This is a genomic window from Streptomyces sp. NBC_01275 (genome assembly GCF_026340655.1).
Classification (GTDB): domain Bacteria; phylum Actinomycetota; class Actinomycetes; order Streptomycetales; family Streptomycetaceae; genus Streptomyces.
The window spans coordinates 9,673,288-9,786,937 of the sequence record NZ_JAPEOZ010000001.1 but is presented as its reverse complement, the minus strand read 5'-3'; the positions used below and the strand labels follow the sequence as shown (position 1 = coordinate 9,786,937).

General features: G+C 72.5%; 101 protein-coding genes and 1 pseudogene (2 of these 102 running past the window's edge). 59 read left to right on the top strand and 43 right to left on the bottom strand.

All coding sequences use genetic code 11. From position 1 onward, the window contains the following. Together OG562_RS43005 and OG562_RS43000 are read left to right on the top strand one after the other, a co-directional pair. On the top strand, positions 1-710 hold the final stretch of the coding sequence (locus OG562_RS43005) for a DUF4157 domain-containing protein (RefSeq protein ID WP_266409835.1). Its footprint begins 727 nt before the window's first position; 710 of the gene's 1,437 nt are visible here — the last part of the coding sequence; its start codon lies beyond the left edge, outside the window; it ends in the stop codon at positions 708-710. A gap of 62 nt (positions 711-772) precedes the next feature. Then, the gene (locus OG562_RS43000) at positions 773-1,252 is read left to right on the top strand and encodes a hypothetical protein (protein WP_266407905.1); all 480 of its coding nucleotides are present in this window, start codon (positions 773-775) and stop codon (positions 1,250-1,252) included. Here OG562_RS43000 and OG562_RS42995 read toward each other — a convergent pair whose 3' ends face one another. The 3 genes from OG562_RS42995 to OG562_RS42985 form a co-directional block, all read right to left on the bottom strand. Then, entirely contained in the window at positions 1,253-3,595 is a 2,343-nt protein-coding gene (locus OG562_RS42995; protein WP_266407903.1) for a SpoIIE family protein phosphatase, read from the bottom strand. 94 nt (positions 3,596-3,689) lie between these two features. Continuing rightward, positions 3,690-4,157, bottom strand: a complete 468-nt coding sequence (locus tag OG562_RS42990; protein ID WP_323187623.1) for a peroxiredoxin — start codon at positions 4,155-4,157, stop codon at positions 3,690-3,692. 9 nt (positions 4,158-4,166) lie between these two features. Next, positions 4,167-4,544 carry a hypothetical protein gene (locus tag OG562_RS42985; protein ID WP_266407901.1) on the bottom strand — a complete coding sequence of 126 codons (378 nt, stop codon included), beginning with the start codon at positions 4,542-4,544 and terminating at the stop codon, positions 4,167-4,169. 235 nt (positions 4,545-4,779) lie between these two features. Between OG562_RS42985 and OG562_RS42980 the strand changes: the two genes are divergently transcribed. Beyond that, positions 4,780-5,922 (top strand): MFS transporter, encoded by a 1,143-nt coding sequence (locus tag OG562_RS42980; RefSeq protein ID WP_266409833.1) that lies wholly within the window; start codon positions 4,780-4,782, stop codon positions 5,920-5,922. Positions 5,923-5,925: 3 nt separating this feature from the next. Here OG562_RS42980 and OG562_RS42975 read toward each other — a convergent pair whose 3' ends face one another. The 6 genes and pseudogenes from OG562_RS42975 to OG562_RS42950 form a co-directional block, all read right to left on the bottom strand. Then, positions 5,926-6,450, bottom strand: a complete 525-nt coding sequence (locus OG562_RS42975) for a MarR family winged helix-turn-helix transcriptional regulator (protein ID WP_266407899.1) — start codon at positions 6,448-6,450, stop codon at positions 5,926-5,928. A 251-nt stretch (positions 6,451-6,701) separates the two neighbouring features. Beyond that, positions 6,702-7,880: an NAD(P)/FAD-dependent oxidoreductase gene (locus OG562_RS42970; RefSeq protein WP_266407897.1), complete on the bottom strand. Its 1,179-nt coding sequence runs from the start codon at positions 7,878-7,880 to the stop codon at positions 6,702-6,704. Next, positions 7,877-8,071, bottom strand: a complete 195-nt coding sequence (locus OG562_RS42965) for a ferredoxin (RefSeq protein ID WP_266409831.1) — start codon at positions 8,069-8,071, stop codon at positions 7,877-7,879. Before OG562_RS42965 ends, OG562_RS42970 begins: the two co-directional genes overlap by 4 nt. 78 nt (positions 8,072-8,149) lie before the next feature. After that, entirely contained in the window at positions 8,150-9,382 is a 1,233-nt protein-coding gene (locus OG562_RS42960; protein ID WP_266407895.1) for a cytochrome P450, read from the bottom strand. Positions 9,383-9,710: 328 nt separating this feature from the next. Beyond that, entirely contained in the window at positions 9,711-10,433 is a 723-nt protein-coding gene (locus tag OG562_RS42955) for a response regulator transcription factor (RefSeq protein ID WP_266407893.1), read from the bottom strand. Positions 10,434-10,947: 514 nt separating this feature from the next. Next, a pseudogene (locus OG562_RS42950) lies at positions 10,948-11,406 on the bottom strand (MarR family winged helix-turn-helix transcriptional regulator); the annotation flags it as partial. Between the two features lie 464 nt (positions 11,407-11,870). Between OG562_RS42950 and OG562_RS42945 the strand changes: the two are divergent. The 8 genes from OG562_RS42945 (at position 11,871) to hemC (ending at position 20,511) form a co-directional block, all read left to right on the top strand. After that, on the top strand, positions 11,871-12,806 hold the full coding sequence (locus OG562_RS42945; protein ID WP_266407889.1) for an SGNH/GDSL hydrolase family protein: 936 nt from the start codon (positions 11,871-11,873) through the stop codon (positions 12,804-12,806). A gap of 28 nt (positions 12,807-12,834) precedes the next feature. Continuing rightward, a complete protein-coding gene (locus OG562_RS42940; RefSeq protein WP_266407886.1) occupies positions 12,835-13,410 on the top strand; it encodes an SDR family NAD(P)-dependent oxidoreductase in 576 nt (191 codons plus the stop codon). Between the two features lie 157 nt (positions 13,411-13,567). After that, positions 13,568-14,611, top strand: a complete 1,044-nt coding sequence (locus tag OG562_RS42935) for a zinc-binding dehydrogenase (RefSeq protein WP_266407883.1) — start codon at positions 13,568-13,570, stop codon at positions 14,609-14,611. A 187-nt stretch (positions 14,612-14,798) separates the two neighbouring features. Next, positions 14,799-15,950 (top strand): histidine kinase, encoded by a 1,152-nt coding sequence (locus tag OG562_RS42930; protein ID WP_266407880.1) that lies wholly within the window; start codon positions 14,799-14,801, stop codon positions 15,948-15,950. Between the two features lie 225 nt (positions 15,951-16,175). After that, positions 16,176-17,357 carry a sensor histidine kinase gene (locus OG562_RS42925; RefSeq protein WP_266407878.1) on the top strand — a complete coding sequence of 394 codons (1,182 nt, stop codon included), beginning with the start codon at positions 16,176-16,178 and terminating at the stop codon, positions 17,355-17,357. Between the two features lie 175 nt (positions 17,358-17,532). Further along, a complete protein-coding gene (locus OG562_RS42920) occupies positions 17,533-18,492 on the top strand; it encodes an ATP-dependent DNA ligase (RefSeq protein ID WP_266409830.1) in 960 nt (319 codons plus the stop codon). 187 nt (positions 18,493-18,679) lie between these two features. Beyond that, entirely contained in the window at positions 18,680-19,456 is a 777-nt protein-coding gene (locus OG562_RS42915) for an NPP1 family protein (RefSeq protein ID WP_266407876.1), read from the top strand. A 119-nt stretch (positions 19,457-19,575) separates the two neighbouring features. After that, complete coding sequence (hemC, locus tag OG562_RS42910) at positions 19,576-20,511, top strand: hydroxymethylbilane synthase (RefSeq protein WP_266407873.1); 936 nt, start codon at positions 19,576-19,578, stop codon at positions 20,509-20,511. 46 nt (positions 20,512-20,557) lie between these two features. On the opposite strand, the gene OG562_RS42905 is transcribed toward hemC, so the two are convergent. The 4 genes from OG562_RS42905 to OG562_RS42890 form a co-directional block, all read right to left on the bottom strand. After that, the gene (locus OG562_RS42905) at positions 20,558-21,079 is read right to left on the bottom strand and encodes a hypothetical protein (RefSeq protein ID WP_266407870.1); all 522 of its coding nucleotides are present in this window, start codon (positions 21,077-21,079) and stop codon (positions 20,558-20,560) included. A gap of 190 nt (positions 21,080-21,269) precedes the next feature. Next, the gene (locus tag OG562_RS42900; RefSeq protein WP_266407867.1) at positions 21,270-22,130 is read right to left on the bottom strand and encodes an ABC transporter permease; all 861 of its coding nucleotides are present in this window, start codon (positions 22,128-22,130) and stop codon (positions 21,270-21,272) included. Continuing rightward, a complete protein-coding gene (locus OG562_RS42895; RefSeq protein WP_266407864.1) occupies positions 22,090-22,938 on the bottom strand; it encodes an ABC transporter ATP-binding protein in 849 nt (282 codons plus the stop codon). Before OG562_RS42895 ends, OG562_RS42900 begins: the two co-directional genes overlap by 41 nt. After that, complete coding sequence (locus tag OG562_RS42890) at positions 22,935-23,390, bottom strand: MarR family winged helix-turn-helix transcriptional regulator (protein WP_266407862.1); 456 nt, start codon at positions 23,388-23,390, stop codon at positions 22,935-22,937. The genes OG562_RS42895 and OG562_RS42890 overlap by 4 nt, the downstream gene beginning before the upstream one ends. A gap of 164 nt (positions 23,391-23,554) precedes the next feature. On the opposite strand from OG562_RS42890, the gene OG562_RS42885 reads away from it, so the two are divergent. Both OG562_RS42885 and OG562_RS42880 read left to right on the top strand, forming a co-directional pair. After that, positions 23,555-24,346 carry a SigB/SigF/SigG family RNA polymerase sigma factor gene (locus tag OG562_RS42885; RefSeq protein WP_266407860.1) on the top strand — a complete coding sequence of 264 codons (792 nt, stop codon included), beginning with the start codon at positions 23,555-23,557 and terminating at the stop codon, positions 24,344-24,346. A 214-nt stretch (positions 24,347-24,560) separates the two neighbouring features. Further along, positions 24,561-25,379 (top strand): VOC family protein, encoded by an 819-nt coding sequence (locus OG562_RS42880; protein ID WP_266407859.1) that lies wholly within the window; start codon positions 24,561-24,563, stop codon positions 25,377-25,379. Positions 25,380-25,440: 61 nt separating this feature from the next. Here OG562_RS42880 and glgX read toward each other — a convergent pair whose 3' ends face one another. Together glgX and OG562_RS42870 are read right to left on the bottom strand one after the other, a co-directional pair. Next, positions 25,441-27,558, bottom strand: a complete 2,118-nt coding sequence (glgX, locus tag OG562_RS42875) for a glycogen debranching protein GlgX (RefSeq protein WP_266407857.1) — start codon at positions 27,556-27,558, stop codon at positions 25,441-25,443. A gap of 26 nt (positions 27,559-27,584) precedes the next feature. After that, positions 27,585-28,100, bottom strand: a complete 516-nt coding sequence (locus tag OG562_RS42870) for a pep a2 (RefSeq protein ID WP_266407855.1) — start codon at positions 28,098-28,100, stop codon at positions 27,585-27,587. Positions 28,101-28,331: 231 nt separating this feature from the next. On the opposite strand from OG562_RS42870, the gene OG562_RS42865 reads away from it, so the two are divergent. From OG562_RS42865 to OG562_RS42820, 10 genes are all read left to right on the top strand, one after another. Then, a complete protein-coding gene (locus tag OG562_RS42865; protein ID WP_266407853.1) occupies positions 28,332-28,631 on the top strand; it encodes a DUF5133 domain-containing protein in 300 nt (99 codons plus the stop codon). A gap of 197 nt (positions 28,632-28,828) precedes the next feature. Then, entirely contained in the window at positions 28,829-30,784 is a 1,956-nt protein-coding gene (locus OG562_RS42860; protein ID WP_266407850.1) for an alpha-1,4-glucan--maltose-1-phosphate maltosyltransferase, read from the top strand. A gap of 32 nt (positions 30,785-30,816) precedes the next feature. After that, positions 30,817-32,535, top strand: coding sequence for a maltose alpha-D-glucosyltransferase (treS, locus tag OG562_RS42855; RefSeq protein WP_266407848.1), 1,719 nt, complete (start codon positions 30,817-30,819; stop codon positions 32,533-32,535). 46 nt (positions 32,536-32,581) lie between these two features. Beyond that, entirely contained in the window at positions 32,582-33,925 is a 1,344-nt protein-coding gene (locus tag OG562_RS42850; RefSeq protein ID WP_266409829.1) for a maltokinase, read from the top strand. Positions 33,926-33,929: 4 nt separating this feature from the next. Continuing rightward, complete coding sequence (gene glgB, locus OG562_RS42845; protein ID WP_266407846.1) at positions 33,930-36,134, top strand: 1,4-alpha-glucan branching enzyme; 2,205 nt, start codon at positions 33,930-33,932, stop codon at positions 36,132-36,134. A 104-nt stretch (positions 36,135-36,238) separates the two neighbouring features. Then, entirely contained in the window at positions 36,239-37,333 is a 1,095-nt protein-coding gene (locus tag OG562_RS42840) for a glutamate--cysteine ligase (protein ID WP_266407843.1), read from the top strand. Positions 37,334-37,509: 176 nt separating this feature from the next. Then, positions 37,510-39,414 carry a long-chain fatty acid--CoA ligase gene (locus OG562_RS42835; RefSeq protein WP_266407840.1) on the top strand — a complete coding sequence of 635 codons (1,905 nt, stop codon included), beginning with the start codon at positions 37,510-37,512 and terminating at the stop codon, positions 39,412-39,414. Positions 39,415-39,595: 181 nt separating this feature from the next. Further along, a complete protein-coding gene (locus OG562_RS42830) occupies positions 39,596-40,030 on the top strand; it encodes an ATP-binding protein (protein WP_266407837.1) in 435 nt (144 codons plus the stop codon). Between the two features lie 141 nt (positions 40,031-40,171). After that, complete coding sequence (locus tag OG562_RS42825) at positions 40,172-41,548, top strand: NAD(P)/FAD-dependent oxidoreductase (RefSeq protein WP_266407834.1); 1,377 nt, start codon at positions 40,172-40,174, stop codon at positions 41,546-41,548. Positions 41,549-41,579: 31 nt separating this feature from the next. Further along, the gene (locus OG562_RS42820; RefSeq protein WP_266407832.1) at positions 41,580-43,820 is read left to right on the top strand and encodes an FUSC family protein; all 2,241 of its coding nucleotides are present in this window, start codon (positions 41,580-41,582) and stop codon (positions 43,818-43,820) included. Positions 43,821-43,888: 68 nt separating this feature from the next. Here OG562_RS42820 and OG562_RS42815 read toward each other — a convergent pair whose 3' ends face one another. Then, complete coding sequence (locus OG562_RS42815; RefSeq protein ID WP_266407830.1) at positions 43,889-44,320, bottom strand: hypothetical protein; 432 nt, start codon at positions 44,318-44,320, stop codon at positions 43,889-43,891. A gap of 121 nt (positions 44,321-44,441) precedes the next feature. Between OG562_RS42815 and OG562_RS42810 the strand changes: the two genes are divergently transcribed. Continuing rightward, complete coding sequence (locus OG562_RS42810) at positions 44,442-44,675, top strand: hypothetical protein (protein WP_266407827.1); 234 nt, start codon at positions 44,442-44,444, stop codon at positions 44,673-44,675. Between the two features lie 404 nt (positions 44,676-45,079). Continuing rightward, positions 45,080-45,538 carry a cyclic nucleotide-binding domain-containing protein gene (locus tag OG562_RS42805; protein WP_266407825.1) on the top strand — a complete coding sequence of 153 codons (459 nt, stop codon included), beginning with the start codon at positions 45,080-45,082 and terminating at the stop codon, positions 45,536-45,538. A gap of 60 nt (positions 45,539-45,598) precedes the next feature. Here OG562_RS42805 and OG562_RS42800 read toward each other — a convergent pair whose 3' ends face one another. Together OG562_RS42800 and OG562_RS42795 are read right to left on the bottom strand one after the other, a co-directional pair. Then, the gene (locus tag OG562_RS42800) at positions 45,599-46,942 is read right to left on the bottom strand and encodes an MFS transporter (RefSeq protein ID WP_266407822.1); all 1,344 of its coding nucleotides are present in this window, start codon (positions 46,940-46,942) and stop codon (positions 45,599-45,601) included. A 189-nt stretch (positions 46,943-47,131) separates the two neighbouring features. After that, positions 47,132-47,749 carry a LysE/ArgO family amino acid transporter gene (locus OG562_RS42795; protein ID WP_266407819.1) on the bottom strand — a complete coding sequence of 206 codons (618 nt, stop codon included), beginning with the start codon at positions 47,747-47,749 and terminating at the stop codon, positions 47,132-47,134. A 74-nt stretch (positions 47,750-47,823) separates the two neighbouring features. Between OG562_RS42795 and OG562_RS42790 the strand changes: the two genes are divergently transcribed. Next, entirely contained in the window at positions 47,824-48,774 is a 951-nt protein-coding gene (locus OG562_RS42790) for a LysR family transcriptional regulator ArgP (RefSeq protein WP_266407817.1), read from the top strand. A 58-nt stretch (positions 48,775-48,832) separates the two neighbouring features. Here the strand turns inward: OG562_RS42790 and OG562_RS42785 are convergent, their stop codons facing one another. Then, positions 48,833-49,540, bottom strand: a complete 708-nt coding sequence (locus OG562_RS42785; protein WP_266407814.1) for a TetR/AcrR family transcriptional regulator — start codon at positions 49,538-49,540, stop codon at positions 48,833-48,835. Between the two features lie 182 nt (positions 49,541-49,722). On the opposite strand from OG562_RS42785, the gene OG562_RS42780 reads away from it, so the two are divergent. Continuing rightward, a complete protein-coding gene (locus OG562_RS42780; RefSeq protein WP_266407811.1) occupies positions 49,723-50,940 on the top strand; it encodes a saccharopine dehydrogenase family protein in 1,218 nt (405 codons plus the stop codon). 58 nt (positions 50,941-50,998) lie between these two features. Here the strand turns inward: OG562_RS42780 and OG562_RS42775 are convergent, their stop codons facing one another. Both OG562_RS42775 and OG562_RS42770 read right to left on the bottom strand, forming a co-directional pair. Continuing rightward, a complete protein-coding gene (locus OG562_RS42775; RefSeq protein WP_266407809.1) occupies positions 50,999-51,325 on the bottom strand; it encodes an SDR family NAD(P)-dependent oxidoreductase in 327 nt (108 codons plus the stop codon). A 43-nt stretch (positions 51,326-51,368) separates the two neighbouring features. Then, positions 51,369-52,970, bottom strand: coding sequence for an aldehyde dehydrogenase family protein (locus OG562_RS42770; RefSeq protein ID WP_266407807.1), 1,602 nt, complete (start codon positions 52,968-52,970; stop codon positions 51,369-51,371). A 137-nt stretch (positions 52,971-53,107) separates the two neighbouring features. Between OG562_RS42770 and OG562_RS42765 the strand changes: the two genes are divergently transcribed. Next, complete coding sequence (locus OG562_RS42765; RefSeq protein ID WP_266407805.1) at positions 53,108-53,791, top strand: TetR family transcriptional regulator; 684 nt, start codon at positions 53,108-53,110, stop codon at positions 53,789-53,791. Between the two features lie 103 nt (positions 53,792-53,894). Here the strand turns inward: OG562_RS42765 and OG562_RS42760 are convergent, their stop codons facing one another. The 4 genes from OG562_RS42760 to OG562_RS42745 form a co-directional block, all read right to left on the bottom strand. After that, entirely contained in the window at positions 53,895-55,763 is a 1,869-nt protein-coding gene (locus tag OG562_RS42760; RefSeq protein ID WP_266407803.1) for a cell wall metabolism sensor histidine kinase WalK, read from the bottom strand. Then, positions 55,760-56,455: a response regulator transcription factor gene (locus tag OG562_RS42755; protein WP_266407801.1), complete on the bottom strand. Its 696-nt coding sequence runs from the start codon at positions 56,453-56,455 to the stop codon at positions 55,760-55,762. Before OG562_RS42755 ends, OG562_RS42760 begins: the two co-directional genes overlap by 4 nt. An 84-nt stretch (positions 56,456-56,539) precedes the next feature. Further along, positions 56,540-57,304, bottom strand: a complete 765-nt coding sequence (locus OG562_RS42750; RefSeq protein ID WP_266407799.1) for a L,D-transpeptidase family protein — start codon at positions 57,302-57,304, stop codon at positions 56,540-56,542. A gap of 60 nt (positions 57,305-57,364) precedes the next feature. Then, positions 57,365-58,777, bottom strand: a complete 1,413-nt coding sequence (locus OG562_RS42745; RefSeq protein ID WP_266407796.1) for a M1 family metallopeptidase — start codon at positions 58,775-58,777, stop codon at positions 57,365-57,367. Between the two features lie 158 nt (positions 58,778-58,935). On the opposite strand from OG562_RS42745, the gene OG562_RS42740 reads away from it, so the two are divergent. After that, positions 58,936-59,283 carry a DUF488 domain-containing protein gene (locus OG562_RS42740; RefSeq protein WP_266407794.1) on the top strand — a complete coding sequence of 116 codons (348 nt, stop codon included), beginning with the start codon at positions 58,936-58,938 and terminating at the stop codon, positions 59,281-59,283. Positions 59,284-59,317: 34 nt separating this feature from the next. On the opposite strand, the gene OG562_RS42735 is transcribed toward OG562_RS42740, so the two are convergent. Together OG562_RS42735 and OG562_RS42730 are read right to left on the bottom strand one after the other, a co-directional pair. Beyond that, on the bottom strand, positions 59,318-60,991 hold the full coding sequence (locus tag OG562_RS42735; protein ID WP_266407791.1) for an FAD-binding dehydrogenase: 1,674 nt from the start codon (positions 60,989-60,991) through the stop codon (positions 59,318-59,320). A gap of 17 nt (positions 60,992-61,008) precedes the next feature. Then, positions 61,009-61,635, bottom strand: coding sequence for a TetR/AcrR family transcriptional regulator (locus tag OG562_RS42730; RefSeq protein ID WP_266407789.1), 627 nt, complete (start codon positions 61,633-61,635; stop codon positions 61,009-61,011). Positions 61,636-61,768: 133 nt separating this feature from the next. Between OG562_RS42730 and OG562_RS42725 the strand changes: the two genes are divergently transcribed. From OG562_RS42725 to OG562_RS42710, 4 genes are read left to right on the top strand one after another with little or no spacing between them, the layout of a single operon-like run. Continuing rightward, positions 61,769-62,401 (top strand): alpha-ketoglutarate-dependent dioxygenase AlkB, encoded by a 633-nt coding sequence (locus tag OG562_RS42725; RefSeq protein ID WP_266407787.1) that lies wholly within the window; start codon positions 61,769-61,771, stop codon positions 62,399-62,401. Between the two features lie 57 nt (positions 62,402-62,458). Continuing rightward, positions 62,459-62,581 carry a hypothetical protein gene (locus tag OG562_RS42720; protein WP_266407785.1) on the top strand — a complete coding sequence of 41 codons (123 nt, stop codon included), beginning with the start codon at positions 62,459-62,461 and terminating at the stop codon, positions 62,579-62,581. A 49-nt stretch (positions 62,582-62,630) separates the two neighbouring features. After that, the gene (locus tag OG562_RS42715; RefSeq protein ID WP_266407782.1) at positions 62,631-63,380 is read left to right on the top strand and encodes an MBL fold metallo-hydrolase; all 750 of its coding nucleotides are present in this window, start codon (positions 62,631-62,633) and stop codon (positions 63,378-63,380) included. A gap of 9 nt (positions 63,381-63,389) precedes the next feature. Beyond that, positions 63,390-64,625: a DUF4032 domain-containing protein gene (locus OG562_RS42710; protein ID WP_266407780.1), complete on the top strand. Its 1,236-nt coding sequence runs from the start codon at positions 63,390-63,392 to the stop codon at positions 64,623-64,625. Positions 64,626-64,668: 43 nt separating this feature from the next. Here the strand turns inward: OG562_RS42710 and OG562_RS42705 are convergent, their stop codons facing one another. After that, a complete protein-coding gene (locus OG562_RS42705) occupies positions 64,669-65,541 on the bottom strand; it encodes a universal stress protein (RefSeq protein WP_266407778.1) in 873 nt (290 codons plus the stop codon). Between the two features lie 61 nt (positions 65,542-65,602). On the opposite strand from OG562_RS42705, the gene OG562_RS42700 reads away from it, so the two are divergent. The 5 genes from OG562_RS42700 (at position 65,603) to OG562_RS42680 (ending at position 72,713) form a co-directional block, all read left to right on the top strand. Next, the gene (locus OG562_RS42700) at positions 65,603-65,956 is read left to right on the top strand and encodes a VOC family protein (RefSeq protein WP_266407775.1); all 354 of its coding nucleotides are present in this window, start codon (positions 65,603-65,605) and stop codon (positions 65,954-65,956) included. 153 nt (positions 65,957-66,109) lie between these two features. After that, entirely contained in the window at positions 66,110-67,786 is a 1,677-nt protein-coding gene (locus OG562_RS42695) for an FAD-dependent oxidoreductase (RefSeq protein ID WP_266407773.1), read from the top strand. After that, positions 67,783-69,303, top strand: a complete 1,521-nt coding sequence (locus OG562_RS42690; RefSeq protein WP_266407771.1) for an ATP-binding protein — start codon at positions 67,783-67,785, stop codon at positions 69,301-69,303. Before OG562_RS42695 ends, OG562_RS42690 begins: the two co-directional genes overlap by 4 nt. Further along, the gene (locus OG562_RS42685; RefSeq protein WP_266407769.1) at positions 69,300-69,653 is read left to right on the top strand and encodes a UBP-type zinc finger domain-containing protein; all 354 of its coding nucleotides are present in this window, start codon (positions 69,300-69,302) and stop codon (positions 69,651-69,653) included. Before OG562_RS42690 ends, OG562_RS42685 begins: the two co-directional genes overlap by 4 nt. A gap of 69 nt (positions 69,654-69,722) precedes the next feature. Continuing rightward, a complete protein-coding gene (locus OG562_RS42680; RefSeq protein ID WP_266407768.1) occupies positions 69,723-72,713 on the top strand; it encodes an AAA family ATPase in 2,991 nt (996 codons plus the stop codon). A 54-nt stretch (positions 72,714-72,767) separates the two neighbouring features. On the opposite strand, the gene OG562_RS42675 is transcribed toward OG562_RS42680, so the two are convergent. Then, positions 72,768-74,570 carry a M4 family metallopeptidase gene (locus OG562_RS42675; RefSeq protein WP_266407766.1) on the bottom strand — a complete coding sequence of 601 codons (1,803 nt, stop codon included), beginning with the start codon at positions 74,568-74,570 and terminating at the stop codon, positions 72,768-72,770. Positions 74,571-74,913: 343 nt separating this feature from the next. Between OG562_RS42675 and OG562_RS42670 the strand changes: the two genes are divergently transcribed. From OG562_RS42670 to OG562_RS42645, 6 genes are all read left to right on the top strand, one after another. Then, positions 74,914-76,065 carry a serine hydrolase gene (locus OG562_RS42670; protein WP_266407764.1) on the top strand — a complete coding sequence of 384 codons (1,152 nt, stop codon included), beginning with the start codon at positions 74,914-74,916 and terminating at the stop codon, positions 76,063-76,065. Between the two features lie 212 nt (positions 76,066-76,277). Next, positions 76,278-77,735, top strand: coding sequence for a CAP domain-containing protein (locus OG562_RS42665; protein ID WP_266407762.1), 1,458 nt, complete (start codon positions 76,278-76,280; stop codon positions 77,733-77,735). Between the two features lie 207 nt (positions 77,736-77,942). Next, complete coding sequence (locus OG562_RS42660) at positions 77,943-78,986, top strand: tetratricopeptide repeat protein (protein ID WP_266407759.1); 1,044 nt, start codon at positions 77,943-77,945, stop codon at positions 78,984-78,986. Continuing rightward, positions 78,983-80,041 (top strand): polyprenyl synthetase family protein, encoded by a 1,059-nt coding sequence (locus OG562_RS42655; protein WP_266407757.1) that lies wholly within the window; start codon positions 78,983-78,985, stop codon positions 80,039-80,041. The genes OG562_RS42660 and OG562_RS42655 overlap by 4 nt, the downstream gene beginning before the upstream one ends. A gap of 127 nt (positions 80,042-80,168) precedes the next feature. Further along, positions 80,169-81,131 carry a threonine/serine dehydratase gene (locus OG562_RS42650; protein WP_266407755.1) on the top strand — a complete coding sequence of 321 codons (963 nt, stop codon included), beginning with the start codon at positions 80,169-80,171 and terminating at the stop codon, positions 81,129-81,131. Positions 81,132-81,431: 300 nt separating this feature from the next. Continuing rightward, positions 81,432-83,075, top strand: coding sequence for a serine/threonine-protein kinase (locus OG562_RS42645; protein ID WP_266407754.1), 1,644 nt, complete (start codon positions 81,432-81,434; stop codon positions 83,073-83,075). A 4-nt stretch (positions 83,076-83,079) separates the two neighbouring features. Here OG562_RS42645 and OG562_RS42640 read toward each other — a convergent pair whose 3' ends face one another. Continuing rightward, positions 83,080-84,534: a serine hydrolase gene (locus tag OG562_RS42640; protein ID WP_266407752.1), complete on the bottom strand. Its 1,455-nt coding sequence runs from the start codon at positions 84,532-84,534 to the stop codon at positions 83,080-83,082. A gap of 157 nt (positions 84,535-84,691) precedes the next feature. Here OG562_RS42640 and OG562_RS42635 point away from each other — a divergent pair, with 157 nt between their 5' ends. Together OG562_RS42635 and OG562_RS42630 are read left to right on the top strand one after the other, a co-directional pair. Continuing rightward, entirely contained in the window at positions 84,692-85,750 is a 1,059-nt protein-coding gene (locus OG562_RS42635; RefSeq protein WP_266407750.1) for a hypothetical protein, read from the top strand. Positions 85,751-85,827: 77 nt separating this feature from the next. Then, positions 85,828-86,535, top strand: coding sequence for a DUF2238 domain-containing protein (locus tag OG562_RS42630; RefSeq protein ID WP_266407748.1), 708 nt, complete (start codon positions 85,828-85,830; stop codon positions 86,533-86,535). Here the strand turns inward: OG562_RS42630 and OG562_RS42625 are convergent. Continuing rightward, positions 86,468-86,977, bottom strand: a complete 510-nt coding sequence (locus OG562_RS42625; RefSeq protein WP_266409827.1) for a DUF6328 family protein — start codon at positions 86,975-86,977, stop codon at positions 86,468-86,470. The genes OG562_RS42630 and OG562_RS42625 overlap by 68 nt on opposite strands. A 19-nt stretch (positions 86,978-86,996) precedes the next feature. Beyond that, positions 86,997-87,980 (bottom strand): aldo/keto reductase, encoded by a 984-nt coding sequence (locus tag OG562_RS42620; protein WP_266407746.1) that lies wholly within the window; start codon positions 87,978-87,980, stop codon positions 86,997-86,999. 148 nt (positions 87,981-88,128) lie between these two features. Between OG562_RS42620 and OG562_RS42615 the strand changes: the two genes are divergently transcribed. Beyond that, positions 88,129-89,847, top strand: a complete 1,719-nt coding sequence (locus OG562_RS42615) for a cholesterol oxidase substrate-binding domain-containing protein (protein WP_266407744.1) — start codon at positions 88,129-88,131, stop codon at positions 89,845-89,847. A 4-nt stretch (positions 89,848-89,851) separates the two neighbouring features. On the opposite strand, the gene OG562_RS42610 is transcribed toward OG562_RS42615, so the two are convergent. The 3 genes from OG562_RS42610 to OG562_RS42600 form a co-directional block, all read right to left on the bottom strand. Further along, on the bottom strand, positions 89,852-90,520 hold the full coding sequence (locus tag OG562_RS42610) for a TetR/AcrR family transcriptional regulator (protein WP_266407741.1): 669 nt from the start codon (positions 90,518-90,520) through the stop codon (positions 89,852-89,854). Further along, complete coding sequence (locus OG562_RS42605) at positions 90,517-92,001, bottom strand: MFS transporter (protein ID WP_266407739.1); 1,485 nt, start codon at positions 91,999-92,001, stop codon at positions 90,517-90,519. The genes OG562_RS42610 and OG562_RS42605 overlap by 4 nt, the downstream gene beginning before the upstream one ends. Before the next feature lie 153 nt (positions 92,002-92,154). After that, positions 92,155-93,375, bottom strand: coding sequence for an FAD-dependent monooxygenase (locus OG562_RS42600; RefSeq protein WP_266407737.1), 1,221 nt, complete (start codon positions 93,373-93,375; stop codon positions 92,155-92,157). A gap of 340 nt (positions 93,376-93,715) precedes the next feature. On the opposite strand from OG562_RS42600, the gene OG562_RS42595 reads away from it, so the two are divergent. After that, entirely contained in the window at positions 93,716-94,102 is a 387-nt protein-coding gene (locus tag OG562_RS42595; RefSeq protein ID WP_266407734.1) for a tyrosinase family oxidase copper chaperone, read from the top strand. A gap of 48 nt (positions 94,103-94,150) precedes the next feature. Continuing rightward, positions 94,151-94,975, top strand: coding sequence for a tyrosinase family protein (locus OG562_RS42590; RefSeq protein ID WP_266407732.1), 825 nt, complete (start codon positions 94,151-94,153; stop codon positions 94,973-94,975). A 16-nt stretch (positions 94,976-94,991) separates the two neighbouring features. Here OG562_RS42590 and OG562_RS42585 read toward each other — a convergent pair whose 3' ends face one another. Next, positions 94,992-95,717 (bottom strand): ribonuclease H, encoded by a 726-nt coding sequence (locus OG562_RS42585; protein WP_266407730.1) that lies wholly within the window; start codon positions 95,715-95,717, stop codon positions 94,992-94,994. 55 nt (positions 95,718-95,772) lie between these two features. Next, on the bottom strand, positions 95,773-96,573 hold the full coding sequence (locus tag OG562_RS42580; protein ID WP_266407728.1) for a VOC family protein: 801 nt from the start codon (positions 96,571-96,573) through the stop codon (positions 95,773-95,775). Positions 96,574-96,870: 297 nt separating this feature from the next. On the opposite strand from OG562_RS42580, the gene OG562_RS42575 reads away from it, so the two are divergent. From OG562_RS42575 to OG562_RS42560, 4 genes are all read left to right on the top strand, one after another. Then, positions 96,871-98,313, top strand: a complete 1,443-nt coding sequence (locus OG562_RS42575; RefSeq protein ID WP_266407725.1) for a family 2B encapsulin nanocompartment shell protein — start codon at positions 96,871-96,873, stop codon at positions 98,311-98,313. After that, positions 98,310-99,347 carry a family 2 encapsulin nanocompartment cargo protein terpene cyclase gene (locus OG562_RS42570; RefSeq protein ID WP_266407722.1) on the top strand — a complete coding sequence of 346 codons (1,038 nt, stop codon included), beginning with the start codon at positions 98,310-98,312 and terminating at the stop codon, positions 99,345-99,347. Before OG562_RS42575 ends, OG562_RS42570 begins: the two co-directional genes overlap by 4 nt. A gap of 107 nt (positions 99,348-99,454) precedes the next feature. Next, a complete protein-coding gene (locus tag OG562_RS42565) occupies positions 99,455-100,327 on the top strand; it encodes a geranyl diphosphate 2-C-methyltransferase (RefSeq protein ID WP_266409825.1) in 873 nt (290 codons plus the stop codon). Between the two features lie 74 nt (positions 100,328-100,401). Beyond that, positions 100,402-101,295 carry an aminoglycoside phosphotransferase family protein gene (locus tag OG562_RS42560; RefSeq protein ID WP_266407720.1) on the top strand — a complete coding sequence of 298 codons (894 nt, stop codon included), beginning with the start codon at positions 100,402-100,404 and terminating at the stop codon, positions 101,293-101,295. Between the two features lie 24 nt (positions 101,296-101,319). Here OG562_RS42560 and OG562_RS42555 read toward each other — a convergent pair whose 3' ends face one another. After that, on the bottom strand, positions 101,320-101,802 hold the full coding sequence (locus OG562_RS42555; RefSeq protein WP_266407718.1) for a VOC family protein: 483 nt from the start codon (positions 101,800-101,802) through the stop codon (positions 101,320-101,322). Positions 101,803-101,887: 85 nt separating this feature from the next. On the opposite strand from OG562_RS42555, the gene OG562_RS42550 reads away from it, so the two are divergent. The 3 genes from OG562_RS42550 (at position 101,888) to OG562_RS42540 (ending at position 104,429) form a co-directional block, all read left to right on the top strand. Beyond that, positions 101,888-103,036: an epoxide hydrolase family protein gene (locus OG562_RS42550; protein ID WP_266407715.1), complete on the top strand. Its 1,149-nt coding sequence runs from the start codon at positions 101,888-101,890 to the stop codon at positions 103,034-103,036. 149 nt (positions 103,037-103,185) lie between these two features. Beyond that, a complete protein-coding gene (locus OG562_RS42545; RefSeq protein ID WP_266407712.1) occupies positions 103,186-103,824 on the top strand; it encodes an ATP-dependent Clp protease proteolytic subunit in 639 nt (212 codons plus the stop codon). 2 nt (positions 103,825-103,826) lie between these two features. Then, complete coding sequence (locus OG562_RS42540) at positions 103,827-104,429, top strand: ClpP family protease (RefSeq protein ID WP_266407710.1); 603 nt, start codon at positions 103,827-103,829, stop codon at positions 104,427-104,429. A gap of 21 nt (positions 104,430-104,450) precedes the next feature. Here the strand turns inward: OG562_RS42540 and OG562_RS42535 are convergent, their stop codons facing one another. Together OG562_RS42535 and OG562_RS42530 are read right to left on the bottom strand one after the other, a co-directional pair. After that, positions 104,451-104,900, bottom strand: coding sequence for a helix-turn-helix domain-containing protein (locus OG562_RS42535; protein WP_266407708.1), 450 nt, complete (start codon positions 104,898-104,900; stop codon positions 104,451-104,453). A gap of 118 nt (positions 104,901-105,018) precedes the next feature. Then, entirely contained in the window at positions 105,019-107,832 is a 2,814-nt protein-coding gene (locus OG562_RS42530) for a hypothetical protein (RefSeq protein ID WP_266407706.1), read from the bottom strand. Between the two features lie 104 nt (positions 107,833-107,936). Between OG562_RS42530 and OG562_RS42525 the strand changes: the two genes are divergently transcribed. Beyond that, on the top strand, positions 107,937-108,728 hold the full coding sequence (locus OG562_RS42525; protein ID WP_266407705.1) for a class I SAM-dependent methyltransferase: 792 nt from the start codon (positions 107,937-107,939) through the stop codon (positions 108,726-108,728). Between the two features lie 167 nt (positions 108,729-108,895). Next, entirely contained in the window at positions 108,896-109,783 is an 888-nt protein-coding gene (locus OG562_RS42520; protein WP_266407701.1) for an RNA polymerase sigma factor SigF, read from the top strand. Positions 109,784-109,882: 99 nt separating this feature from the next. Here the strand turns inward: OG562_RS42520 and OG562_RS42515 are convergent, their stop codons facing one another. Together OG562_RS42515 and OG562_RS42510 are read right to left on the bottom strand one after the other, a co-directional pair. Further along, positions 109,883-110,332 carry an ATP-binding protein gene (locus tag OG562_RS42515; protein ID WP_266407699.1) on the bottom strand — a complete coding sequence of 150 codons (450 nt, stop codon included), beginning with the start codon at positions 110,330-110,332 and terminating at the stop codon, positions 109,883-109,885. Positions 110,333-110,452: 120 nt separating this feature from the next. After that, positions 110,453-111,865 carry a DUF6777 domain-containing protein gene (locus OG562_RS42510; protein ID WP_266407697.1) on the bottom strand — a complete coding sequence of 471 codons (1,413 nt, stop codon included), beginning with the start codon at positions 111,863-111,865 and terminating at the stop codon, positions 110,453-110,455. 190 nt (positions 111,866-112,055) lie between these two features. On the opposite strand from OG562_RS42510, the gene OG562_RS42505 reads away from it, so the two are divergent. Next, the gene (locus OG562_RS42505) at positions 112,056-113,321 is read left to right on the top strand and encodes a streptophobe family protein (protein WP_266407695.1); all 1,266 of its coding nucleotides are present in this window, start codon (positions 112,056-112,058) and stop codon (positions 113,319-113,321) included. 13 nt (positions 113,322-113,334) lie between these two features. Here the strand turns inward: OG562_RS42505 and OG562_RS42500 are convergent, their stop codons facing one another. Then, positions 113,335-113,650 carry the end of a serine/threonine-protein kinase gene (locus OG562_RS42500; protein ID WP_266407693.1) on the bottom strand. Its footprint extends 656 nt past the window's final position, so 316 of the gene's 972 nt are visible here — the last part of the coding sequence; the start codon falls outside the window, past its right edge; the stop codon is at positions 113,335-113,337.

The window sequence follows — 113,650 nt, the reverse complement described above, 5'->3', positions numbered from 1 at the left end:
ACATGACCAGTCAGTGGATCCGCTTCCATCTGGTCAACGAGAAGGCGGGCGGTCCTGGCACCGCGAACAACCTGGTGCCGGCGGCGCAGTCGGACAACCAGAATTATGAGAAAGGCATCGAGAAGGACCTCAAGAACGACGTGACGGCCGCGTCCGCGACGCCCGGAGCCTATGTCTACTTCGGCGTCCAGGTGCACTACAACCATCCGGCGCCCGCCCAGGGCAGCGCCGGCCAGCTGAACTCCGCCCACGCCTTCCCCTCCACCCTGGACATCACCCACAAGCTGTACGACCCGGCCGCGGGCTGGCTGGACGGAAAGCACAACGGCGCCGTCTTCACCTTCCAGGTGGGCCAGCCTGCCGACAGCCGGGTCGCCCGGGCGATCAGCGGCATCGACCTGACCATTCTGCGCCAGTACACCGGCTTCCCCCCGAGCTCCACGGTCTGGAACGCAGACGACCTCCAGTTCCTGAAGGACATCGCCGCGGGCGGCACCCGCAACACCGAGTTCAACAACCTCTTGCAGAACTACGGGGGCACGCTGAGCGAGCGGATCTACCACGCGTTCTCCGCGATCCCGTTCTCACCGCCCCGGACGGGCGGACGCACCGCGGCGGCCAAGGGCGCCACCACCTTCGCCGTGCGCATCGGGAACGAGGCCGCGCTGGAGGTGCTCGCCACCAACATGGGCACCGGGATGCTGACCTGAGACCAGGTCAGCAGCACAGCCGCCCGTACTGTTCGCGAAGCACGCCTCAGCAGGAGTTCCGGATGTCGAGTCTTTGGAATGCCCAGGTCGAGGAGATCGGCGGGGCGACCGTCGTCCTGCGTCTCACGGCGATCCACCCGGATGCCGGTGAGCCGCCGGAGAACGCAGAGTTCGCCGCCCGGCTCCTCGCCGACGGTCTGGATCGGGCGGCCGGCGCGACGGAGCGGGCGAGCGCGCTCGACTCCCGTGCCGACTCCGGCACGGCCGCCGAGGCCGTCGCCGAGGTCTCGGTGGCCGAGCGCAGCAACCTTCCCTTCAGCGAGCACGCGGCCAAGGAGCGCATCGACGCGGCTCTGCGCGAGCGCGGTCTGGACCCCGCCGACGCGTCCGCCTGGGACGGCGCCTTCCAGACCGAGTGGCGCGAGCTGTGGCAGGACCCGTCCCGCACGCCCCAGGCAACGCTGACGGTCCGCCTGCGGGAGGCCGACCTCCTGGACGGCCTCGCGACCGGAGACAGCTGGGAGTCGGCCGCCTACGGGTGATCACTCCGGTTCCAGGGACTGCTCCGCCCAGATCGTCTTGCCCCGGTCCGTCTGCCTGCTGCCCCAGCGCTGGGTGAGCTGGGCGACGAGCAGCAGCCCGCGTCCGCCCTCGTCGAAGGCGTGGGCGCGGCGCAGGTGCGGGGAGGTGGAACTGCCGTCGGAGACCTCGCAGATGAGGCTGCGGTCGCGGATCAGCCGGAGCTGGATGGGGGGTTCGCCGTAGCGGATGGCGTTGGTGACCAGTTCGCTGACGACGAGCTCGGTGACGAACGCGGCCTCTTCCAGGCCCCATGCGGCCAGTTGCTCGGTCGCCGCCTGGCGGGTGGCGGCGACATGGGCGGGGTCAGGGGCGACGTCCCAGGTGGCGACCTGGTCCGTGCCGAGCGCCCGGGTGCGGGCGAGCAGCAGGGCGACGTCGTCGCTCGGCTCCTCCGGCAGGACCGCCTTGAGCACGGTGTCGCAGAGCGCGTCGAGCGTGGCGGCCGGTGCGGTCAGAGCGCTGCACAGCTCGGTGACGGCGCGGTCGGGGTCGCGGTCACGGTCCTCGATCAGGCCGTCCGTGTAGAGGGCCACGACCGCGCCCTCGGGCAGTTCCAGCTCGACCGACTCGAAGGGCAGTCCGCCGACGCCGAGCGGCGGCCCGGGGGTCATCGTGACGAGTTCGGCGTGGCCGTCGGGCAGGACCAGGGCCGGCGCGGGATGGCCGGCGGCGGCGAGGGTGAGGCGGCGGCTGACGGGGTCGTACACGGCGTAGAGGCAGGTGGCGCCGAGTTCCGCGACGTCGTCGCCGTCGTCGTCGTAGGCCGCCAGGTGGGTGACGAGGTCGTCCAGGTGGGTGAGGAGTTCGTCGGGCGGCAGGTCCACGTCGGCGAGGGTGCGGACGGCCATGCAGAGGCGTCCCATGGTCGCGGAGGACGGGATGCCGTGCCCGACGACGTCGCCGACGACCAGGGCGACCCGGCTGCCGGAGAGCGGGATGACGTCGAACCAGTCGCCGCCGATGCCCGCCGTGGAGCCGCTGGGCAGATAGCGATGGGCGACCTCGACGGCCGCCTGTCCGGGCAGACCGCGGGGCAGCAGGCTGTGCTGGAGGGCGAGGGCGGTGGTGCGTTCGCGGGCGAAGCGGCGGGCGTTGTCGATGCAGACGGCGGCCCGGCTGGCGAGTTCCTCGGCGAATACGACGTCGTCGTCCTCGTAGTCGTCGGGGTGGGCGACGCGGATGCCGACGGCGACGCCCAGGACGGTGCCCCGGGCCCGCAGCGGCACCGCGATCATCGTGTGGACGCCCTGGCGGTAGCGGCGTCCCTCGGGGGCGCGGGCGTCGCGCTCGGCGAACCAGCGCATGAAGTCCGGCTCGCCCGCCTGGCTGAGGATCGCCCGCCCCTCCCGCAGGGCGCGCGCGGGGGCGCTGTACGGCGGGTGGGCGTCGGAGTCACCGAGGTGGACGCCCGCCTCGGGGGCGCCCTCGCGGACGGAGCCGTGGGCGACGCGGCGCAGCACGATCTCGCCGTCGGGCACGGGGGGCGGCTCGTCCGCGCCGAGGACCCAGTCGAGCAGGTCCACGCTGGCGAAGTCGGCGAACCGGGGCACGAGGATGCCGATCAGTTCCTCGGCGGTGCGCACCACGTCCAGGGTCGTGCCGATGGAGGCCGCCGCCTCGTTCAGCAGGGCGAGGCGCTGTCGGGCCAGGTACTGCTCGGTGCTGTCGAACGCCGCCAGGGCGACCCCGGCCACCGCGCCGGTGTCCTCGCGCACGGGCCACATCTCGATGCTCCAGGCGTGCTCCCGGTTGAGGGAGGGGGCGCCGGTGAAGCTCTCGTAGCGGACCGGGCGGCCGGTCTCGGCGACCTGGCGCAGGTGGTGGTTGAAGCCGCGGCTGTGCTCGGCGTCCTCGACGGTCTCGGGGAAGGGGCGGCCCAGCAGGACGTCCTCCGACACGCCCATGACCATGCAGGCGGTCTCGTTCAGACGGAGATAGTGCTGGGCGGGGTCGAAGACGGACATCGACATGGACGCCTGCTGGAAGGCGCGCCCCGCCAGGGTCGGCTCCGGGGAGTGCGGCCGCTCGGCGGTGAGGGTGCAGCCCGCGGGCTCGCCGTCGGGGCCGAGCAGGGGGCAGGCGGTCACGGTGAGGGCGACGGGGCGGCCGTCGCGGTGGCGCACGACGACGGGGCCGGTCCACGCGCCGTCGGGGTGCGGCGGGAGGTCCCCGGCGAGCAGGTCGGCCGCCGTCCGGCCCACGACCTCGTCCGCCGGACGGCCCGTCAGCAGGCGAGCACCCTCGCTCCAGCCCGTCACGATGCCCCGGGCATCGACGACCGCCGCAGCGACGACATGCTCCATATCGTCCAGAATGGTCCCTTTGGCCCGCCGCATCAACCGCGACGGGCCGTTCGGGACGCGGGCCGCCCCCGGCGGCTCCCGGGAGGCGGACGCCTCAGGCGCGGTGGGCGCGCAGAGCGGCCAGGGCGCGGTCGGCGTGGGTGTTCATGCGCAGTTCGCTGCGCACGACCTCCAGGACGGTGCGGTCCTGCCCTATGACGAAGGTGGCCCGCTTGGTGGGGAGCACGGAGACGCCGCGCTTCACGCCGAATCGTTCCCGCACGGCGCCGTCGGGGTCGGAGAGCAGCGGCATGCCGAGGGTGTGGCGTCCGGCGAACTCCTGCTGGCGGTCGACGGAGTCCCCGCTGACGCCGACGGGCTGGGCGCCGACGGCGGCGAACTCGGCGGCCAGGTCGCGGAAGTGGCAGGCCTCGGCGGTGCAGCCGGGGCTGAGGGCGGCGGGGTAGAAGAAGAGGACCACCGGACCGTCGGCGAGCAGCTCCGTCAGGCTGCGCGTCGTGCCGGTCTCGTCCGCCAGCGAGAAGTCCTCGACCAGGTCACCGGTCTCCAGCGCCTTCGTCATGACCGACCTTCACCGACCTTCCGTGCCGTTGGCGACACTGCGGGCCCACAGCACGAGGGGGACCTGCAGCGGCAGCCGACCGAACGCGGCGGCCTTGAGCGGGGTGGGGCGGTCGCGCCAGTCCAGCGCCATCTTGACGTTGGCGGGGAAGACGCCGACGAAGAACGCGGCCGTGGCCAGCGCGGCCGCCTTGCGGGTCCGCGGCACGGCCAGTCCCGCGGCCAGCGCCAGCTCGGCGACGCCGCTGCCGTACGTCCAGACCCTGGGCGAGCCCGGCAGTACGCGCGGGATCGTCGTGTCGAAGGGGCGCGGAGCGGCGAAGTGGGCGACCCCCATGCCGGCCAGCAGGCCCGCGAGCAGCAGGGGTGAACGTTGGGACCGTGACACGGTTCCTCCTCTGATGACCAGGCCCCCGACATTACTGGACGGTAGAGGGGGTTCCGGCGGCGGGGTCCGCGTCAACTCGCCCTGCCCCAGCGGGTGCAGAGGGGCGGCCGACGCAGACAGGGGCGAGCCGCGGATCCATGGCGGATATTCGACACAAGAAGGCAGATTATCGGAAGCGGGACAGGCGCCGGGTCGCGACGATCGCAGGGTGCCGAAGAATCGATCCATCACCCTGATGTCCCTGGGCCACGCGTGCGTGGACGTGTACCAGGGGGCCGTGGCCGCGCTGGTGCCCTACTTCGTGGCCGAGCGCGCCTACTCCTATGCCGCAGCTTCCGGCATCGTCCTGGCGGCCTCGCTGCTGTCGTCGGTGGCGCAGCCGCTGTTCGGCGTGCTGACCGACCGGTGGGCGATGCCGTGGCTGCTGCCGCTGAGCGCGCTGGCATCCGGTGCGGGCGTCGCCGTCAGCGGCGTCGGCGGCTCGTACGCGCTCACCCTGGCGGCGGTCGCGGTGTCGGGCGTCGGCATCGCCGCCTACCATCCGGAGGCCGCGCGGGCGGCCCGGGCGGCGGCGGACGGCAGTCACACGGCGATGGGCTGGTTCGCGCTCGGCGGCAACGTCGGCTTCGCCCTCGCTCCCCCGCTCGTCGCGGCCGTGGTCGCGACCTGGGGCCTGCGCGCCTCTCCCCTGCTGGCGGGTCCGGCGCTGGCGGGCGCGGTCTTCTGCACGGCCGCGGTGCGCGCGACGGGCCCGCGCGTCGCGCCGTCCCGGACGGCCGAGCAGGCGGGCCGCGACGACTGGCCGACCTTCCTGCGACTGTCGGGCGCCGTGGTCTGCCGCTCGATCGTCTTCGTCGGCCTGAGCACGTTCGTCGCGCTGTACGTCCGTGAGCGCACCGGCGGCGGACAGGCGGCCGGCACCGCCGCGCTGGGCGTGCTGTACGCGGGCGGCGCGGTGGGGACGCTGGCCGGGAGCCGGCTGGCCGAGCGGTACGGGCGGCCGGCGGTCGTGCGCGGGTCGTACGTCGTGACCGTGGTCGCGGTCGCGGGTGTGCTGCTGGTCCCGGGACCGCCGCTGTACGGGTGCGTCGCGCTGGCCTCGGCCGGGCTGTACGTCCCGTTCTCGCTGCATGTGACGCTGGGCCAGGACTGTCTGCCCCGGCGCCCGGGGACCGCGAGCGGCGTCACCCTGGGGCTGACGGTGAGCCTCGGGGGCGTGGCGGCTCCCGCCCTGGGGGCGCTCGCCGACGTCACGTCCCTGCGCACGGCCCTGCTTCCGCTGCTCGTCCCGCCCGTGGTGGCGTGGCTGCTGCTGCGCGGGCTGCGCGAGCCCGTCCCGGCCACCGCCCCTGAGGCCGGGACGCGACAGCGGGCCTGAGGGTCAGGCGCCGCCGGCCGACGCGGCGGGCAGCTGCTCGCTCTCCTCCTCGACGGAGTGCGCGAGGAAGTCGTCGACCATGCGGTGGAAGTACGTGGCGAACTGCTGGAGCTCCTGCGGGGACCAGTCGGACAGCGCCAGCTGCATGCCCCGGGCGCCCGCGTCGCGGATCCGGTCGATGGACTCGCGGCCGGTGTCAGTGAGCTGGATGCGCTGGGCCCGGCCGTCCTGGGGGTCGGGGACGCGGGTGACGTAGCCGGACTTCTGCAGCTGCTGCACCGTGCGGGTCACATGGGAGGCCTCCACGCCCAGGCGCTGGGCCAGCTCCCCCGGCCGCAGCGGCTCGGAGTCGGCGATCTGCCGCAGCAGCGCCACGGCGGCACGGTCCAGCGGGACGCCGGCCAGGGACATCAGCCGGTCGTGCTGGCGGGCGCGGGTGCTGAGATAGGTGATGCGGGTGAGCGCACGCTCGATCTCGATCACTTCCGGAGAGGCGGTGGAGGGCACGGGGAGCGGTTCGGTGGGCATGCGACCCACTTTACCATCTTGTTGCGTAACTCAAGTAAATTACTGCGTGCGTTTCACTCCGACTACTACGGATGTACGACGCGCGGACGATATCCCCGCAGTATCGCAACGGCTCCGGCACACCGGAAAGCTCTCGACGCCGTACGGCGGGCGGGCGGCGCCGACGGCCGCGTTCCGGAACGAGGGCGCCCCGCGCCGGGCATGCCGAAGGCCCCGGCAGGCTCGCACCGCCTGCCGGGGCCCGTCGGATGTCACGACCGCTGAGCGGGGGCGGGCACACTCTCGTCCCAGAGCGCGCCGGTCGCGATGGCCTGTCGCCACAGGCGGACGGCCTTCGGCGGCATGCCGACCGCGAGCGCCCCGCTCACCCGGTCGCCGGTGCGGTACACGGCCACGAACCGGCGTTCGGCGAGATCGCCCTCGACGACGGCGACCTCGTCATGGCCACGCAGGAACCCGTACGCCTGGATCTTCATGTCGTACTGGTCGGACCAGAAGTACGGCACCGGCGCGAACGGCTTGCGGGCGTCGGGCCGCAGAAGGTTGCGGGCGGCGGCCATGCCCTGCTCGGCCGCGTTGGTGCGGTGCTCGATCCGCATCGACGTGCCGAACAGCGGGTTGTACCAGCGGGCCACGTCACCGGCCGCGTACACGTTCCGCGCCGCCTCCAGGTACTCGTCGCAGACCACGCCGTCGCCCACCGCCAGCCCGCTGTCGGCCAGCCAGTCGGTGTTGGGCACCGAGCCGATCGCGACGAGCACCTCGTCGGCCTCGACGATCTCGCCGTCGCCGAGCCGTACGCCGTCCTCGGTCACCTCGGCCACGGTGACCCCGCAGCGCAGGTCCACGCCGCGGTCGAGGTGGGCCCGCGACAGCACCCGCCCGACCTCCTCGCCGACCGCGTGGGCCAGCGGCACCGCCGCCGGCTCCAGCACGGTGACCCGCGCGCCCAGCCGCCAGGCGACGGCCGCGGCCTCCGCTCCGAGGAACCCGGCGCCGACGACGACCAGCCGCAGCCCGGGCTCCAACCGCTCCCGCAGGGTGAGGGCGTCGTTCAGAGTGCGCAGCACATGCGCGCCCTCGCCGGGCAGCCGCCGCGGCCGCACCCCGGTGGCCACGACCAGCCCGTCGTACGGCGCCTCGGAGCCGTCGGCCAGCAGCACCCGGCGTCCGGCGACGTCCAGGCCGGTGGCCTCGACGCCGAGCCGCAGGTCCAGGTCGAGGGCGGCGAGGTCCTCGGACCGGCGCAGCTCGAGCCGGTCCTGCTCCCATTCGGAGGCCAGCAGCTGCTTGGACAGCGGCGGCCGGTCGTACGGCAGGTGCGGTTCGTCGCCGACGAGGGTGAGCGGACCCTCGTAGCCCTCGCGCCGGAGCGTCTCTGCCGCCGCCAGTCCGGCGGCCGAGGCTCCGACGACCACGATCCGGTTCACTGTTCGATCAGTCGGATCGCGGCGGCGGGGCAGACGGCGACGGCCTCGCGCACGTCGTCGAGCATCCCGGGGGCCGGCCGCTCCTCCAGCAGGATCGCGATGCCGTCGTCGTCCTGGTCGAAGACCTGCATGGCGGCCACCACGCACTGCCCCGAGGCGACGCACTTGTCGGCTTCCAGCTCCACTTTCAGATCACTCATGGGATTCTCCTTGTTCGCTGCGCTTCGCGGTGAGCAGTGAGCTGTCGTCGTGCTGCGGGACGGGAACCGTCACCAGGTCACGGGCAGGGCGTGGACGCCGTAGACGAAGGCGTCGTGCTTGAAGCGGACGTCGTCGAGCGTGCCGACCAGCTTCAGGTCCGGGAGGCGCTTGTAGAGCGTGCCGTAGACGACCTGCAGCTCCATGCGGGCCAGCGGCTGGCCGAGGCACTGGTGGACGCCGTAGCCGAAGGCGACATGACGGCGGGCGTCCCGGGTGATGTCGAGCCGGTCAGGGTCCGGGAAGACCTCGGGGTCGCGGTTGGCGGCCTCGTTGACCATGATCACGCCTTCGCCGGCCTTGATGACCTGCCCGGCGATCTCGATGTCCTCGGTGACCGCGCGGCGCCGCCCCAGGTGGGTGATGTGCAGGTAGCGCAGCAGTTCCTCGACCGCGGAGGCGACGAGCTTGGGGTCGTCGGACTCGCGCAGGAGGGCGAGCTGGTCGGGGTTCTGGAGGAGGGCGAGGGTGCCGAGCGCGATCATGTTCGCGGTGGTCTCGTGCCCCGCGAACAGCAGGAGCAGCGCCATCTCCGTCGCCTGCTGATGGTCGATCTCACCGGCGGTGACGCGCCCGGCGATGCTCGACAGCAGGTCGTCGCACGGGTCGGCGATCCGCTTGCCGATGAGCCCGGCGAGGAATCCGGCGATCTCCCGGGTGGCTGCTCCCCGCTCCTCGGGGGTGGCGTCCCGGTGGACCATCGTCTTGGTGTTGTCCTGGAAGAAGGCGTGGTCGTCGTAGGGCACGCCGAGCAGTTCGCAGATCACCAGCGAGGGGAGCGGGAGGGCGAACTGCTCCACCAGGTCCACCGGCTTGGGGCTGGCGAGCAGGTCGTCGATCAGGTCGTCCACGATGCGCTGCACGGCGGGCCGCAGGGCCTCCACCTTCTTGATGGCGAACGGCGCGGTCACCATCCGGCGCAGCCGGGAGTGCTCGGGGTCGTCCATCATGATGAAGCTGAGCTTGCCCTCGCCGCCCCCGGAGTTGGCCTTCGTCGGGTAGCCGGGCTGGTCGGTGTCCGCACTGACCCGGGCGTCGCCCAGGATCGCGCGCTGCTCGGCGTAGCGGGTCACGAGCCACGGCTCGCTGCCGTCCCACAGTCGCACCTTCGTCAGCGGGGCCTGTTCCTGGAGTTCCTTGAGGGCGGGCGGGGGGTCGAACGGGCAGCGGTCCGCCCTGGGCATCGGGAACTCGGGCAGGGCATCCGGGGTTTCGGCTGCCGGGCCGGTCAGGGTGTCGGCCATGGCTCTCCTCGGTGGTGGGGGCTCCGCTGGGCCGGAGCGCCGGGGGACGGGGTCGAGGGCCTCGATGAGCACATGCAAACAGAGGGGGCTGACGCGTTCCGGTCAGTTTCCTGACAGAAAGCTGACGTGACGTGGATCACATGGGGAGTTGGGGCCGATGTGTCGACGGAACGTTTCGGCAACTCGCCAGCGCAGGAAGCGAGTTACCGGTCGGCCAGGCGACCACCGCACCCTGTCCGCGCAACGCGAACGGGCGGCGTCGCAGCCGCACGACACCGCCCTCCGACCGGCCTCCGACCGTCCCGCCAGGCGTTTGCTCCGCCCCTTCTCAGCCCTCCGCGTCCACTCGTCCCAGCCAGTAGCCGAAGCCCCGGCGGGTGTGGATCAGCGCGGGCTCCTCACGGTCGACCTTGCGTCTGAGGCGGGAGACGAGCTGCTCTATCGCGTTGTCGCCGCGGAAGTCGCCCCAGACGTACCGGCTGATCTGCTCCTTGGACAGCACGCGATGGGCGTTGACCAGGAGGTGACGCAGCAGGCGGTACTCACCGGGGGTGAGGTCGAGGGTGCGGGGTCCGCGCCGGGCCCGGCACAGGGTGTCGTCCAGGACGAGGTCGCCGTGGCGCAGGAAGTGGTCCGGGCGCCCCGGGGCGGCGCCGCGCAGTAACACCTGGATCCGGGCCAGGACTTCGGCCACCCGGAAGGGCTTGGTGACGTAGTCCGTCTCCCCCAGGCCGAGTTCGGGCAGGAGGCGGCCCAGGGTGTCGTACCCGGTGAGGTACAGGACCGGCGGACGGTGGACGATCACCGGGCGGGCGGCCGGGTCGATGCCCGCCATGTCCGGCAGGGTGGTGTCGACGACCAGCAGGTCGAACCGGTGGGCGTCGAGCAGGGCCAGCGTGTCGGCCACGGTGCCCGTGAGGCCGATCCGGTACCCCGCCAACTCCAGGGTGGTGGCGAGCAGTTCCGCGACGTCCGGCTCGGCGGCGACGATCAGGACATGTTGCCCGGCGCCACGGGCGAGCGACGGTTTTCGAGTCGTGTTTCCGTCCATGGGCCAGGCCGTTCGTGGAGAGCTCGAGCGAGGTAACGGCCCGACGGAGGCGCTGTCGCCCGAGGCGCGCGCCTGACCGTCACGCCGCGGGTGTCGTGACGCCCGCATCGTAGGGGTGCCCTTCTTCGGCGGGGTGGGTGGGTTGGGTGGAGGGCGTGGAGCAAGCGGCCTGGGTGGGCGGGGCAGGCTGGGCGGGCTGGGCGGGCTGGGCAGGCCGAGTGGAGTGGGCGGGCTGGGCAGGCCGGATGGAGCGGCGGCCGACGTCGGTGGCTTCGGCCGAGTTGGCCGAGTTGGCGGACTGGGCGGACTGGGCGGGACTGGTCTGGCCTACGGGCCCGGCCGGTCTGGCCTGAACCGGCCGATCGGGCTGATCCGGCTGATCCGGCTGATCCGTTCGCTCGACCTGATCCATCTCATCCGTCCGGTCGCCACACTCGGCCGACCCGGCCGGGCGAGGCGGCCCGGTCGGGTCATCCACCCCAGCCGCGCCATCCAGCGCGGCCGGCTCCGTCTGGAAGGTCTCCACCATGCGCTGGAACAGCCCGGCGAGCCGGCGCAGTTCACAGGGGGACCAGTTCGCGAGGGCCAGTTGCATGCCGCGGGCGGCCGCGTCGCCCAGGCGGGCTACGGCGGACTCGCCGAGTGGGGTGAGCCGGATGCGTCGGGCGCGGTGGTCGTCGGGGTCGGCGACCCGGGTGACGTAGCCGGCCCGCTGCAGTCGCTGTACCTGGCGGGTGACGTGCGAGGCCTGGACGGCGAGCGCCCGGGCCAGCTCCCCCGGGCGCAGGGGCTCGTGCTCGGCGATCTGGCGCAGCATCGCGACGGCGGCCCGGTCGAGCGGCACGCCCGCCACCGAGACCAGCCGGTCGTGCTGGCGGGCCCGGACGCTCAGGTAGGCGACGTGTGTGAGGGCCCGCTCGATCTCGACCGCCGCGGGTGAGGCGGGCGGCACTGCGGGCGGTGAGGGGGACATGATCTCACCCTACCTTTCTGCTTGCCTAACTCAAGTAATTCCGGTCGTTTGCTTGACTCAAGTAATCCACATGTGTTTGCCTAACTCAAGCAACCCGGTGGCAGTCGGTCCGGCACTCCGGACCACTCCCCGGCAGTGCCGTTCACCACGACCACAGGAGAACCTCCCGTGCCAGAGACCGACCAACGCCCCTGATCGTCGGGCCGCCGCCCCTCCCCGGAGGGCGCGACCGCACCGACCGGAGCCGCCTTGAGCGGAGGCGGCTCCCACGCGCCGTTCCCGTGGGGACGAGGAACGGCGCGGTCCCCGGGTCCGGCGCCGGCAACCCCCTGACCGGCGCCGGGCCCGAGGACACCTCACCCCGCTCCACGCCCGCCCGCTCGGCCGCCCCGGCCGCCCTCCCCCGACCGAGCAGACCTTCACCGGCGTGGCGCATCCGGGACGACAGACAGGACCCCACTCCCATGAAGACCTCCGTACGAGCCGCGCTGGCCGGGGCGCTCGCCTGCGGCGTGCTGACCACCGCGGTGGTGATCAGCCGACACGATGACAGCACCGCCGCCCCCGCCGACGCGGCCCCGCCGCGCGGGCCGTACGTCGCGCTGGGCGACTCCTACACCGCCGGCCCCGGAATCCCGGACCAGGGCGGCGCCCCCGCCGGCTGCGACCGTTCCGCCCGCAACTACCCGGCGCTCGTGGCCCGTCGGCTGAGCCTGCCCGCCGCCGACTTCCGCGACGTCAGCTGCAGCGGCGCGACCCTCGCCGACCTCACCGTCGCGCAGTCCACGGACCACGGCACCAACCCGGCGCAGCTGTCCGCCCTCTCCGACCGCACCCGGCTGGTCACCCTGGGCATGGGCGGCAACGACATCGGCTTCGCCTCGCTGGTGAAGACCTGCGTCAAGTCCGGTGTGCTGAGCTTCGCGCTGAAGAGCATGAAGGTCGACGCCGGGGACGCGCCCTGCCGCGCCCGGTACGTCTCCGACGGCGCCGACGAGATCGGACAGCGCATCGACGCGGCGGACGAACAGCTGGCCCAGGCGCTGGCCGAGGTCAAGAGCCGCGCCCCCAAGGCCCGCGTCTACGTAGTCGGCTACCCGGCGATCCTGCCGCGCGGCGCCGCCGACTGCCGCGCCGAGATGGGCCTCGCCGCCGGTGATGTCACTTACCTCCACGACAAGGAGCAGCAGCTCAACAGGATGCTGCGTGAACGGGCCGACAAGGCGGGCGTCGGCTACGTGGACACCTACGCCCCCTCGGTCGGGCGGGACGCCTGCGCCGACCGTCAGGTGCGCTGGGTCGAGCCGCTGGTGCCGCTCGCCCCCGCCGCGTCCGTCCATCCCAACGAGCGCGGCGAGCAGGGCATGGCGGACGCCGTCCTGAAGACCCTCGGCGTCTGACCGCCCCGCGCGGCGAAAGGAGCACGGCATGAGCAGCGACCTGGTGCACGGCACGAGCGGCCATCCGGTGAACGGCGCCGCCTTCGACGGGAGCACCGTCGTCGTCACCGGGGCCGGTTCCGGCGTCGGACGGACCACGGCCCTCGCCTTCGCCCTGCGGGGCGCGCGGGTGCTGGTCACGGACGCGGACGCGCGCGGCGCACACGGCACGGTCGAGGCGATCGGAACCGCGGGCGGGTACGCCGTGGCGGTCGTCGGCGACCCGGGCGCACAGGAGGTCGCGGACGACGTCGTGTCCACCGCGCTGTGCAGCTTCGGAGGACTGGACGTCCTGGTGCACGGCACGACGGACCCGACGGACGCGGAGGAGACGCTGACCCGCAGCGTGCTCGCGCACATGCTGACCGCGGGCGGCGGCTCCCTCGTCTTCACGGCGGACGGACACGGCGTCGCCGATCGCGTGGCGTCGCTCGACGTGGCCTACCGCGCCCGGGGCGTCCACGCCCACGCCGTCGACCGGGCGGCCGACGCCAGGCCGGACGAGCGGGTCGCGGCCGTGCTCCTCCTAGCCCAGGACGCCCTCGACGGCCGGTCCGTCCCATGAGGCCGCGCCGTCGTCACGACCACCCCTCCGGGAGGGTCACGGTCCCCCGGATTCCGTTAGGGCTCCCCCGAGCCCAGCAACACCTGTTTCCAGTGCCACCTGTTTCCCGTACCACCTGTCCCAGTAACCAGGTCCCCTCCCCGCGAAAGGCTCTCCGATGAGCACGATGAAGTCCGTCCAGACCGGCGGCGTCAACAAGATCGAGGTCGTGGACGTCGAGCGTCCGGTGCCCGGCCCCAAGGACGTGCTCGTGCGGGTCCGCGCCTGTGGGATCTGCGGCACCGACGTCACCTTCCTGCACATGGGCGGCATGCCGGCCCGCGCTCATCTGGGCGGCGACCTGGTCCCCGTGGCGCTCGGCCATGAGCCGGCCGGCGAGGTCGTGGAGATCGGCGCCGAGGTGGACGGTCTGAAGGTGGGCGACCGCGTGGTGGTCAACCCGCAGGACGCGCCCACCGGCATCATCGGCTGCGGCGGCAAGTACGGCGGCATCAGCGAGTTCCTGCTGATCGAGAACGCCGAGGTCGGCCGGAGCGTGGCGGTCTTCCCGGACACCGTGCCGTTCGACGTGGCCTCGCTCAACGAGCCGATGGCCGTGGCCCGGCACGCCGTCAACCGCTCCGAGGCCAAGCCGGGCGACAAGGTCGTCGTGTTCGGCGCCGGGCCGATCGGTCTGGGCGCGGCGATCTGGCTGAAGCTGCGCGGCGTGGAGCACGTGGTGGTCGCCGACGTCATCCCCGCCCGGCTGGAGAAGGCACTGGCCGTGGGGGCGGACGCCGTCGTCAACTCCGCCGAGGAGGACGTGACCGCACGCCTGACCGAGCTGCACGGCCAGAGCGCCAACGCCCTCGGCCAGCCCCGGCCGGGCACGGACATCTTCATCGACGCCGCCGGCGCGGCCGCCGTCTTCAACACCGTGGTGGGCTCCGCCAAGTGGGGCGCGAAGCTGGTGATGGTGGCGGTGCAGAAGAAGGGCACGGAGATCGACCTGGGCGGCATGCTCCGCAGCGAGCTGACCCTCGTCGCCTCCCAGGGCTACCCCACCGAGATCTTCGAGGTGACCCCCGAACTGGTCGAGCACCAGGAGCGGTTCGCAAAGCTGATCAGCCACCGCGTCCCGCTCGCGGAGGTCGAGCGCGCCTTCGAGCTCACGCTGACGCCGGGCGCGGCGGAGAAGGTCGTCGTCACGCTGGACGACTAGACCGGACGGGGTCACACCGGTCCGGGCGTCGGCCGGAATGCGGTTCCGGCCGACGCCCTGCACCGCCCTCTCCCCTCTCCCCTCTCCCCTCTCCCCGGTCTTCGGTCTTCGGTCTTCGGTCTTCGGTCTTCGGTCTTCGGTCTTCCTATGCTTCTCTGCTGCTCTTCACGACAGGAACGGCACTGACATGCGCGCGACCCTGCGACAGGCGGCGCGGGCCACGGTCCACCTCGTGCTGGCCGCGGCCATGGCCTTCGGGTCGTACATCTTCATCACCGTCCTGCTGATCACCGCCACGGGCTCGGTCGCGGTGGTGGGGATCTGGCTGCTGCCCGAGACCGTGCTGCTGATCCGCCGCATAGCCGCGGCGAAACGGCACGCGACGGCGTCCTGGACCGGCCGGGAGATCCCCGAGGCCTACCAGCCGATCACCGGTCCCGTGCGCGAACGGCTGCGGACGGCCGTACGGGATCCGGGGACGCTCACCGACCTGCGCTGGATGGTGGCCTACTACGCCTACGGGTGGATGACGGTGCTGATGCTGCCGCTGTGGCCGGCGGGGCTCGTCGTCGACGGTGTGTGGAGCGGGCTGCTGGGCAAGGAGGCGCTCGTCCTGCCGCTGATCGTCAAGCTGGCCGACCTCGAGGCCGACTGGTCGGCCGCCCTTCTGCGGCCCTCCCCCAAGGCGCTGCTGGCCAAGCGCGTCGAACAGCTCACGGCGACCCGGGCGGACGCGGTCGCCGCGCACGGCGCCGAACTGCGCCGTATCGAACGCGACCTGCACGACGGCGCCCAGGCCCGCCTCGTCGCCCTGTCGATGCGGATCGGGCTCGCCCAACGGGCGTACGGGGCCGACCCGGAGACCGCGCGCAAGCTGCTCTCCGACGCACAGGAGCAGGCCGAGGAGGCGTTGACGGAGCTGCGGCACGTGGTGCGCGGCATCCACCCGCCGATCCTCACCGACCGGGGGCTGGAGGGGGCCGTACGGGCACTCGCGGCGAGCAGCACAGTGCGGGTGACGGTGCAGGCGGACGGTCTGGCGGACGGGCCCCGCGCACCGGCGGCGGTGGAGGCGGCCGCCTACTTCGTCGTCGCCGAGGCGCTCACGAACTCCGTGAAGTACAGCGGCTCCGAGCGGGCCGAGGTGCTGCTGGCCCGGACCCGGACCGGGCTGAGCGTGCGGGTGCGGGACGAGGGATGCGGCGGCGCCGACGAGAGCCGCGGCTCGGGGCTGGTGGGCATGCGGCGCCGGGTCGCCGCGCTCGACGGCGCGGTGCGGCTGACGAGCCCGGTGGGCGGGCCGACGGTGGTCGAGGTGGAGCTGCCGTGCGTGTGGTGACGGCACCACGTCCCGCACCCGCACCCCCACGCCGGCGCATCCCGTACAGGCACGTCCCGCGCAGGCACGTCCCGCGCAGGCACGTCCCGCGCAGGCACGTCCCGCGCAGGCATGTCTCGCACGGACCGCCCCGCTCGTCCCGCTTCCTCCGCGCGCCCGGGCGGCCGCCCCTGGCCGCCCCCGTCCGCCCCTCCCCCGAGGCGAAGCCCCGACCGGAGAGAGTCGATGATCATCCCCTGGCAGCGCTACGCGGACGACCACGCCCGCACCGTCGACACCATGTCGGCCGTCCTGCTGTTCGCCGTCTTCCTCTTCGGCGGCGAGATCGGCCTGCCCGGCATCGACCAGCCGGACACGGCCGGCCCCACGATCGTCCTCGCCGCCCTCGCCTGCGGCGCGCTGCTGCTCTGGCAGCGCACCCGGCCCCGCGTGGCCGTGGCCGCGACGGCCTGCTGTACGGCCGCCGCGACCGCGCTGGGCCATCTGATCACCCCGCTGCTGCTGGGCCCCCTCCTGCTCGCCCTGTACCGGCTGGCGGTGCACACCGATCGCCGTACGGTGCGCCGGCACTACGTCGCCTCCCTCGCGCTGATCGTGCCCACGGCCCTGATCCTGGACCCCGTCGACCACCCCTGGGTCATGAAGACGATCAGCCCGGTCGTCTGGCTGCTGTTCCCGGTCGTCACCGGCACCCTGGTCCGCCTCCAGCGGGCCTACGTCGAGGCCGTCCAGGCCCGCGCCGAGTACGCCGAGCACGGCCGCGAGGAGGAGGCCCGGCACCGGGTCGTCGAGGAGCGGATGCGCATCGCGCGCGAGCTGCACGACGTCGTGGCCCACCATCTCGCCCTGGCCAACGCCCAGGCGGGCACCGCGGCCCATCTCGCCCGCACCCACCCCGACCGGGTCCAGGGCATCCTCACCGACCTCACCGGGACGACGTCCTCCGCGCTGCGCGAGCTCAAGGCGACCGTGGGTCTGCTGCGCCAGGCGGAGGACGGCGACTCGCCGCTCGCCCCGAGCCCCGGACTCGGGCAGCTCTCCGAGCTGACCGAGACCTGCGCGTCGACGGGGCTGGAGGTGCAGGTCGTCACCGAGGGCACGGCGCGTCCGCTCACCCCGGGGGTGGATCTGACGGCGTACCGGATCGTGCAGGAGGCGCTGACCAACGTCACCCGGCACGCGGGCGCCCGGACGGCCCGGGTGCGGCTGGCGTTCGGGCGCGACCAGCTGACCATCACCGTCTGCGACGACGGCGCCGCCGTCCCCTCCGGGGGCGCGGGCGGCGGAGGCTTCGGCCTCATCGGCATGCGTGAGCGCGCCCAGTCGATGGGCGGCGCCTTCCAGGCCGGCCACCGCCCCGAGGGCGGCTTCGAGGTCACCGCCCGGCTCCCGCTGTACGCCCGGTAGTCCGACCCGACGCCCGGTAGTCCGACCCGACGCCGGGCAGTCCGGCCCGAAGCCGTTCAGGCGAACCCGTCGCGCCGTGCGCGTGCGGCGGTTCGGCCGTGTCGACACCTTCCCCGTGACGCCTGTGACGCCCAGGACGGCCGGGACACCCGGGACGCTTCCCCTCATCGCCCCCATGCTCGCCACCCCCGGCACGCTGCCGCCCCCGGCGCAGGACGCGCGCTGGGCCTACGAGACCAAGCAGGACGGTCAGCGGGCCGTCGTGTATCTGGCCGGAGACGGGAGCGTCGTCCTGCGCGCCCGTTCGGGGGAGGACATCACCGGCGCCTACCCGGAGCTGAGCGCGCTGGGCGAGACGCTCGGCCGCACGCCCGCCGTGCTCGACGGGGAGGTGCTCGCGCTGGACGCACAGGGCCGCGCCGACTTCCAGTCGCTGCAGTCCCGGATGGGCCTGGTGGGAGCGCCGGCCAAGGCCGCGCGGCTGGCGGCGACGGTTCCCGTGCACCTCGTGCTGTTCGACGTGCTGCACCTCGGCGGGCGTCCGCTGCTCCGGACGCCGTACCTGGAGCGCAGGGCCCGGCTGGAGTCGCTCGGCCTGGAGGGGCCGTTCTGGTCGACGCCGGGCGCGCTCGTCGGGCATGGGCGCGAGGCCCTGGAGGCGACCCGGGCCCACGGTCTGGAGGGCCTGGTCTGCAAGCGGGTGGACTCGGTGTACGAGCCCGGGGTCCGCTCCCGGGCCTGGATCAAGATCCGCAACCTGCGCACCGCGGACGTCCTCGTCGGCGGCTGGCTGCCCGGCAGGGGCCGGCTCACGGGACGGCCCGGCGCCGTGCTCGTCGGCCAGCGGTCCGGCACCGGCCTGCGGTACGTCGGCAACGTGGGCACCGGCTGGAGCGAGGCCGAGCGCACCGAACTCGCCGCACTGCTGCGGGCCGCCGCGACCGACGTCTGCCCCTTCGACGCCGTGCCGCGGGCCGCCGACGCCCACTGGGTCCTGCCCCGGCTGGTCGGCGAGGTCCGCTACAGCACGCGCACCCGGGCGGGGCTGCTGCGCCAGCCGTCCTGGCTCCGGCTGCGCCCGGACCTCACGCCCGAGGAGTCGGCGGCCGACCTCCCCGACCGGCCAACCACCTGAAATCCACCGCAACCCCGACGCAAGGTCATCTGAGGCTACGTCAGAAACCAAGTATTGGGCTGCACTTCATCACTGATACGACTGCGACCTCTTGGCGCGGAAGTGAAAACCGTGGAAGCTGAGCCTCCCGTTCAACTCCCCCTTCCCCACAGCCGTTCGGCTGCGCCCGGACCCCGAGGAGGACGCAGTGTCGTCATCCAAGTTCAAGACCCACCGCAGGAGATGGCTCACCGGTCTCGCCGGTGCGGCCGCGCTCGTCCTCGCCGTTCCCGCGACCGCGTTCGCCGCTCCTCCCCAGGCGCTGCCGCAGAACGCCGAGGCCGCGGAGCTCACCTACCAGCCGGCGTTCGACTACGACACGGACGGCTGCTACTCCACCCCGGCCATCGGCCCCGACGGCACGATCAACGGCGGCCTGAACCCGACCGGCGCGCTCAACGGGTCCTGCCGGGACGCCTCCGACCTGGACAACACCAACAGCTACTCGCGCTACAAGTGCAACAACGGCTGGTGCGCGTACATGTACGGCCTGTACTTCGAGAAGGACCAGGCGATCGCGGGCAGCAGCATCGGCGGGCACCGGCACGACTGGGAGCACGTCGTGATCTGGGTGCAGAACAACCAGGTGCAGTACGTCTCGACGTCCAACCACGGCTCCTTCACCGTGACCGCCGCCTCCGGCGTCCGGTTCGACGGGACCCACGCGAAGATCGTCTACCACAAGGACGGCATCAGCACCCACTGCTTCCGGCTCGCCAACACCAACGACGAGCCGCCGGAGAACCACAAGGGCACCTGGCAGTACCCGCCGCTGGTCGGCTGGAACGGCTACCCGGCGGGTCTGCGGGACAAGCTGAGCGCCTACGACTTCGGCAGCGCCAACTTCGGTCTCAAGGACGCCAACTTCACCAACCACCTGACGTCGGCGAAGCCGTCCGGAATCGCCTTCGACCCCGCCGCGTGACCCCTGGGGCCCGGCCGACCCCGCGGCCGGGGATCCGGCCGGGCCCCGACTTGGCGGAGAAGCTCCGCTTCGCCCCGACCGTCGAACGGCGACCCTCCCGAGGGTCTATCGTGTCCCGCATGTCCGTTCCGCAAGTGATCCGCATCGTCTCCCGCGACTCGCCCATGGCCCTGGCCCAAGTGGAGCGGGTGCGCTCGGAGTTGACCGCCCTGCATCCCGGTGTGCGCACCGAGGTCGTCCCGGTGAAGACCACCGGCGACAAGTGGATGGGGGACCTGGCCCAGGTCGAGGGCAAGGGCGCCTTCACCAAGGAGGTCGACGCGGCGCTGCTGGCCGGGTCGGCGGATCTGGCGGTGCACTGCGTCAAGGACGTCCCGGCGGACCGGCCGCTGCCCGCGGGCACGGTGTTCGCCGCGTTCCTGAAGCGGGACGACATCCGTGACGCCCTCGTGCACCCGGACGGCCTCACCCTGGACGAGCTCCCGGCCGGGACGCGCGTCGGCACCTCCTCGGTGCGCCGGATCGCCCAGCTGGCCGCCACGCACCCCCAGCTGGAGTGCGTGCCGTTCCGCGGCAACGCCAACCGGAGGCTGGAGAAGCTGGCGGCGGGCGAGGCGGACGCGCTGCTGCTGGCGGTGTCCGGACTGGAGCGCATCGACCGGCGGGACGTCATCAGCGAGGTGCTGTCGCCGGAGACGATGATGCCGCCAATCGGCGCGGGCATCCTCGCCCTGCAGTGCCGGGAGGGCGACGCCGACCTGATCGACGCCGTCAGCGGCCTCGGCGATCCGGCCACCCACCGGGAGGCCACGGCCGAACGCATGTTCCTGCATGTGCTCCAGGGCCACTGCAACAGCCCGATCGCCGGGTTCGCGCAGATGGACCGCAGCGGCGAACTGTCCCTGCGGGCCTGTGTGTTCACCCCGGACGGCAAGACCCGGCTCAACGCCCACGAGTGGGCGGGCCGCCTCGACCCGGCGACGCTCGGCACCTCGGTGGCGGTCGCGCTGCTGCGTCAGGGAGCCCGCGAGATCATCGACGGCATCCCGCACTGACGGTCTGAGCGTCTGAGCTTCCGGCCGTCTTAGCGCAGGCTCAGGCTCAGGCGCTGCCCTCTTCGGCCTGGTCCCGCAGGAAGTTGCTCACCTGCCGGGCCAGGCTGTCCCGGCCCGCGCCGGACGACGCCCCGACGGCCCCCTCGGCCAGGCCGACGCCGCCCGTCCACAGCCGGCGGTCGGCCCAGTCGTCGTCGACGCGCAGCTGGACCTGGACGTCCACCTGGCTCAGGGACGCCTCGGGGCCCGCGGCGAAGAGCAGCGCGGTGACCCGCCGCAGCGGGTAGACGTCGAAGCCCTCGATGAACTGCGAGTTGCGCCAGTCGATGAACGCGCTGTCGCCGTCGGGCCCGATCCGCACGTCGATCTGGCCGTCCTCGAGGTGGATGGTGGAGTGCCCGCCGCCACGGTTCTCGACGGTCACCCGGAGACAGAAGTACGTCAGCCCCTCGGCTGCGTCGTCGCGTCCCCGGGGCGGCTCGCTCTGCTCCAGACGGTGGACGCGGACCCGCAGACCGGCATGCTCGTCGTACTCCTGCCACTCCCCGACCACGTTGGGCTCGTACACGGTCCACCTCTCGACTTCTACCGGCTGCTTCCTATCCGTGTGCTCAGCGCACTGTCAAATGAGCAGAATGCGCTGTGGCCAGGGGCTTCATCCCTTTTGATCGGTGATCAAGCCGTGCGCAGGAAGAATCCGCCCGCGGCCGCGCGAGGGCGGTCCGTCGGGCGTGCCGCACATCACGTCGCGGGCAAGATCAACGCGCCAGCCGGCCCAGCAGCGAGGAGGCCGCGGTGATGCCGAGCGTGGCGGCCACGACCAGCACCCCGAAGTCGAGGGCGAGGTGCGCGGGCGTGCCGAGGAGAAGGCCGCGCAGGGCGTCCACCTCATAGCTGAGGGGGTTGACCTTGCTGACGGTCTGGAGCCAGCCCGGCATGATGGCGACCGGGTAGAGGGCGTTGGAGCCGAAGAACAGCGGCATGGTGATCGCCTGGCCGATGCCCATGAGCCGGTCGCGGCTGAGGACGATGCCCGCGATGGTCATCGACAGACAGGAGAAGAAGGCCGATCCGAGGACGACGATCGCGGCGACCCCGAGCAGCTTCAGCGGGTTCCAGGTCAGGGCGACGCCGAGCAGGGCGGCGATGACGACCACGACGACCGCCTGGATCACCGACTTCACGCCGGCCGCGAACGCCTTGCCGGTGATGAGCGCGGCGCGCGGAGTCGGCGTGACCAGCAGCTTGTTGAGGACGCCTGCGTCGCGCTCCCAGATGATCTGGATGCCGTAGAAGATGGCGATGAACATCGCGGACTGGGCGATGATGCCCGGCGCGAGGTAGTCGATGTAGGGGATGCCGCCGGTGGGGATCGCCTTGATGCGGGAGAAGGTCTGACCGAAGATCAGCAGCCACAGGGCGGGCTGGACGGCCCGGGTGTACAGCTCGGTGCGGTCGTGGCGCAGCTTCTGCAGTTCGACCGCGCACAGGGCGGCGATCCGGGCCGGCAGTATCCGCCAGCCCTCGCGGGGGCGGGGCGGTCGCAGCAGCAGGTCGATGCCCTGCGCGGGGGCGCGGTCAGCCGACGCGCTGAGCGGTGCGGCGGGTGCTTCGGACATCGCGGAAGTCTCCTGACTGGTCGTCGAGTCCGCTGCCGGCGACGTCGCGGAAGACGTCCTCGAGGCTCGGCAGCGGGTCCGTGGCCGCCGCGCCCCGGCGTTCGCCGAGTCCCCGCCGAAGCTCGACGGGGGTCCCGAGGGCGCGGATGCGGCCGCGGTGCATCAGGCCGACCCGGTCGCAGTACTGGTCGGCCTCGTCCATGTAGTGCGTGGTCACCAGGACGGTCATCCCGGTGGCCTCGCGTACGGCGGTGATGTGCTCCCAGACGTCGGTGCGGGCGATCGGGTCGAGGCCGATGGTCGGCTCGTCGAGGATCAGCAGCCGGGGCGCGCTGACCAGGGCCTGGGCGAGCTCGAGCCGGCGGACCATGCCGCCGGAGTAGGTGCCGGCGAGTCGGTCGGCGGCGTCCGTGAGGTCGACCGCGGCCAGTGCCTGGGCGACACGTTCGGCGCGTTCGCGGCGGGGCACGTCGAAGACGCGGGCGAACAGGGAGACGTTCTCCCGGCCGGTCAGGCTCGCGTCGGCGGAGAGCTGCTGCGGGACGTAGCCGAGCAGGCGTCGTACGGCCATGCGGTCGCCGGCGGCGTCGTGGCCGAAGACGGCGACCAGGCCGGCCGGCACCGGCAGCAGGGTGGTGATGCACCGGATCGCGGTGGTCTTGCCCGCTCCGTTGGGGCCGAGCAGCCCGAAGACCTCGCCCTCACGGACGGTCAGGTCGAGGCCGTCGACCGCCTTCGTGTCCCCGAAGGCGTAGGCGAGATCGGTGCAGGCGACGGCGTCGGCGGGACTGTCGGTCGCGGTCGTCATGAGTCCTCGGCCTCCTCGTGCAGGTTGACGGCGAGCGTGCGCAGCGCCGGGAGCGCGGCGCGCAGGGCTTCCTGGTCGGCGGCGTCGAGCCGGGCGACCTGTCCGCGCACGAGCGCGGCGCGCCGCTCCTTCCAGGCCCGCAGCCGGGCCTGCGCCGCCTCGGTGAGCAGCAGACGGGCGGCGCGCCGGTCGGCGGGGTCGGTCTCGCGGACCAGGTAGCCGTCCTTGACCAGCTGGTTGACGAGGGTCGAGACGGAGTTGCCGGCGAGGTACAGCTCCTTGGCGGCGTCCGATACGCCGATGCCGGGCCTGGCCTCGACGAGGCGCAGCAGCTCGACCTCGGCGCCGCGCAGCCGCGGCACGGTCAGCCCGGCGCGCAGCCGGCGTCTGAGCAGCCGCTGGACGCCGACGAGCGCGTCGGCCAGCTCTTCCGGAAAGGTCTCCTGATCCACACCTTCGAGATTACCTCTGTGTCAGAGGTATGTCCGGAACGGTCGGGCCAAGAGGAAGTCAAGGCGGAGAAAGTCAAGGACGATACGCAGTAAAACGGAAATATCTGCTTCAATTAACCCATACGTGGGAATCGGCAGGGAAGTCCTCGAGGGAGGCACGCCTGATGCGTACCACCGTCAGAACCCAGCGGCACCCACACGACGACGCCCCGGACACCGCCGAGTCCTTCACCCGGCTCGCGGCGCTGCCCGACGGAGCGGAGCGCCGGGCGCTCAAGGACGAGCTGGTCCGGCTCTGGCTGCCGATGGCCGAGCGGATCGCCGTCCGCTTCCGGGGGCGCGGGGAGGCTCTCGAGGATCTCTACCAGGTGGCGGCCCTGGGACTCGTCAAGGCCGTCGACCACTACGACCCCGAGCGCGGCCGCGCCTTCGAGGCGTACGCGGTGCCCACGGTCACCGGGGAGATCAAGCGCCACTTCCGCGACCACATGTGGACGCTGCATGTGCCGCGCCGGGTCCAGGACCTGCGCAACCGGGTGCGGCGCGCCGGGAAGGAGCTGTCCCAGACGATCCCCGGACGAGCCCCCACCGTCGCCGAGATCGCCGCGTACGCGCAGCTCAGCGAGGACGAGGTGCGCACCGGCATGGAGGCTCTGGAGTGCTTCACCGCGCTGTCGCTGGAGGCCGAGATGCCCGGCACCGACGGCTACGCCCTGGAGGACACCCTGGGCCGCTCCGACCCCGGCTACGACGCCGTCGTCGACCGGGCGGCCGTCGCCCCGTGTCTGCGCGCGCTGCCGGACCGCGAGCGGACCATCCTCTATCTGCGCTTCTTCCAGGGCATGACACAGAGCCGGATCGCCGAGCAGCTGGGCATCTCGCAGATGCACGTCTCGCGCCTGCTCAACGGCTGCTTCGCACGGCTGCGCGAGGAGATCGTCGCCGAGGCGGGCTGAGCCTCACCCCCAGCCCCACCTCAGGCGCCACCCCCGGGCCTCACTCCGGCGGGGGAACGCCGGGGATCCGTGTGGGGCCGTACGGCCGACGGCCGCGGGCGGTGTCGGCGGCGTCGCTCCGCTCTCCCGCCCGGCTGCTCGGCAGGCGTCCGGGGCGGTCGCGGCCGGACACTGGAGGAAGACCGCCGGCCGCGAGACCAGGAACGCGAGTGCCATGAACGCGAGCGCCGAGAACCACCGCCCGACGTCCGCCCCCGCCAGGGCCCGGGGCGTCTCCACGCACTCCGTGTTCGGCGCGCCCTGCTGGGTGAGCCTGACCAGCCGCGACCTGGAGGCCACCCAGGAGTTCTACAGGGCCGTCCTGGGCTGGCAGTGGCACCGGGGCGCGCTCGGCGACCACTTCCGGACCGCACTGGTCGACGGGGTCCCGGTCGCCGGGATCGCCGCCGTCGCCTCGATGTGGCAGATGGCGGTCGCCTGGACGCCGTACTTCGCGGTGCCCAGCGCGGACGTCGCCGCGTCCCGGACCCGGGAGCGGGGCGGGACCGTGGCCGTGGGGCCTATCTCGCTGCCGCCGGGCCGGGCCGCGCTGCTGGCCGACCGGGAAGGCGCGACCTTCGGCATCTGGGAGGGGCAGCTGATCGGCAACTGGGAGGCCTGGCGGCAGGCGGCGCCCGCGTTCATCCGGCTGCACACCCGCGACGCCTTCGACTCCGCCATCTTCTACGGCGAGATCCTCGACTGGGCCTCGGACCGCCCCGGCTGCTGCGAGGTGCGCTACGAGGGCGGCGAGGTGGTGCTGCGCAGCCGGGGAGAGGTCGTGGCCCGGATCGAGTCGGGCGCGCTGGAGGCGGCCCCCGACCCGACGATCCGGCCGCACTGGCAGGTCCACTTCTCCGTCGCGGACGCGGCGGCCTGCGCGCGGACCGCGGAGAAGCACGGCGGCAGCGTGCTGAGCGAGACGGCGGACGAGGCCGTGCTGCGGGATCCGGACGGCGCCCAGTTCACGGTGACGGTGCACCGACAGCGCTGAACGCGTCCGGATCCGGCAGGACCGACCACTACGACCACTACGACCACTCCGGCTACGCCGGCTACTCCGAGCGGCGCGGCGGACGCGACAGCACGATCAGGCTGCGGGCCTCCACCGGCGCCTCCGCGCCCGCCTTGTACTCCGTCTCGTCCCGGCCGCCGTCGGGCTCCACGGTGTCGGCGCACACCGTCCAGCGCTCGCCGTACGCGGTGCCGGGGAGCCGGAAGACGACGGGCTCCCAGTAGCTGTTGAGCAGCAGCAGGAAGGAGTCGTCGACGACGGGCCGGCCCCGGGGGTCGGGTTCGGCGATGGCGTCGCCGTTGAGGAAGACGCCGACGCTGTGGGCGTCGGAGCGCTGCCACTCCCGTCTGCTCATCTCCCGTGCGTCCGGCAGCAGCCAGACCAGGTCGGGCAGCGGCTGCCCGGCGTGCGTGACGGTCTCGCCGTGGAAGAAGCGCCGCCGCCGCAGGACGGGGTGGGCGGCGCGCAGGGCGAGCAGGCGCCGGCAGAAGTCCGTGAGGCCCTGCTGCTCGGCGGTCGGCCGCCAGTCGATCCAGGAGACCCGGTTGTCCTGGCAGTAGGCGTTGTTGTTGCCGCGCTGGGTGCGGCCGAGTTCGTCGCCGTGGCACAGCATCGGGATGCCCTGGGACAGCAGCAGCGTGGCGAGGAGGTTGCGCTGCTGGCGGGCGCGCAGGGTGAGGACGGCCGGGTCGTCGGTGGGGCCCTCGACCCCGCAGTTCCAGGACCGGTTGTCGCTCTCGCCGTCCCGGTTCCCCTCGCCGTTGGCCTCGTTGTGCTTGGCGTTGTACGAGACGAGGTCGCGCAGGGTGAACCCGTCGTGCGCGGTCACGAAGTTGACGCTGGCGCGCGGGCGGCGCCTGCTGTGGGCGTACAGGTCGGAGGAACCGGTGAGCCGGGAGGCGAACTCGCCGAGCGAGCCGGGTTCCGCGCGCCAGAAGTCCCGTACGGCGTCGCGGTAGCGGCCGTTCCACTCCGACCACAGGGGCGGGAAGTTGCCCACCTGGTAGCCGCCCTCGCCGACGTCCCAGGGTTCGGCGATCAGTTTGACGCGGCTGATCACCGGGTCCTGCTGGATGAGGTCGAAGAACGCCGACAGCCGGTCCACCTCGTGGAACTGCCGGGCCAGCGTGGCCGCGAGGTCGAAGCGGAAGCCGTCGACGTGCATCTCGGTCACCCAGTACCGCAGCGAGTCCATGATCAGCTGAAGGACGTACGGGTGCCGCATGAGCAGGCTGTTGCCGGTGCCGGTGGTGTCGTAGTAGTGCGCCCAGTCGCCGTCCACGAGCCGGTAGTAGGAGGCGTTGTCGATGCCCCGGAAGGAGAGGGTGGGGCCCTTCTCGTTGCCCTCGGCAGTGTGGTTGTAGACGACGTCGAGAATCACCTCGAGCCCGGCCGCGTGCAGCGCCTTCACCATGGTCTTGAACTCGGTGACCTGCTCGCCGCGGGCGCCGTCGGCGGCGTAGGCGTGGTGCGGGGCGAAGAAGCCGATGGTGTTGTAGCCCCAGTAGTTCGACAGGCCCCGGTCCGTCAGCACGCCGTCCTGCACGTACTGGTGGACCGGCATCAGCTCGATCGCGGTCACGCCCAGCGAGGTGAGGTGCCCGGTGACCGCCGGGTGCGCGAGGCCGGCGTAGGTGCCGCGCAGGGCGGGCGGGACGTCGGGGTGGGTGCGGGTCAGCCCGCGCACATGGGCCTCGTAGATCACCGTGTCCGCGTACGGCCGTCGGCGCGGCGCGTCGTCGCCCCAGTCGAAGGCGGGCTCGGTGACCACGCCGAGCAGCGTGTGCCCGGCGCTGTCCGCCGGGTCGGGGCGGTCGCCCGCGCGCTCGAAGAGGGAGGCGTGGTTGTCGATCTGGCCCTCGACGGCGCGCGCGTAGGGGTCCAGGAGCAGCTTCGCGGGGTTGCAGCGGTGACCGGCGGCCGGGTCCCAGGGCCCGTGCACCCGGTAGCCGTAGCGCTGTCCGGGGCCGATCCCGGGCAGGTAGGCGTGCCAGACGAAGCCGTCGACCTCGGTCAGCGCGATCTCGCGGGCGCTGCCGTCGTCGTCGACGAGAACCAGATCGACGCGCTCGGCGACCTCGCTGAACAGCGCGAAGTTGGTGCCGTGCCCGTCGAAGTCGGCGCCCAACGGGTAGGGGTGCCCGCTCCAGACGGGCACCCCTGCACTCCGGTACGGCCGTGAGGTCACCGTGCGCCCTCCAGGACGCCGCGCTCCTCGTCCGCCGGGGCGGCGGCCAGTGCGGCCGCCGACAGTTCGCGGGGCACCTGGAGCCCCTCGCGCAGGGCCGGGAACGGCCCGGTGGGCACCAGCGGGACGCGCCCGCCGGCACGGGCCCGCTGCGAGAACCAGATCACCTTCCCGCCGGTGTCGGTGGTGCAGCAGCCCCACCCGTCGCTCATCGCGGCGATGCGTTCCAGGCAGCCGCGCAGGTCCTGGTCCGGGCGCAGATCGCGGTCGTCGCCGCCGATGGCTGTGATCAGATGCTGGCCGTTCCACCACATCTCGATCGAGATGTCCTTGTCGGTGGCGTGCTCGTCGATGGCCGTCAGCAGCATTCCCGTGCCGCGGCAGACGGGTTCGACGAGCGTGTCCAGGTCCCAGTGTCTGAGATGAGCGGCCAGGATGCGCCTGACCTGTCCGACCCGTTCCGGACTGACGTCCACGTCGAGGTGGTAGTAGCAGGGGACTGCGGTCTTCATCGTCGTTGGCTCCTCACCGGCGAGGCTCCCGCTCCGCGAGCCCGGACGGGCCGAATATACGGAGGGTGAGCGCTGATCGCTTCTGAGTCACCTCCCACAGTGCGGGCATTAGTCCATTCGTGCAACACGAGCGCACTCCGAGGCAGTTGAAGATCCAACAAGACGCTGGGTGTCGGCGCATGCACCATGAGTGAGACATTCGATCGAGAGGCCCGGAAGGTGAACGGCGTCATGCTGCTACCGGCCAAGACCGAGGTCGCCCGGCAGTTGCGGCGGTATCGGGCGTGGGAACGCGTGATGCTCGCGTCCCCCGCCGATCGCGCGGCGCGGGCCACTTTCGAGGACTCCGGCTACACCCTGTGCGTGCTGATGGGCAAGCGCTGCGCGCGCGAGGCCGCGGACGCGGCGGAGCGCTATCTGCGCACGACCGCGGCCGCGTATCTGCAGGAGCAGGATGTACGGCCCCGGTCGGCCGCTCCCGTGCGGTGCGCTGCCCGGCCGACGGTCCACCCCGCTGCGGCGGGGCTGTAAGGGTGCTGCGCCCGATCCGGCGCAGCACCCCGAGCCGGGCGGCAGGCCCGGCACACACTCCGGCCACGAGCCGGACGGCAGGCCCGACGCAGGAGTCGGCGAGCAACCGGGCGGCGGGCCCGGCAGACCAACCCGCGACGATTCCGACGGCCGGCCCGGCCGTCGCCCAGCCAGTGAGTACGGCGGAGGTAGAAGGCATGAGCTCGACCCCGGTCATCGGCCGCATCCCGGTCCGCGAGGTGCGGCCCGCGGTGGAGGGCGGCAGGCGCCCGGCCAAGGCCGTCGCGGGGGAAACATTCCAGGTGACGGCGACCGTGTTCCGCGAGGGGCACGACGCGGTCGCCGCCAACGTCGTCCTGCGCGGCCCCCGGGGGCGCCGCGGCCCGTGGACGCCGATGCGTGAACTCGCCCCCGGCACCGACCGGTGGGGCGCGGACGTCACGCCGGACGCGCCGGGCCGGTGGACGTACACGGTCGAGGCCTGGAGCGATCCGGTCGCCACCTGGCGGCGCCACGCCCGGATCAAGATCCCGGCCGGCCTCGATGTCGGGCTGGTCCTGGAAGAGGGCGCCGAGCTGTATGAACGGGCGGCCGCCGGCGTGCCGAAGGGACGGGCCCGCACCACGGTCGCGAAGGCGGCACGCGCCCTGGGCGACGACCGACTGCCGGTCTCGGCCCGGCTTGCGGCGGCGTCGACGCCGGAGGTGGACGCGGTTCTGGAGCGGTATCCGCTGCGGGAACTGCTCACCTCCTCCGAGCCGTTGCCGCTGCTGGTGGAGCGGGAGCGGGCGCTGTTCGGGTCGTGGTACGAGTTCTTCCCGCGTTCCGAGGGCACCCCCGAGCGCCCGCACGGCACCTTCCGCACCGCCGCCCGCAGACTCCCCGCGATCGCCGCCATGGGCTTCGACGTCGTCTACCTCCCGCCCATCCACCCCATCGGCGCCACCTGCCGCAAGGGCCGCAACAACACCCTCGACGCCACCCCCGACGACGTCGGCGTCCCCTGGGCCATCGGCTCCCCCGAAGGCGGACACGACGCCGTCCACCCCGACCTCGGCACCCTCGACGACTTCGCCTGGTTCGTACAGCAAGCCCAGGACCTCGGCCTCGAGATCGCCCTCGACTTCGCCCTCCAGTGCTCCCCCGACCACCCCTGGGTGGAGAAGCACCCCGAGTGGTTCCACCACCGCCCCGACGGCACCATCGCCCACGCCGAGAACCCGCCCAAGAAGTACCAGGACATCTACCCCGTCGCCTTCGACGCCGACCTCGACGGCCTCATCGCCGAGACCCTCCGCGTCCTGCGCCACTGGATGTCCTACGGGGTACGGATCTTCCGCGTCGACAACCCCCACACCAAACCCGTCGTCTTCTGGGAACGCGTCATCGCCGAGATCAACGCCGCCGACCCCGACGTCGTCTTCCTCGCCGAGGCCTTCACCCGCCCCGCCATGATGCGCACCCTCGCCGAGATCGGCTTCCAGCAGTCCTACACCTACTTCACCTGGCGCAACACCAAACAGGAGCTCACCGACTACTTCACCGAGCTCTCCGGCGAGTCGGCCGCCTCCATGCGGCCCAACCTCTTCGCCAACACCCCCGACATCCTCCACGCATACCTCCAGCACGGCGGCCCGCCCGCCTTCGCCATCCGCGCCGTCCTCGCCGCCACCCTCTCCCCCACCTGGGGCCTCTACAGCGGCTACGAACTCTACGAGAACACCCCCCTCAAAAACGGCGGCGAGGAATACCTCGACTCCGAGAAATACCAGCTCAGGCCACGCGACTGGGCAGCCGCCGAACGCGAGGGCCGCACCCTCGCCCCCCTCGTCACCCAGCTCAACGACATCCGACGCCGTCACCCCGCCCTCCAACGGCTCAGGAACCTCCGCTTCCACCACACCGACAACGACTCCGTCATCGCGTACAGCAAGCGCACGGACGCGGACGCGGTGGTGGTCGTCGTCAACCTCGACGCGCACCACACCCAGGAAGCCACCGTCTCGTTGGACATGCCGCAACTCGGCCTGGACCACGGCGCGTCCCTGTCCGTGCACGACGAACTGACCGGTGAGACCTACGCCTGGGGCAGGGACAACTACGTGCGCCTGGAGCCCGGCCGGACGCCTGCCCACGTGTTCCACGTCCGGTGACCCGCACCGCCGATCGGAGGCCCCAGACCGCCATGACCGTCAACTCACCTGTTCCGGACACCTTCGAGGACACTCCCGCCAAGGACCGCGACCCCGAGTGGTTCAAACGCGCCGTCTTCTACGAGGTCCTCGTCCGCTCCTTCCAGGACAGCAACGGCGACGGCGTCGGCGACCTCAAGGGCATCACCGCCAAACTCGACTACCTGCAATGGCTCGGAGTCGACTGCCTCTGGCTCCCGCCCTTCTTCAAATCGCCCCTGAGGGACGGCGGCTACGACGTCTCCGACTACACCTCCGTCCTCCCGGAATTCGGCGACCTCGCCGACTTCGTCGAATTCGTCGACGCCGCACACCAGCGCGGCATGCGCGTCATCATCGACTTCGTCATGAACCACACCAGCGACCAGCACCCGTGGTTTCAGGAATCGCGCAAAGACCCCGACGGACCCTACGGCGACTACTACATGTGGGCGAACGACGACAAGCAGTACGCCGACGCCCGCATCATCTTCGTCGACACCGAGGTCTCCAACTGGACCTTCGACCCGGTCCGCAAGCAGTACTTCTTCCACCGCTTCTTCTCCCACCAGCCGGACCTCAACTACGAGAACCCGGCCGTGCAGGAGGAGATCCTGGCCGCGCTCAGGTTCTGGCTGGACCTGGGCATCGACGGCTTCCGGCTGGACGCCGTGCCGTATCTCTACGCGGCCGAGGGCACCAACTGCGAGAACCTGCCGGCCACGCACGAGTTCCTCAGGCGGGTGCGCCGGGAGATCGACGTGATGTACCCGGACACGGTGATCCTGGCGGAGGCCAACCAGTGGCCCGAGGACGTCGTCGACTACTTCGGCGACTACGCCTCCGGCGGCGACGAATGCCACATGGCCTTCCACTTCCCCGTCATGCCCCGCATCTTCATGGCCGTACGACGCGAATCCCGCTACCCCGTCTCGGAAATCCTCGCCAAGACCCCCGCGATCCCCTCCCGCTGCCAATGGGGCATCTTCCTGCGCAACCACGACGAGCTCACCCTCGAAATGGTCACCGACGAAGAACGCGACTACATGTACGCGGAATACGCCAAAGACCCGCGCATGCGCGCCAACATCGGCATCCGCCGCCGCCTCGCCCCCCTGCTGGACAACGACCGCAACCAGATCGAGCTCTTCACCGCCCTCCTCCTCTCCCTCCCCGGCTCGCCGATCCTCTACTACGGCGACGAGATCGGCATGGGCGACAACATCTGGCTCGGCGACCGCGACGCCGTGCGCACCCCCATGCAGTGGACACCGGATCGCAACGCGGGCTTCTCGTCCTGCGATCCGGGACGGCTGTCCCTGCCGACGATCATGGACCCGGTCTACGGCTATCAGGTCACCAACGTCGAGGCGTCCATGGCCGACCCGTCGTCGCTGCTGCACTGGACCCGGCGGATGATCGAGATCCGCAAGCAGAACCCGGCGTTCGGCCTCGGGACGTACACCGAACTGCAGTCCTCCAACGGGGCCGTCCTCGCCTTCCTGCGCGAATACGAGGACGACCTGGTCCTGTGCGTGCACAACTTCTCCCGCTTCGCACAGCCCACCGAGCTGGACCTGCGGCAGTTCGACGGGCGGCACCCCGTCGAGCTGTTCGGCGGCGTCCGTTTCCCCGCCATCGGCGAACTGCCCTATCTGCTCACCCTCGCGGGCCACGGCTTCTACTGGTTCCGGCTCACCCGAGCCGCGTCCCGGCTCGGTCGGCGCCGGTGAGCGTGCGCCGAGGAAAGGATGGGTCACCGTGACGAAGACCGCCCCTCTGAGACCGAGCGGTGCGAGCGTCGTCCGCTCCGGCGGATCGCTGAGCGCGCTGCTGCGGGAGTGGCTGCCGCGGCAGCGCTGGTTCGCCGGCAAGGACCGGCCGCTCGCCGATCTGCGCATGCTGTCGATGACGGAGCTGTATCCGGGCTGTCTGCATCTGCTGGTGCACGCCGGGCAGTCGGGCGTCCCGACGCCCGGCGGCACTCCCCCGGCCGGCGACTGCTACCAGTTGCTGCTCGGCGTCCAGCAGCATCTGTCGCCGCGGCTGGGCCGTGCGCTGATCGGCAGGGTCGAGGAGGGGCCGCTGGCGGGTCTGACCGTCCATGACGCGTTGCAGGACCCGCGCTCGGCGCATCTGCTCCTGGAGCGGATGCGCCATCCCGGCACGCTCGGTCCGTTGAGCTTCGAGTCCGACCCGTCCGTGCCGGTGCCCGCCGGTCTCGCCCCGCGTCTGCTGGAGGCCGAGCAGTCCAACACGTCGCTGGTGTACGGCGACGCGTTCATCCTGAAGATCTTCCGACGGATCCAGCCCGGAGTGAATCCCGACCTGGAGGTCCCGGTCGCACTGGCCGGGCAGGGGTGCGGCCGGGTGCCCGCGCCGGTGGCGTGGTTCCGTACGACGCATCCCATGGAGGCCACGCTCGGCGTGCTCCAGCCGTTCCTGCCCGGCGCCTCGGACGGCTGGACGCTGGCGCTGGAGTCCCTCGCCCGCGGGACCGACTTCACGGCGGAGGCCGAGGAGCTGGGGCGGGCCACGGCCGACGTGCATCTCGCGCTGGCCGCGGCGCTCCCGGCCGCCCCGGACGCCGAGGACGGGCGTACGGCGGCGGCGATGACGGAGCGGCTGGAGGCGGCCGCGCACCATGTGCCGGCGCTGCGCCCGTTCGTGCCCGGCCTCGTCACCGCCTTCGACGCGCTCACCGCCTGCGACTCCGGCCCGCCCGCCCAGCGGATCCACGGCGACCTGCATCTCGGGCAGGTGCTGCGCGCCGGACCCGACTGGTTCGTCATCGACTTCGAGGGCGAGCCGTCCCGTCCGCTGGCCGAGCGGCGCAGCGCCCACTCGCCGGTGCGGGACGTCGCCGGCATGCTGCGCTCCTTCGACTACGCGGCCCGGCAGCGGCGTCCGTGGCGTCCGGAGTGGGCCCGTCGCTGCCGGGAGGCCTACTGCGCGGGCTACGCGGCCCGGGCGGGCTGGGACCCCCGTAAGAAACACGCTCTGCTGCGCGCCTACGAAACGGACCGGGCCGTGTACGAAGTGCTGTACGAGGCTCGTAACCGCCCCGACTGGCTGCCCGTACCCATGGCGGCGATCGAACGACTCGCCGTCCGAGGAGGCTGACCCCATGGCCCTGCGCGACACCGCCCTTCCCGAGGCGGCCGGTCCCCGGCCGCCCACGGCGCCCGCGCTCGACCCCTGCGACCGGGGGCGTCTGCTCTCGGGCGCCCACCACGATCCGCATGCCCTGCTGGGCGCGCACCCGGCGCCGGGCGGGATCGTGTTCCGGGCCCTGCGTCCCTTCGCCGAGGCGGTGAGCGTGGTGGTCGACGGGCAGGCCACCGCGCTGGCGTCGGAGGGCGACGGCCTCTTCGCCGCCGTGCTGCCGCTCGACGCGGTGCCGTCGTACACGCTGCGGGTGGTGTACGCGGGTGAGGCGCGGGAGCTGGAGGACCCGTACCGGTTCCTGCCGGCGCTGGGCGACCTCGATCTGCATCTCGTCCGGGAGGGCCGGCACGAGGAGCTGTGGAAGGCGCTCGGCGCGGAGCCGATGACCCACCAGGGCGTGACCGGCACCCGGTTCGCGGTGTGGGCGCCGAACGCCCAGGGCGTGCGGATGACGGGCGACTTCTGCTGCTGGGACGGGACGGCCTTCCCGATGCGGTCGCTCGGCTCGTCCGGGGTGTGGGAGCTGTTCCTGCCCGGGATCGGCGAGGGCGCGCGCTACAAGTTCGAGATCACCTCCCGGCACGGGGACCGCTTCCTGAAGGCCGACCCGATGGCCCGGTGCGCGGAGGTGCCGCCGGACACCGCGTCGATCGTGCACGTCTCGCACCACACGTGGGGCGACGAGGAGTGGATGGCGCACCGGGGCGACGTTCCGGTGCATGTGGCGCCGTTCTCGGTGTACGAGGTCCATCTGCCGTCCTGGCGACCTGGGCTGACCTACCGTCAACTGGCCGAGGAACTCCCGGCGTACGTCGACGACCTCGGCTTCACGCACGTGGAGTTCATGCCGGTCGCCCAGCATCCCTTCTCGGGTTCCTGGGGCTATCAGGTCACCGGGTTCTACGCGCCGACCTCGCGGCTCGGCACGCCCGACGACTTCAGGTTCCTGGTGGACGCCCTGCACCGGGCCGGGATCGGCGTGATCGTGGACTGGGTTCCCGCCCACTTCCCCAAGGACGACTGGGCGTTGGGCCGGTTCGACGGGGAGCCGCTGTACGAGCCCGGGGACTCGCGGCGGGCGGAGCATCCGGACTGGGGGACGTACGAGTTCGACTTCGGGCGGGTCGAGGTGCGCAACTTCCTCGTGGCCAACGCCACCTACTGGTGCGAGGAGTTCCACGTCGACGGGCTGCGGGTGGACGCCGTGGCCTCCATGCTCTACCTCGACTACTCGCGGGATTCCGGGCAGTGGTCGCCGAACGTGTTCGGCGGCCGGGAGGACCTGGACGCGGTGGCGTTCCTCCAGGAGATGAACGCGACCGTGTACCGGCGCAGTCCGGGCGTGGTGACGATCGCCGAGGAGTCCACGGCCTGGGACGGCGTGACCCGGCCGACGGACAGCGGCGGTCTGGGGTTCGGCCTGAAGTGGAACATGGGCTGGATGCACGACTCGTTGCAGTACATCGGCAAGGAGCCGGTGCACCGCAAATACCACCACCACGAGATGACGTTCTCGATGGTGTACGCCTACAGCGAGAACTACGTCCTGCCGATCTCCCACGACGAGGTCGTGCACGGCAAGCAGGCGCTGGTCTCCAAGATGCCCGGCGACTGGTGGCAGCAGCGCGCCGACCACCGGGCGTATCTGGGCTTCATGTGGGCGCACCCCGGCAAGCAACTCCTCTTCATGGGGCAGGAGTTCGCGCAGGGCGGCGAATGGTCGGAGCCGGAAGGACCCGACTGGTGGCTGCTCGACCCCGGGTACGCAGCCGTGGCCGATCACCGGGGGGTGCGGGACCTGGTCCGCGATCTCAACGTCGTCTACCGCGCCACGCCGGCGCTGTGGGAGCGCGACACCGACCCGGCCGGCTTCCGGTGGGTGCTCGGGGACGCGTCGGACGACAACGTCTTCGCGTTTCTCCGCTACGACGCCCACGGCGGTCCGCTGCTCGCCGTCAGCAACTTCTCCCCCGTCGTGCGGCACGACTATCTCCTGGCCGTCCCCGGCGACGTGCCCGCCTGGGCGGAGGCCCTCAACACCGACGCCGTGCGGTACGGGGGCGGCGGTGTGACCCGTACCGATCCGGTCAAGGCGGCGGACGGCGAGCTGCGGCTGACGCTGCCGCCCCTCGCCACGGTGTGGCTGACGCCGTCGCCCGGGTGAGGTCCTCGCCCGTGGGAGTCGGCTCCGCGCGAGTCGGCTCCGTGTGAGGAGAACCGGACGGGGCACTCGGGTGCCCGCCACCCGCCAGAGAGAGGCCGCAGCCTGTGCGCACCGTGGGAGTGGAGGAGGAGCTTCTCCTCGTGGACCCGGAGACCGGGGAGCCGCGGGCGCTGTCCGCCGCGGTCCTCGCCCGTGCCTCGCGGTACCAGGAGGCCGAGGAGCCGCCGGTCTTCGAGAGGGAGCTGCACAGCCAGATGCTCGAGCTGGCCACCCATCCGCACTCGGGGATGGGTGAGCTGGCCGAGGAGCTCGTCCGCATCCGCGGGGATGCGGCCCGGCACGCCCGGGAGGCGGGGTGCGCGGTCGCCGCGCTCGCCACGTCGCCGCTGCCGGTGAGCCCGTCCGTCAGCATGGGCCGGCGCTATCAGTGGATGGCGGAGCAGTACGGCATCGCGACGCGCGAGCAGCTGGTGTGCGGCTGCCATGTGCATGTGTCGGTCGGCTCCGACGAGGAGGGCGTCGCGGTGATCGACCGGATCCGGCCGTGGCTGTCGGTGCTGTCGGCGCTGAGCGCCAACTCCCCGTTCTGGCAAGGCCGGGAGTCGGGGTACAGCAGTTATCGCAGCCGGGTATGGCAGCGCTGGCCCTCGGCCGGTCCGACCGAGCTGTTCGGGTCGGCGGAGAGCTATCACCGGCGGGTGGCGGACATGGTGGCCACGGGCACGATCCTCGACGAGAAAATGGTCTACTTCGACGCCCGGCTGTCGGCGCGCTATCCGACGGTGGAGGTGCGGGTGGCGGACATCTGTCTGCACGCGGAGACCGCGGCGCTGGTCGCCACGCTGGTGCGCGGGCTCGTCGAGACCGCCGCCCGGGAGTGGGAGGCGGGCAAGGAGCCGCTGGATCACAGCGTCAGCCTGCTGCGGCTGGCCGGCTGGCGGGCCGCCCGCTCCGGGCTGACCGGCGATCTGCTCCACCCGGAGACCCTGCGGCACGCGCCGGCCGAGACGGTCGTGGGGGCGCTGTTGGCTCATGTGGAGGACGCGTTGGCCGACAGTGGGGATCTGGAGCGGGCGTGCGCGTCCAGCGCCGAGCTGCTGCGGCACGGGAACGGCTCCCAGTTGCAGCAGGAGGTGTGGGAGCGCACGGGCAGTCTGCGCGAGGTCGTCATCATGTGCGTACGGCATACCCAGAGCTGAGGCCGTCGCGCTCGCCGTCCGAGCCGCCCCGCACGGGCGCGGGACCTGCTGGGATCACCAACACACACCACTTAGTCCGTTCCCGGCCACAACCGGTCCCACCTGGGCTACATTCGCCACCGTCGATAACGGTTCTCGTCGACGGAGTCACCCTTCGTACATGTCAGGAGCAGCGTATGCGCGACTTCGCTGTCGCTCCCCCCGCCACTTCGCCCCTGACCGGAGGGCTCGCCGACACCGTCTTCGAGACGGCGGCCCGCACCCCCGACCTGCCGGTGCTCGCCCGGCGTCCCGACCCCGCCTCGCCCTTCTGGGAGCAGGTGACGGCCGTCGAGCTGCGCGACGAGGTGATCGCCCTGGCCAAGGGCTTCATCGCGTCCGGGATCTCGCCCGGGCACCGCGTCGCGATCATGGCGCGCACCCGGTACGAGTGGACGGTGCTCAGCTACGCGCTGTGGGCGGTGGGCGCCGAGGTGGTCCCCGTCTATCCGACGTCCTCGCGCGACCAGGTCGCATGGATCCTGCGGGACTCGGGCTGCGTGGGCGTGGTCGTCGAGGACGAGCAGAGCGTGATGACGGTGGGGTCGGTGTGCGCGACCCTGCCCGCGCTGCGGCACGTCTGGCAGTTGGACGCGGAAGCCTTCGAGCAGCTCGCCCAGCGCGGCGAGCTGGTGCCGCAGACCACGGTCGACTCGCTGCGCCGGATCGTGCTGCCCGACTCCACCGCGGTCATCGCCTACACCTCCGGCACCTCGGGCCGCCCCCTGGGCTGCGCGCTGAGCCACCGCGGTCTCGCCAGCCCCTGCGACACGCTGCTGGCCGGCTGGGGGCACACGGTGGCGCGGGAGGGAGAGCAGGGGTCCGTCCTCGCCTTCCTCCCGTTCTCGCACGTGTACGGCCTGATGATCCAGGGTCTGTGTCTGCGCGGGGGGATCCTGATGGGCCATGAGCCTGACCTCGGCGCGGACGCGCTCTCCGCGGCGCTGCGCTCGTTCCGCCCGACGTATCTGTACGCGGTGCCGTCCGTCTTCGAGAAGATCTACAAGAACTTTCTGCGGGTGGCTCAGGAGTCGGGCCGGGGCCCGCTGTTCGAGCGGGCCGCGGAGACGGCGCGGGACTTCGCGGCGGCCGTCGAGCGGCATCGGCTGGGCCGCGGTTCCGGGCCCGGTTTCGATCTGCGGCTCCAGCACGCCCTGTTCGAGCGGACGGTGTACCGCAGACTTCGCGCCGCGCTGGGCGGCCGGGTGCACCGAGCCACGTCGGGCGGCTCACCGCTCCACCGCGACCTGTCCCTCTTCTACGAGGGCATCGGCATCTACGTCCACGACGGCTACGGCCTGACGGAGACCAGCGGCGGGCTCACCATGCAGCCGCTGGGCCGGGAGAAGACCGGCACCGTCGGACAGGCCCTGCCCGGCACGGACCTGCGGGTGGCGGACGACGGGGAGATCCTGGTGCGCGGCCCGTCGGTGTTCCAGGGCTACGTCAACGACGACGACGCGACCCGGGCGGCGCTGCGGGGCGGCTGGCTGGCCACCGGGGACCTCGGGTTCCTCGACTCCGACGGCTATCTCACCATCACCGGACGCAAGAAGGACGTCATCATCACCAGCAGCGGCAAGAGCGTGGCCCCGGCCGCGCTGGAGCAGCGGCTGCGGATGCATCCGCTCGTCCACCAGGCGGTGGTCGTGGGCGACAACCGGCCCTGCGTGGGCGCGCTGATCACGCTGGACCCCGACTTCCTCGCGCACTGGCGCGGCAATCTGTCCCTCCAGGGCGACACGCCGAACCGGGAGACCCGCGAGGAGAACGCCCTGCGGGAGGAGATCGGACGGGCGGTGGCCGCGGCCAACAGCTCGGTGTCCCGCTCGGAGTCCATCCGGGCCTTCCGGATCCTGCCCCAGTCGTTCGACCAGACGAACGGTCTGCTGACGCCGTCGATGAAGCTGCGCCGCGACTCGATCGTGGCGCACTACGCGGCGGAGATCGAGGCGATGTACCAGGCACGGGCGCGACTGCCCCGCCAGGGCGCCCCGGACGAGACGCTGAGCTGGGACGACGCGGACGACGTGTTCCGCTGAGCCCGGCCGGCGAGACCGGCGTGACCCGAGGTCGGCGTGGGCCAGGACGCGTAGCCCGCGCCGTCCCGGGAACCTGGAAGAGGCGCGACGAGAGAGCCGTACGAGGAAGAGCAGAGGAAGAACGAGAGAGCCGTACGAGAAAGGACGACGGTCCCGGGCACTGTGGGGCCGCACGCACGACATGGCAACCGAGCCACGGGGCAACCACGCACTGACCTTCGAGACGATCCCGGGCCGTACCGTCCGGTTCGCCGGCGAACCGCCCGATGTGACGGGGGCGCGTCTGGCCGCGGACGAGTTCCTGCGCGATCTGGCGCGGGCCTCTCCGCCCACGGAGCCGGAGTGCCGGGACGACATCCTGCTGATCGTCGCGGAACTGGCCTCGAACGCGGTCCAGTACGCGCCGGGCCCCTTCGAACTGCGGCTGCGCCCCACCTTCGACGGGGTGCACGTCACGCTCCACGACACCAGCTCCGCGCTGCCGTCGCCGCGTCCGTTCCGCCCCGACAGCGCGGGCGGCGGCATCGGCTGGTACCTGATCCACACGCTGTGCCGCCAGGTCAGCGTGGTGCGCACCGCGGACGGAAAGGACGTGCATGTCTTCCTTCCCTGGTGAGTATCCGGGCGGTTCGGGGGGTACGACGCTGACCTCAGAAGAAACGTTCGTCTACATGCCTCGTCCGGCTGGCGGAAGCGGTCCGGTCGCGGTGGGATCGACGGGGCAGCTGGGGCAGACCGCCTGGAGCCGCAGAAAGGGATGGACATCGTGACTCGACCCAGGATCCTGGTGGTGGGCGCGGGCTTCGCGGGAGTGGGGTGCGTTCGACGGCTGGAACGCAGGCTCGCCGCGGCGGAGGCCGACGTCACCCTGGTGACACCGTTCGCCTATCAGCTCTATCTGCCGCTGCTGCCGCAGGTCGCCTCGGGGGTGCTGACGCCCCAGTCGATCGCCGTGTCGCTGCGCCGCAGCAGCAAGTACCGCACCCGGATCATCCCGGGCGGCGCCGTCGGCGTGGACCTCGAGGCGAAGGTCTGCGTCATCCGGACCATCACCGACGAGATCGTCAACGAGCCCTACGACTACATCGTGCTCGCTCCCGGCAGTGTGACCCGCACCTTCGACATCCCGGGGCTGACCGACCACGCCTTCGGCATGAAGACCCTCGCGGAGGCCGCGTACATCCGCGACCACGTCATCACCCAGCTCGACCTCGCCGACGCCAGCAAGGACCCCGCCGAGCGGGCCTCGCGGCTGCAGTTCGTGGTCGTCGGCGGCGGCTACGCCGGCACCGAGACCGCCGCCTGCCTCCAACTGCTCACGCACAACGCCGTCAAGCGCTATCCGCGGCTGGATCCGAGCCTGATCAAGTGGCATCTGATCGACATCGCGCCGAAGCTGATGCCGGAGCTCGGCGACAAGCTCGGCAGCAGTGCGCAGAAGGTGCTGCGCAAGCGGGGCATCGAGGTCTCGCTGGGCGTGTCCATCGCCAAGGCGGGCCCGGAGGAGGTCACCTTCACCGACGGGCGGGTCGTGCCGACGCGCACGCTGATCTGGACCGCGGGGGTGGTGGCGAGCCCGCTGATCGCCACGCTCGGCGCGGAGACGGTGCGGGGGCGGCTCGCGGTCACCGCCGAGATGAACCTGCCCGGCAACGACGGGGTGTTCGCGCTCGGGGACGCCGCCGCCGTACCGGACAAGGCCAAGACCGAGGACGGCGCGGTCTGCCCGCCGACGGCGCAGCACGCGATGCGGCAGGGCAAGGCGGTGGCCGACAACGTCATCGCGACGCTGCGGGGCCAGTCGATGCGGCCCTACGTGCACAAGGACCTCGGGCTGGTCGTCGACCTCGGCGGCACCGACGCCGTCTCCAAGCCTCTCGGCATCGAGCTGCGGGGGCTGCCCGCGCAGGTCGTGGCGCGCGGCTACCACTGGTCTGCGCTGCGCACGGGCGTCGCCAAGGCGCGGGTGCTGACGAACTGGACGCTGAACGCGCTCGCGGGCGACGATTTCGTGCGCACCGGCTTCCAGTCGCGCCGGGCGGCGAAGCTCAAGGACTTCGAGTACACGGACAGCTATCTGACGCCCGAGCAGGTGCGGGCGCAGGTCGAGGGCGACGGCGCCGAGACCGGGTGAGGTACGCACCGACGCAGGGGAGCACGGCGGCGTGAGGGCGGCGGCACGGTCGCTCGCGGCCCGGTCGCGGGATCGGATCGCGGCGTCCGATCCCGGCCTGCTGCGGCTGGCGGCCGGGCTGCGGACGGTCGGCGCGATCGCCCTGACGCTGGCCGTGCTCTCCCTGCTCGGCGCGGACGTACCGCATCTGGTGGCGGGGGCGATCGCGGCCATGGTCGCCACCTTCGCCATCCGGGAGAAGACGCGCGGCCCGCAGGCCGTCACCTTGGCGCTGGGGCTGCCGGTGGCGCTGGCCTCGGTGTCGCTGGCCAGTCTGCTCAGCTCCTGGCGGGTGGCCGGCGACGTCTTCTTCGTCGTCCTCATCTTCTGCGCGGTCTACGGCCGCCGGTTCGGCGACCGGGGCACCGCGCTCGGGCTGATCGGCTTCCAGGTCTACTTCCTGTCGCTGTTCGTCGGCGCGACGCGCTCGACGCTCCCGGGGTTCTGGGGGGTCATCGCCGTCGCCTTCGCATGCAGCGCGGCAGCGCGGTTCGTGCTCGTGCCGCAGACCCCGACGGGGATCCTGGCACTGCTGCGGGAGGCCTTCCGCGCCCGGCTGGCGCAGCTGATCGACGCCCAGCTCGACCTGCTGGAGGCCGGCCCGGACGACGCGGAGAAGGCGCTGGAGCATGTGCGCGAGGGCACCGCGCGTCTGCACGAGACGGCGATGATGATCCAGGGCCGGCTGGCGGAGGGCACGCCGGACGAGACGACGGCCCGACTGGTGCAGCGCCGGATCGCCGACGCCGAGATCAGCGCCGAGCGGCTCGGTCTGCTGCTGCTGACGGCGCGCAGTGCGCAGCGGGCCGACACCCTGACCCTCCATCTGCCGGGCGCGTCCCTCCCGGAGGGCGGCGATCTGCCGGTGCGGGACGAGGCGTTCGACCTCCTGCGCCGTGATCTCCAGGCCCTGCGGCTGCTGGTGGGGCATCCCGGGGCGGCGGGCACGGGCCGGGCCCAGGTGCGCAACCGGCTGCTCGGGTACCGGGAGGAGGAGAACCTGCCGAAGGCGTCGCCTGCCGTGCAGGACGTCTTCCGGGGCGTCGCGGAGGCGGCGCGCGGGGTGCTGGGGCTGCGGATCGCCCTGGACGGGCCGCAGGACGAGTCGGACGACAGCCCGGAGACGGCCCGCTCACGCGAAGAGCTGGACGCGGAGGACGCGGCCATCGACGGGGTCGGGGAGCCCGAGGGCGCGGCCGAGGAGGCCACGGGGCTGCGGCGGCCGACCACCCGGGCCGCCGTGCAGGTCGCCGTCGGGTCGTCGCTGGCCATCGTCGGCGGCGAGCTCCTGTCCGCGCACCGCTGGTACTGGGCGGTGCTGACCTGCTGGATCGTGTTCCTGAACACGGCCTCCACCGGGGAGATCCTGGTCAAGGGCTACCGGCGGCTGCTGGGCACGGTGCTGGGGGTGGTCGCGGGCATCGTGCTCGCGGGGCTGGTCGGGCATCACACGTGGACGGCGTTCGCGGTGGTGCTGCTGTGCGTGTTCGCGATGTTCTACACCGCGCCGCTGTCCTACACGCTGATGTCGTTCTTCGTGACCGCTGCTCTGGGCGTGCTGTACACGCTGCTGCACACCTACAGCCTGTCGGTGCTCGTGCTGCGGGTGGAGGAGACGGCGCTGGGCGCGGCCTGCGGGGTGGTGGCGGCGGCGCTGGTGCTGCCGGTGCACACGGACCGCCGTACGAACGAGCTGCTGACGACCGTCCTGGACCGGCTGAGCGATGTCGCCGACGCCGCCGTCGACCAGCTCAGCGGCGGGCCGCCCGCCGATCTGCTGGACCGGGCCCGGGACCTGGACCAGGCGCTGGCGGACCTGCGGGCGGCCACGCAGCCGCTGACGCATCCGGTCACGCCGCTGCGGACCAGGCGGGACACGGCACGGTACGTCGTCGCGCTTCTGGAGACCTGCGCCTATCACACGCGTTCGCTGGCGGCCACGGCCGAACTGCTGCCCACCCATCCGTCGATCGCGGCGGACCCACGGCTGCGCAGGGCCGGGGAGCGGATCCTGCACAACATCGGGGCGATCGCCGCGCGGGTCGCGGACGAGCACAGCACCGCCGCGGTGCGGACCGGGCCGAGCATCGCCTCGCTGCTGAAGCCGGGCGCGTCGGGCACACCGCGCTACGGGAGGGTCACCGACCGGGTGCTGCGGCATCTGCAACGCCTGGACGAGGCGGTCGTCGGCCTGGCACGCCCGCTCGGCGTGCCGGTGACACCGCCAGGGTGACGGACCCGTCCCCAGCGCGGACCCAGGGCGGACGGAGAGCAGCGGGCGGCAGGGCGGCGGGCGGGCGGTCAGAAGTCCGTGGACAGGCCGCTCGCCTCGGCGATGCCGCGCAGCTCCTCCGTGACCTGGTGGCGCTGTTGGATGCAGCCGGCTATCTCGGCCAGGCGGCCGGGATCGTCCGCGGTGGCCGCGTCGGTGACCACCCGCACCGGGCCGGTTCCGTCGACCTGGATCTCCACCAGCCGGTTGTCCATCCGGCCGGTGACCGCGGTGGCGATGACCAGCGCGGCCTCGTCCCGGATCTCCTGGGGCACCTCCTGGTCGGTGTCCGGGTGCAGGGCGACGTCGAGACTCTCCGGGGGCTGCTCCTCGAGGGCGCGCAGCGCGGGGGCGACGACCTTCATCAGCAGCTGGTAGTCCTCGCTGTCCATGCGCACGCGCAGGAGGTCGAGGTACACGTCCACGGGCCGTCCGTCGGGCTGGAACTCGGATTCGTTCATCTCGTCCGTGTTCCCACCGAGACGGCGGTCAGACGGCGCGAACCTCTCCGATTCGGGCACCCGCCTCTCCTGGCCCGCGCGAACAGGTCATGGAAGGGGCTTTGTGGGGTACGCGGAGCCCATGAGCGATGTCGTGGACTCGGGCGAACTGCTGCGCCGCCTTCAGCGGGCCAAGACCTGTGCGAACGAGGAACTGCTGGCCTGGCGGACCCTCAGCCAGGGCGTGGGAGCGGCCGACCCGGCGGCGGCGCGCGACGCGCACGTACGGGTGCTGGCCTACGAGACCGTGGTCCGGGTGCTGGACGAGATAGTGACGCCCGGCCGGCATGCGGAGGAGCGGAGGAGCGGTGAGTGACAGGTGACTGACGGGTGAGTGACGGGTGAGGGGTAGCTGAATGAAAGTTGAATGAAGAATGAGTGAAACGGGTCACGTGACCGGCTTAGGGCTACGCGAAATCTCCGCGAATGGTTTACGGTTCACACATACGTGGTGACCGGAGTCGAGGGCGCCCCTCCTCCGTGCTCCACCCTTGACGGCCCTGGCTGGCTTCCCCCGTCCAGCCAGGGCTTTTTCCTGCCCGCAGCCGGAAAGTGCCCTCCGCCGAGGTGCCCGCAGCGCTGGCAGCGGATGAAATGGGCGGTAGGGAAAACACTCCAGGGACCGCTGCCGGGCCCGTTGCGGGGAGAACACCGCCCGCATCGCCCGCACCTCATGGACCTCATGCACCGCATCCGCTCGCCGGCGAGGAGCCTCGCGCCATGACCAAAGCGATAAAACTGCTGACCGCCCTTCCCCCGCCGCAGCGCCGGCGGCTGATGGAGCTCGCCCGGGAGGTGTCCTTCCCCGAGGACGCCCGGATCTTCGAGGCGGGCGGCACCGCCGACCGCTTCTGGGTCATCCGCTCCGGCGCGGTCTCGCTGGACCAGCGGGTGACGTCCGTACGACGGGTCACCGTCGCCAGCCTCGGCGCCGGCGACCTGCTCGGCTGGTCGTGGCTGTTCCCGCCGTACCAGTGGGACTTCGGCGCGGAGGCCTTCAGCCCGGTGCGCGCCTACGTGTTCGAGGCGCAGCCGGTGCTGAAGCTCTGCGAGGAGGAGCCCGCGCTCGGTCTCTCCCTGGTGCGGATCGTGGCCGAGATCCTCGCCGCCCGGCTGGAGATGACCCGGGGCAGACTGATGGAGCAGTACGGGATGCACCGGCGCGGCGGGGTGGGATAGCCGACGTCGGCCGTCGGGCCTCGGACGCGGTGACCGGACCTCGGACGCGGGAGTCGGCCGTCAGATGCGATAGCGGCGCAGCGCAGGTGCGGCGGCCGTCAGGGTGAGCATGACGGCGACGACCAGCAGGCCGCCGCCGGCGACGGCCGCGCGGGGGCCGAAGGCCGCGCCCGCGGTGCCGTGCAGCACGTCGGCCAGGCGGGGGCCGCCCGCGACGACGACCGTGAACACGCCCTGCATCCGGCCGCGCATCTCGTCGGTGGCGGCGGACAGCAGGATCGCCCCGCGGAACACCATGGAGACCATGTCGGCGACCCCGGCGCAGGCCAGGAACACCACCGCGAGCCACAGGCTGCCGCTCAGCCCGAAGCCGGCGATCGCCGCACCCCAGGCGACGACCGCGCCGATGACCATCCAGCCGTGCCGGCGCGCCCGGGAGAACGTCCCGGAGAACAGTCCGCCGAGCACCGCGCCGATGGGGATCGCCGCGAACAGCAGGCCGAGGGCGAGCCCTTCGCCGTAGGGGGCGTAGGTCTCGGCGGCCAGCTGCGGGAACAGGGCGCGGGGCATGCCGAAGACCATGGCGATGATGTCGGCGAGGAAGGACAGCAGCAGCACCTTGTGCCCTGAGATGTAGCGGAAGCCCTCGACGATCTCGCGGATCCCGGCGCGCCGGGCGAGCGTGGTCTTCAGCGGCGGCAGGGCGGGCAGACGGAAGACGGCCCACAGCGTCGCGCACAGGGCGACGGCGTCGAGGAGGTACAGCTCGGGCAGGCCGATCACCGGGATGAGGGCGCCCGCCAGCAGCGGACCCGCGACCAGGCCGGTCTGCATGACGGTCGAGCCGAGGGCGTTGGCGGCGGCCAGTTCACGCGCGGGCACGAGGCGGGCGATGGAGGCGTTGCGGGCGGGCGCGTTGAGGCCGAAGAACGCCTGCTGCGCGGCGAGCAGCACCATCAGCACCGCCACCGAGTCCAGCCCCGAGACCGCCTGGAGCCAGAACAGCACCGAGGTGACGGCGATCCCGCTGTTGGTGACCAGCAGCAGCTTGCGTCGGTCCACGGTGTCGGCGACCGCGCCGCCCCACAGCGCGAACAGCACCATCGGGACCAGACCGGCGAGGCTGGCGTAGCCGACCCAGGCGGAGGAGCCGGTGATGTCGTAGATCTGCTTGGGCACGGCGACGGCGGTGAGCTGGCTGCCGACGGCCGTGACGATGGTCGAGGACCACAGTCGCCGGAAGGCCGGGCGGCGCAGCGGGCGGGTGTCCATCGCCCAGCGGCGCCAGCCTCGCCGGGCGCGCCCCTGCGGGCCCGGGCCGGCCTCGGGGTCGGGGTCGGGATCAGGCTCGGAGTCGGGGTCGGGGTCGGCTTCGGGTGTCGTGCTGCTCTCGCTCGTGTCCACGCGCTTCCTGGCTGCTCGTTACATCTTTCGGGTCAGAGGGTCACTATCCCAGCACCTCCTGGGCTGTTGCGGCCCCCATGGACGTGCAATCTCGGATTGCGGACGGCGGATCGCGAATGCCAGGGGACGGTCGTCAGGTCGCGAATGCCAGGTCGCTGTCGTCAGGTCGCGAATGCCAGGTCGCGGATGTCAGGCTCCCGCGACGAGGGTGACGCCCAGGGCGATCATCGTGGCGGCGACCAGACCGTCCAGGATCCGCCAGGCGGTCGGCCGGACCAGGAACCGGCCGAGCAGTCGGGCGCCGAAGCCGAGCGCGGCGAACCAGCACAGGCTGGCGAACGCGGCGCCGAGCCCGAAGGTCCAGCGCAGCGGGCCGCGGTCGGCGGCGATCGAGCCGAGCAGGAAGAGGGTGTCGAGGTAGACGTGCGGGTTGAGCCAGGTCAGCGCCAGACAGGTGAGCACCGCCCGTCGGCGTGAGCCCGCCGTCTCCCCGTCGGTCCGCAGGGCTTCGGCGCCGGGCCGGAACACGCGACGGGCGGCGAGGGCCCCGTAGCCGAGCAGGAACGCGCCGCCGATCCAGCCGACCGCCCTCAGCGCCCCCGGCCAGGCCACCACCAGCGCGCCCACCCCTCCCACGCCGAGGGCGATGAGCAGGGCGTCGGAGAGGGCGCAGATGCCGACGACGGCGAGGACCGCGTCGCGGCGGACTCCCTGGCGCAGGACGAAGGCGTTCTGGGCGCCGATGGCGACGATGAGGGACAGACCGGTGCCGAATCCGGCGAAGGCGGCGGCGAGAGCGGGGGACATGACGTCCACGCTAAGGAGACGATCACCCGACGTACAGCTAAAGATTCTTACGTATCATTAGTACGATTGATGATGTGAGAAACGATCTCTCCCTCGACCTCCCTCTCGACCAGGTGCGGACGCTGCTCGCGGTGGTGGACCAGGGCACGTTCGACGCGGCGGCCGCGGCGCTGCATGTGACGCCGTCCGCGGTCAGCCAGCGGGTGAAGGCGCTGGAGCAGCGCACCGGCCGGGTCCTGCTGCTGCGCACCAAGCCGGTGCGGCCGACGGAGTCCGGCGAGATCGTCGTGCGGTTCGCCCGGCAGCTTGCCCGGCTGGAACGCGACACGCGGTCCGAGCTGGGCATGAGCGGCGCCGGTGAGCCGACGCGGGTGACCGTCGCGGTGAACGCGGACTCCCTGGCGACCTGGTTCCTGCCCGCCCTGGCCCGGGTGCCGCGGGAGCCGCAGCTCTGCTTCGAACTGCACCGCGAGGACGAGACGCGCACGGCGGAACTTCTGCGGGAGGGGCTGGTGATGGCGGCGGTGACGTCGTCGCCCGACGCCGTGACCGGCTGTTCCGTGCACGCCCTGGGGACCATGCGCTATCTGGCCGCCGCCGCCCCGGACTTCGTGGCCCGCCACCTCACCGACCGTCCCCTCGCCATCGGTCCTCTCTCTGACGGTCCTCTCTCCGAGGCCCTCTCCCAGGCCCCCGTCGTGGTCTTCGACCGCAGCGACGACCTCCAGGACGCGTTCGTGCGCCGGCTGCGCCGTGGCGGCCACGGCCCCGGCGCGGGTCCGGTACGACACGCCGTGCCGACCTCGGAGGGTTTCGTGGACGCGGTCGCCGCCGGGTTCGGCTGGGGGATGGTGCCCGAGATGCAGGCGGACGCCCTGCTGCGCGCGGGCCGTCTGGTCTCCCTCGCCCCCGACCGGCCGCTGGACGTCCCGTTGTACTGGCAGCAGTGGAAGCTCGACTCGCCCGCGCTGGCGGCGGTGGCGGACGCGGTGACGAAGGCCGCGGCGCCGGCTCTCAGGAACTGAGCCGGACCAGTCTCGGGAACCGAGCCTGTCCAGCCTCAGGAACCGAGCCTGTCGAGGCTCAGGAACCGAGCCGCGCCAGCGTCGCCTCCGCGCTGTCCAGCAGCATCTCCAGGGCCGTCGGATAGGCGCTGGTGACCATGCGGGTGGACAGCAGGGGGGCCGCCTCGGCGATCCGGGGGTGGGTGGCGGCGGGCAGCCGGGCGTAGGTCGAGCGCCACATGGCGTCGTCGGCGCGCTGCGAGGCGCGCGGGAGCGCCAGCGCCGCCGAGTCCAGGGCGGCGAAGGCCAGGGTCTGGTCGATGAACGCGTGGTAGATCCGCACGGTGTCCGGCAACGGGAACCCGGCGGTGCGCAGCACGTCCAGGACGGCCTCGTCGGCGGCCAGTTCGTTGGCCCGGCCGGTGACGCGGCTCGCGGTGAGCTGGGCGGCCTGCGGGTGGGCGACGTAGGCGGTGTGGATGCGCAGCCCGATCGCGTGCAGGTCCGCCCGCCATTCCCCCGTCGGCGCCCAGCCGCGCAGGGCCTCCCCGATCAGGGCGTCGCCGATGGCGAGGGTCAGCTCGTCCATGCCCCGGAAGTACCGGTAGAGCGTGCTGGGGTCGCAGTCGAGGGCGAGTCCGAGCCGGCGGGCGGTGAGTCCGGTGCTGCCGTGCTCGCGCAGCATCCGCAGCGCGGTCTCGACGATCAGCCCCTCGGACAGCACGGTGCCGCTCCGGGTGGGCCGCCGCCTGCGCCGCTTCTCTTCCGGTACGACGTCTTTCGGCATCCTTGATCCTCCCTGCCCCCTCTCCGCTCCCCCACCTCCACCTCCCCCCACCTCCCCCTCCCGCAGCCCTCGCCTCCCCCTGGCTCCTTATGCCAACGCCATTGACCTTACGCGCGCCGGAGGCGTTGTATCTCCGGCAGGGCCCCCTGTTTCGCACCCTTTCGACCGAGGGAGTTCTCGTCATGCGTGTTCTGCTCGTGGGCGCCGGCGGCGTCGGCACCGCCATCACCCGGATCGCCGCCCGGCGTCCGTTCTTCGAGGCGATGGTGGTGGCCGACTACGACCCCGCCCGCGCCGCTGCCGCCGTCGCCGCGCTCGACGGCGACGAGCGGTTCCTCGCCGAGCGCGTCGACGCGGGCGACCGGTCGGCGGTGGCCGACCTGCTCGCCCGGCACCGCTGTGACGTGCTGCTCAACGCCACCGATCCGCGCTTCGTGATGCCCCTGTTCGGGGCGGCGCGCGCGGCCGGGGCCCGCTACGTCGACATGGCGATGTCGCTGTCCCGGCCGCACCCGGAGAAGCCGTACGAGGAGTGCGGGGTCAAGCTCGGCGACGCGCAGTTCGCCGAGGCGGACGACTGGCGGCGGGCGGGTGCGCTGGCCCTGGTCGGCATGGGCGTGGAGCCCGGTCTGTCGGACGTCTTCGCGCGGTACGCCGCCGACGAGCTGTTCGACGAGATCGAGGAGATCGGCGTCCGCGACGGCGCGAACCTCACCGTCGAGGGCCATGACTTCGCGCCCTCCTTCAGCATCTGGACCACGATCGAGGAGTGCCTGAACCCTCCGGTGGTCTACGAGGCGGACCGCGGCTGGTTCACCACCGAGCCGTTCAGCGAGCCGGAGGTGTTCGACTTCCCCGAGGGCATCGGTCCCGTGGAGTGCGTGAACGTGGAGCACGAGGAGGTGCTGCTCGTGCCGCGCTGGGTGGACGCGCGCCGGGTCACCTTCAAGTACGGCCTGGGCCGGGAGTTCGTCGAGACGCTGAAGACGCTGCACCGGCTGGAGCTGGACCGCACCGCGCCGGTGACCGTGGCGAGCGCGCAGGGGCCGGTCGCCGTCTCGCCGCGGGACGTCGTCGCCGCCTGTCTGCCCGACCCGGCGACGCTGGGCGAGCTGATGCACGGCAAGACGTGCGCGGGCACCTGGGTGCGGGGCGTGAAGGACGGTGCGCCGCGCGAGGTGTACCTGTACCACGTGGTCGACAACCAGTGGTCCATGACCGAGTACGGCAGCCAGGCCGTGGTCTGGCAGACGGCCGTCAACCCGGTGGTCGCCCTCGAACTTCTCGCCACCGGCGCGTGGACCGGCACGGGCGTCCTGGGCCCCGAGGCGTTCCCGGCCCGCCCCTTCCTCGACCTGCTGACGGAGTACGGCTCCCCGTGGGGCCTGCGCGAGCAGTGACCGTGCCCCTCAGCCGTCCTCACCTGATCCCGCCACGAATCTCAGGCCGGGAAACGACTCACCCGGTCGTAGCGCCACCGGGTGCCTGTCGGGTAGCGCATCTTCCGACGTCTTCGAGCGCGCCGTACGAGCCGTATCCGGCGTTGTTGACCAGGACGTCGATACGGCCGTGCGCCGCGAGGACGTCCGCGACGGCCTTCTCGGCCGAGGACTCGTCGGTGACGTCGAGGGCGACCGTGCGCACGCCTGCGGCGGCCAGCGCGGCCATCCGGTCGACGCGGCGGGCGGCGCCGTAGACGACGAAGGCGGCGTCGTGGAGGCGGCGGGCGGTGCTCTCGCCGATGCCCGAGGAGGCTCCGGTGACCAGGGCGATCTTGTCACTCATGGGATGTCCTTGTCTGTCCTGGCGGACGGCGACAGAAGGGGTGTCAGGAACCGGCGCGACGGAAACCCGCGCGCGTCGCGGCGAAGGCGAGGGCGAACAGCCGCGGCCACGTGGGGCGGACGGCGTACCGGGCGAAGCGCGCCGACAGGTCGAGCCAGCCCCGCTTGCTCGTCATGATCAAGTGGCCCGGCGAGGTGAAGCCGCTGACCACGATCGACTTCTCGGCGTTCTCGTACCCCAGGAGGTTGCCGAAGTTGCCGCGACCGGAGAAGAACTCGCGGCCCTCCTCGTTCCCACCCCAGATGAGATAGGGGTTCGTCCACACCGCCGGCGGCATCGTGTTGACGCCGATGGCGCCGTAGCGGAGTTCTGTGACCGCGCGATCCACGGTGGCCGCGTGGGCCTTCCTGGTGTCCTCGTCGATGAGGATCGTCGCGGCCAGGGTGCCGAGGAGCTTCTCGTTGGCGAACTCCGCCGCTGCGGGAAGGAACGTCCCGGCGTCGGGCGCGACATCGAGCGCCACCTCGCTCATGACCTGGCAGAACGCCTCGTGGTCGAGGGCGAAGCCCTCGGTGCCGACGTCCTCGATCACCATGACCTGCGAAGCGGGGCGGCCGTCCACGGGCTGGACGATCCGCCCGCCCGGATAGGCGTCGCGGAAGGCCGTGAAGGTCTTGTCGACCCCGGGGTAGCTGGTGCTGGAGCCGGGCGTGAGGTCCCGCAGGGCGACGGTGATCGCATCCAGGAGCTGCCGCCGCTGCGGCCAGTGCCGACTCGTCACCAGGGTCTGCGTCCGGCCGCAGATCGAGCCGCCGCTGATCGTGACGATGGTGGCGATCTGGAGCGCCTGATGGCGGATCTCCCGCTCGGTCCACGGGCGGTCGCCGGGAACGACGATGCACGGGTTGTTGCCGCCGCACTCGGAGACCAGCTCGGTGTCGGTGGTCGCCGTGATCGCCCTGGCGGAGCCGGTCCCGCCGGTGAAGTAGATCTTCGAGAGGCGGGGGTCGCGGGTCAGGGCGGGCCCTTCGTCGGCAGGGCAGAAGGCGACGGCTTGGACGTCGACGAGCGGTTGCAGGACCTTCTCCCACACCCGGTCTGCGTCCTCGTTGAGGGGGTGCGGCTTGTGGACGACCACGTAGCCGTCGACGAAGAGGGCCCGGATCATCTCGAACGACGACGCGACGTTCCCCGCCCCGAGCACGGCCACGATGCCGCCGGGCTTCGCGTAGGGGTCCACCCTGCGAGGCTCGCCGACGACGCGCAGCACGTCGGTCCGGTCGCCGTTGAGCAGGCGGTCCTTCCCGCGCGGGGAGACCCGCACGTCGAAGCGGCCGTCCCCGGCAGGGGTGACCGCGAGCGGCTGGAGCGGGCGGCCGCGGACCAGGCCCTCGTACAGGTCGATGGCGGCCGCGACGTTCACGGGCAACGGCACCAGGACGCGCTGCACGCTCGTGCCGACCTGGTGGGCGTCGGCCGGGTTCGCGGGGTCGATGCCCTTCGCATGGCAGTCCGCCGCCACCAGCTCGTCGAAGTGCCGGTCGATGTTGGCCTGGACCAGGCGGAGCAGCCTCAGCCGCTCTGTCGGCGGCGTGGCCCGCCACCGGTCCGGGTCGACCCGGTCGACAGCCTCCGTGGCCTTCATGGCGCGTCCCTTCCCTCGGTCGGCGATGGCATGACCCGCTCCACCCGCTCACCCGCCAATAGTGGACCGGCGGTACATTGAACTTAATGTACCGCCGGTCCACAGTCAATGGACCGGCGGTCGACTATCCTCTTGGGGTGGCAACCTTCCATCGCGCACGGAGCGACGAGCAGCGCGCAGTGCGGCGGCAGAGCATCCTGCACACCGCGGCCGGCATGCTGGACGAGATGCCGGTCGCGGCGGTGAGCCTCAACGAACTCAGCCGCCGGGTCGGGCTGTCGAAGTCCGCCATGACGCTCTACTTCGAGTCACGCGAGGCGGTGCTGCTCGACCTGCTCTCCGAGGCGGCCGCCCGCTACCGGGTCGAGACCGCCGAGACGTTCCCCGAGTGGGCCGACCCGTCCGCACCGGCTCCGGTGAGAGCGCGCCAGGTCGCGGCACGGCTGGCCGCTACGTTCGCCGCCCACCCCATGCTGTGCGAACTGCTGAGCGTGCAACACGCGATCCTGGAGCACAACATCTCCGTCGACGTCGCGACCAGGTACAAGAGGTCCTCACGCGACGCCATCCGCTGGCTCGCCGCGCGGCTCCACGACCTGCTCCCCGAGCTCGACGACGAGCGGGCGCTCCGCGCCGCGCACATGGTCATCATCCTCGTCGGAGCCCTGTGGACCCGCAGCCGTCCCGCCCCCTCGCTGCTCGCCGCCTTCCAGGCCGACTCGAGCCTGGCGTTCATGCACCCGGCCTTCGCCGAGGCTTTCGAGGCCGCGATCGCCACCTTCCTCCGGGGGCTCATCGTGGAGACCGCCGACGCGACCTGACGGACATTCCGCCGCCGCTGCGCGTGGCCGGCTCCCCAAAAGAGCGCCGGCGACACGCCCGCTCGCTCGCTGGACGAAGCCGGGAACGTGACTTCGGCACACCTCAGCCGTCCTTGGGCGGCGCGGCGGCGGGCAGCCGCAGGGTGAAGACGCTGCCGGCGCCCGGCGTGCTGGCGGCCTCCACCGTGCCGCCGTGGGCGGCGACCAGATGACGGACGATCGGCAGGCCGAGGCCGCTGCCTCCGGTACGGCGGCTGCGGGACTTCTCCGCGCGCCAGAACCGGTCGAAGACGTGCGGCAGGTCCTCGGCCGCGATGCCCGTGCCGGTGTCGGCGGCCTCCAGGACGACGACGTCGGCCTCGCCGTCGCGCCGGGCGGTCAGGGTGACCGTGCCCTCGGGCGGGGTGTGCCGTACGGCGTTGGTGACGAGGTTGCCGAGCGCCTGGCGCAGACGCACCGGGTCGGCGTCCAGCCAGGGCGTGCCCTCGGTCTCGGTGCGCAGGGCGACGCGGGCGGTGTCGGCGGCGACGCGGTGGGCGGCGGCGACCTGGGCGAGCAGTTCGTCGGCGGGCACGGGCTCGCGGTGCAGCCGTAGGGTGCCGGCGTCGGCGGCGGCGAGATCGCGCAGGTCGTCGATGACGCGCTGGAGGACCAGGGCCTCCTCGTGCAGGGCGCCGAGCAGTTCGGCGTCGGGTTCGACGAGGCCGTCGCGGGTGACCTCGAGCCAGCCCCGGATGTTGGTGAGCGGACTGCGCAGCTCGTGGGCGACATCGCTGACCAGGGCCTTGCGCTGGGCCTCCAGACGTTCGCGGCGCTCGGCGAGGTCGTTGAACGCCTCCGCCAGGATCCCGGTCTCGTCCCGGGTGGTGACGGGCACGCGCGCGTGCTGGTCCGGGGGCTGCTGGGCGGCCACGGTCAGGGCGCGCAGAGGCCGTACGAGCCGGGTGGCGACGACCGCGGACACGGCGACGGTGAGGGCGAGCACCAGGCCGGCCGTGCCGAAGACCTTCGCCTTGTTGGCCGGGGACATGTTCCAGCGGGGCGCCCCACCGTCGTCCCCGATGCCGAGATACAGCTCGACGACGGGGGCGACGTACGGGTCGAGCTGGGCGCGCCGGGCGTCGTCGACGCAGGTCTGGACGGCCCGCTGGGTCTTGGCGTCGCCCGCCCTGGCGTACTCGATCACGAAGTCGGGGGTCACGACGCCGCGGTCGGTGCCGCTGATCCTGGCCAACACCGGTTGGTCGGTCGGCACGCCCGCCCGGGTGAGACAGCTGCGGGCGCGGGTCTGGAGCCCGGTCAGCGCCTTGTCCTCCGTGGGGGTCGGCGCGTCGAGCCTGCCGTCCTCGCAGTCGTCTGCCGCGAAGGGGGAGTTGAAGGCGCCGTCCGTGCCGATGACGACCGGCCGACCGCTCGGTGTGTCGTGGACGGTCGCGTCGATGCCGTAGCGGGCGAGGCAGCGTTGCCGTGCCCGGGCCAGTGCGCCGATCTCGGCGCGCTCCCCGGCCGACAGCAGATAGGGGCCCACCACGCGCGGATCGATCCCGCCGAGCTGCGCGCCGCGCTCGGTGTAGGTGTCGGTGCGCAGGGGGTCGACGGTCGCGGCGGCGTGCGGGGGCAGCGCGGTGGCGTGCGAGGCGGAGTCGGCGACGCGGGTGCGGTCGGCGGTGGTCAGGGCGATGCGCCGGCCGGTCTTCGCCGACAGGGCGTGGACGGTGGCCTGGACGCCGCTCCAGTCGGGGTGCGTGGCCGCGTACCCGCTGAGCCGGGCGAGGATGTCCATGTCGTCGGCGAGGGCCTGGCCCTGTTCCTCCTTCAGGGCGCGGGTGGTGGTGGCCACCGCCAGCCAGGCCGTCGCGGCAACCGAGCACACGGCGATCAGGACGGACGTGAACAGCAGCCGGACCAGCAGGCGTTTGTGCAGCGGTATCCGGACGGCGCCGGTGCGGGTACGGCCGCGGGCACGCTTCACGCGCGGCCTCCGCCGAGCTTGTAGCCGACGCCGAAGACGGTCAGCAGCCGGACGGGGCGGCGCGGGTCGGCCTCGATCTTCCGGCGCAGGTTCATGATGTGCACGTCGACGGCCCGTTCGGTGGAGGACCGGTCGAAGCCCCGGGTGCACTGGAGCAACTGCCGCCGGGAGAAGACCCGTTCGGGCTCGCCTGCCAGGGTGAGCAGGATCTGGAACTCGGCGGGCGTGCACTCCACGGGCACGCCGTCGCAGGTCACCTCGTGCCGTTCCGGGTCGACGGCGAGTCCGGCGGCGCGCACGGCCGGATCGTCGCGCCGGCTCGCGGCCCGCCCGCTGCGCCGCAGCACGGTCCGGATGCGGGCCATCAGCTCACGCGGGCTGTACGGCTTGGTCATGTAGTCGTCGGCGCCGAGTTCGAGGCCGAGCAGGAGGTCGTCCTCGGCGGCGCGGGCGGTGAGCATCAGGACCGGGACGTCGTCGTCCCGGCGCAGCGCCCGGCAGACGCCGAAGCCGTCGATCACCGGCAGCATGAGGTCCAGTACGACCAGGTCGGGGCTGAGCCTCCGGGCCGCGTCGAGCGCGGCGGGGCCGTCGTGGACCACGGTGGCGGTGTGGCCCTCGGCGAGCAGGGAGCGGCGGATGAGTTCGGCCTGCATCGCGTCGTCCTCGGCGACCAGTACATGCGCGCACACGCGACGACTCCCTTTCTCGACGGGCACGTTCTCTCGACGGGCACGGTTATTCGACGGGCACGGTTCTTCGACGGGCACGGTTTCTCAGCGGGCCAGAGAGGCATGGTCGCCCATGACGACCACCGGGCGGAGGGCGGGGTCGAGGGCGAGGAGCAGTTCCTTCATGTGCTCCTCGGCGACGCTCACGCACCCGTGGGTGGGGCCGCCGTGGTCGACGTGCAGCCAGATCCCGCCGCCGCGCCCCGCGCCGAGGGGGCGGGTCCAGTCGAGGGGCGAGGTGCCCGGCTCGCGGTTGTAGTCGATCGCGATCACATAGTCGAAGGAACCGGCCAGCGACTCGCCCTCGAACCCGGTGCCGGGCGCCGTGAAGCCGACGCCGTGGTCGTACGGCAGCTTCGTGCCGGGGTCGCGCAGGAGCCCGCCGGCGTCGCTGAGGCCGTAGACGCCGATGGGCGAGTGCAGGTCGCCGGCCATGTGGTGGTCGCTCCAGCCGCGCAGCGCGTTGTGCGCGGGCCAGCTCTCCCCGGCCTGCCAGCCGGCCTCGGTGCGCCGGTACAGGACGACGGTGGAGCGCGGCGAGTTCTTGCCCTGCCCGGTCACCACGACCGCCTGCCGCGCCCCGGACGGCACCGCGGCCAGCGTCCTGGGCCCCAGGCCCGGTATCTGTCGGGTCGCGACCTCGAGGGAGAGGGAGGGCGCGGGCGCGCCCGGCGTCGCGGAGGCAGCGGAGGCCTCGGGGGCAGCGGCGGCGGTCGCCGGTCCGGAGGCGGCCGTGGCGCCGCCGCCGCATCCCGTGAGCAGAAGGGACGCGGCGAGCAGCACGGCGGCCCGGGGTCGGTGCGTGATCATGAGTCGACCATGACCGACAGGTATGTGGAACTCGTCAGGTTTCCCGGGCCGGTTCGGGCGTTACGGCGTGCTGGGCTTGCCCTGGGCGTACAGCCAGGTGTGGAAGAGGCCGCCGAGGTCCTTCCCGGACTCCCGCTCCGCGAGCCGCTCGAACTGGGCGGTCGTGCCGTTGCCGTAGCGGTGCTGGGCCGCCCAGGCGCGCAGGATGCGGAAGAAGGCGCGGTCGCCGACGGCGGTGCGCAGGGCGTGCAGGGTCATCGCGCCGCGGGCGTAGACGGGGGTGTCGAAGATGTTGGCGCCGCTGCCGGGGTCGCCGGGCGGGAACGCCCACAGGCCGTCGGTCGCGGGGCGGGCGTACAGCGCGTCGAAGGACTTCTGGGCGCTGTCGCCGCCGTGCTGCTCCGTGTAGAGCCACTCGGCGTAGGTGGCGAAGCCCTCGTTGAGCCAGATGTCCTTCCAGGAGGTGAGGGAGACGGAGTCGCCGAACCACTGGTGGGCGCTCTCGTGGACGAGGGTGCTCAGGTCGGGCGCCCGGTCGTACACCGGCCGGGACTGGGTCTCCAGGGCGTATCCGACGTTCGGGGCGTGGTCGACGAGGGAGCCCGCGGCGCGGTACGGGTAGGGCCCGAACAGCTTGCTCTCCCACTCCAGGACGGACGGCAGCTTCTTCAGCACCGGTGCGGCGGCCGCGGCCTCGCGCGGGTCGACGGCGTCGTAGACCTTGAGGCCACTGCGGGTCGTGTACTGCTTGACCTGGAACTTTCCTACGGTCGCGGTGGCGAGGTAGGCGGCCATGGGCTCGGTCTGCCGCCAGCGGAAGGTGGTCTTGCCGGCCCGGGTGCTCTGTCCGAGCAGGACGCCGTTGGCGACGGCGGTGCGGCCCTTGGGGACGGTGATCGTGAAGTCGTAGGAGGACTTGTCGAGGGGGTGGTTGTTCGCCGGGAACCAGGTCATCGCGCCCTGCGGCTCGCCCGCGACGAACGCGCCGTCGTCGGTGGGAATCCAGCCGTCGAGCGAGCCGTCGGGGTCGGTGACCGGGCCCGGCTTGCCGTTGTAGGTGACGGTGACGCGGAAGGACTGACCCTTGCGCAGGGGGCGGGCGGGGGTGACGACGAGTTCCTGCCCGTCGCGCTTGTAGACGGCCTTGACGTGGTCGACCGTCAGGCCGGTGATCTTCAGGCCCTTGAAGTCGAGGTCGAGGCGGGTCAGCCGCTGGGTGGCGCGGGCGGTGAGGACCGCCTTGCCGGTGAGGTGACGGCTGCCCGGGTCGTAACCGAGCGTCAGACCGTAGTGGGAGACGTGGTAGCCGCCGTTTCCGGCGAGCGGGAAGTAGGGGTCGCCGACGCCGGACGCTCCCGTCGGGCCGGCCGCGACAGCGGGACCGGCCATCGCGAGCAACGACCCCACGATGACGGGGACGGTGGCGGCGACGGCTTCGCGGCGCAGGACGGGAAGACGTCTGCGGGACTGCATCACGGGCGCTCCTTGGGGGGGTGGCGGGTGATCAAGCGTCCTCAGACTAGGGACTGATCACCCCGGTTTCCTCCCCATTCAGGTCAAGCCGTACGGCAGCGGCGGGCGCGGCGGGCCTACGCTCGACACCACCGCCCCTGCCCCGGAGAGGCCCGCCCATGAGCGTCCGCGTGCGCCGCGTCTACGAGCCGCCCGAGCCCGAGGACGGGGTACGCGTCCTGGTCGACCGGCTGTGGCCGCGCGGCCTCGCCAAGGACGCGGCCCGGATCGACGAGTGGCCCAAGGCGATGACCCCCTCGACCGGGCTGCGCCGCTGGTACCACGCGGGCGAGGGGTCGTACGAGGAGTTCGCGCGGCGCTACGAGGCGGAGCTGGCCGCTCCGGAAGCGGCCGAACTCCTCGACCGCGTCCGGGCGTTGACCCGCGAGGGGCCGGTGACCCTGCTGACGGCCGCGAAGACTCCCGGGGAGAGCCACGCGGCCGTGCTGCTCGGCCTGCTCGACTAGAACTCGACTGGAACTCGACTGAACCAGGTCCCGCTCAGCCCGTCTGCTTGGCCGCCGCCCGTCCCGCCGCGCGCCCGGAGAAGAGGCAGCCGCCGAGGAAGGTGCCTTCGAGGGCGTTGTAGCCGTGGACTCCGCCGCCGCCGAAACCGGCGACCTCGCCCGCCGCGTACAGCCCCTCGACCGGCTGCCCGTCGGCGCCGAGGGCGCGCGAGTCGAGGTCGGTCTGGATGCCGCCGAGGGTCTTGCGGGTGAGGACGTGCAGCTTGACCGCGACGAGCGGGCCGGCCTCGGGGTCGAGGATCCGGTGCGGGGTCGCGACGCGGCCGAGCCGGTCGCCGATGTAGCGGCGGGCGTTGCGGATGCCCTGGACCTGGGAGTCCTTGGAGTAGGGGTTGGCGATCTGCAGGTCGCGGGCCTGGATCTGGCGGCGCAGCTCGTCCACGTCGAGCAGCGCCTTCTCGGTCAGCGTGTTCATCTTCTCGACGAGCTTGTCGAGGGTGTCCGCGATGACGAAGTCCTTCCCGTGGTCGAGGAAGGCCTGCACCGGCGCCGGCGCCCCCTTGCCGAGGAGCCGGTCGCGCAGCACGGCCTTGCGGTCCTTGGCGGTGATGTCAGGGTTCTGCTCGGAGCCCGAGAGCGCGAACTCCTTCTCGACGATCTTCCGGGTGAGGATGAACCAGGAGTGGTCGTACTCGGCGATGTCCTGCGTCGTGCGCAGGTGCTTGAGCGTGTTGAGGGTGTCGTAGCCCGGCAGGCAAGGGTCGGGCAGCCGGCGGCCGAGGGCGTCGAACCACAGGGAGGACGGGCCGGGCAGGATGCGGATGCCGTGGCCGGGCCAGATGGGGTCCCAGTTCTGGATGCCCTCGGTGTAGTGCCACATGCGGTCGCGGTTGACCAGCCGGACGCCGGCCTCGGCGCTGATGTCGAGCATCCGGCCGTCGACGTAGGCGGGGACGCCGGTGACCATCTCGGCCGGGGGCGTGCCGAGCCGCTCGGGCCAGTAGCGCCGCACGATGTCGTGGTCGGCGCCGATGCCGCCGCTGGTGACGACCACGGCCTGGGCGGTCAGTGCGAAGTCGCCGATCGGGTCGCGGTTGGAGGCGACGCCGCGCGCGGAGTCGTCGGCGGCGAGGACGGTGCCGCGCACGCCGCGGGCGGCGCCGTCCTCGACGACGAGGGCGTCGACCCGGTGGCGGTGGTAGAAGGTCAGCAGTCCGTCCTTGGCGGCCTGCTTGGCGTACCGGACGAACGGCTCGACGACGCCCGTACCCGTCCCCCAGGCGACGTGGAAGCGGGGCACGGAGTTGCCGTGCCCGTCGGCGCGCAGGTCGCCGCGCTCGGCCCAGCCGACGGTGGGCACGAAGGAGATCCCGTGCCCGGCGAGCCAGGTCCGCTTCTCCCCCGCCGCCCACTCGACGTAGGCGCGCGCCCAGCGCACCGCCCAGGAGTCCTCGTCGTCGGTGCGGTCGAACTGTGCGCTGCCCTGCCAGTCGTTCCAGGCGAGGTCGAAGGAGTCCTTGATGCCGAGGCGGCGCTGCTCCGGGGAGTCGACGAGGAAGAGCCCGCCGAAGGACCAGAACGCCTGGCCGCCGAGGTTGGCGGCGTTCTCCTGGTCGACCAGGGCGACCCGCCGGCCCCTGCTGGTGAGTTCGTGCGCCGCGACCAGGCCCGCGAGGCCCGCTCCGACGACGATGACGTCCGCGTCCATGGCGTCCGTTGCCTTCCTCATTCGGTGGTGCCGCTGCCGTCGGTCAGCAGGGCGGTGAGTAGGTGCTTCAGCCAGACACGGGCGCGCTCGACGTCCTTGTCCAGCAGCAGTTGGGTGGTGACTCCGTCGTACGCGGCGACCACGGCGTACGCCGCGCCGTCGATGTCGCCCAGCGCTGCGGGCAGCTCGGCGAGGCCCCGCGCCCGGGCGAGCCGGTCCGCGATCGCCTGCCGCAGCCGCGCCCGGTGGGCCAACAGGGTCTGCGCGACGGCGGCGTCCCGGGCCGCGTGCACCAGGAAGTCGGTCTTCACCAGGAGCCAGTCCAGGTCGAGGAGCAGCACTTCGGTGACCCGGTCCACGGCAGCGGGGACGTCGAGGTCCGGCCCGTCGAGGGCGAGTGCGCCGGCCACCTGCTCGGCGATGAGGTCGGCCCGCTCCCGGTAGAGCGCGAAGAACAGCTCGTCCAGGCTGCCGAAGTTCGAATAGAAGGCGCCCCTGCTGTAGCCGGCGGCCTCGCAGACCTCCTCGATGGAGACCCGGCCGAATCCCTTGGCCGCGAACACGGCGAACGCCGCGTCCAGCAGATTGGCCCGCGTGCGGACACGACGCCTGGTCACGCGCTTGGTCACCGCCTCCGCCACCATGTCCGCCCTCCGTTCGATACATGAATGTATCCGATACACGGATGCATCCAAAGAGCTGGATCCAGATCGGAACACGACGGATCGGAACATGACAGATTGGAACGCGTATTCGAATAAGGAGTACGCTGGATCCATGACCGTGCACCTCCAGGGCTCCCTCTTCGACCAGGCCGACCAGCTCCGCCTCGGCCCCCTCGACGGGATCCGCCGCACCGGACTGGGCTCCGGCGCCTGGATCGACGTGCTGCCCGGGTGGCTCAGCGGCGCCGACGCCCTGTTCGAACAGCTGGTCGCCGACGTGCCGTGGCGCGCGGAGCGCCGTCAGATGTACGACCAGGTCGTGGACGTACCACGGCTGCTCGCCTACTACGGTGCGGACGACGCGCTGCCGCACCCGGTGCTGGCCGAGGCGCGCGACGCGCTCTCCACGCACTACGCCCACGAGCTGGGCGAGCCCTTCGTGACGGCCGGTCTGTGTCACTACCGCGACGGCCGGGACAGCGTCGCCTGGCACGGCGACCGGATCGGGCGGGGCGCCCGGGAGGACACCATGGTGGCGATCCTCTCCGTGGGGGCGCCCCGGGATCTGCTGCTGCGCCCGATGCACGGACACGGCGGCGAGACGGTGCGGCGGCCGCTCGGGCACGGCGACCTGATCGTGATGGGCGGCTCCTGCCAGCGGACCTGGGAGCACTGCGTCCCGAAGTCGGCCCGTGCCTCGGGGCCGCGCATCAGCGTCCAGTACCGGCCGCGCGGGGTGCGCTGAAACGGAGTCGCCGGTACCCGTTCACCTGCCCGCCAGGGGTACGTACGTTGAGGTCTCATGACCGCCGAACCGGTGCGCCGAACCGAACTGGACGTCCTGCGCGGCCTCGTCGTCCTCGGCCTGGTGACGAGGTTCCTGTTCGGGATGCGTGGAGCCCCACCCTCCGTTTCCTCCCGGTGATCTGCTTTGCTGTCCCCGTCGAGCACGAACCTCACGACATGGGACGGCCATGCGGGCAGACGTACGGCAAGTGGCGGACGGCACCTACCTGGTGCACGGCGGCAACACCAACTGGGTGATCCTCAAGGACGGGGACGCCGTCACCCTGATCGACACCGGCTACCCCGGCGACCGGCAGCGGGTCCTGGACTCCCTTGCCTCGGTGGGCAGTTCGCCGGAGGCGGTCACGGCCGTCCTCATCACGCACGCCCACAACGACCACCTGGGCTCCGCCGAGCACCTGCGCTCGACCTACGCCACCCCGGTCTACCTCCACGAGGCCGAAGTGCCGCACGCCCGGCGGGAGTTCCTCCAGCAGGTGACCGTCGGCCAGGTGCTGGGGAACATCTGGCGGCCCGGTGTGCTGCCCTGGATGGTGCACGTGCTGCGCTCCGACGGCGTCGCGCCCTACCCGGTCACCGCGCCCGAGGCGTTCCCGACGGCGGACGGCCCGCTCGACCTCCCCGGCCGGCCCGTGCCCGTGCACACGCCCGGCCACACCAGCGGCCACACGGTGTTCCACCTCCCCGAGGCGGGCATCGTCGTCTCCGGCGACGCCCTGGTGAGCGGCCATCCGACCTCCCGGCTCCAGGGACCACAGCTGCTGCCGGACATGTTCCACCACGAGCGCGCCCGCGCCGTGGCGTCGCTGGACGTCATCGAGGGACTGTCGGCCGAGCTGCTGCTGCCCGGGCACGGGCCCCTCCACCAGGGGTCCGTGCGGGCGGCCGCTCAGCAGGCCCGCGAACGCGCCGTCTAAGGTCAGGCCATGGCTTTGCAGATCAGCGCCACCAACCCGGAGCATCCGGCACTCCTGCTGGAGCTGCCCTGGCACCTGCCCCTGGAGGAGTGGCCCGAAGAGGTCCTCGTCCCGCTGCCGCGCGGCATCTCCCGTCACGTGGTGCGCTACGCCCGGGCCGGCGACGAGGTGATCGCCGTCAAGGAGCTCGCCCAGCGGCCCGCGCTGCGCGAGTACGAGCTGCTGCGCGATCTGGACCGGCTCGGCATCCCGGCCGTCGACCCGCTGGCCGTCGTCACCGGCCGCGCCGACGACGCCGGCGACGCCCTGGAGTCGGTGCTGGTCACCCGGCACCTGGGCGGCTCGATGCCGTACCGCTCGATGTTCGAGACGACCATGCGGCCGGCGACCATGCACCGGCTGATGGACGCGCTCGCCGTGCTCCTGGTGCGGCTGCACCTCGCCGGGTTCGCGTGGGGCGACTGCTCGCTGTCCAACACCCTGTTCCGGCGGGACGCGGGAGCCTACGCCGCCTATCTCGTCGACGCCGAGACCGGCGACCTGCACCCGCAGCTGAGCACCGGCCAGCGCGAGTACGACCTGGACCTCGCCCGCGTCAACATCAGCGGCGAGCTGCTCGACCTGGAGGCGTCCGGGGCGCTGCACCCGTCGGTGGACGCGATCGAGTTCGGCATGGAGATCTGCGGCCGCTACGGGGAGCTGTGGGAGGAGCTAACCCGCGTCTCGGTGTACCCGGCGGGCAAGTACCAGTACATCGAGCGCCGGATCCGCCGGCTCAACGAGCTGGGCTTCGACGTCGCCGAGATGCAGATCGAGCACTCCGCCAACGGCGACACCGTCACCTTCGTGCCGAAGGTCGTCGACGCCGGCCACCACCAGCGGCAGCTGCTGCGGCTGACCGGACTGGACGCCGAGGAGAACCAGGCCCGGCGGCTGCTGAACGACCTGGAGAGCTGGATGGCGACCCAGGACGACTACGCGCCCGGCGACCCGCTCGCGGCCCGCCCCGAGGTGCTGGCGCACCGGTGGGTCCGGGACGTCTTCCGGCCCACCGTGCGCGCCGTGCCGCTCGAGCTGCGCGGCTCCATGGACCCGGCGGAGATCTACCACGAGCTCCTCGAACACCGCTGGTACCTGTCGGAGCACGCGCAGCACGACATCGGGCTCGACACCGCGGTCGAGGACTACATCGAGAAGATCCTGCCCAAGGCCCGGGAGACCCTGGAGCCGACCGTCCCGGAGTAGACCGGAACAGGCCGGAACAGGCGGAACGGGTCGGCCCGGTGGGTCAGTCGTGGGGCACGACGGCGACCGGGCAGTCCGCGTGGTGCAGGACGCCGTGTGCGACGGAGCCGATGCGGGCGCCCACGGCCGTGCGGTGGACCCTGCGGCCGACCACCATGAGCTGCGCCCGCCCGGCCACCGCCAGCAGCACCTGCCCCGCGCTGCCCATCTCCACGTGCTCGACCACCGGCACGTCCGGGAACCGCTCCCGCCACGGCGCCACGGCCTCGGCCAGCGCCTTCTTCTCGAACGGCTCCGGGCCGCCGGCGTCGTCGAGGAGCTTGAGCGAACCGGGGCTGTAGGCGAACACCGGCGGCAGCGTCCAGGCCCGTACCGCCCGGACCGACGCGCCGCGGGCCGCCGCCGTCTCGAACGCGAACCGCAGCGCGGGGGCGCTGTCCTCCGGCTCGCCCTGCTGGCCGACGACGATCTCCCGGCCCGCCGCCTCGGACGACGGCCGGTCGCCGGCCCGGACCAGGACCACCGGGCGCGCGGCCTCGGCGATCACCCCCTGGCCGACCGAGCCCAGCAGGAACCCGACGAACGGGCCGTGCCCGCGCGAGCCGAGGACCAGGGTGTGGGCCTCGGCAGCGGCGGCGACCAGCGTCTCCACGGCCGGGCCCTCCAGGACGTCGGTGGTGACCGGAAGTCCGGGGTGCCGCTCGGCGGCCTCCGTCACCGCCTTCCGTACGGAGTGCCACACCCACCGTTCCTGCGCGTCCCGGTCGGCGACGTCGGCCGCCGCGTCCGGCTGGAACCGCCAGACGTGCACCACCCGCAGCTCCCGCTCGCACCGGACGGCCTCGCGCGCCGCCCAGGCCAGCGCGGCGAGGCTCTCGTCCGTCCCGTCGACCCCTGCCGTGATCGGGCTCGTCATCCCGTGGCCTCCCTGCGTAAAGATCATCCGTACCCGGCCAGTCTTCACTACGCTGGAGCGCATGAGTCTGGAATGGGAACAGACAGTCGTCGACGCGGCCGATCCGGTGGCGCTGGGCCGCTGGTGGGCCGCGGCCCTCGGCTGGGTCGTGGTCGACGACGCGTCCGACGAGTACGAGATCAGACCCGCCCCGGACCGGCTCCCCGGCCTCCTCTTCGTCGCGGTCGAGGAGAGCAGGTCGGTGAAGAACCGGCTCCACCTGGACTTCCGCCCGGACGACCAGGCGGCCGAGGTGGCCCGCCTGCTGTCCCTGGGCGCGCGCCACGTCGACGTGGGCCAGGGCGAGCAGTCCTGGGTGGTGCTGGCCGACCCCGAGGGCAACGAGTTCTGTGTGCTCGCGGCTCGGCACGGCTGAAGCGCGCGTTGCCCCTGCGCGCCCCGACCTTGTACCGGGAGCGCACCGTCCCCGGCGACTCCGAGCGAACCGGGGCGATCGAACATACGATGGGCGAATCCGGCGCGGGGTTCGTCGTGCCGCGATTTCTGACCGTTCTCGGGGTGGAGACGTATGGCACAGGCCGCCGATACAGCGCGGACCGTCATCCTGACCGTGGACGACGACCCGGGGGTCTCCCGTGCCGTCGCCCGTGACCTGCGACGCCGCTACGGCGCCTCGTACCGGATCGTGCGCGCGGAGTCCGGGGAGTCCGCGCTGGAGGCGCTGCGCGAGCTGAAGCTGCGCGGCGACCTGGTGGCCGTGATCCTGGCCGACTACCGGATGCCGCAGATGAACGGCATCGAGTTCCTGGAAGAGGCCCTGGACGTGTACCCGGGCGCGCGGCGCGTGCTGCTGACCGCGTACGCCGACACCAACGCGGCGATCGACGCGATCAACGTCGTCGACCTCGACCACTATCTGCTGAAGCCGTGGGACCCGCCGGAGGAGAAGCTCTACCCCGTCCTGGACGATCTGCTGGACGCCTGGCGCAACAGCGACTACCGGCCGGTGCCCGCCACCAAGGTCGTCGGACACCGCTGGTCGGCGCGCTCCTCGGAGGTGCGGGAGTTCCTGGCCCGCAACCAGGTGCCCTACCGCTGGTACTCGGCCGACGACCCCGAGGGGCGGCGGCTGCTGGCCGCGGCCGGTGCGGACGGACAGCGGCTGCCGCTGGTGATCACCCAGGAGGGCGAGCCGCTTCTCGAGCCGGATTCACCCGAGCTGGCCGCCCGCGTGGGCCTGGCGACGACGCCGACGGCCGAGTTCTACGACCTCGTGGTGATCGGCGGCGGCCCGGCCGGGCTCGGCTCGGCCGTGTACGGGGCGTCGGAGGGGCTGCGGACGGTGCTCGTGGAGCGGTCGGCGACCGGCGGACAGGCCGGGCAGAGCTCGCGCATCGAGAACTACCTGGGTTTCCCCGACGGCGTGTCCGGCGCGCAGCTCACCGACCGGGCGCGGCGGCAGGCCGCCAAGTTCGGGGCCGAGATCCTCACCGCGCGCGAGGTGACGGGCCTGGAGGTCAACGGATCGGCGCGGGTGGTCCGGTTCTCGGACGGCTCGGCGGTGGCCGCGCACAGCGTGATCCTCGCGACGGGCGTGTCCTACCGGCAGCTGGCGGCCCCGGGCTGCGACGACCTGACCGGCTGCGGGGTGTTCTACGGGTCGGCGCTCACCGAGGCGGCCGCCTGCCAGGGGCAGGACGTGTACATCGTGGGCGGCGCCAACTCGGCCGGACAGGCGGCGATGCACCTGGCGAAGGGCGCCAAGTCCGTCACGCTGCTGGTGCGCGGGGAGTCCCTGGCCGCGTCGATGTCGTACTACCTGATCCAGCAGATCGAGGAGGCGCCCAACATCACCGTGCGCACCCGCACGGTCGTCGACGCCGCGCACGGCTCCGGCCGGCTGGAGCAGCTGACACTGCGGGACGTGGACAGCGGCGCAAGTGAACTCGTGGACGCGCAGTGGATGTTCGTGTTCATCGGCGCGGCCCCGCTCACCGACTGGCTGGACGGCGCCGTGCTGCGCGACGAGCGCGGCTTCATCCTGGCCGGGCCCGACCTCACGCCGGACGGGCGGCCGCCGGCGAGCTGGGAGCTGGACCGGCCGCCGTACCACCTGGAGACCAACATTCCCGGCGTGTTCGTGGCGGGCGACGCGCGCGCGGAGTCCGCCAAGCGCGTCGCGTCCGCCGTAGGAGAGGGAGCCATGGCCGTGATGCTCGTCCACCGGTATCTGGAGCAGTCATGAGCGGGCGGTTGATGCCGTGCAGCCCCGCCGAGGTCGGGGCGCTGTTCCTGTTCGAGAAGCTCTCCCCCGAGCAGCTCGGACGGCTGTGCAGCGAGGGCCGGGTGGAGCTCTTCGAGCCCGGTCCGGTGTACGCCGAGGGCGAGCCGGCGACCTGCTTCTACGTGATGATCGAGGGCGCCGTCGTGCTGTCCCGCCGGGTCGGCGCGGACGACATCGAGGTGAACCGCACCTCGCAGCGCGGGGTGTACTCGGGGGCCATGACCGCGTATCTCGGGGACCGGGTGCCGCAGGTCTACAACAACTCGATGCGGGTGACGGAGCCGACGCGGTTCTTCGTGCTGCCCGCCGAGTCGTTCTCGGCCGTCATGCGGGAGTGGTTCCCGATGGCCGCACATCTGCTGGAGGGCCTCTTCTTCGGCTCGAAGAACGCCCAGCGGGCCATCGGCCAGCGGGAACGGCTGCTGGCCCTGGGCTCGTTGTCGGCCGGCCTCACCCACGAGCTCAACAACCCGGCCGCGGCGGCGGTCCGCGCGACCGCCACGCTGCGCGAGCGGGTGGCGAAGATGCGGCACAAGCTCGGCATCATCGCGTCCGGCGGATACGACCCGGACGCGCTGGCCCGGCTGGTCGAGATCCAGGAGCGCACGGCCGAACTGGTCGCCAAGGCACCGGTGTTGAGCCCCCTGGAGGCCTCCGACCGGGAGGACACGCTCACCGACTGGCTCGACGACCACGACATCACGGACGGCTGGCGGATCGCGCCGGTCTTCGTGCAGGCGGGGCTGGACGTGGACTGGCTGGAGCAGGTCGCGGCGGCCGTGGACGCGGACATCCTGCCGAACGCGATCGGGTGGCTCAACTACACGGTCGAGACCGAGCTGTTGATGGACGAGATCGGCGACTCCACCACCCGTATCTCGCACCTCGTCGACGCCGCCAAGCAGTACTCGCAGCTGGACCGCGCCCCCTACCGGGTCGTCGACGTCCACGAACTCCTCGACAGCACCCTGCTGATGCTGTCGGGAAAGATCGGGCAGCGCATCGAGGTCGTCAAGGAATACGACCGTACGGTCCCGGAGGTCCCGGCCTACCCGGCGGAGCTCAACCAGGTGTGGACCAACCTCGTCGACAACGCCGTCTTCGCCATCGACAGCACCGGCGGGGAGGGCACGTTGACCGTGCGGACGGCGCTGGACGGCGACCGGCTGCTGGTGGAGTTCCGCGACACCGGGCCGGGCATCCCGCCGGACATCCGCAGCCGTATCTTCGACCCCTTCTTCACCACCAAGCCGGTGGGCGAGGGCACCGGGCTCGGTCTGGACATCTCCTGGCGGATCGTCGTCAACAAGCACCACGGCGAACTCCACGTCGACTCCGCGCCGGGCGACACCCGCTTCCAGGTCCTGCTGCCGCTCACCGCCGCCGAACCCGACTCCGAGTCCGAGTCCGAGTCCGTCCGGGACGCCGGGACCCCCGTGAACGCCGAGACCGCCCTGAACGCCGAGGAGCCCGCATGACCGACGGCAACGCCATCGACCCGAGCGTCCCGCCCAGCGGCAGCGGCTGTGTGGACTGCGACGCGGCCGGCGGCTGGTGGTTCCATCTGCGGCGCTGTGCGACCTGCGGTCACGTCGGCTGCTGCGACTCCTCCCCCGCCCAGCACGCCACCGGCCACTACAAGACGACCGGGCATCCCCTGGTGCGCAGCTTCGAGCCGGGCGAGGAGTGGTTCTGGGACTACTCCACCGACGAGCTGTACGAGTCCGGGCCCGAGCTGGCCCCTCCGGTCAGCCACCCGGCGGACCAGTCGGTGCCGGGGCCGGCCGGGCGGGTGCCGGCGGACTGGGCGCGGTCGCTGCGCCGTTGAGACCGGTCCGGCAGGGCTCCGTTCCTGGTCGCAGCCGTCGGTGTCAGTGCCGCGTGCCAGGATGGAGCCGTGCCGCAGACCGTGTTCGCCACTCCGTTCATCGGCCGGGACGAGGAACTCGCCCGGCTCTTCGGCGTGCTCGAGCGCGCCCGGGACGGTGAGGCACGCGCGGTGCTGGTCGCCGGGGACGCCGGGGTGGGCAAGACGCGGGTGCTGGACGAGGTCGCCGCGCGGGCCGCGCGCTCGGGCATGACGGTGCTCACCGGGCACTGCGTCGACCTCGGCGACGTCGGACTGCCCTATCTGCCGTTCACGGAGATTCTGAGCGTGCTCGCCGCCGACGAGCGGTGCACGGCCGCGCTCGCCGCGCATCCGGTGGTCGACCGACTGCTGGGCGCGGGCACGGACGCCGTACGGGAGGATGGCGGTCCCCCCACGCGCTCAGGCGGTGAGGGAGACCGGCTGCGGCTGTTCGAAGGGATGGCGGGCCTGCTCGCCGACCTCGCGGAGGTCGCGCCGCTGCTGCTCGTCCTGGAGGACCTGCACTGGGCCGACCAGTCCTCCCGGGACCTGCTGCGCTTCCTGCTCAGCCGGGGCCTGCTGCAACGGCCGGCCGGCGGCGCGGCGCACCGGCTGGCGGTGCTGGCCTCCTACCGCGCGGACGACCTGCACCGCCGCCATCCCCTGCGTCCGCTGCTGGCCGAGCTGGTGCGGCTGCCGGCCGTGGACCGGCTGGAGCTGCGGCCCCTGGCGGACGCCGAGGTGACCCGGCTGGTGCGCGCGCTGGAGGAGCGTCCGCTGCCGGAGGCGACGGTGCGCCGGATCGTGGAGCGCGCCGAGGGCAACGCCTTCTACGCGGAGGAGCTGCTCGCCGCCACGGACCCGGCGGCGGGCGGGGTGCCCAGCGGGCTGGCCGACCTCCTCCTCATCCGCGTGGAGCAGCTCTCCGAGACCGCCCAGCAGGTGCTGCGCACGGCGGCCGTCGCCGGACGGCGCGTCGAGCACGACCTGCTGCGGGACGCGGTCGGACTGCCCGAGGAGGAGCTGGAGACGGCGCTGCGCGAGGCCGTCGGCCGTCAGCTGCTCGTCTCCGGCGCCGACGACACGTACGCCTTCCGGCACGCGCTCGCCCGCGAGGCGGTGTACGCGGATCTGCTCCCGGGTGAACGGGGGCGGCTGCACGGGGCGTTCGCGCGGCTCCTCGCCGGACGGGGCCGGCGCCCGGAGACGGCCGCGGAGCGCGCCCACCACTACCGCGAGAGCCACGACCCGGTGGAGGCCCTCGCCGCCTCGCTGGAGGCAGCCGACCACGCCCGCCGGGTCGGCGCGCCCGCCGAGGAGCTGCACCACCTGGAGGCCGCCCTCGACCTGTGGCCGGCGGTGGATCCGTCGTCCCGGCCGCCCGGCGAGGGAAGCGACCGGGTGACGCTGATGCTGCGCGCCTCGGCGGCGGCCGCACATGCAGGGGAGGCGCATCGCGCGGTCTCCCTGACCCGGGCCGCTCTCGCGGGCGTGGGCCGGGACACCGACTCCGAACTGGCCGCACGCGTGCGGTACACGCTGGCCGGCACCCTCATGGGCGTCGACAGTCTCAGCGCCGCCTTCGGCTACAGCAGCGAGGCGCTGGCCATGATCCCCGCCGAGCCGCCGTCCCCGACGTGGGTGTGGGCCGCGGCCACGCATGTCCTGGCGGCACGTCAGGTCGGCGACTCCGAGACCGCACTGCGCGTCGCCCACCAGGCCCTGGCCGTCGCCGAGCGGCTGGACCTGGCGGACGCCCGGGCCGACCTGCTGATCTCGCTGGCCACCGTGGAGGGGGACGGCCGCCGTTCTCCCGCGGCCCGCGACCGGCTGAAGGAGGCCCGTGAGCTGGCCCGGCGTGCAGGCAACGCGCCCGTGGAGATGCGCGCCCTGTTCAACCTGGCCATCGGCTCCTACGAGGCCGGGGAGCTGGAGGAGTCCCTGCCCTGGCTGGCCGAGGGCCTGGACCGGGCCCGCAGAGCGGGTCTGCTGTCCTCGCCCTATCCCCTGGAGATGCGGTATCTGCATCTGCTGCTGCTCTACACGCTGGGCCGCTGGGACGAGTGCGTACGGACGGCGTCGGTCGACCAGGCCGTGCTGCCCTCGGCCGGCGGCTACACGGTCGGTCCCGCCCTGTCGGTCGGCTTGGCGCGCGGTGAGCCGGGCGTCGTCGAGCGGGCCCTGGCGCTGACGGAGGGGCCCTTCGACTGGATGGCGACGCTCGTCGCGGGCATCGTGCTGACCGACGCGGCCGCGCTGCGGGGCGACGCCGAGGCGGCGGTGGCCCGGATGCGGTCCTCCGTCGAAGCTCTCACCGACGACGCGGGGACGCTCCCCGACGTCACCGTCCGGCTCGCCGCGCTGGCCCTCTCGGCGGTCGCCGACGCGGCCGCGCAGGCGCGGCGCACCGGCGACGAGACGGCGGCCCGCCACTGGTCGGCCACCGCGGACGACCTGCTGAAGTCGGCGAGGACGGTGGCCCTGCACGGCCAGAGCGGCCTGCCGCAGGGCCCGGAGGGGCGCGCCTGGCTGGCCCGCGCCGAAGCGGAGCGGGCCTGGGCCGCCGTCGGTCCGGACGCGACGGCCTGGGCGAAGGCGGTGGCCGCGTTCGACTACGGCGACGCCTACGAACGGGCGCGCTGCCGACTGCGCTGCGCCGAGGCCCTGCTGGCGGCCGAACGGCGCGAGGAGGCGGCCGCCGAGGCCCACGCCGCCCGGGAGACCGCCGTACGACTGGGCGCGGCTCCTCTGCTGGAGCGGGTGGACGCCCTGATCCGCCGGGGTCGGCTCGCGGACTCCGCGCCGTCGGCCGCGGACCGGTCGGCCTCGCTCACCGCCCGGGAGCAGGACGTGCTGCGTCTGCTCGCCCTCGGGCGCAGCAACCGGCAGATCGGCGAGGAGCTGTTCATCAGCGGCAAGACGGCGAGCGTGCACGTCTCCCACATCCTCGCCAAGGTGGGCGCGGCGAGCCGTACGGAGGCGGTGGCGATCGCCCATCGCGAGGGACTGCTCGCGCCTGAGGCCGGCGGGTCCGGCTGACCCGCCGGCCTCAGGTGTCCTGGCGTCCTTGCGTCCCGCGTCCCGGGGGCGCCGTCAGCGGACGGCGGGCGGGACGTTCGCGGAGGTCACGTTGACGGCGGCCCAGGCCTTGTTCACCGTCTTGAACTCCGTGCTGTCCTGGCCGTACAGGTCCCTGGCCGCCTTCAGGGTCGCGGTGCGCGCGCCGTGGAAGTCGGTCGAGGAGACCATGTAGCGGGTCAGGGCCCGGTAGTAGATCGCGGTGGCCTTGGTACGGCCGATGCCGGTGACCGTGGCCCCGTTGTAGGTCGGCGAGTCGTAGGTGACGGCGCCGATCTTCTTGACGCCGCTGCCCTCGGCGAGCAGGTAGTACGCGTGCGAGGAGACGCCGGAGCCGGCGTGGACCTCGGCGCTGTACGTCTGGGGCGACCAGTAGTCGATCGTGCCCTCGAGCACGTCGAGCGACGGCTTGTCGAGGCGGCGCAGGAACGTCTGGTCGAGGCCCAGCTTCTCGCCGATGAGGTAGTTCGGCGGGTTCTTGGGGTTGTTGGCGCTGAACTCGACGTTGGAGCCGAAGATGTCCGCGAGGGACTCGTTCAGGGAGCCGGGCTCGCCGTACTGGTTGCCGTCCCCGTCGACGTAGGTGGGCTCCAGGCGGGCGGTCGCGTCCACGACGCCGTGGGTGAGCTCGTGGCCGGTGACGTCCAGGACGACGAGGGGCTTCTTGAACATGTCGCCGTCGCCGTCGCCGTACAGCATGCAGTCGCAGGTCGGGTCCCAGAACGCGTTGGCGACCTTGGTGCCGAAGTGGACCATGGCGCGGGCGCCCTTGCCGTTGTTCTCGATGCCCTTGCGCCCGAAGGTCTTCTTGTAGAAGTCCAGGGTCTTGGTGATGCCGTACTGGGCGTCGACTGCGGCGCTGGCGCGGCTGGAGACGGCGCCGTTGCCCCATTTGTTGGTGCTGCTGGTGAACTTGGTGCCGCGGGCGAAGTTCTCCAGCTCCTTGTTCTTCGCGTCGCGCGTCTCGGTGCCCCAGTGGGTGGGGTCCTTCAGCAGGTAGCTGGTCCGCGCGGTGCGGGTGGTGGTGAGCGGGACCTTGCCGACGAAGAGCGAGCTGCCGGTGCCGGTGGCCGTGGCGGGGTAGCGGGCGGCGGCCGAGGACGGCGCCACGGCGGTGAGGCCGGCGCTCTGCGGGGCGGTGCCGGTGGCGGGGTCGAGGGTCTCGCCGCGCTCGCGCAGGGTGTCGAGCAGTCGGGGCGAGAGGAACTCGTCGCTGTCGGGCGTGTTGCTGCGCACCTTGCCGGTGACGGCGTCGACCACGACCGTGCGGGAGCCGCCGGCCTCGGTGGTGTCGCTGTCGGTCACCTGGACCTGGTAGGCGAGGGCGGAGGCGCCGGAGCGGGCGTCGACCACGAGTTCGGCGGTCTGGGCGTCGCCCTGGGCGACGGCGGCGGCCTTCTGCTCCGCCTGGCGGGCGGTCAGCTCGGCGGTGACGGTGGCCGGCGTCACGGCATGGCCGGCGGCGCGGGTCACGCCCGCGTACGCGAGCCGCGACGTCAGGTGGACGACGAGGTCGCCGCCGAGGACCGGCATGCCCTGGTGGGTGCGGACGAAGCGGACGTGGCGCGCGCCCTCGGGGTCGATCATGACGTCCTGCGCCTGCAGCTCGTCGTCCTGGCCGACGCCGGTCGCCGGGGCGTGGGCGAAGGCGGCGGTGCGGGCGGCCCGCACCACGGCGGTGGCCTGCGCGCCGGCGGTCGCCGTGGTGGCCTGGGCGTCCCCCGCGGACGGATCCGCGAAGGCCGTGCCCGCCAGACCGGTGGCGGCCGTGGTGACGGCGACGGCGACGGCCAGGGTGCGTATGTGTGCTCTCGGCACTGGTGAGAGTTCCTTCGTTCGGACGGTCAGGGTCGCAATAGCCGCTTTACGCCACTTTCATGGCGATACTTGGCGAATTCGCGGCGCACGGTGATCGACCAGTGATCGATGAGCGACCAACTGTGCGCCTGCTGTGGAGATGTGACGCGACGGAGGAAGGTTCCCTCAGGTGGATGTGACTGATCTCGCATCAGCAACGGACCAGCGCAGACGGAGAGACAGACGGAGAGACAGAAGGAGGGAAGGAAGGAGGAGAGAGGGAGGGAGAAGGAGAGCGAGGACCACCCTGAGGGCCGCCCTGGGGCTGGCGCTGCTGTCGCTCACGGCCCCGTCCGCCCACGCCGTGTCCGGCGCGCCCCCGCTCCCCGCGGCCGGTGCCCCCGCGCTGCCCAAGCCCGACCTCACCGGCCTGCGGGCCGTGCTGCGCACGGCGGTGAGCCAGGGCACACCGGGTGCGATGGCCCGGCTCGACGACTCCGGCACGATGCACACGGTCGCCGTAGGAGTCGCCGACCGGCGCACGCAGCGCGCCCTGAGCAACGCCGACCGTTTCCGCATCGGCAGCGTCACCAAGACCTTCTCCGCCGTCGTACTGCTGCAACTCGTCGACGAGGGCAGGCTCTCCCTGGACGCCCCGGTCGACCGGTATCTGCCCGGGCTGCTGCCCGACAGCCGGATCACGGTCCGTCAGGTGCTCAGCCATCGCAGCGGCCTGTACGACTACACCAACGCCATGTTCGCCGACACCGTCTCCGGCTTCGAGGCGGTCCGCACCAAGGTCTTCACCTACCGTCAGCTGGTGAACCGCTCGCTGAGCCACCCCCGCACGACCGCGCCCGGCGGCCCCTACTCCTACTCCAACACCAACTTCGTCGTCGCCGGTCTGCTCATCGAGAAGCTCACCGGGCACCCCGTCGGCGCCGAGTACCGGACCCGCATCATCGAACCGCTGAAACTGCGGGACACCTCCTACGTCCACCCCGGCACCCGGATCCCCGGCCGCCGCACCCTCGGCTACCTCACCCCCGACACACCGGGCGCGGCCCTGGTCGACGCGACGGCGCAGACCGTCTCCTGGGCGCAGAGCGCGGGCGCGCTCATCTCCAGCACCCGGGACCTCGACGCCTTCCTCTCGGCGCTGCTGAGCGGAAAGCTCACCTCGGCCGCGTCGCTGAAGCAGATGCGACGGTGGGTCCCGGCGGGCGCCACCCAGGCGTACGGGCTGGGGCTGCGGCGTCGCGACCTGTCATGCGGGGTGTCGGTGTACGGGCACACGGGCGCCGTCCAGGGCTACTACACGTACGCGTTCACGTCGAAGGACGGCCGCCGCAGCCTGGCCGCCCTCGCCAACGCGTCCAACAGCACCGGCGTGCACAACGCCATGCTGCGGACGCTGGAGTCGGCGTTCTGCGGCACGCGGGCACGCGCGCGCGCCGGGGCGACGCCGTACGAGCGGCCCGAGGACGTCGTCGCCCCGGGCGTCGCCCGGGACTGAGCGCACCCGGCGACGCAACCGGGACCGGCCGGAGCCGGGAAGGGCCGGGCGGACACGGGAAGCACCGGGCGGAGCCCGGACCGGACGGACACGGGAGGGGCCGGGCGGACTCGGGAGGGGCCGGGCGGACTCGGCCGGGAACCCGAAGGCTCTGGCGGCCGTTGTCCGGACAGCCCCTTCAGGGGCCCGTGCGACGACACCAGGGCGGCAGGATGAGCGAGTTGGTCCCCGGGGGCAATGTGCCCCTCCCGGCCGGTGCGCTGACCGTCCGGGTGCCCGGCCCTTTCGACGTCTCGGCGCTCGTCACGGACGACGGCGGCAGGGTCGGGGGCGACGGCGACTTCGTGTTCTACAACCACCCGACGGCGCCGGGAGCCCGGCTCCGGGGCGACACGCTCGCACTGGAGCCGGCCGGTCTGCGCGCCGGCGCGACCCGGGTGACGGTGGTCGTCAGCGCCGCCGATCCGGACACCGCCCTGGCCCGGCTGCCCGCTCCCACGCTCCATGTCGCCGACCGGCAGGGCCGCCCGCTGGCCCGGTTCACCCCGCCGCCCGTACGCCAGGAGAGGGTGCTGCTGCTGGCGGAGGTGTACCGGCGGGGCGGGGTGTGGAAGCTGCGGGCGGTCGGACAGGGCTACGCCGACGGCCTCGCGGGCCTGGCACGGGACTTCGGGGTGGACGTCGTCGAGGACGAGCCCGCACCCGCCCACCCGTCCGCGTCGCCCACTCCGCCCACCCGCGTTCCCGTCCGACCGTCCGCCCGTCTTCCCGGTGGCCCGTCTGCTCCGCCCGCCCACGGCCCCGCCCGCACCTCGCCTCCTCCGACCCGGGTTCCCGCCCGTCGGCCCACACCCCCCGCATCCCCCACCCCTCCCGCGGAGCGCCCCGCCCCCGACCCCGACGGCTTCCTGACCCTCGTCAACCCCGCCCGCGCCACGGCCGGTTCCCCGCCCGTCTCCATCGACGCCCGGCTGGCCCGAGCCGCCAGGGAGCACGCGGCCGCGATGGCGGCGGCCGGGCGGCTGGGCACGGAGGGCGGGGACGGCGTCTCGGTCCACCAGCGCCTCACGGCCGCCGGATACCGCTGTCTCGCCGTGGGCGAGCAGTTGGTCTCCGGTCCGCGCACCCCCGCCGAGTTCGTCGCGTACTGTCTGCGCACCGACCGGACCCGGCGCACGCTGCACGATCCCGCGTTCGTCCACACCGCCGTCGCGCAGGTCACGGACGGGCGCACCGGTGACACGTACTGGACCGCACTGTGGGCGAGCCCGCTCACCCCGGACGGCCTGGCCCGCACGGCCGCCGAGGTCGTCGATCTCACCAACCGCGAGCGGACCAGGGCCGGTCTGCGCCCCCTGGCCGTCGACCGGTCGCTCACCGCCGCCGCGCAGGCGTACAGCACGGACATGGCGGCGCGCGCCTTCTACTCGCACACCTCGCCCGAGGGCGCCCAGCCCTGGGACCGTGCGGCCGCCGCGGGCTCCTCCCTGCGGACGATCGGCGAGAACATCGCCTGCGGTCAGCGCTCCGCCGCCGAGGTGGTGGAGGGCTGGATGAACAGCCCCGGCCACCGCGCCAACATCCTCAAACCCGCCTTCACCCACATCGGCGTCGGCTTCGAGAGCGGCGGCCCGTCGGGCACGTACTGGACCCAGCTCTTCGGCGGCTGACGCCCCACCAGCCCTCGCCCGACCCCGCCCGCCTCCCGGGGTGATCTACGCCTCACAGGCAACCCCCTTCCCCGTACCCGCGTCTTGACCGGCAGCACAGCGCACATGCACACCGCACTATGCACACCTTGTATACACCGAGCGCATACACACAGTGCATACAGGGCGGGCCCGCATCCGTGCCGGTCGAAAGGAATCAACGAATCCATGTACGGCAAGGCATTCGCCCCGGAGTACCAGGGCGCCCTCACCACCCTCTCCGTGAACTCCTCCCTGGACGACGTCCTGGCCGCCGGCACCGAGCGGTTGAGAGCGGCCGAGCGGGCCGGGGAGTGCGGCGAGGCGGCCCGCTCGGGGCTCGCGGTCGCCGAGGCGCACCGACGGCTGGGGCAGGTGCGGGAGGCGGACCGGGCCTGGAAGGCGAGTTACCGGGCGGCCCGGGACGCCGGGGACGTCGCGGCGATGGCCTGGGCGCTGTGGAGCGGCGGCACCCTGGCCCGCCAGCGGGGCGCCTTCGCCCTGGCCCGGCGGCTGCTGGCGCTCGCGGCCGAGTTCGGCGAGCGCGGCGGCGACGTCGTGGTCCGCGGCTACTCGCTGGCCGGGCTCGCGGAGACCGGGCGCATCCAGGGCGACTACGAGGCCGTGGGCAGACTGCACGAGCAGTTGCTGGCCGAGGCCCGCAGGCGCGGCGAGGCCCGGCACACGGTGTGGGCCCTGGAGGGCATCGCGCAGATGCACCGCAACTCCGGCACGTACGACCGGGCGTACGCCCTCTTCGAGGAGGCCGCCGAGATAGCCGCCCGCGCCGACGACCGGCGCGGTCACGCCTGGGCGCTGCGCGGGCTGGCCGACCTCGTCTCCGTGCGCGACGGGGACGTCGAGCAGGCGCTCGCCCTGCTGGCGGAGGCGGAGGAGAGCTGCCGCACGATGAACCTGTCCGGCGCGCTCGCCTACAACCACAAGATGCGCGGCAACGTCCTCTACCGCGCCGGGCGTTACGCCGAGGCACGCGGCCTCTACGAGCAGGCGCTCGCGGAGTTCCGCGCGATGGGCGAGCCGCGCGGCGAGGCGCTCTCCCGGCTCGGCCTGACGAAGTCCCGCGCCCGGCTGGGCCGCGACCGCGCCGAGACGTCCGCCGAACTGGCCGACCTGGCGAGGACGTTGGAGCGGATCGGGCTGCGGCACGCACGGGAGATGGTCACGCGGGCGCAGAAGGAGCTGGGCGTCGAGTCCGCGGAGGCCGCCCGGTGACCGCGCTCGGTTCGGCCGTGCGGGAGTCCGCCGCCCTGGACGCGGCTCACGTCCTGGCCCGTTGCCGCGCGTTGGTGCGGCCCGCGCTGGCGGAGGCCGTCGGCCGGTTGCATCCGTGGGTGGGCGAGATGGCCGCGTACTCCTTCGGCTGGTGCGAGGTCGGCGGGACGCCCGCCGCCGGATCCGGCGGCAAGGGGCTGCGGCAGGCCCTCGCGGTGCTCGGCGCCGAGGCGGCCGGTGCGCCCGCGCGGGCCGGGGTGCCCGCGGCGGTGGCGGTGGAGCTGGTGCACGCCTTCTCGCTGCTCCACGACGACGTGATGGACGGCGACCCGACCCGGCGCGGCCGCGCCACGGTGTGGAAGGCGTACGGCACGGGTCCGGCGGTGCTGGCGGGCGACGCCCTGTTCGCGCTGGCGGTCGAGACCCTCGCCGCGCAGCCGCCGCCGACGGGCGTGGCCGCCGTACGTCTGCTGTCCGGGGCGCTCGGGGATCTGGTGCGCGGGCAGGCCGACGACCTGCTGTTCGCGGGGCGTCCCTGGTCGGGGCCGGGGCGGGTGCGGCCGGACGCCTACCGGGCGATGGCCGAGGGCAAGACGGGGGCGCTGCTGGGGTGTGCGGCGGCGCTGGGCGCCGCGCTGGGCGGTGCGTCCCCGGCGACGGCCGCCGCGCTGGACCGGGCCGGGCGGCATCTGGGGGTCGCGTTCCAGGTGGTCGACGACGTGTTGGGCATCTGGGGCGACCCGGCGGTCACCGGCAAGCCCGTGCACGGCGATCTGCGGGAGCGGAAGAAGACGTTCCCCGTGCTGGCCGCCCTGGACGCGCCGACCCCGGCCGCCCGCCGGCTCGCCGAGCTCCTGGAGCGGGACGGGGATCCGCGGGAGGCCGCCGTACTGGTCGAACGGGCCGGGGGACGCGCGGCGGCGCTCGCCGAGGCGGCCCGGCACGTGGCCGCCGCCGAGTCGGCGCTCGCCGGAGCCGGGCCGGCCGGGCCGGCCGCCGGGGCGGTCCGCGACCTGCGGTCCCTGGTCGACTTCGCCGCGCGCCGGGACCTCTGAGGCGGCCTCCGGGAGGCGATCTCCGAGCCGTGTTGACCCGGGCCCCGCCGTCGGGCGAGGGTGCAGGGACAAGGCGCGGTCTCTGCTCCTCCTGCTCCCGCTCCCCCGCGCCGAAAGGATGACACCCTTGATCGGCATCTCGGACATCGAAGCCGCGGCCGGGCTCATCGCGGAACATGTCGTGCGCACCCCGACCGTGCCCAGCCCGGGCCTGTCCGCGCTCCTCGGTGTCCCGGTGACCACGAAGCTGGAACTCCTGCAGCGCACCGGCTCGTTCAAGTCGCGCGGGGCGACGGCGAAGCTGCTGTCGCTGAGCGAGGCCGACCGGGCCGCCGGGGTCGCGGCGGTCAGCGGCGGCAACCACGGGATCGCCCTCGCGGTCATGGCCGCCGCGCTCGAGGTGAAGGCCACGGTCGTGATGCCGCGCTCGGCGCCGTCCCGTGCCGTGGAGCTCGCAGGGGCCGCCGGCGCGTCGGTGCGGCTGACCGACACCATGGGCGAGGCGTTCGCGCTGGTGGAGCGGTTGCGGGACGAGGGCCTCACGCTGGTGCACCCGTTCGACGACCCGATGGTCATCGCCGGGCAGGGCACGGTCGGCCTGGAGTTCGCCGACGACGCCGGCGACGAACTGACGGACGTGCTGGTCAGCATCGGCGGCGGCGGACTGATCGCCGGCGTCGCCGCGGCCCTGCGCGCCCGCCGTCCGGGCGTACGGATCTGGGGCGTGGAGACCGAAGGCGCGCAGGCGATGTCCGAGGCGCTGGCGGCGGGCGGCCCGGTGCCCGTGGCCCTGTCGTCGATCGTCTCCACCCTGAGCGCGCCGAGCGTCTCGCAGTTGACGTACGACCATGTCGCCGCCCTGGTCGAGGAGGTGCTCGTGGTCCCGGACGAGGAGGCCGTACGGGGCTGTCTGGACCTCGCCGAGCACGCCAAGCTGTGGACCGAGCCGGCCGCCGGCTGTCTCCTGCCGGCGGCCCGCCGGGTCCTGGAGCGGGTGGGGGACGGGGCCCGGCTCGGGCTGGTGGTCTGCGGGGGCAACGCGACGACCTCGGACATGTCGGCGTGGGCGCGGCGGTTCGGGCTGCGCTGAGCATCGCAGGGGTGCCGCGCCGGGCACCGTAGGGATAAGGAAAATCCCCGAAGGCGGGCCCGTGGTCGAAATGCGCCATGGGCCCGCAGCGGGTTTCCGGGAGGACCCCCGAGGGGTTTACCGCTGGTTACACCCCTGGACGGCTCCCCGTAATCTCTATTCCGCCTCATTTCCTCGCACATATGCTCGGGCTCTTTGAATAAAAGACAGGAATCGCGGATGAGTCGCGGTCCTTTTGAACAGACCCCCTCTCATCCGTCGTATCCATGGGAAAGGTGAACGCCGGCGGTTCAGCGAGGGATGACCATGGTCAAGGCGCACGTCTCCACGCACGAGTTGGTCGCCGGGAGGTACCGGCTGCTCGACGTCGTCCACCGGGAGACGAACCGCGTCAGCTGGTACGGCGAGGACGCCCAGGCGGCACGGCCGTGCCTGGTCACCCGGATCGGGCTGCCCGCCGAGCTGGGCGAGGAGGAGGCCTGTCAGGCCGCCGACCGCGTCCTGCGGATGTCCGAGACGATGGCCCGGCTGTGCCCCGGCCGGATCGCCACGGTCGTCGACGCCGTCGCGGAGGCGGGGTCCCTGTGGACCGTCACCGAGTGGATCGACGGACTGCCCCTGGGGCAGCTCATCGACCAGAAGGGCTCGTTCAGCCCGGGCAGGGCGGCCACGATCGGACTGCAGCTGCTCGACGTGCTCGAGGCCGCGCACGGCGAGGGCATCACCCACGGGGAGCTCAGCCCCGGCCAGGTGTTCGTGCGGGTCCGGGGTCCGGTGGTCGTCACCGGGTTCGGGCTGGCGGGCGCGACCCTCACCCCTCGGCTCGCGGCCCCGTCGTACGCCTCTCCCGAGCAGGCCCGCGACGACCGGATCGGTCCCGCGGCCGACATGTGGGCGCTGGGCGCGATGCTCTACACGATGGTCGAGGGCCGGTCGCCCTACCGGGACCGGGACCGGCCCGAGACCACGCTGCGGGGCGTGGACCGGCTGCCGTTGCGCGCGCCGCTGCGGGCCGGCTCCCTCGCCCCGACCGTGCAGGGGCTGCTGCGCAAGGACTCCCGGGAGCGGCTGACCCGGACGGTCGTGCGCCAGTCCCTCACCCGGGTGCTGGACGAGGACCCGGACGCCGCGCCCGCGCCCCGGCTGCGGCGCGCCTACACGGCCGCCAGACAGGTCGGTCCGCACTGGAGCGGGCGGGCCATGGCGGCCGGGACGGCGCTGGCCGTGGTCACCGTGGCGGTCGCCGCGCTCGCGGTGACCCACCGGCTGCCCGGCACCGACGACACGGCGGCGGCCGGCAACGCGCCGGCCCAGCCGTCGTCCGCGCCGGCCGCGACGCCCGGCGGCGACGCCGCCGACAGCGCCCCGGGCACGCCGACGCCGTCCGTTTCCGCGAGCGTGTCGGACTCCCCGGAGGCGAACACCTCCCCGAGCGCCTCTCCCTCTCCCTCTCCCTCGCCCTCGGGCGACGCCCTCCCGGCCGGCTTCCACGTCTACCGTGCGCCGGAGGGCTTCTCGGTGGCGCTGCCCGACGGCTGGAAGCGGCTGACGACCACGCGCGGCGCCGATCAGGCCTACCGCGCGATCTTCGGGAAGTCCGGCGATCCGCGCACCCTGGCGGTGACCTACAGCGAGAGCGCCGGGCCGGACCCGGTGGCCGTCTGGCGGGAGGACGTCGAGCCGGGACTGCGGCAGCAGGACGGCTTCCAGCGGATCGGCGCGATCACGGCGACGACGTACCAGGGGCGCAAGGCCGCCGACATGGAGTGGCTGATGACCGTGGACGGCAAGCAGGTGCGGACGTTCGGCCGCGGCCTCCTGCTGGGCGGCGGCCACAGCTTCTCGCTGCGCTTCACGACGCCCGCCGCGGACTGGGACGCAAAGGTCAATCAGCAGGCACTGGACACCTTCCTGCGCACGTTCCGGCCGGGCTCAGCCGCCTGACCGTTCACGGTCGCGGGGCGCGCAGGGACCGCAGGGGTCCGCCGTGCAGCGGCGCGGTGTCCCAGCGCGCGGTGAACGTCCGGTCGGCGAGGGAGCACGTCACCCGCAGGCGGTGCGGGGTCTCCAGCAGCACGAGGTCCACGGCGAGGGTGTCGCCGTCGGTCCAGCCGCCGCTCACCGCGAGGGGCAGCGGCTCGTCCGTGACCCGCCAGCCGCCGGCGCCCGGGGCCGCCCGCAGGCGGTGGCCGTCCTCGACGAGGGTCAGCGCCCAGCCGTCCGCGTCCACGGTGACGACGGCGCCGCTCAGTCCCGGCTGCCCGGCGCAGACACCGCCGTACGGGGTGAACTCGGCGTCCGACCACTGCTCGGCGCGCTCCGGCGGTACGGGACTGCCGGCGGCCGGGGTCAGCGCGAGCCGCGTCAGGCGCTCGGCGAGGGCCGCGTCGGCGGCGTCCCGTCCGGTCAGCGGCTCGGGCCCGAAGGCGGGCAGCAGATGCTCCCAGACGAGGTCGAGCAGGGCCTGCATGTCGGCGGCCGCGGCGGTGGTGGCGATCACCGCGTCGTGCTCGGGCAGCACCACACAGAACTGGCCGTAGGCCCCGTCGGCGCGGTAGCCGTGCCGGGACTGCCAGAACGAGAAGCCGTAGCCCAGATCCCAGTCCCGCTGCTCGGCGTCCTGGCCCCCGGCGTCCCCCATGTACCCGGCCGTGGGTAGGTGGGCGCGCGTCGCCTCGGCGACCCACTCCCGCGACAGCAGCCGCTTGCCCTCCCAGACGCCCTCGTCGAGATACAACTGGCCGAGCCGGGCGAGCGCGTCGGTGGCGCCGTGCAGCCCGCTGAAGCCCAGCTCACGGCCGGAGCGCCCCTTCAGCCAGCCGACCTCGCCGATGCCGAGCGGGTCCAGCAGCCGGGGCCGTAGATACGCGGTGAGCGACTGGCCGGTGACCCGCTGGAGGATCGCGGCGAGCGTGAAGGTGGCGGGCTGGTTGTACGCGAAGACGGTCCCCGGATCGCGGTCGGGCGGCAGCAGCAGGAAACCCCGCACGAGCTCGACCTGGTCGAGGGCGCGTGCCCTGTCGTACGTCTCGGCCTCGTGCCCGCTCGTCATCGACGGCAGGTGCCGCACCCGCATCGCTCGGCTGCGCGGGTCGGTGATGTCGGCCTCGAACTCCGGGAAGTACGAAACCACCGGGTCGTCGAGCCCGATCAGCCCCTCGGCGACGGCGAACCCGGCGGCCGTGGCCGTGAAGCTCTTGCTGACCGAGTACAGCAGCTGCGGGCGGTCGGGGCGGTAAGGCGCCCACCAGCCGGCGGCGACGACACGGCCGTGGCGCAGGATCATGACGCTGTGCGGCTCGACGGCCTCGGCCGCCTCCAGGGCGTCGAGGAAGGCGAGGACGCGGGAGGCGTCGACGCCCTGGGCGGAGGGGGTGCTCGTGGGCAGCGGGCGAAGGGTCATACCCACATCCTCCCTCCGGGGGCGGGCGGTGATCGACTTCTTTTGGCCGTCCGCCAAAGCATTGCCAATGGGTGCATATAGGCTGCCGGTCGGCATGTTCGCCGTGCCGATCCTATGGCCAGTCCGCAGTCCAGCAGCCCGCAGAGGAGAGTCATCCGTGACCCTGGCGATCGACCTGCCCGAGACGTCCGAGACGTCCGCCGCCCCGGCGTCCCCCGCGCCCCTGTCCGACCTCGTGGCGCGGGACGCGCGCGAGTTCGGGGTCTACGCGCGGACCGGCGGGTGGGCCTTCGGGCTGATGGTGGCGCGCAGCGTGCGGCCGGGCGGGCAGGGCGCGGACGAGACGCCGAAGGTGTCCGCGAAGGAGTTCGCCGAGCTGGCCGACTGCTCCCCCGAGCGCGTGATGCGCTACTACAAGGCCTGGGACCGGGCAGCGGACGACGGTCTCGTCCCGCACTTCGAGGAGCTGGCCCCCGGTCAGGAGGTCGGGCTGCCGGACGCGGACGTGTGGCTGACGTACTACGTCTCCCGGTCCAGCGCGACCTCCGAGCGCGGTACGGCCATCGCCGAGGCCGCCGAGGCCGAGGGCATCCGGCCGACGAAGGCGCTGGAGGTCGCGGAGAACCCCACGGCTCTGCGCGCGGCGATCCTCGCCGACCCCTCGACCGCCCGCGCGGCCCGCGCCGCCCTCCTGGACCGCATCAAGGAGGACCCGACGCTCCAGGCCGAGCTGGCCCGGGACGTGGTGCGCACCGACGACCTCAAGAAGGCCGTGGCCACCGAGAGCCGCTCCGCGGACCGGATCGGGTACGTGCGCCAGATCGCCGAGTCGGGTCAGTTCAGGACGCCCGCCGGGCAGACCGTCGACGCGCCCGTCGGGCTGCGCCAGGAGGCCGAACGGCATCTGTCGCTGATCGACGAGCTGAACGACGACGAGGACGCCGGCGAGTGGGCGTCCGAGGCGTACGACACGATGAAGACCCTCGTCGTGGAGACCGTGGAGGCCGACCCCGAGCTGCGGGTGCAGGAGCGGCGGACCAAGTTCTACAGCAGCCTGCAGAAGGCGACGAAGGTGTTCGAGGAGCTGACCTTCGACGACGCGCAGGAGTTCTACGAGGACGACATGGTGCAGCAGCTGGAGGAGCTCCAGCAGGCGATCGGCACCTGTATCTCGGCCCTGCGCGGAGCGCGCGGCGACGCATCGGGAGCTGAGTAGCCGTACTCATGCCGCGGCGGGCGTACGGCCCGACGATGGGGGCTCCCAGGAAGTTCACCCTTCAAGGAGCGTGCCCGATGTCCGCTGTACGTCCCGCACCGCGCATGACTCTGCCCACCGTGTGCGCCGGGGTCGTGGTCGCCGGCCTGGCCCTGTCGGCCTGGCACGCCTACGACCCCACCACCTGGCTCCTGGAGACGGTCTGGGCGCTGATCGGCCTGCCGGTGATCGTCCTGACCTGGCGCCGGTTCCCGCTCACCGGCCTGCTGTGCTGTCTGCTGGCGGCGCACGCGCTGGTCCTGGCGCTGGGCGGCCACTACACCTACGCGCGCGTGCCGCTCGGCGACTGGGTGCGGGACGCCGTCGGCCTCGACCGCAATCCGTACGACCGTTTCGGTCATCTCATGCAGGGGTTCGTGCCGGCGATCCTGGTGCGGGAGCTGCTCAGCCGTACGTCCCCGCTGCGCGGCAGCCGCTGGCTGGCGCCGCTGACGGTGTGCGCGTGTCTGGCGTTCAGCGCCGTCTTCGAGATGTTCGAGTGGGCGGCCGCCGTGATCGGCGGACAGGCGGCGGACGCCTTCCTCGCCACCCAGGGCGATGTGTGGGACACGCAGTGGGACATGTTCTGCGCGCTGATCGGCGCCACCGTGTCGGTGCTGCTCCTGGCGCGGGTGCACGACCGGCAGCTGGCGGGGCTGACGGGGCCGGCGCGGGACGTCAGTCCGTCGTGTAGCGGTACCGGGTCCACAGGGGCAGCACGAACCAGCACAGCAGGTACCAGGTGACCACGCCCGCGACCAGCCAGGGCACGTAGGCGTCGTGGGTGGCCACGCGCAGGACCAGCAGCAGCGCGGCGGTCATGGTGGCGAGCAGCAGCACCAGCCCGACGAAGGTCAGCCGGGCCGCCCACCGCACCGCCCGCATCTTCACCCGTCGCCCGGAGACCAGACGGTGCAGGGACACGGGGCCGATGAGGGCGCCGGTCGCGCAGGCCCCCAGGACGACCGTCACGACGTAGATGACCTGGTCGGTGTCGCTGAGGCTGTCGTACTTCGACGTGAACACGACGGTGAGCAGGAAGCCGAAGAGGATCTGGACGCCCGTCTGGGCGACGCGGACCTCCTGGATGAGCTCGCCCCACATGCGGTCGGCCTGTTCCTCCTCGGACTCGTCGCGTCCGGTGCGCTGCTCCTCCGCATTCATGCGGCCCGGGTATCCGGGCCGCATGTCGTTCAAACGGCCGCTCCTACCAGCGGTCCTCGACCTGGGCCTTGATCCGGTGCTCGTACAGGTCCCGGATCGCCGTCAGCGTCTGCTCGGACAGCTCCGGCAGCTTGGCGGCGGCCGCGTTGGCGCGGGCCTGCTCGGGCGAGCGGGCGCCCGGGATGACGCTGGTGACGCCGGGCTGCTGACTGATCCAGCGCAGCGCGAGCTGGGCCGGGGTGTACCCCTCGGGGGCGAGGGCGGCGAACTCCACGGCGGCCTCGACGCCCGTGACGTAGTCGACGCCGGAGAAGGTCTCGCCCTGGTCGAAGGACTCGCCGTGCCGGTTGTAGGTGCGGTGGTCGTTCTCCGGGAAGACGGTGTCCGCGGTGTACTTGCCGGAGAGCAGACCGGAGGCGAGCGGGACGCGGGCGATGATGCCGACGCCGGCCTCGCGGGCCGCCGGGAGCACCTCGTACAGGGGCTTCAGGCGGAACGGGTTGAGGATGATCTGCACGCTGGCCACGCCGGGCCGGGCGATCGCGGTGAGGGCCTCGGCGCAGGTCTCCACGCTGACGCCGTAGTGGGCGATGCGCTCCTCCGCGACGAGGGTGTCGAGGGCGTCGAAGACCTCGTCGCTGGAGTAGACCGGGGTGGGCGGGCAGTGCAGCTGCACGAGGTCGATGCGGTCGACGCCGAGGTTGCGGCGCGAGCGGTCGTTCCAGGCGCGGAAGTTGTCCAGGACGTAGTTCTCGGGGATCTGGTCGACGCGGCGGCCCATCTTGGTGGCGACCAGCACATGCAGGTCGGGGCGGCCGCTGAGGAAGGCGGCGATGGTCTGCTCGCTGCGTCCGTCGCCGTAGACGTCGGCGGTGTCGAAGAAGGTGACCCCCGACTCGGCCGCCGCCTCCAGAACCGTCAGGGCCTCCTTGTCGTCGACGTCTCCCCAGTCGGCGCCCAGCTGCCAGGTGCCGAGGCCCACGACGGATGCGTGCTGACCAGACCTACCGAATTCGCGCTCGTCCATGGCGTCAGTCTGTCACCCGCCGCGGCCTGGTGCGGAATCGACCGCTCCGGGCTCCCATCAGCGCATCGCTCACCGAATCGTTCACTCACACGAGTGACACTGGTCGACAGGGGGCCCGTACATGTCAACAGGCCCCTAGCGTGAGCCCGTGACTGATCGTTCACTGAGCAACCATCAGCCGGGAGACCCCTCCTGGACCCGCCGCGGCTTCCTGCGCTCCGCGGCCCTGGCCGCCGTACCGGTTCTGGTGGCCGCCGATCCGGCCGTCGCGGCGGAGCGACTGCCGGACTTCCCCGCGGACGTGGCCCTCTCCCGTACGGCGTACCGGAACTGGGACGGCGAGATCACCGTCACCGGCCTGTGGGCCTGTGCGCCCGAGGACCCGGACCAGGTGGTCGCCGTCGTCGACTGGGCCTGGCGGCACGGCTGGACCGTCCGCCCCCGGGGCGCGGCGCACGGCTGGTCGCCCCTGACCGTCCCGGCCGACACGGCCGCGGACGCGCCCGTCCTCCTCGTCGACACCGCACCTCATCTGACCGGCCTGGCCCTGGAGTCGGCCGACGCGGTGCGGGCCGGCGCCGGTGTGACGCTGGAGGCGCTGCTCACCTTCCTCGAGGGGCACGGCCTCGGCGTCACCGCGGCGCCCGCGCCGGGCGACCTCACCCTGGGCGGCGCCCTGGCCGTCGACGCGCACGGCACCGCCGTACCGGCGCGGGGCGAGGAGCGGCTGCCCGGGCAGACCTACGGCTCGCTCAGCAATCGGGTGCTCGCGCTCACGGCCGTGGTGTGGGACGCGGACAGCGGGGCGTACGCGCTGCGGACGTTCACCCGGGACGAATCGGACTGCGCCGCGTTGCTCACCCATCTCGGGCGGTCGCTGGTCGTCGAGGTGGTGCTGCGGGTGGGGGCGAACAGCAACCTGCGGTGCGTGAGCCGAACGGACATCGCGGCGACGGAGCTGTTCGCGGCGCCCGGATCGGACGGGCGGACCCTGGCCGGCTTCCTGGAGGCGGACGGGCGGGTGGAGGCGATCTGGTTCGCGTTCACCGAGTTCCCGTGGTTCAAGGTGTGGTCCGTCGAGCCGACCAAGCCGCTCACCTCACGGCGCGTGCGGACGCCCTACCCCTATCCCTTCTCCGACAACGTCCCGACCCTGGTGGCGGATCTCGCCGGGCGGATCGTGTCGGACGCGGCCTGGTATCTGGCGCCCGCGCTCGGCAACGCGCAGCTCGACGCGGCCGTGCTCGGGCTGACGGCGACGCTGTCGGCGGACGTCTGGGGTCCGTCGAAGAACACGCTGCTGTACATACGACCGACCACACTGAGGGTGCACGCCAACGGATACGCGGTGCTGACGAGCCGGGACCAGGTGCAGCGCGTCGTCGCCGAGTTCACCGGCTTCTACCGGGAACGGCTCACCGCGTACGCCGCCTCGGGGCGCTTCCCCGTCAACGGCTCGGTGGAGATCCGGGTCACCGGGCTCGACGATCCGGCGGAGGTCGAACTCACCGGCGCCCGGGCCCCGTCGCTCTCCGCGCTGCGGCCCGACGCCGAGCACCCGCAGTGGGACACGGCGGTCTGGCTCGACGTGCTGACGCTGCCGGGCACGCCGTACGCCGACGCGTTCTACCGCGAGCTGGAGCGGTTCCTGCTCTCGACGTACGACGGGACGCACGCCCTGACCCGGGTGGAGTGGTCGAAGGGCTGGGCTTACACGGACGGGGCCGCCTGGAGCGACGGCGAGGTGCTGGAGAGCATCGTGCCGGGGTCGTTCGGCGCGGTGTGGAGCGAGGCCACCGGGGTCCTGGACCGGCTGGATCCGCACCGGGTGTTCCGTGCGCCGCTGCACGAGCGGTTGTTCGGCTGATTCGTCAGCTGGGCCGGTCCGTCAGATGGGCCTGGACCGTCGGGCCGTAGCGGTCGACGATGTCCTCGATCGGCCTGGACCGGAGTTGAGGGCCTCGGGCGATGCCCAGCATCATGCCGAGGCCCAGGAGCGTGGCGAGGGCCAGTTCGGCGCGGACGGCCGCGTCGGGGCCGGTGAGGCGGGCGGTGAGGCGGTCGAGGACCTGGGCGCGGAAGTTGGCGCGCAGCACGTCGCCGTGCTCGCCCTGCAGGGGTGCGAAGGCGATCCGCAGCACGGGGTCGGCGCCGCGCTCGCGCTGGCCGACCAGGATCTGCCGGACCATGTGGCGGCCCAGGTCCTCCAGGGGTCCGTCGAGAAACGTGTCGGCGTCCGCCTCGAAGGACATCACGCGGGCGAACAGGGCGTCCTTGTTGCCGAAGTACTTGAGGATCAGCGGCGGGCTCACTCCGGCGCGCTCGGCCACGGCCTTGAGGGTGATGTCGGCGTGGGCCTGGCGGGCCAGGAGATGCCGGGCGGCGCGCAGGATGGCCGCCTTGGTGGCCTCGGCGTCGCGCCGGGCGGGGGCGGCGGAGCCACCCGGGGCGTCGGGCGTGTGGGAGGCGCCGGGGACGTCGGGGGCATCCGTGGCAGGGCGGGCGTCGGGGGCGTCGGGTGGAGTGCTCACGATGTTCATGCTCCCTCCAACGCCTCGTCGCCCACGGGCCGGGCGCCGCCGTGGGCGCGCCGCGTCTCCTTCGGGCCCGGGTCGCCGGGGATGGTCAGCGCCACCGCGCTCGCCGCCAGCGCGACCGCGCCCGCGACGCCGAACGCGAGGAGATAGCCGTTCAGCGTCGGCACCGGGATCCCGCCCACCGGGCTGGTGTGGTGCACGAGGACCGCGGCGACGGCGGCGCTGGAGACGGCCTGTCCTATGGTGCGCATGAGGACGTTGACGCCGTTCGCGGAGGCGGTCTGGCCGGCCGGGACGGCACGCAGGATCAGTGCGGGCAGCGCCGAGTAGGCGAGGGTGGTGCCGGTCCCCACGATCGCGGCTCCCACCATGATCATCCACAGTTCGCGGCTGTCGGCGACGCGCACGGCGTATCCGGAGGCGATGACGGCGGCCCCGAGGGCGAGGGTGACGCGAGGCCCGCGCGCCTCGGAGATCCGGGCGGAGACCGGCGAGAGCAGCAGCATGATGACGCCGCCCGGCAGCAGCACCAGGCCTGTCTGGACGATGGACAGCCCGAGCCCGTAGCCACTGGCCTCGGGGGCCTGCACGAGCTGGGCCGTGACCAGCGAGTTGGCGTAGAAGGCGAACCCGGTCAGCAGCGCGGCGACGTGCGACAGGCCCACGCGGGGGTGGGAGACCAGCCGCAGGTCCACCAGGGGCCGGGCGGCGCGCAGTTGCTGCCACCACCACAGGCCCAGGACGACCACCGCGCCGAGGAACAGGGCGACGATCCGGGCGCTGGTCCAGCCCCACTGGCCGCCCTGGGACACGGCGAGCAGCAGACAGATCAGCCCGGCGGCCAGTCCCAGCGCGCCTGTCACGTCGAACCGGCCGGGCTCGCGCACCGGGGACTCCGGCACCGCCCACCGGATCAGCGCGACGCCGGTCGCGCCGAGGGCCGCGGTCACCCAGAACATCACGTGCCAGTTCGCGTACTGCACGACCACGGCTGCGGCCGGCAGGCCGAGCGCGGCGCCGATGCCCACGGTGGAGCTCATCAGCGCCACCGCGGATCCCCGGCGCTCCGGGGGCAGTTCGTCGCGCAGGATGCTGATCGACAGCGGGACGACGCAGGACGCGGCGCCCTGCAGGGCGCGGGCCGCGATCAGCACGCCGATCTGCGAGGTCAGGGCGCAGATCACCGAACCGGCGGCCATCAGCCCGAAGGAGAGGAGCAGGACCCGTCGCTTGCCGTACATGTCGCCGGCCCGGCCGAGGACCGGGGTGAGGACGGCGCCGGAGAGCAGCGACGCGGTCACCATCCAGGAGACCGCGCCCGGCGAGGCTCCGGTCAGTCGGGGCAGGTCGGGCAGAAGCGGTACGACGACGGTCTGCATGACCGCCATGAGAATGCCGCAGTACGCCAGGACGGGGATCGTGAGCCGGGTCCGCAGGCCGGCGGATCCCCTGGTCGGGGCGGGTATCGGACCGGGCGACGCCATGAGCACTCCTGCGGCCGACACGAGCGGATAAGAGAGTGAATGGCGATTCACCTCGATGTTTATCGTATCGGTGAATCACCATTCACCCAAGCGCGCAAGACCGGCGCGGGCGCTCGGCGGGCGCTTCGCGGGCCCGGGCGGGCCCGGTGACGGCTACTTGCGGGAGGTCAGCGCCCGCGCGTGCGCGCTGCGCGCGAGCTTCGGTCCGAGCCAGCGCTTGAACCGGCGCAGGGACTCCAGCTGCCCGGCGGCCCTGTCGAGGCGGTAGTACAGCTGGGGCGGGACATAGGGCAGCAGGGGCGAGTGGCGCTGGCCGAGCAGGGCGAACATCTGCTCCGGGGGGAGGTGGATGTAGCGGTCGAGGTTCTCGTACCACTGGGCGCTGTAGCGGGCGGCGCTCTGCAGGGACAGCAGGGCCGCCTTGCGCTCCCGCTCGTAGCGGGCCAGGGCCTGCGGGAGGTCGTCGGGGCTCTCGCGCAGCGCGTCGGCCAGGGCGATGGCGTCCTCCAGGGCGAGGGTGGTGCCGGCGCCGATGGAGTAGTGGGTGGTGTGGGCGGCGTCGCCGAGGAGGACGAGGCTGTCGCGGTACCAGGAGCGGTTGGTCAGGGTGCGGAAGGTCAGCCACTGGGCGCTGCCGTCGGCGGACGCGCGGCCGATCAGGGGGTGGCCGTCGAGGATGTGCGCGAAGAGCTTCTCCAGGCGGGCCAGTCCGTCGGCCTCGCCCGCCCGGTCCAGGCCGAGTCCGGTCCAGGTCTCGGGGGCGCATTCGATGACGCAGGTGCTCTGTTCGGCGCTGAAGGCATAGCCGTAGCACCAGATCCAGCCGTGCTCGGTCTCCGCGAAGGCGAAGGTGAAGGAGTCGAAGACCTTGCTGGTGCCGAGCCAGATGTAGGAGTTGCGGCCGGGTGTGAGTTCGGCGCCGAAGTGTCCGGCGTGGCGGGTGCGCAGGGCGCTGTGGACGCCGTCGCCGGCCACGACGAGGTCGGCGTCCGGCGGGTTCTCGGCCGTGATCTCGTGCTCGAACTCCAGCCGTACGCCGAGGGCGCGGGCCCGGGCGGCGAGGATCTCCAGCAGTCGGTGGCGGCCGATGCCGTGACCCTCGTCGCCGGGCTGACGGGTCGCCAGATCCCTTACGTGGGCGACGCCTTCGTTCCAGCGGACAGAGCTCTCGTCGATCGCGCGGGCGGACTCGGGGTCGCACGCGTGGAGTCGGTCGAGGAGCCCCTGCCAGTAGGTGACGCCCCAGCCGTAGGTCGAGCCCTCCGGGTTGCGCTCGTAGACGGTGACGTCGTGGGACGGGTCCTGCCGCTTGAGCAGGATCGAGAGATACAGGCCGGCGGGCCCGCCGCCGACACAGGCGACCTTCACGCACACCCCTAGGAATGACCGGTCGTGATGAATTGACGACGCAGGGTAGCAGTCGGGACGGTTGCCGCACTGACGTCGAACCTCCCGGTTCGCGCCACTTTTCCCAGGTGGGCCGCGCCGCCGACGGCGCGCCGCCGCGCGAAAAGATCACCCGAAGTGGGGCTCCCACAGAAAGGAATTGCCCCTTCCGGGCCACTCGGACGCCATCCGACGACAAGATCATCTTTGTTTAACATTGCACGACATGTGATTAATTGTCCGGATCGTAGCCAACCGGTCGCGGCCGCCTCCACCCGGTCGATAGGCATGCGGGGTCGTCAACCCAACGCACCCCGAGAGGTCCCGCATGCCCGAACTCACCCGCCGTCACGCCCTCGCCGCCGCGGCCGTCGCCGCCGGAGCCCAGCTCCTCACCGCACCCGCCGCCCGCGCCGAGGACCACCGCCACGACGGCCACGACTCCCCCGCTTCCTTCGACGAGGTCTACAAGGGCCGCCGGATACAGGGCCGGCCGACGTCGGGAGGCGGCCATCACCACGGCGGCGGCTACGGCGTGTACGTGGACGGCGTCGAGCTGCACGTGATGCGCAACGCCGACGGCTCATGGATCAGCGTGGTCAGCCACTACGACCCGGTGGCCACCCCGCGGGCCGCCGCCCGGGCCGCGGTGGACGAACTCCAGGGCGCCCGGCTCCTCCCCTTCCCCGCCTCCTCCCCCGTCCCGGCCAACTGAGGTCCCGGCCAACCGACCGAGCCGTACGCACACTTGGAGCATCCGCACATGACCGTCCGCAAGAACCAGGCCTCGCTGACCGCCGACGAGAAGCGGCGCTTCGTCGCCGCCGTCCTCGACCTCAAGCGCAGCGGCCGCTACGACGCCTTCGTCACCACCCACAACGCGTTCATCGTCGGCGACACCGACAACGGCGAGCGCACCGGGCACCGTTCGCCGTCGTTCCTGCCGTGGCACCGCAGGTTCCTGCTGGAGTTCGAGCGGGCGCTGCAGTCGGTGGACGCGTCGGTGGCGCTGCCGTACTGGGACTGGTCCGCCGACCGTTCGACGCGCTCCTCGCTGTGGGCGCCGGACTTCCTCGGGGGCACCGGGCGCAGTCTCGACGGCCGGGTGATGGACGGCCCGTTCGCCGCGGCCACCGGCGACTGGCCGGTCAACGTCCGTGTCGACGGCCGGACTTACCTGCGGCGCGGCCTGGGGACGAACGTCCGTGAGCTGCCGACCCGGGCCGAGGTCGACTCGGTGCTGGCGATGGCGACGTACGACACGGCGCCCTGGAACAGCGGATCCGAGGGGTTCCGCAACCACCTGGAGGGCTGGCGCGGGGTCAATCTGCACAACCGGGTCCATGTGTGGGTCGGCGGGCAGATGGCGACCGGGGTCTCCCCCAACGACCCGGTGTTCTGGCTGCACCACGCCTACATCGACAAGCTGTGGGCCCAGTGGCAGCGCCGACACCCGGGGTCCGGGTACGTCCCGGGCGGCGGGACGCCGGACGTCGTCGACCTGCACGAGACGATGAAGCCCTGGAACGACACCGCCCCGGCCGATCTGCTCGACCACACCGCGCACTACGCCTTCGACACCGACTGACGACTCGGCGGGACGCTCAACTCTCGTCGGCCGTACGGCATTCCGGGTGTCCCCAGCCCTGCGCGTTCTTGGCGATGTCCGCGCCCTGCGCGTACGGGCGGCCGCACACACAGCGGCCGGGGAACTTGGCCTTGATCGTGCGGGACGACGAACCGCCGCTCTTCCGGGGCGACTTGGCCCCGGCGGAACGGGCGGATCCCGGTGCGGACCTCGACGCGGACTTCGCCTTCGGGGTGTCCGGGGAGGGCGGCGGCTCGGGCGAGCCCTGGTCGCTGCCCGCCGCCTGCTGGACGATCGCCGCCTGACTGGCGGCACGGTCGGCGAAGTCGTTCAGCGGGTCGCCGTCCACCTGGTGCGCGGGCACGTAACGGAACTCGACCGAGCGGCCGTCGAGCAGTTCGTCGATACGGACGACCAGCTCCTGGTTGGCGACCGGCTTGCCGGCCGACGTCTTCCAGCCGTTGCGCTTCCAGCCGGGCAGCCAGGTGGTGACGGCCTTCATGGCGTACTGCGAGTCCATCCGGACCTCGAGCGGCACGGCGGGGTCGGTCGACGCCAGCAGGCGTTCCAGCGCGGTGAGTTCGGCGACGTTGTTGGTGGCCTTGCCCAGCGGCCCGGCCTCCCAGCGGGCCGGGGCCTCCGCTCCGTCGGCGACCACCCACGCCCAGGCCGCCGGTCCCGGGTTTCCCTTCGAAGCCCCGTCGCACGCGGCCACCACTCGTTCACGCATGCGCACGATCATGCCATGGCCGGGTGCGGGGCTTCGCCCGCCCAGGAGACGCCCTCAGGGGTCGCGCCTAGGACACGTCCGTGGTCTGGGGCATCGCGCCCACGGTGGTGGTGACGTCGATCACCGAGAAGTTCGCGCCCTGCGGGTCGCTGAGGGCCGCGAACCGTCCGAACGGGGTGTCCATGGGGCCGAAGCGCAGGACGCCGCCGAGCTTGGCAGCCCGGGCGACGGCGTCGTCGCAGTTGTCGACGGTGAAGTAGACGTTGACGTACGACGGCACCTCGGGCGGGAAGTCCTCCGTCATCTTCATCCGGCCGAGGACCATGTCTCCGCCGATCTCGAACAGCCGGAAGTCCATCACCGCGTCCTGCATCTGCTTCGCCGTGTACGGGAACACGGCGGGCAGGAACGCGTCCGTCGCCTCCGGGTCCCGGGTGAAGAACTCGGCCCAGCAGAACGCGCCGGGCTGCTCGGGCGGCGCCTCGAAGCCCTCGTGGACGCCGGCCTGCCACACCCCGAACACGGCGCCGCTGGGCTCGCGGGCCAGGCACATCGTGCCGAACTCGCCGACCTGCATCGGCTCCATCAGCACCTCGCCGCCGTGCTCGCGGATCTTCGCGGCGGTCGCGGCGGCGTCCGGGGAAGCCAGGTACAGACACCACTGCGACTGCCCCTCCTGCCCGGGCATCGGCGGGACGACGGCGGCCACCGCCTTCCCGTCGACGTAGGCCTGGGTGTAGTTGCCGTACTCCGACGACGCCTCGCCGAAGGTCCAGCCGAGGACGTCGCCGTAGAAGCTCTTGGCCCCCTCGACATCGCTGAACATCGCGTCGGCCCAGCAAGGGGTTCCCTCTGGTCGTACGGCCATGACGGCGACCCTTCCGATGAGATGGACTGTCCGGTTCTTCACGCTAACCACCCGTCCGGCGACGCGCGCGCCGAACGCGGACAGCCCGTTCCCCTGTCACCAGGAGTGACACCTGACATCTACGGCGTACGGGAGCATTCAGGGGAAGCGCACGTGCACACCGTGCCGCTTGCACCCCTTCGGGAAGATCTGCACCTCCTGGGGCGCGAAACCGCCCCTTTCACGCCGTACCCGTCCGTCACGCAGGGTGTTTGGCTGGTGCACGCGGATCACCGTACCGATCTTCCTGGAGGGAATGTGTCCACACCGGACAGCGCCACCGGTCCCGCCCTCGACGAGCCGGCCCCCGAACCGTCCGCCGACGGACAGCTCACCAGTCTCAGCACCCAGGCGGCACGCCAGCTCGCCACGACCCACAAGTCCGAACCCCAGATGCAGGCCATCAGCTCGCGCTGGCTGCTGCGGATGCTGCCCTGGGTGGACGTCAAGGGCGGCGCCTACCGCGTCAACCGGCGGCTGCAGCTGAAGGTCGGCCGGGGGCGGGTGCAGTTCGAGCACAACGGCGGGGACGACGTCCGGGTCATCCCGGAGACCCTCACCGAGCTGCCCGTGCTGCGCGGCTACTCCGACAACGGGACCCTCGCGGAGCTCGCCGCCCGCTTCCAGGTCCGGGAGGTCCGGGCCGGGCAGGTCGTCTTCGAGGCGGGGCAGCCGGTGACGGAGGCCTATCTCGTCGTGCACGGCCGGTTCACCCGCTTCACGGCCGGCAAGTACGGCGAGGAGGAGATCGTCGGGGTCGTCTCCGGCGGCGACCAGCTCGGCGACGAGGCCGTCGGACAGGACGACCCGCTGTGGCTGAGCTCGGTGCGCGCGGAGACCTCGGGCGTGCTGCTCGCCCTGCCCTGGGACGTGCTGCGGGAGTTCGTCGGGCGGGTGCCGTCCCTGGCCACGCATCTGCAGGCCTACGCCGATCGGCAGCGGCTGCCGATGAACAGGAAGGGCGAGGCCGAACTGCCGGTCCAGGCAGGCCACATCGGTGAGCCGACGCTGTCGGCGGGCTTCGTCGACTACGAACTCTCGCCGCGCGAGTACGAGTTGTCGCTCACCCAGACCGTGCTGAAGGTGCACACCCGGGTCGCCGACCTCTACAACCACCCCATGAACCAGACCCAGCAGCAACTCCGCCTGACCGTCGAGGAGATCCGCGAGCGCCAGGAGTGGGAGCTGGTCAACAACCGCGAGTTCGGGCTGCTGCACAACATCGACTACGGGCAGCGCATCAGCACCCTCACCGGTCCGCCGACCCCGGACGACATGGACGAGCTGCTGTCGATGCGGCGCAAGACCAAGCTGTTCCTCGCCCACCCCAAGACGATCGCGGCCGTCTTCCGGCAGTGCAACCGGCGCGGCCTGGTACCGGGCACGGCGACCGTCGAGGGGCATGAGATCCCGGCCTGGCGCGGGGTGCCGATCTTCCCCTGCAACAAGATCCCGATCAGCCCCCAGCACACCAGCAGCATCATCGCGCTGCGCACCGGCGAGGGCGACCAGGGCGCCGTCGGCCTGTACCAGACGGGCATCCCCGAGGAGTTCCAACCCGGCCTGAACGTGCGGTTCATGGGGATCGACGGCAACTCGATCATCCGCTACCTCGTGACCGCCTACTACTCGATGGCCCTTCTGGTGCCCGACGCCGCCGGGGTGCTGGAGAACGTCCAGATCGGCCGGACGGCCGAATGACCGGGAGCGCACTGCCCGGACCGCCGAACCTCGCCGCCGGTCTGCGGGCCCGGCGCGGCGGGGCGATCCCCGGGCTGCGCCACCGTGAGGTCGCCCCCGCCGACCCGGAGAAGGCCGCGGAGGTCGACCGCCGGCTGGAGGAGTGGGCCCGCCGCCTCGACCTGTTCCCGGCGGCCTGGGACGGGGACTTCGCGGGGTTCCAGTTCGGCCGTGCCGTGGTGCTCCAGCATCCGTGCGCGGCCGACCTGGAGCGCCTCACGGTGGCCGGAAAGCTGCTGCTGGCCGAGAACATCGTCGACAACTGCTACTGCGAGGAGGACGAGGACAAGGGCGGCTCCCGCAGCGGCCTGGGCGGCCGGCTGATCATCGCCCAGTCGGCGCTCGACCCCTTCCACGGCCCACCCGACCTCCAGCAGGAGTGGGCGACCGGGGTGCAGGCCGACGGTCCGCTGCGCTCGTACCACTGGGCGCTGAAGGACTACGCCGTCCTCGCCACCCCCAGTCAGACCGACCGGTTCCTGCACGACATCGCCCGGCTTCACCTGGGCTATCTCGGCGAGGCGGCCTGGGGGGAGACCCGGTACGTGCCGCGGGTGTGGGAGTACCTGGCGATGCGGCAGTTCAACAACTTCCGTCCGTGTCTGTCGATCGTCGACGCGGTGGACGGCTACGAACTGCCCGAGCAGCTCTACGCCCGGCCCGAGATCCAGCGCGTCACCGCGCTCGCCTGCAACGCCACCACCCTCGTCAACGACCTGTACTCCTTCACCAAGGAGCTGGCCGCCGACCCCGCCCACCTCAACCTGCCGCAGGTCGTCGCCGCCAACGACCGGCACGGGCTGAAGGCCGCCTACCTGAAGTCCGTCGAGATCCACAACCAGATCATGCAGGCGTTCGAGGACGAGTCCGCCCTGCTCGCCGCCACCTCGCCGCTCGTCGAGCGCTACCTCAAGAGCCTGTCGGACTGGGTGGCAGGCAACCACGAGTGGCACGCCACCAACAGCCACCGCTACCACCTGCCCGACTACTGGTGACCCACGTCTCCCTGACACACCGTCATACACAGCAGCGCCGTCATGCACAGCACCGTCCTGCACGGCAGGACCGTCACGCACAGCAGCACGAGGAGCCACCGTTGACCATGACCCCCCACGCCATCGCCACGGCCCTACCGGTGCCGGCCCAGTCGACGTACCAGAACCGCGTCGCGGAGTACTGGAACGCCGAGGAGAACCCGGTCAACCTCGAACTCGGCAGGATCGACGACCTCTACCACCACCACTACGGCGTCGGCGACGCCGACTGGTCCGCGCTCGAGGAACCCGACGCCGAGCTGCGCCGCGAGCGCATCACCGGCGAACTGCACCGGCTGGAGCACTCCCAGGCCGAACTGCTCGCCGCCCGGCTCGGGCCGCTCGCGCCCGCCGACCGCGTCTTCGACGCCGGCTGCGGACGCGGCGGCGGCAGCGTGGTGGCGCATCTGCGCTACGGCTGCCAGGCGGACGGCGTCACGATCTCCGCGAAGCAGGCCGAGTTCGCGAACGAGCAGGCGCGCAAGCGGGGCATCGACGACCGGGTGCGCTACCACCACCGCAACATGCTCGACACCGGCCTGGAGACGGGCGCGTACTCGGCGTCCTGGAACAACGAGTCGACCATGTACGTCGAGCTGGACCTGCTGTTCGCCGAGCACGCCCGGCTGCTGCGCCGCGGCGGGCGCTATGTGGTGATCACCGGCTGCTACAACGACGCCTACGGACGGGCCTCGCGCGAGGTGTCGCTCATCAACGCCCACTACATCTGCGACATCCACCCTCGCTCGGCCTACTTCCGGGCGCTGGCCCGCAACCGGCTGGTGCCGGTCCATGTGGAGGACCTCACCGACGCGGCCATCCCCTACTGGGAGTTGCGCAGCCAGGCCGACCATCTGGTCACCGGCATCGAGGAAACGTTCCTGACCGCCTACAGGAACGGCAGCTTCCAGTATCTGCTGATCGCGGCCGACCGCGTCTGACGCCGGGCGGTCACCGGCGACCGCGTCCGAATTCCGTTGGACAGCCGGTACGTCGATCCCCTGGAATGTGGCGCATGTCTGCTGTGAGGATGCGCCCGGACGAGGCCGACGTCGACGCCCCGCTGGTGAGCCGGCTGATCGCCGCCCAGTTCCCCCGGTGGGCCGGTCTGCCGGTACGGCGGCTGGCCTCCTCCGGGACGGAGAACGCCATGTTCCGGCTGGGCGACGACATGGTGGTGCGGCTGCCCCGGTATCCGGGCGCGGTCGAGGACGTGGCGCACGAGCAGCGGTGGCTGCCCCGGCTGGGCCCGCGGCTGCCCGTCGCCACCCCGCTGCCGCTGGCGCAGGGCGCGCCCGGCGAGGGGTTCGCCTGGCCCTGGTCCGTCTACCGCTGGCTGGACGGCCGTAATCCGGTCGCGGGCGCGGTGGAGCGGCCGGAGCTGCTGGCCGCCGGCCTGGGGGCGTTCGTCGCCGCCCTGCGCGGGATCGCGGCGCGGGGCGGGCCGCGCAACCACCGCGGCGTGCCGCTGGCGGAACGGGACGCCCCGACGCGCGAGGCCCTCGCCCAACTGGAGGGGCGGATCGACACCGACGCCGTCACCGCCCTGTGGGAGGAGGCGCTGCGGACGCCGGGACGTACGGCGGAGCCGGTGTGGGCCCACGGCGACCTGTCCCCCGGGAACGTGCTGGTCGAGGACGGCGAGCTCACGGCGGTGATCGACTTCGGCGGCGTGGGGGTGGGCGACCCGGCCGTCGATCTGATCCCCGCCTGGAACCTGCTGCCCGCCTCCGCCCGCGGCACGTTCCGCGAGGCGGTGGGCGCGGACGACGCCGAGTGGGCGCGCGGCCGGGGCTGGGCGCTGTCCATCTCGCTGATCCAGCTGCCGTACTACTGGGAGACCAATCCGCCGCTGGCGGAGAACTCTCGGCATGTGATCAAGGAGATCCTGGCCGAGGCCCGGCTCTGACGGCGCGCCGCCCGCCCGGAGGTGCTACTCGCCGTCGTAGGCCTTCTTCAGGGCGGCGATGTCGAGCTTGCTCATGGCGTACATGGCCTTGGTGGTGCGGACGGACTTCTCCGGGTCGGGGTCGGAGATCATCTCGATCAACCCGTCGGGGATGACCTGCCAGGACAGTCCGTACTTGTCCTTGAGCCAGCCGCAGGGGCCGGCCTCGCCGCCGTTCTCGGTGAGCTTGGTCCAGTAGTAGTCGACCTCCTCCTGGTCGGCGCAGTAGATCTGGAAGGAGACCGCCTCGCTGAACGTGAACTGCGGGCCGCCGTTGATCCCGACGAACTTCTGGCCGTTGGCCGTGAACTCCACGGCCAGCACGGAGCCCGCCGGGCCGGGGCCCGCCTCGTTGTAGCGGCCGATCGTGCCGATGCTGGAGTTCTTGAAGATCGACACGTAGTGGTGGGCGGCTTCCTCGGCCTGGCCGTCGAACCAGAGACACGTGGTGAATCCGTCGGTGGTCATGAGTACCTCCTGGGCGTGGATCGCGGTCATCAGTGTCGACTGCCGTACGCTCCGGAACTCATCGCTCGGCCGCGGATTAATCCGGATGGCGTCGACGGGGTACCTCGCCGACCGGCTCGACCGGACCCGATGGCCCGAGGGACTGCCCTCGACCGGCTGGGCGTACGGCGTGCCGAGCGACTATCTGCGGGAGCTGGCCCGGTACTGGCGGCAGGAGTACGACTGGCGGGCGGCCGAGGCGTTGCTGAACGAGTGGCCGCAGTTCACGACCACGATCGACGGGGCGAACGTCCACTTCGTCCATGTCCGCTCCCCCGGGCCGGACGCCACCACGCTGATCCTCACCCACGGCTGGCCGGGGTCGATCGTGGAGTTCCTGGACGTGGTCGGCCCGCTGACGGATCCGGCGGCGCACGGCGGGGACCCGGCCGACGCCTTCCACGTCGTCGTGCCGAGCATCCCGGGGTTCGGCCTGTCCGGGCCGCTCACCGGCAGCGGCTGGGAGGCGGGGCGGGTCGCCGACGCATGGGCCGAGCTGATGTCCCGGCTCGGCTACGAGCGGTTCGGGGCGCAGGGCGGCGACTGGGGCGCGGTGATCTCCCGCGAGCTGGGCCGCGCCCATCCCGACCGGCTGATCGGCGTCCATCTGAACCTGCTGCCGGGGGCGCAGGCCACCCGGGAGCCCACAGCCGAGGAGCTCGAGGCCCTGAGCCCTCAGGAGGCGGAGCACACGCTTCGGTCGTGGCGCCGGTGGGTCGCGTTCTCGGCGGAGGGCACCGGCTACTACCTCCAGCAGGCCACTCGCCCGCAGACCCTGGCGTACGGGCTCACCGACTCGCCGGTCGGCCAACTCGCCTGGATCGTCGAGAAGTTCCGGGAGTGGACGGACTCGGAGGAGCTGCCGGAGGAGGCCGTCGACCGTGACCGGCTCCTGACCGACGTGATGCTCTACTGGCTGACCGGGACGGCCGGTTCGTCCGCCCGGATGTACTACGAGCGCCAGCACGCCACCGGCCGGGCGGCCGCACCCCGGGAACCGTCGACGGCGCCGACAGCGGTCGCCCTCTTCCCCGCCGAGCCGCAGATCCCGCTGCGGCAGAGGGCCGAGCGCACCGAGAACCTGGTGCGCTGGACGGAGTTCGACCGCGGCGGCCACTTCGCGGCGATGGAGGAGCCGGACCTGCTGGTGGACGACGTACGGGCGTTCTTCCGGCAACTGCGCGAGAAGGGCTGAGCGGGCGGGTCGAGCGGGCAGGTCCGGTGGGCGGGTCCGGTGAGCGCTCTGCCCGTGGCGAATCTGCCCCGGGCAGAGAAACGGCGTTCGGGTGTCGTCCGAGGTCAAGAGTGGATTCGACGGCATCGCCGAGACCACGAGGAGACCCGATGACCCTGCTCACCACGCTCGCTCCCCGGGCCGAGGAGGGCGACACCCCGCCCACCCGGTTCGACGACCAGCTCGCCGCCCAACTGCTCGCCCAGCGCATCGTCCTGCTCGGCACCCAGGTCGACGAGGTCTCCGCGAACCGGGTCTGCGCCCAGCTGCTGATCCTGTCGGCGGAGGACCCGCGCACCGACATCGCCCTGTACGTCAACAGCCCGGGCGGGTCGGTGCACGCGGGCCTGGCCGTCTACGACACGATGCGGCTGATCCCGAACGACGTCTCGACGCTCGCCATGGGATTCGCCGCGAGCATGGGCCAGTTCCTGCTGAGCGTCGGCGCGCCGGGCAAACGGTACGCGCTGCCGAACGCGCGGATCATGATGCACCAGCCGTCCGCCGGGATCGGCGGCACCACGGCGGACATCGAGATCCAGGCCGAGAACCTGGACCACACCAAGCGGACCATCGAGCGGATCACCGCGGAGCACACCGGCCAGTCCCCGGAGACCATCTCCCGCGACGGCGACCGCGACCGCTGGTTCACGGCCGAGGAGGCCAGGGAGTACGGCATCGTGGACCGGGTGGTGGAGTCCCTCGCCGACGTCCGCCCGGCCGCCGCGAAGCGACGGATGGGGCTGTGACCATGGGGACCTACACGATTCCGAACGTCGTCGAGCGCACCCCGCAGGGCGAGCGGTCCTACGACGTCTTCAGCCGGCTGCTGTCCGAGCGGATCATCTTCCTCGGCACCGACATCGACGACGGCGTCGCCAACGTCGTCATCGCGCAACTCCTGCACCTGGAGTCGTCGGCCCCGGAGAACGAGATCGCGATCTACCTCAACTCGCCCGGCGGCTCGTTCACTTCGCTGATGGCGATCTACGACACCATGTCCTACGTCCGGGCGCCGATCTCGACGTTCTGCGTCGGGCAGGCGGCCTCGACGGCGGCCGTGCTGCTGGCCGGCGGGGATCCCGGCCGCCGGTTCGTGCTGGAGCACGCGCGCGTGCTGCTCGGCCAGCCGGCCAGCGGCGGACACCGCGGCACGGTCTCCGACCTGGCCCTCCAGGCCAAGGAGATGGTGCGCATCCGCGCCCAGGTCGAGGAGGTGCTGTCCCGGCACACCCACCACGACATCGCCACGCTGCGCGCGGACATGGACCGCGACAAGGTGTTCACCGCGCAGGAGGCGGTGGACTACGGACTCGCCGACGAGGTGCTGAGCCGACGTCTCCCGAAGGTCTGAGACGCCGGCCCGCACCACCCGTCAGGCGACCAGGCAGAGCCCGTCGTACGGCGAGGTCCGCGCCGTGCTCGTCGTACGCGTCGTGCTCGTCGTGCTCGTCGTACGGCTGCGGTCGGGGCGTCGGCTGCCGAGCCGGACGAGTTCGCCCTGCGCCCGCGCCAGCAGGTCGGCGAGGCTCAGGCCGAGGGCGTGGGCGGCGGCCGCGAGGACCTCCGAGGAGGCCTCCTTGCGGCCGCGCTCCACCTCCGACAGATACGGCATGGAGATCCGGGCCGCGTCGGCGACGTCCTTCAACGTGCGTTCCTGGGCCTGGCGTTCGCGGCGCAGGACGTCTCCGACCAGGTCGCGCCAGAGGGGCTCTCTGGCCGGGGGCCGCTCGGTCGCCGGGCGCACGGCGGGCGGGCGCACGGCAGGCGGGCGCAGCGGGATCACTCGGGCTTCGCGGGCTTGGTTCGGCGCTTGGTTGCTCACCTTCCCAGCCTAGGAGCGCGGGCCGCCGGGGGAAGGGCCCGACGTTCCGCCCTCGGTGGAATCGGAGTCCGGGACTGGGGTGAGGACCGGGGCGAAGAACCGGGTTCATGAGCTGGATTCAGGGGCTGGAGGAGTAGGACGACTGCTGCTGGAGGGTGCCCTCCGTGGGCTGTTGGGTCATGGCGACCGCCGCCGCGCCCGCGAGGACGGTGGCGATGGCGGTCGCCGCGGCCACGACCACCGCGGTGACGGGCGCGGTGAGGGAGGCCCAGGAGCGGAAGGAGCGCACCAGCCGCCACTGCACCCGTGCACGGGACACCAGCCGCCATTCCCAGTACATCCCGAGGACCAGGCAGAACACGATGAGCCAGCCGATGCGCAGCCCACTGGCCAGTCCCAGGTTCGTGACCTGGCGGGAGTAGGGGTAGAAGAGCAGGAGCAGTTCGGGCACGAGCAGCACCGCCAGCAGGAACTGGCCCTTCATGACGGGGGTGCGGCCGGGCAGCCGGGTGCTGAAGTAGCCGAAGAACGCGCCGTACGCCGACCAGCGCAGGGTGTGCTCGGCCAGGGCGAGCAGTTGTCCCAGGGTGAGTTCGGGCAGCAGCTTGCGTACGGAGTACCACTCGATGGCCATGACGGGCAGGGCGAGGACGAAGGCGACGACGGCCGCGTCCACGCCGTTCTGCCAGGGGGTGCGGCCGCCTCCGGTGGCCAGGGGCGGGGGCGCTTCGCCGCGGCCGAGCCGGCTCCAGGTCTCCTCGAAGCGGGTCGGGGACGGAGGTTCGCCGATCAGGGCGTCGCGGGCCTTCTGGAGGATCTGGGGCTGCACCGACTGCAGCAGCGCCCAGCGCGCGTATGCGCGGACCACGTCGGCGTGCGCGCTCTCGTCGAGGCCGGCCAGCCTGGTCCCCTCGTCGCGGCGGGCCGCGCCGCGCAGGAGGAGGGAGAAGCCGACGAGGGCGGCGGCCACCGGCAGGACGTCGGTGACGTTGCTGTGCTGGGCGGCGACCACGGGGTTGACCGTGAGCACGACGAAGGCGACGCCCAGCGCGGCCGCGCGTTCCGTCCGCATCGTCTGGGCGTGGTCCGCCAGCCTCGGCAGCTGTCGGGGCTGATGCCACCGTCGGTGGACCATGACGGCGATCGCGACGACCATGAAGGCGCCGGCCGCGTGGAAGGCGATGTCCACCAGGGCCGCCTCGAACAGCCGTGGGTGCGGGGTCGAGGCCAGCACGGTCCGCACCGTGCCGAAGGCCCGGGTGACGTCGGCCGGCAGATACATCAGCAGCCCGGTCGCCAGGGCGGCGCACAGCCAGTACCGGCCACGGCCGCCCGCGAGCAGCGTCGCGCGGGCCAGGGCGGGCGCCCACAGCAGGCCGAGCCCGATGAGCAGCAGGCCCTCGGAGGTGTGCGAGGGGACTCCGTCGGAGCCGATGAGCCGTCCCCAGCCGGTCACGACACAGGCCGCGACGGCGGCGACCGCGCCGACGGCGCTCCATATCCGCGGCCGGTTGAAGGCGACGGGCGCGACGAGCGGCACCGCGGCCGCGGTCAGCACCGCCGCGACCAGCCCGAGGAAGGACTCCGGGAGGGGCGCCCCGCCGGATCCGTAGGCGATGACCAGGGCGACCTCCATGCCCACCCCCAGGGCCGTGACCACGCACAGCGCGAGGAACGTGCCCGGGTGCAGGATCTTCTGGTCGCTGTCCTCCGGTTTCTTCAGGACGTTGTGCAGGGCGGGGAGGAGGAACAGCAGTCCCACCGGGACGGCCACGCCCCACCAGGTGATCAGGACGGTGGCCAGCGCCGAGCGCGCGGCCCCGTCCGTGACCCGCGGCGCCTCCCAGGCGACGACCGCGAGCAGGATGCTGATCAGCGTGAACATCCACAGGGGCGTGCTGACGGCGGGCCGCTCGCGGGGCGTCAGCCGGTCGAAGCTGCGCAGCCCGTAGCCGGCGCCGAGAACGATGAGCAGAAAGCCCAGCACGATCCCGAGGACCACGGGCATGGGTTCGGTGAAGGACGGGGTGAAGCGCGGTCCGGTCTCCGCGGAGGGCTCCCGCAGGAAGCCCTGGGTGCGGGTGTCGGCCGCCCGGAAGACGACCGAGACCGGGCCGGGACGGCCCAGGGGCGCGAGTACGGCGTACGCGGTGTCCTGCCGGACGGGCCGGGCGCCTGTGATGCCGGCGATTCCCACGTCCGTGCCGTGCGCCCGGACCTCCAGGGTCCAGCGGGTGGCCGTGGGCCGGGGGTCGGTCGTCGGGCGGACGGTGAAGCGGAAGTCGCCGTCCCAGGCGCACGGGCGGCGGCAGGTCTCCTCGAGGGTCCAGGTGACGACCGCCGGCGCCGTGGGCCCGTCCTGGTTCACGTCCGGCGCGACCAGCCGCCGGTCGGTGCCGCCGTCGGTGCGGAAGCCCTCGCCGGCCACATAGCGGACGTCGCCGGCCAGCCGGTCGTCGAGATATTCGGCCGTGGCGGCGGTGTCGCCCTCCCTGATGGGGTTCAGCAGGGGGTCGTCCGGCCGCAGGACCAGCGTGTGCCGGACGGAGGCCTGCCAGGAGCCGGGGTCCACGGTGAAGTCGGCGCGGGTGGTGAGAGTGCGGAGCAGGTGCGGGGCGCGCACGGCGCTCTCCCACCGTGTTCCCGTCCCGCCCGCCCGTGCGCCGGCCGCCGGCTCCTCGTGGCCGAGGCGGCCCGCGGCGATGTGCACCGCGGTCACGCACAGCACCGCCATGAGGGCCGCGGGCGCCCAGCTCCGCGTCGCACTGAAGGCGACTCCCGCCCGCCGACGGCAGTCGGTCCTGACGGCCGTCCAGAAGACGGCCCAGTCGTCCTGCGTCGTTCCCCCGTCCTGTCCGTCCTGCCCGCCCCGTCCTCCGTGCCCGTCCCGTCCTCCGTGCCCGCCCGTGCCCGGCTCCCCCGACGTGCTCATACGCCGCTCCCCCGTGTACCTGTCGTGAATGTAGCGCTCCCGTCGAGCGACGGGGAGACACTGGTCAGGGACTTGATACGGACGGTGCGGAGGGTGCGAATCCGATGTTGAGAGACACGTTCGACGCGGTCGCCGAGCGCTACGACCGGGTCCGTCCACGCTATCCACCGTCCCTGGTGGAGCAGTTGACGCGGAGCGCGGAGCTCGGCCCGGACAGCCGGGTGCTGGAGATCGGGCCCGGCACGGGGCAGTTGACCCGTCCGCTGGCACGGTCCGGCTGCCGACTGACAGCCGTCGAACTCGGTCCCTCGATGGCGGCCGTGGCCCGGCGGAACCTCGCCGCGTTCCCTCAAGTCGACGTCGTGGTAGCCGACTTCGAGCGCTGGGAGCTGCCCGCCGAGCCGTTCGATCTGGTGACGAGCGCGACGGCCGTCCACTGGATCGACCCGGCGCTGCGCGTGACGAAGACCGCCGACGCGCTGCGGCCGGGCGGCCTGCTGGGGCTGGTGACGACCTGTCATGTGGCGGGCGGCAGCGCGGACTTCTTCGTCGAGGTCCAGCGCTGCTACGAGCGCTGGGACCCGTCGACCACGCCCGGGCTGCGTCCGCGGAGCGAGGACGAGACCGCCACGGACACCGGCGAGTGGACCGTCGGCTCACGTTTCGAGGACGTCGTCGTCCACCGGTGCGCGCAGGAGGTGACGTACGCGGCGGACGCGTACCTCGAGACCCTGCTGACCTATTCGGGTCACCTCGCGCTCGACGAGCCCGCCCGCCGGGGCCTGCTGACGTGCATCCGGGAACTCATCGAGACGCGGTACGGGGGCAGCGTCACCAAGCGCTACCTCCACGAGCTGATCACGGCCCGGCGCACGGCCTGGCCCACGACGCGGTGAGGTCCGAGGGCGCGGTGAGGTCCGAGGGTTTTTTCGGCTGGCTCGCATCCGGAACGCATGCCTCGCCGAAGTCCGGGTACCCGCCCCCGTGAGCGGGACCGCGCAAGGGGTCCCGCTCACGGACCGAGAGCAGCAGACGTCGAACCGTGACTTTCTTGGGAGAGGCAATGCACACCGCCGTGATGGGGTCGCAGGCACAGGTCGTCCAGGACACCGCCAGGACCAGCACAGGTGGAGCACCGCTGCCCGGAGTCGAGGACCCGCGGAGCGTGGCTCCGCGTGACGCTCGGGAGCTGTCCCGCCAGTTCTTCCGGCGACTGGCCGTGCTGGAAGAGGGCACGCACGAATACCAGTACGCCCGCAACACGCTCATCGAGATGAACATGTCCCTGGTGCGGTTCGCCGCCGGTCGCTTCCGCGGGCGCGGGGACGACATGGAGGACATCGTCCAGACCGGGATGATCGGCCTGATCAAGGCGATCGACCGGTTCGAGATCTCACGTGAGGTGGAGTTCACCTCGTTCGCCCTGCCGTACATCGTCGGCGAGATCAAGCGGTTCTTCCGGGACACGACGTGGGCGGTGCACGTGCCGCGGCGGCTGCAGGAGCTGCGCGTCGAGCTGGCCAAGGCGCGCGACGAGCTCGCCGGCCGGCTGGACCGGGAGCCGACGGTGACCGAGCTGGCCACGCTGATGAACCTCACCGAGCGCGAGGTGGTCGAGGCGCAGATAGCCTCCAACGGCTACAACTCCTCCTCGCTCGACGCGGCGCTCACCGGCGACGGCTCGGAGAGCGGCGAGGCCGTCCTGGCCGACTTCATCGGCGTGGAGGAGGACGGGCTGCGGCTCGTCGAGGACTTCCACGCGCTCGCGCCGCTCATGGCCGAGCTCAGCGAGCGCGACCGGCAGATCATCCATCTGCGGTTCGTGGAAGAAGCCACCCAGGCGGAGATCGGCGAGCAGCTCGGCTGCTCCCAGATGCATGTGTCCCGGCTGATCAAGCGGATCATCATGCGGCTGCGCAAGGGAATGCTGACCGAGCTCGACCACGCCTGACCACCTGAGCCGTGGGGCCGCCCGGCCCCACGGCTCACGTCCGTGCGTCCACTTCTGCCGCCTCTGCCGCCTCTGCACCCTCAGGCACCTCGGGCACCTCTATCCGAAGCCGACCACTGCGCGGACGCGCTTGCCCACCGGCACGCGTTCGGCGGTGACCTCCGCCGCCAGCGCGTGCACGATCTCCAGGCCGTGCCGTCCGACGCGTTCGGGATCCCTGGGGAATCTGAGGGGCAGCGCGTCGCTGCTGTCGTAGACGCACACCGTGACCGAGGCGTCCGTCCCCTCCAGTTCCAGGATGTAGGGGCCGTTGCTGTGCCGGTCGGCGTTGGTGACCAGCTCGCTGACGACGAGCATCACCTCCCCGTGCGCCCGGTCGCCGATGACGGCGCACCACTCTGTCCTGAGCTGGTCGACGAAGTGGGCGGCGAAGGCGCGTGCCTCGGCGATGCATCCGGGTTCACCGGTGTAGTGCGCCGCCCGCCGTAGCGGTTCCACGGGTACGTCGAAACCAGTCGGTATCACTGCCCCGTCCAGGTGCTCGATCATCTGTTCTCTCTCGGAGGCCGGACTGGCCGGACGCTGCTGCACCTGTGCTCGTACCCCGTGTCGCGCCGTACAGTCCCCGTCCGTCGTCACACCCCTTGCGTACCACGCGTACGGCGTGCCTCAGACGGCGGGTGAGGCGGCGGAGGAGACCGGGGCGGGCGAGGAGGGCGCCGACTGCGAGGTCGTGTCGGCCGACTGCGGGAGCGAGGAGAGAGAGGTCTCCGGCTGGCTGGTGAGTTCGAGCGGCGAGCTCGGAGACTCGGCCGAGGGCGACGCCGAGGACGGGGACGCGCCGGACGGAGACTCCGAGGAGGGAGACGCGGAGGACGGGGACTCCGAGGACGGGGACTCGGACGAGGGAGACTCGGAGGACGGAGACTCCGAGGAGGGGGACTCGGACGAGGACGAGGGGGACTCGGACGAGGACGAGGACGAGGGCGATTCCGAGCTCGGGGACGGCGACGAGGAGCCGGACGACGAGGGCGGGCAGGAGGCCGGCGGGCGGGCGTCCTTCGAGGCGCACGGCGACGGAGAAGTGGGCGAGCCGGAGCCGGACGAGTTCGACGGGCCGGTGGACGCGCTCGGCGTGATGACGGTCAAGGACGGCACGGGCCTGACCGGCGGACGGGTGGGCCGGTCCTCGTCGACCCTGTCCCCGTGATGGCGGGCGAACCAGTGGTGGCCGGGGTCGGGGTCGTAGAGCACGAACACGTTGACCACGGTCACGGCGGGCGTGACCACGACGACGTTCGAGGGGTGGTACGACGGCCAGGTGTCGCCGGTGCGCTTGGGCGCGGCCTGCTGCGGGACGGGCGGGGTCAGGGGGTTGCCGCAGGCGCAGCGGACCCGGGGCACGCCGCGTCCGTCGACGAGGACGGCCGTGCCGGCCTGCAGGACCGCCTGGTAGCTGGTGGCGGCGCCGTCGCGGTAGCCGTGGTTGGTGACCCAGGTGTCCATGCGCAGCTGTACGGCGGTGAGCGAGCGCAGATAGGCGGGGACCCCGGCGGGCTGCACGCCGGCCACGGAGGCGAAGGCGCTGTTCTTGGCGGGGTCCGCCTGGAGGGCCTTGATCTGCTTCTCCACGTCGCAGCTGGCGACGTTGCGGGTGCCGCCGTACAGTCCCTCGGCCCCGCCGTCGACGCTCTGGAGGGCGTTCGTGGGCCGGGCGGCGGTCGACGGCGCCGCGGAGACGGGCGCGGCGGAGCTGTGGGTGGCGGTGGACTCGGTGAAGGGGTCCGGGCCGGTGGTGGCAGCGGCCTGGGTGAAGACCAGGTTGCCGCCGCCGGAGCCCCCGCCGCCGGGGAGGGTGAGGACGAGGGCGAGGGCCACCGCGGCGACGACGGCGGTGCTGAGCAGCGCGAGGCGGGGTGCGGACTTCCACCAGGGGCGGTGCGGTTCGGGTTCGGGTGCGCCTGCCGAGGAGGCTGCGCCCGGCGGCTGGGCGGGCGGTCCCGAAGGCGGCTGCGAGGGCCCCGACAGCGGACCGGACGGCGGTCCTGTGGGGCGGCCGGAGGACGGAGGTTCGACGCTCACAAGCACTCCCGACGTGGGTGTCCCGCGGCATTTCGCCTGATCGAATCCGCTTTGATCAGATCAGAAGACATATCCGCCGCTTCTTCCACAACATCCTCATTGTGTGCTCCGCCCGGGTGCCGCTCGCAAGCGGGACGCGGACGGCCCTTCCCGACGGGCGCGCGGCCGCGGCGGTGCTTAGCGTGGCGGAGTGAGCGCTCACACCCCTTCTGACCAGGCAGTCGCCCGTCACGGCTGGGTCCAGGCGATCGCCGCCGCACTGGCCGGGCTGATCACCATGGGAATCGTGGCCGCGCTGGGCCTGTGGGCGGCCGGAGCCTCGGACCTGCCCGACGGGGCCTTCCCCCCGGTGGTCGCGGCCACCGTCGTCACGGCGGTCGGCGGCACGGTCGAGCTGTCGGGGAACGCCGGCGCGCTGGCCGACACCCAGGCGGGCCTGACGGTGATCCCGCTGTCCGTCACCCTCGTCGGAGCGCTCGTGACCGCCGCCGGGTTCCTACGGCCCCTGAGGCACCGGGCGGTCGCCGGCGCCCCGGAACTCGCCGGCTGGGCGGCCCGGATCGCCGTGGTGTGGCTGCTCGGCCTGCTCGCGCTGGCCCTGACCGCCCGCAAGACGTTCAAGCTGTCCGTCGGCGACGACACGCTGAGCGACCTCGGCGATCTGTTCGGCGTCAACCCGAAGGTCGGCTTCACCACGGACGTGCCGCCGACGCTTCTGATCGGGCTGCTGTGGCTGGCCGGCGTGCTGGTGCTGGCGCTGCTGGTCTCCCGCGGGGCGCCGCTGCCGCCCCGACTGCTGCGCTTCCAGGAGTCGGTGCGCCCGGCCGCGCACGCGATGGTCGTGCTGCTGCTCGTGTACGTCGTCCTGGGCGTCGTCATCGCCCTCGTCGTCGCGGCGACGCGCGGCCACGCCGCCGCGACCCTCGCGGTGGTTCTGCTGGGCCTGCCCAACCTGGTGTGGCTGGTGTTCACGATCGGTCTCGGCGTCACCTGGAACGGGCGGGTGGAGGGCCCGTTCGGGCTGCCCATGCCGCATGTGCTGGACGAGGTGCTGCGCGGCAAGGACACCGCCACGCTGAACCTGAGCGCCCTCGCCGAGTACGACGGCCGCGTGTGGTGGCTCGTCGCCGTGAACGCTGTGCTCCTGGCGGCCGCCGCCTTCTCCGTGGCGGCCCGCTCACCGGCCCGGATGCGCGCCTGGCAGCATGCCGTGCACCTCGCGGTCGCGCTGGTCCTCACGGTGCTGACGGTCTGCCTGATCGGTCGCGTCTCCGTCCACTACGGGCTGTCCGTGCTCGGCATCAACGACATCGGCGGCCTCTCCGGCGACCTGTACCTCCACCCCGACCTCTGGTCCGCCCTGGGCTTCGCCGCACTGTGGGGCCTGGTCGCCGGCTTCCTGGGCGGGCTGCTGGCCGAACTCGTGCGCAGCCGGAGCGCCACGAGAACGCGTTGACCGCGGGCGCCGGTCACGTGCGGCGGTGGTGGATGATCGGCTGGGCCCAGGGCGGGGGGCGACGGGGGGCGCCCGGGGCTTCCGAGGGCGGGCGCGTGCCCGGCTGGGCGCCGGTCGCCGTCGCCTTCAGGTCGGCGACGAGGGCCAGGCAGGTGGGGTGGCGGGATTCGGGGTTCTTAGCCAGGGCCTGGGCGAACACCGCGTCGAGGTGCGGGGGCAGGTCGGGGCGGGACTCGGTGAGGGGGGTGGGGTCGTCGTACTGGTGGGCCCAGAGCAGGGCCATGTCGTCGTCGCGGCGGAACGGCGGGCGGCCGGCGAGGGTCTCGTAG

Bases quoted from the DNA above. Each gene is read 5' to 3' on its own strand.
- OG562_RS43000 (WP_266407905.1), top strand. From the start codon at position 773: ATGTCGAGTCTTTGGAATGCCCAGGTCGAGGAGATCGGCGGGGCGACC.
- OG562_RS42995 (WP_266407903.1), bottom strand. From the start codon at position 3,595: ATGGAGCATGTCGTCGCTGCGGCGGTCGTCGATGCCCGGGGCATCGTG.
- OG562_RS42990 (WP_323187623.1), bottom strand. From the start codon at position 4,157: ATGACGAAGGCGCTGGAGACCGGTGACCTGGTCGAGGACTTCTCGCTG.
- OG562_RS42980 (WP_266409833.1), top strand. From the start codon at position 4,780: ATGTCCCTGGGCCACGCGTGCGTGGACGTGTACCAGGGGGCCGTGGCC.
- OG562_RS42975 (WP_266407899.1), bottom strand. From the start codon at position 6,450: ATGCCCACCGAACCGCTCCCCGTGCCCTCCACCGCCTCTCCGGAAGTG.
- OG562_RS42960 (WP_266407895.1), bottom strand. From the start codon at position 9,382: ATGGCCGACACCCTGACCGGCCCGGCAGCCGAAACCCCGGATGCCCTG.
- OG562_RS42955 (WP_266407893.1), bottom strand. From the start codon at position 10,433: ATGGACGGAAACACGACTCGAAAACCGTCGCTCGCCCGTGGCGCCGGG.
- OG562_RS42945 (WP_266407889.1), top strand. From the start codon at position 11,871: ATGAAGACCTCCGTACGAGCCGCGCTGGCCGGGGCGCTCGCCTGCGGC.
- OG562_RS42940 (WP_266407886.1), top strand. From the start codon at position 12,835: ATGAGCAGCGACCTGGTGCACGGCACGAGCGGCCATCCGGTGAACGGC.
- OG562_RS42935 (WP_266407883.1), top strand. From the start codon at position 13,568: ATGAGCACGATGAAGTCCGTCCAGACCGGCGGCGTCAACAAGATCGAG.
- OG562_RS42930 (WP_266407880.1), top strand. From the start codon at position 14,799: ATGCGCGCGACCCTGCGACAGGCGGCGCGGGCCACGGTCCACCTCGTG.
- OG562_RS42925 (WP_266407878.1), top strand. From the start codon at position 16,176: ATGATCATCCCCTGGCAGCGCTACGCGGACGACCACGCCCGCACCGTC.
- OG562_RS42920 (WP_266409830.1), top strand. From the start codon at position 17,533: ATGCTCGCCACCCCCGGCACGCTGCCGCCCCCGGCGCAGGACGCGCGC.
- hemC (WP_266407873.1), top strand. From the start codon at position 19,576: ATGTCCGTTCCGCAAGTGATCCGCATCGTCTCCCGCGACTCGCCCATG.
- OG562_RS42900 (WP_266407867.1), bottom strand. From the start codon at position 22,130: ATGTCCGAAGCACCCGCCGCACCGCTCAGCGCGTCGGCTGACCGCGCC.
- OG562_RS42895 (WP_266407864.1), bottom strand. From the start codon at position 22,938: ATGACGACCGCGACCGACAGTCCCGCCGACGCCGTCGCCTGCACCGAT.
- OG562_RS42885 (WP_266407860.1), top strand. From the start codon at position 23,555: ATGCGTACCACCGTCAGAACCCAGCGGCACCCACACGACGACGCCCCG.
- OG562_RS42880 (WP_266407859.1), top strand. From the start codon at position 24,561: ATGAACGCGAGCGCCGAGAACCACCGCCCGACGTCCGCCCCCGCCAGG.
- OG562_RS42870 (WP_266407855.1), bottom strand. From the start codon at position 28,100: ATGAAGACCGCAGTCCCCTGCTACTACCACCTCGACGTGGACGTCAGT.
- OG562_RS42865 (WP_266407853.1), top strand. From the start codon at position 28,332: ATGCTGCTACCGGCCAAGACCGAGGTCGCCCGGCAGTTGCGGCGGTAT.
- OG562_RS42860 (WP_266407850.1), top strand. From the start codon at position 28,829: ATGAGCTCGACCCCGGTCATCGGCCGCATCCCGGTCCGCGAGGTGCGG.
- treS (WP_266407848.1), top strand. From the start codon at position 30,817: ATGACCGTCAACTCACCTGTTCCGGACACCTTCGAGGACACTCCCGCC.
- glgB (WP_266407846.1), top strand. From the start codon at position 33,930: ATGGCCCTGCGCGACACCGCCCTTCCCGAGGCGGCCGGTCCCCGGCCG.
- OG562_RS42835 (WP_266407840.1), top strand. From the start codon at position 37,510: ATGCGCGACTTCGCTGTCGCTCCCCCCGCCACTTCGCCCCTGACCGGA.
- OG562_RS42830 (WP_266407837.1), top strand. From the start codon at position 39,596: ATGGCAACCGAGCCACGGGGCAACCACGCACTGACCTTCGAGACGATC.
- OG562_RS42825 (WP_266407834.1), top strand. From the start codon at position 40,172: ATGGACATCGTGACTCGACCCAGGATCCTGGTGGTGGGCGCGGGCTTC.
- OG562_RS42815 (WP_266407830.1), bottom strand. From the start codon at position 44,320: ATGAACGAATCCGAGTTCCAGCCCGACGGACGGCCCGTGGACGTGTAC.
- OG562_RS42810 (WP_266407827.1), top strand. From the start codon at position 44,442: ATGAGCGATGTCGTGGACTCGGGCGAACTGCTGCGCCGCCTTCAGCGG.
- OG562_RS42805 (WP_266407825.1), top strand. From the start codon at position 45,080: ATGACCAAAGCGATAAAACTGCTGACCGCCCTTCCCCCGCCGCAGCGC.
- OG562_RS42795 (WP_266407819.1), bottom strand. From the start codon at position 47,749: ATGTCCCCCGCTCTCGCCGCCGCCTTCGCCGGATTCGGCACCGGTCTG.
- OG562_RS42785 (WP_266407814.1), bottom strand. From the start codon at position 49,540: ATGCCGAAAGACGTCGTACCGGAAGAGAAGCGGCGCAGGCGGCGGCCC.
- OG562_RS42780 (WP_266407811.1), top strand. From the start codon at position 49,723: ATGCGTGTTCTGCTCGTGGGCGCCGGCGGCGTCGGCACCGCCATCACC.
- OG562_RS42775 (WP_266407809.1), bottom strand. From the start codon at position 51,325: ATGAGTGACAAGATCGCCCTGGTCACCGGAGCCTCCTCGGGCATCGGC.
- OG562_RS42770 (WP_266407807.1), bottom strand. From the start codon at position 52,970: ATGAAGGCCACGGAGGCTGTCGACCGGGTCGACCCGGACCGGTGGCGG.
- OG562_RS42750 (WP_266407799.1), bottom strand. From the start codon at position 57,304: ATGATCACGCACCGACCCCGGGCCGCCGTGCTGCTCGCCGCGTCCCTT.
- OG562_RS42745 (WP_266407796.1), bottom strand. From the start codon at position 58,777: ATGCAGTCCCGCAGACGTCTTCCCGTCCTGCGCCGCGAAGCCGTCGCC.
- OG562_RS42740 (WP_266407794.1), top strand. From the start codon at position 58,936: ATGAGCGTCCGCGTGCGCCGCGTCTACGAGCCGCCCGAGCCCGAGGAC.
- OG562_RS42735 (WP_266407791.1), bottom strand. From the start codon at position 60,991: ATGGACGCGGACGTCATCGTCGTCGGAGCGGGCCTCGCGGGCCTGGTC.
- OG562_RS42730 (WP_266407789.1), bottom strand. From the start codon at position 61,635: ATGGTGGCGGAGGCGGTGACCAAGCGCGTGACCAGGCGTCGTGTCCGC.
- OG562_RS42725 (WP_266407787.1), top strand. From the start codon at position 61,769: ATGACCGTGCACCTCCAGGGCTCCCTCTTCGACCAGGCCGACCAGCTC.
- OG562_RS42720 (WP_266407785.1), top strand. From the start codon at position 62,459: ATGACCGCCGAACCGGTGCGCCGAACCGAACTGGACGTCCTGCGCGGC.
- OG562_RS42715 (WP_266407782.1), top strand. From the start codon at position 62,631: ATGCGGGCAGACGTACGGCAAGTGGCGGACGGCACCTACCTGGTGCAC.
- OG562_RS42710 (WP_266407780.1), top strand. From the start codon at position 63,390: ATGGCTTTGCAGATCAGCGCCACCAACCCGGAGCATCCGGCACTCCTG.
- OG562_RS42705 (WP_266407778.1), bottom strand. From the start codon at position 65,541: ATGACGAGCCCGATCACGGCAGGGGTCGACGGGACGGACGAGAGCCTC.
- OG562_RS42700 (WP_266407775.1), top strand. From the start codon at position 65,603: ATGAGTCTGGAATGGGAACAGACAGTCGTCGACGCGGCCGATCCGGTG.
- OG562_RS42695 (WP_266407773.1), top strand. From the start codon at position 66,110: ATGGCACAGGCCGCCGATACAGCGCGGACCGTCATCCTGACCGTGGAC.
- OG562_RS42690 (WP_266407771.1), top strand. From the start codon at position 67,783: ATGAGCGGGCGGTTGATGCCGTGCAGCCCCGCCGAGGTCGGGGCGCTG.
- OG562_RS42685 (WP_266407769.1), top strand. From the start codon at position 69,300: ATGACCGACGGCAACGCCATCGACCCGAGCGTCCCGCCCAGCGGCAGC.
- OG562_RS42665 (WP_266407762.1), top strand. From the start codon at position 76,278: ATGAGCGAGTTGGTCCCCGGGGGCAATGTGCCCCTCCCGGCCGGTGCG.
- OG562_RS42660 (WP_266407759.1), top strand. From the start codon at position 77,943: ATGTACGGCAAGGCATTCGCCCCGGAGTACCAGGGCGCCCTCACCACC.
- OG562_RS42645 (WP_266407754.1), top strand. From the start codon at position 81,432: ATGACCATGGTCAAGGCGCACGTCTCCACGCACGAGTTGGTCGCCGGG.
- OG562_RS42640 (WP_266407752.1), bottom strand. From the start codon at position 84,534: ATGACCCTTCGCCCGCTGCCCACGAGCACCCCCTCCGCCCAGGGCGTC.
- OG562_RS42630 (WP_266407748.1), top strand. From the start codon at position 85,828: ATGTCCGCTGTACGTCCCGCACCGCGCATGACTCTGCCCACCGTGTGC.
- OG562_RS42625 (WP_266409827.1), bottom strand. From the start codon at position 86,977: ATGCGGCCCGGATACCCGGGCCGCATGAATGCGGAGGAGCAGCGCACC.
- OG562_RS42620 (WP_266407746.1), bottom strand. From the start codon at position 87,980: ATGGACGAGCGCGAATTCGGTAGGTCTGGTCAGCACGCATCCGTCGTG.
- OG562_RS42610 (WP_266407741.1), bottom strand. From the start codon at position 90,520: ATGAACATCGTGAGCACTCCACCCGACGCCCCCGACGCCCGCCCTGCC.
- OG562_RS42605 (WP_266407739.1), bottom strand. From the start codon at position 92,001: ATGGCGTCGCCCGGTCCGATACCCGCCCCGACCAGGGGATCCGCCGGC.
- OG562_RS42595 (WP_266407734.1), top strand. From the start codon at position 93,716: ATGCCCGAACTCACCCGCCGTCACGCCCTCGCCGCCGCGGCCGTCGCC.
- OG562_RS42590 (WP_266407732.1), top strand. From the start codon at position 94,151: ATGACCGTCCGCAAGAACCAGGCCTCGCTGACCGCCGACGAGAAGCGG.
- OG562_RS42585 (WP_266407730.1), bottom strand. From the start codon at position 95,717: ATGATCGTGCGCATGCGTGAACGAGTGGTGGCCGCGTGCGACGGGGCT.
- OG562_RS42580 (WP_266407728.1), bottom strand. From the start codon at position 96,573: ATGGCCGTACGACCAGAGGGAACCCCTTGCTGGGCCGACGCGATGTTC.
- OG562_RS42570 (WP_266407722.1), top strand. From the start codon at position 98,310: ATGACCGGGAGCGCACTGCCCGGACCGCCGAACCTCGCCGCCGGTCTG.
- OG562_RS42565 (WP_266409825.1), top strand. From the start codon at position 99,455: ATGACCCCCCACGCCATCGCCACGGCCCTACCGGTGCCGGCCCAGTCG.
- OG562_RS42560 (WP_266407720.1), top strand. From the start codon at position 100,402: ATGTCTGCTGTGAGGATGCGCCCGGACGAGGCCGACGTCGACGCCCCG.
- OG562_RS42555 (WP_266407718.1), bottom strand. From the start codon at position 101,802: ATGACCACCGACGGATTCACCACGTGTCTCTGGTTCGACGGCCAGGCC.
- OG562_RS42550 (WP_266407715.1), top strand. From the start codon at position 101,888: ATGGCGTCGACGGGGTACCTCGCCGACCGGCTCGACCGGACCCGATGG.
- OG562_RS42545 (WP_266407712.1), top strand. From the start codon at position 103,186: ATGACCCTGCTCACCACGCTCGCTCCCCGGGCCGAGGAGGGCGACACC.
- OG562_RS42540 (WP_266407710.1), top strand. From the start codon at position 103,827: ATGGGGACCTACACGATTCCGAACGTCGTCGAGCGCACCCCGCAGGGC.
- OG562_RS42530 (WP_266407706.1), bottom strand. From the start codon at position 107,832: ATGAGCACGTCGGGGGAGCCGGGCACGGGCGGGCACGGAGGACGGGAC.
- OG562_RS42525 (WP_266407705.1), top strand. From the start codon at position 107,937: ATGTTGAGAGACACGTTCGACGCGGTCGCCGAGCGCTACGACCGGGTC.
- OG562_RS42520 (WP_266407701.1), top strand. From the start codon at position 108,896: ATGCACACCGCCGTGATGGGGTCGCAGGCACAGGTCGTCCAGGACACC.
- OG562_RS42515 (WP_266407699.1), bottom strand. From the start codon at position 110,332: ATGATCGAGCACCTGGACGGGGCAGTGATACCGACTGGTTTCGACGTA.